Source organism: Micromonospora sp. NPDC049204, assembly GCF_040647935.1.
GTDB lineage: Bacteria > Actinomycetota > Actinomycetes > Mycobacteriales > Micromonosporaceae > Micromonospora.
This window is the reverse complement of the sequence record NZ_JBEZDC010000021.1, coordinates 1-110,340: the sequence shown is the minus strand read 5'-3', so window position 1 is coordinate 110,340 and position 110,340 is coordinate 1. Positions and strand designations below refer to the sequence as shown.

118 protein-coding genes and 3 tRNA genes (1 of these 121 only partly in view) are annotated in these 110,340 nt (G+C 71.4%); 79 read left to right on the top strand and 42 right to left on the bottom strand.

Annotated elements, in window-relative coordinates; all coding sequences use genetic code 11:
• A protein-coding gene (locus AB0A90_RS30905) for a DUF6232 family protein (RefSeq protein ID WP_357254731.1) crosses the window boundary here: on the top strand, positions 1-426 show its 3' portion. 75 nt of this gene lie to the left of the window's left edge; the window shows 426 of its 501 coding nt (coding positions 76-501); the start codon falls outside the window, past its left edge; the stop codon is at positions 424-426.
• 39 nt (positions 427-465) lie between these two features.
• On the opposite strand, the gene AB0A90_RS30900 is transcribed toward AB0A90_RS30905, so the two are convergent.
• The gene (locus AB0A90_RS30900) at positions 466-795 is read right to left on the bottom strand and encodes a DUF3817 domain-containing protein (protein ID WP_357254729.1); all 330 of its coding nucleotides are present in this window, start codon (positions 793-795) and stop codon (positions 466-468) included.
• 25 nt (positions 796-820) lie between these two features.
• Positions 821-1,243: a hypothetical protein gene (locus AB0A90_RS30895; protein ID WP_357254728.1), complete on the bottom strand. Its 423-nt coding sequence runs from the start codon at positions 1,241-1,243 to the stop codon at positions 821-823.
• 131 nt (positions 1,244-1,374) lie between these two features.
• Here AB0A90_RS30895 and AB0A90_RS30890 point away from each other — a divergent pair, with 131 nt between their 5' ends.
• From AB0A90_RS30890 to AB0A90_RS30880, 3 genes are read left to right on the top strand one after another with little or no spacing between them, the layout of a single operon-like run.
• The gene (locus tag AB0A90_RS30890; protein WP_357254726.1) at positions 1,375-1,710 is read left to right on the top strand and encodes a DUF6158 family protein; all 336 of its coding nucleotides are present in this window, start codon (positions 1,375-1,377) and stop codon (positions 1,708-1,710) included.
• Positions 1,710-2,042, top strand: a complete 333-nt coding sequence (locus AB0A90_RS30885) for a hypothetical protein (protein WP_357254724.1) — start codon at positions 1,710-1,712, stop codon at positions 2,040-2,042. Before AB0A90_RS30890 ends, AB0A90_RS30885 begins: the two co-directional genes overlap by 1 nt.
• Positions 2,043-2,096: 54 nt before the next feature.
• Positions 2,097-2,639: a DUF1360 domain-containing protein gene (locus AB0A90_RS30880; RefSeq protein ID WP_357254722.1), complete on the top strand. Its 543-nt coding sequence runs from the start codon at positions 2,097-2,099 to the stop codon at positions 2,637-2,639.
• Positions 2,640-2,699: 60 nt separating this feature from the next.
• Here the strand turns inward: AB0A90_RS30880 and AB0A90_RS30875 are convergent, their stop codons facing one another.
• From AB0A90_RS30875 to AB0A90_RS30865, 3 genes are all read right to left on the bottom strand, one after another.
• Positions 2,700-2,894 (bottom strand): hypothetical protein, encoded by a 195-nt coding sequence (locus AB0A90_RS30875; protein ID WP_357254720.1) that lies wholly within the window; start codon positions 2,892-2,894, stop codon positions 2,700-2,702.
• A 74-nt stretch (positions 2,895-2,968) separates the two neighbouring features.
• Complete coding sequence (locus tag AB0A90_RS30870) at positions 2,969-3,193, bottom strand: hypothetical protein (RefSeq protein ID WP_357254719.1); 225 nt, start codon at positions 3,191-3,193, stop codon at positions 2,969-2,971.
• 292 nt (positions 3,194-3,485) lie between these two features.
• Positions 3,486-4,580, bottom strand: coding sequence for a 3-deoxy-7-phosphoheptulonate synthase (locus AB0A90_RS30865; RefSeq protein ID WP_357254717.1), 1,095 nt, complete (start codon positions 4,578-4,580; stop codon positions 3,486-3,488).
• 274 nt (positions 4,581-4,854) lie between these two features.
• Here AB0A90_RS30865 and AB0A90_RS30860 point away from each other — a divergent pair, with 274 nt between their 5' ends.
• Positions 4,855-5,073 carry a hypothetical protein gene (locus AB0A90_RS30860; RefSeq protein ID WP_357254715.1) on the top strand — a complete coding sequence of 73 codons (219 nt, stop codon included), beginning with the start codon at positions 4,855-4,857 and terminating at the stop codon, positions 5,071-5,073.
• Here AB0A90_RS30860 and AB0A90_RS30855 read toward each other — a convergent pair.
• On the bottom strand, positions 5,040-5,777 hold the full coding sequence (locus AB0A90_RS30855; RefSeq protein ID WP_357254713.1) for a phosphodiesterase: 738 nt from the start codon (positions 5,775-5,777) through the stop codon (positions 5,040-5,042). The two genes, AB0A90_RS30860 and AB0A90_RS30855, sit on opposite strands and share 34 nt — an antisense overlap.
• 100 nt (positions 5,778-5,877) lie before the next feature.
• Between AB0A90_RS30855 and AB0A90_RS30850 the strand changes: the two genes are divergently transcribed.
• The 4 genes from AB0A90_RS30850 (at position 5,878) to AB0A90_RS30835 (ending at position 10,287) form a co-directional block, all read left to right on the top strand.
• The gene (locus AB0A90_RS30850; RefSeq protein ID WP_357254711.1) at positions 5,878-7,167 is read left to right on the top strand and encodes a pitrilysin family protein; all 1,290 of its coding nucleotides are present in this window, start codon (positions 5,878-5,880) and stop codon (positions 7,165-7,167) included.
• Complete coding sequence (locus AB0A90_RS30845) at positions 7,164-8,501, top strand: pitrilysin family protein (RefSeq protein WP_357254709.1); 1,338 nt, start codon at positions 7,164-7,166, stop codon at positions 8,499-8,501. Before AB0A90_RS30850 ends, AB0A90_RS30845 begins: the two co-directional genes overlap by 4 nt.
• Positions 8,502-8,703: 202 nt before the next feature.
• Positions 8,704-9,729: an aspartate-semialdehyde dehydrogenase gene (locus AB0A90_RS30840; RefSeq protein ID WP_357254707.1), complete on the top strand. Its 1,026-nt coding sequence runs from the start codon at positions 8,704-8,706 to the stop codon at positions 9,727-9,729.
• Between the two features lie 87 nt (positions 9,730-9,816).
• Entirely contained in the window at positions 9,817-10,287 is a 471-nt protein-coding gene (locus AB0A90_RS30835; RefSeq protein ID WP_357254705.1) for a PPOX class F420-dependent oxidoreductase, read from the top strand.
• A 42-nt stretch (positions 10,288-10,329) separates the two neighbouring features.
• On the opposite strand, the gene AB0A90_RS30830 is transcribed toward AB0A90_RS30835, so the two are convergent.
• Entirely contained in the window at positions 10,330-10,911 is a 582-nt protein-coding gene (locus AB0A90_RS30830; protein WP_357254703.1) for a nucleotidyltransferase family protein, read from the bottom strand.
• Between the two features lie 125 nt (positions 10,912-11,036).
• Between AB0A90_RS30830 and AB0A90_RS30825 the strand changes: the two genes are divergently transcribed.
• The 5 genes from AB0A90_RS30825 to AB0A90_RS30805 all read left to right on the top strand — a co-directional run bounded on the left by AB0A90_RS30825 (position 11,037) and on the right by AB0A90_RS30805 (position 15,708).
• The gene (locus AB0A90_RS30825) at positions 11,037-11,750 is read left to right on the top strand and encodes a TMEM175 family protein (RefSeq protein WP_357254701.1); all 714 of its coding nucleotides are present in this window, start codon (positions 11,037-11,039) and stop codon (positions 11,748-11,750) included.
• A gap of 73 nt (positions 11,751-11,823) precedes the next feature.
• Positions 11,824-12,240: a CBS domain-containing protein gene (locus tag AB0A90_RS30820; RefSeq protein ID WP_357254699.1), complete on the top strand. Its 417-nt coding sequence runs from the start codon at positions 11,824-11,826 to the stop codon at positions 12,238-12,240.
• A gap of 196 nt (positions 12,241-12,436) precedes the next feature.
• The gene (locus tag AB0A90_RS30815) at positions 12,437-12,808 is read left to right on the top strand and encodes an SCP2 sterol-binding domain-containing protein (protein WP_357254697.1); all 372 of its coding nucleotides are present in this window, start codon (positions 12,437-12,439) and stop codon (positions 12,806-12,808) included.
• On the top strand, positions 12,808-14,868 hold the full coding sequence (locus AB0A90_RS30810) for a glycogen debranching N-terminal domain-containing protein (protein WP_357254695.1): 2,061 nt from the start codon (positions 12,808-12,810) through the stop codon (positions 14,866-14,868). The genes AB0A90_RS30815 and AB0A90_RS30810 overlap by 1 nt, the downstream gene beginning before the upstream one ends.
• A gap of 84 nt (positions 14,869-14,952) precedes the next feature.
• Positions 14,953-15,708, top strand: coding sequence for a lysophospholipid acyltransferase family protein (locus AB0A90_RS30805; RefSeq protein ID WP_357254693.1), 756 nt, complete (start codon positions 14,953-14,955; stop codon positions 15,706-15,708).
• A gap of 100 nt (positions 15,709-15,808) precedes the next feature.
• Here AB0A90_RS30805 and AB0A90_RS30800 read toward each other — a convergent pair whose 3' ends face one another.
• The 6 genes from AB0A90_RS30800 to AB0A90_RS30775 form a co-directional block, all read right to left on the bottom strand.
• Positions 15,809-16,531: a hypothetical protein gene (locus tag AB0A90_RS30800; protein ID WP_357254691.1), complete on the bottom strand. Its 723-nt coding sequence runs from the start codon at positions 16,529-16,531 to the stop codon at positions 15,809-15,811.
• Positions 16,532-16,603: 72 nt separating this feature from the next.
• The gene (locus AB0A90_RS30795) at positions 16,604-17,317 is read right to left on the bottom strand and encodes a response regulator transcription factor (protein ID WP_357254689.1); all 714 of its coding nucleotides are present in this window, start codon (positions 17,315-17,317) and stop codon (positions 16,604-16,606) included.
• Complete coding sequence (locus tag AB0A90_RS30790) at positions 17,290-18,438, bottom strand: hypothetical protein (RefSeq protein WP_357254786.1); 1,149 nt, start codon at positions 18,436-18,438, stop codon at positions 17,290-17,292. Before AB0A90_RS30790 ends, AB0A90_RS30795 begins: the two co-directional genes overlap by 28 nt.
• Positions 18,439-18,487: 49 nt before the next feature.
• Positions 18,488-19,663: an ATP-binding protein gene (locus AB0A90_RS30785; protein WP_357254687.1), complete on the bottom strand. Its 1,176-nt coding sequence runs from the start codon at positions 19,661-19,663 to the stop codon at positions 18,488-18,490.
• 117 nt (positions 19,664-19,780) lie between these two features.
• The gene (locus AB0A90_RS30780) at positions 19,781-20,176 is read right to left on the bottom strand and encodes a VOC family protein (RefSeq protein WP_357254685.1); all 396 of its coding nucleotides are present in this window, start codon (positions 20,174-20,176) and stop codon (positions 19,781-19,783) included.
• A gap of 78 nt (positions 20,177-20,254) precedes the next feature.
• Positions 20,255-20,743, bottom strand: a complete 489-nt coding sequence (locus AB0A90_RS30775; RefSeq protein WP_357254683.1) for a hypothetical protein — start codon at positions 20,741-20,743, stop codon at positions 20,255-20,257.
• A gap of 99 nt (positions 20,744-20,842) precedes the next feature.
• Here AB0A90_RS30775 and AB0A90_RS30770 point away from each other — a divergent pair, with 99 nt between their 5' ends.
• The gene (locus AB0A90_RS30770) at positions 20,843-21,844 is read left to right on the top strand and encodes a hypothetical protein (protein ID WP_357254681.1); all 1,002 of its coding nucleotides are present in this window, start codon (positions 20,843-20,845) and stop codon (positions 21,842-21,844) included.
• A gap of 236 nt (positions 21,845-22,080) precedes the next feature.
• Positions 22,081-22,794 carry a GAF and ANTAR domain-containing protein gene (locus AB0A90_RS30765; protein ID WP_357254679.1) on the top strand — a complete coding sequence of 238 codons (714 nt, stop codon included), beginning with the start codon at positions 22,081-22,083 and terminating at the stop codon, positions 22,792-22,794.
• Positions 22,795-22,860: 66 nt separating this feature from the next.
• Here AB0A90_RS30765 and AB0A90_RS30760 read toward each other — a convergent pair whose 3' ends face one another.
• Positions 22,861-23,184 carry a plasmid stabilization protein gene (locus tag AB0A90_RS30760; protein ID WP_357254677.1) on the bottom strand — a complete coding sequence of 108 codons (324 nt, stop codon included), beginning with the start codon at positions 23,182-23,184 and terminating at the stop codon, positions 22,861-22,863.
• Positions 23,185-23,614: 430 nt separating this feature from the next.
• Between AB0A90_RS30760 and AB0A90_RS30755 the strand changes: the two genes are divergently transcribed.
• The 4 genes from AB0A90_RS30755 (at position 23,615) to AB0A90_RS30740 (ending at position 27,793) form a co-directional block, all read left to right on the top strand.
• The gene (locus AB0A90_RS30755; protein WP_357254675.1) at positions 23,615-24,373 is read left to right on the top strand and encodes a GAF and ANTAR domain-containing protein; all 759 of its coding nucleotides are present in this window, start codon (positions 23,615-23,617) and stop codon (positions 24,371-24,373) included.
• Positions 24,374-24,690: 317 nt separating this feature from the next.
• Positions 24,691-25,014 carry an STAS domain-containing protein gene (locus AB0A90_RS30750; protein WP_357254673.1) on the top strand — a complete coding sequence of 108 codons (324 nt, stop codon included), beginning with the start codon at positions 24,691-24,693 and terminating at the stop codon, positions 25,012-25,014.
• Positions 25,015-25,292: 278 nt separating this feature from the next.
• Entirely contained in the window at positions 25,293-26,891 is a 1,599-nt protein-coding gene (locus AB0A90_RS30745) for an alkaline phosphatase D family protein (protein ID WP_357254671.1), read from the top strand.
• Between the two features lie 11 nt (positions 26,892-26,902).
• Positions 26,903-27,793: a discoidin domain-containing protein gene (locus AB0A90_RS30740; RefSeq protein WP_357254669.1), complete on the top strand. Its 891-nt coding sequence runs from the start codon at positions 26,903-26,905 to the stop codon at positions 27,791-27,793.
• Between the two features lie 99 nt (positions 27,794-27,892).
• Here the strand turns inward: AB0A90_RS30740 and AB0A90_RS30735 are convergent, their stop codons facing one another.
• Entirely contained in the window at positions 27,893-28,939 is a 1,047-nt protein-coding gene (locus AB0A90_RS30735) for a hypothetical protein (protein WP_357254666.1), read from the bottom strand.
• The gene (locus AB0A90_RS30730) at positions 28,939-29,436 is read right to left on the bottom strand and encodes a SigE family RNA polymerase sigma factor (protein WP_357254664.1); all 498 of its coding nucleotides are present in this window, start codon (positions 29,434-29,436) and stop codon (positions 28,939-28,941) included. Before AB0A90_RS30730 ends, AB0A90_RS30735 begins: the two co-directional genes overlap by 1 nt.
• A gap of 707 nt (positions 29,437-30,143) precedes the next feature.
• Here AB0A90_RS30730 and AB0A90_RS30725 point away from each other — a divergent pair.
• The gene (locus AB0A90_RS30725; protein ID WP_357254784.1) at positions 30,144-30,428 is read left to right on the top strand and encodes a MerR family transcriptional regulator; all 285 of its coding nucleotides are present in this window, start codon (positions 30,144-30,146) and stop codon (positions 30,426-30,428) included.
• A 351-nt stretch (positions 30,429-30,779) separates the two neighbouring features.
• On the opposite strand, the gene AB0A90_RS30720 is transcribed toward AB0A90_RS30725, so the two are convergent.
• Entirely contained in the window at positions 30,780-31,091 is a 312-nt protein-coding gene (locus tag AB0A90_RS30720) for a VOC family protein (RefSeq protein ID WP_357254782.1), read from the bottom strand.
• 132 nt (positions 31,092-31,223) lie between these two features.
• Between AB0A90_RS30720 and AB0A90_RS30715 the strand changes: the two genes are divergently transcribed.
• Entirely contained in the window at positions 31,224-31,733 is a 510-nt protein-coding gene (locus AB0A90_RS30715; RefSeq protein WP_357254662.1) for a hypothetical protein, read from the top strand.
• A gap of 389 nt (positions 31,734-32,122) precedes the next feature.
• Entirely contained in the window at positions 32,123-32,431 is a 309-nt protein-coding gene (locus AB0A90_RS30710) for a hypothetical protein (RefSeq protein WP_357254660.1), read from the top strand.
• Between the two features lie 3 nt (positions 32,432-32,434).
• On the opposite strand, the gene AB0A90_RS30705 is transcribed toward AB0A90_RS30710, so the two are convergent.
• The gene (locus AB0A90_RS30705) at positions 32,435-33,511 is read right to left on the bottom strand and encodes a bifunctional NAD(P)H-dependent oxidoreductase/GNAT family N-acetyltransferase (RefSeq protein ID WP_357254658.1); all 1,077 of its coding nucleotides are present in this window, start codon (positions 33,509-33,511) and stop codon (positions 32,435-32,437) included.
• Between the two features lie 31 nt (positions 33,512-33,542).
• On the opposite strand from AB0A90_RS30705, the gene AB0A90_RS30700 reads away from it, so the two are divergent.
• Complete coding sequence (locus tag AB0A90_RS30700; protein WP_357254656.1) at positions 33,543-34,040, top strand: MarR family winged helix-turn-helix transcriptional regulator; 498 nt, start codon at positions 33,543-33,545, stop codon at positions 34,038-34,040.
• 809 nt (positions 34,041-34,849) lie between these two features.
• Here AB0A90_RS30700 and AB0A90_RS30695 read toward each other — a convergent pair.
• The gene (locus AB0A90_RS30695) at positions 34,850-35,083 is read right to left on the bottom strand and encodes a hypothetical protein (RefSeq protein ID WP_357254654.1); all 234 of its coding nucleotides are present in this window, start codon (positions 35,081-35,083) and stop codon (positions 34,850-34,852) included.
• A gap of 241 nt (positions 35,084-35,324) precedes the next feature.
• Here AB0A90_RS30695 and AB0A90_RS30690 point away from each other — a divergent pair, with 241 nt between their 5' ends.
• Positions 35,325-36,017: a site-specific integrase gene (locus AB0A90_RS30690; protein WP_357254652.1), complete on the top strand. Its 693-nt coding sequence runs from the start codon at positions 35,325-35,327 to the stop codon at positions 36,015-36,017.
• Positions 36,018-36,064: 47 nt separating this feature from the next.
• On the opposite strand, the gene AB0A90_RS30685 is transcribed toward AB0A90_RS30690, so the two are convergent.
• A tRNA-Arg gene (locus AB0A90_RS30685) sits at positions 36,065-36,137 on the bottom strand.
• A 160-nt stretch (positions 36,138-36,297) separates the two neighbouring features.
• Between AB0A90_RS30685 and AB0A90_RS30680 the strand changes: the two genes are divergently transcribed.
• Complete coding sequence (locus AB0A90_RS30680; RefSeq protein ID WP_357254651.1) at positions 36,298-36,993, top strand: hypothetical protein; 696 nt, start codon at positions 36,298-36,300, stop codon at positions 36,991-36,993.
• A 29-nt stretch (positions 36,994-37,022) separates the two neighbouring features.
• On the opposite strand, the gene AB0A90_RS30675 is transcribed toward AB0A90_RS30680, so the two are convergent.
• Positions 37,023-38,012: an alpha/beta hydrolase gene (locus tag AB0A90_RS30675; protein ID WP_357254649.1), complete on the bottom strand. Its 990-nt coding sequence runs from the start codon at positions 38,010-38,012 to the stop codon at positions 37,023-37,025.
• A 122-nt stretch (positions 38,013-38,134) separates the two neighbouring features.
• Positions 38,135-38,557 carry an HPF/RaiA family ribosome-associated protein gene (locus AB0A90_RS30670; RefSeq protein ID WP_357254647.1) on the bottom strand — a complete coding sequence of 141 codons (423 nt, stop codon included), beginning with the start codon at positions 38,555-38,557 and terminating at the stop codon, positions 38,135-38,137.
• 304 nt (positions 38,558-38,861) lie between these two features.
• Here AB0A90_RS30670 and AB0A90_RS30665 point away from each other — a divergent pair, with 304 nt between their 5' ends.
• The 3 genes from AB0A90_RS30665 (at position 38,862) to AB0A90_RS30655 (ending at position 42,458) form a co-directional block, all read left to right on the top strand.
• On the top strand, positions 38,862-39,656 hold the full coding sequence (locus AB0A90_RS30665; RefSeq protein ID WP_357254645.1) for a single-stranded DNA-binding protein: 795 nt from the start codon (positions 38,862-38,864) through the stop codon (positions 39,654-39,656).
• 205 nt (positions 39,657-39,861) lie between these two features.
• Positions 39,862-40,920: a cobalamin biosynthesis protein gene (locus AB0A90_RS30660; RefSeq protein ID WP_357254643.1), complete on the top strand. Its 1,059-nt coding sequence runs from the start codon at positions 39,862-39,864 to the stop codon at positions 40,918-40,920.
• Positions 40,917-42,458 (top strand): cobyric acid synthase, encoded by a 1,542-nt coding sequence (locus AB0A90_RS30655; protein ID WP_357254642.1) that lies wholly within the window; start codon positions 40,917-40,919, stop codon positions 42,456-42,458. The genes AB0A90_RS30660 and AB0A90_RS30655 overlap by 4 nt, the downstream gene beginning before the upstream one ends.
• 244 nt (positions 42,459-42,702) lie before the next feature.
• On the opposite strand, the gene AB0A90_RS30650 is transcribed toward AB0A90_RS30655, so the two are convergent.
• On the bottom strand, positions 42,703-43,104 hold the full coding sequence (locus AB0A90_RS30650) for a rhodanese-like domain-containing protein (RefSeq protein WP_088949799.1): 402 nt from the start codon (positions 43,102-43,104) through the stop codon (positions 42,703-42,705).
• Between the two features lie 488 nt (positions 43,105-43,592).
• Here AB0A90_RS30650 and AB0A90_RS30645 point away from each other — a divergent pair, with 488 nt between their 5' ends.
• The 5 genes from AB0A90_RS30645 (at position 43,593) to AB0A90_RS30625 (ending at position 48,890) form a co-directional block, all read left to right on the top strand.
• The gene (locus tag AB0A90_RS30645; RefSeq protein WP_357254780.1) at positions 43,593-44,210 is read left to right on the top strand and encodes a hypothetical protein; all 618 of its coding nucleotides are present in this window, start codon (positions 43,593-43,595) and stop codon (positions 44,208-44,210) included.
• Between the two features lie 161 nt (positions 44,211-44,371).
• Positions 44,372-45,505 carry a M48 family metallopeptidase gene (locus AB0A90_RS30640; protein ID WP_357254640.1) on the top strand — a complete coding sequence of 378 codons (1,134 nt, stop codon included), beginning with the start codon at positions 44,372-44,374 and terminating at the stop codon, positions 45,503-45,505.
• A gap of 36 nt (positions 45,506-45,541) precedes the next feature.
• Positions 45,542-46,885, top strand: a complete 1,344-nt coding sequence (locus AB0A90_RS30635; protein ID WP_357254778.1) for a dipeptidase — start codon at positions 45,542-45,544, stop codon at positions 46,883-46,885.
• A gap of 77 nt (positions 46,886-46,962) precedes the next feature.
• Positions 46,963-47,169: a hypothetical protein gene (locus tag AB0A90_RS30630; RefSeq protein ID WP_030333429.1), complete on the top strand. Its 207-nt coding sequence runs from the start codon at positions 46,963-46,965 to the stop codon at positions 47,167-47,169.
• Positions 47,170-47,297: 128 nt separating this feature from the next.
• On the top strand, positions 47,298-48,890 hold the full coding sequence (locus AB0A90_RS30625) for an ATP-dependent DNA ligase (RefSeq protein WP_357254776.1): 1,593 nt from the start codon (positions 47,298-47,300) through the stop codon (positions 48,888-48,890).
• Positions 48,891-48,900: 10 nt separating this feature from the next.
• Here AB0A90_RS30625 and AB0A90_RS30620 read toward each other — a convergent pair whose 3' ends face one another.
• Both AB0A90_RS30620 and AB0A90_RS30615 read right to left on the bottom strand, forming a co-directional pair.
• A complete protein-coding gene (locus tag AB0A90_RS30620; RefSeq protein WP_357254638.1) occupies positions 48,901-49,581 on the bottom strand; it encodes a hypothetical protein in 681 nt (226 codons plus the stop codon).
• 123 nt (positions 49,582-49,704) lie between these two features.
• Complete coding sequence (locus tag AB0A90_RS30615; protein WP_357254636.1) at positions 49,705-50,526, bottom strand: SURF1 family protein; 822 nt, start codon at positions 50,524-50,526, stop codon at positions 49,705-49,707.
• A gap of 171 nt (positions 50,527-50,697) precedes the next feature.
• Here AB0A90_RS30615 and AB0A90_RS30610 point away from each other — a divergent pair, with 171 nt between their 5' ends.
• On the top strand, positions 50,698-52,101 hold the full coding sequence (locus AB0A90_RS30610; RefSeq protein ID WP_357254634.1) for a cobyrinate a,c-diamide synthase: 1,404 nt from the start codon (positions 50,698-50,700) through the stop codon (positions 52,099-52,101).
• 33 nt (positions 52,102-52,134) lie between these two features.
• On the opposite strand, the gene AB0A90_RS30605 is transcribed toward AB0A90_RS30610, so the two are convergent.
• Positions 52,135-54,264, bottom strand: coding sequence for a transglycosylase domain-containing protein (locus AB0A90_RS30605; protein WP_357254633.1), 2,130 nt, complete (start codon positions 54,262-54,264; stop codon positions 52,135-52,137).
• 109 nt (positions 54,265-54,373) lie between these two features.
• Between AB0A90_RS30605 and cobC the strand changes: the two genes are divergently transcribed.
• From cobC to AB0A90_RS30585, 4 genes are all read left to right on the top strand, one after another.
• Positions 54,374-55,459, top strand: a complete 1,086-nt coding sequence (gene cobC, locus AB0A90_RS30600) for an Rv2231c family pyridoxal phosphate-dependent protein CobC (protein WP_357254631.1) — start codon at positions 54,374-54,376, stop codon at positions 55,457-55,459.
• The gene (cobT, locus tag AB0A90_RS30595; protein WP_357254774.1) at positions 55,459-56,544 is read left to right on the top strand and encodes a nicotinate-nucleotide--dimethylbenzimidazole phosphoribosyltransferase; all 1,086 of its coding nucleotides are present in this window, start codon (positions 55,459-55,461) and stop codon (positions 56,542-56,544) included. Before cobC ends, cobT begins: the two co-directional genes overlap by 1 nt.
• A gap of 40 nt (positions 56,545-56,584) precedes the next feature.
• A complete protein-coding gene (gene cobA, locus AB0A90_RS30590) occupies positions 56,585-57,895 on the top strand; it encodes a uroporphyrinogen-III C-methyltransferase (RefSeq protein WP_357254629.1) in 1,311 nt (436 codons plus the stop codon).
• A gap of 247 nt (positions 57,896-58,142) precedes the next feature.
• Complete coding sequence (locus AB0A90_RS30585) at positions 58,143-59,429, top strand: hypothetical protein (RefSeq protein WP_357254628.1); 1,287 nt, start codon at positions 58,143-58,145, stop codon at positions 59,427-59,429.
• A gap of 52 nt (positions 59,430-59,481) precedes the next feature.
• On the opposite strand, the gene otsB is transcribed toward AB0A90_RS30585, so the two are convergent.
• Both otsB and AB0A90_RS30575 read right to left on the bottom strand, forming a co-directional pair.
• Positions 59,482-62,046: a trehalose-phosphatase gene (gene otsB, locus AB0A90_RS30580; RefSeq protein ID WP_357254772.1), complete on the bottom strand. Its 2,565-nt coding sequence runs from the start codon at positions 62,044-62,046 to the stop codon at positions 59,482-59,484.
• A gap of 41 nt (positions 62,047-62,087) precedes the next feature.
• The gene (locus tag AB0A90_RS30575; RefSeq protein ID WP_030488230.1) at positions 62,088-63,488 is read right to left on the bottom strand and encodes a trehalose-6-phosphate synthase; all 1,401 of its coding nucleotides are present in this window, start codon (positions 63,486-63,488) and stop codon (positions 62,088-62,090) included.
• Positions 63,489-63,915: 427 nt separating this feature from the next.
• Here AB0A90_RS30575 and ettA point away from each other — a divergent pair, with 427 nt between their 5' ends.
• The 4 genes from ettA to AB0A90_RS30555 all read left to right on the top strand — a co-directional run bounded on the left by ettA (position 63,916) and on the right by AB0A90_RS30555 (position 67,495).
• On the top strand, positions 63,916-65,592 hold the full coding sequence (ettA, locus tag AB0A90_RS30570; protein ID WP_357254771.1) for an energy-dependent translational throttle protein EttA: 1,677 nt from the start codon (positions 63,916-63,918) through the stop codon (positions 65,590-65,592).
• 12 nt (positions 65,593-65,604) lie between these two features.
• Positions 65,605-66,051: a thioesterase family protein gene (locus AB0A90_RS30565; protein WP_357254626.1), complete on the top strand. Its 447-nt coding sequence runs from the start codon at positions 65,605-65,607 to the stop codon at positions 66,049-66,051.
• A complete protein-coding gene (locus tag AB0A90_RS30560) occupies positions 66,048-66,779 on the top strand; it encodes a hypothetical protein (protein ID WP_357254624.1) in 732 nt (243 codons plus the stop codon). The genes AB0A90_RS30565 and AB0A90_RS30560 overlap by 4 nt, the downstream gene beginning before the upstream one ends.
• A 131-nt stretch (positions 66,780-66,910) precedes the next feature.
• The gene (locus AB0A90_RS30555; protein ID WP_357254622.1) at positions 66,911-67,495 is read left to right on the top strand and encodes a YbjN domain-containing protein; all 585 of its coding nucleotides are present in this window, start codon (positions 66,911-66,913) and stop codon (positions 67,493-67,495) included.
• 19 nt (positions 67,496-67,514) lie between these two features.
• Here the strand turns inward: AB0A90_RS30555 and AB0A90_RS30550 are convergent, their stop codons facing one another.
• The 3 genes from AB0A90_RS30550 to AB0A90_RS30540 all read right to left on the bottom strand — a co-directional run bounded on the left by AB0A90_RS30550 (position 67,515) and on the right by AB0A90_RS30540 (position 70,700).
• Positions 67,515-67,943, bottom strand: a complete 429-nt coding sequence (locus AB0A90_RS30550) for a globin (protein ID WP_357254620.1) — start codon at positions 67,941-67,943, stop codon at positions 67,515-67,517.
• A 115-nt stretch (positions 67,944-68,058) separates the two neighbouring features.
• Entirely contained in the window at positions 68,059-69,444 is a 1,386-nt protein-coding gene (locus tag AB0A90_RS30545) for an MFS transporter (RefSeq protein ID WP_357254618.1), read from the bottom strand.
• A 233-nt stretch (positions 69,445-69,677) separates the two neighbouring features.
• Complete coding sequence (locus AB0A90_RS30540) at positions 69,678-70,700, bottom strand: mechanosensitive ion channel family protein (RefSeq protein WP_357254769.1); 1,023 nt, start codon at positions 70,698-70,700, stop codon at positions 69,678-69,680.
• Positions 70,701-71,002: 302 nt separating this feature from the next.
• Between AB0A90_RS30540 and AB0A90_RS30535 the strand changes: the two genes are divergently transcribed.
• Positions 71,003-71,539, top strand: a complete 537-nt coding sequence (locus AB0A90_RS30535) for an HNH endonuclease (RefSeq protein WP_030333470.1) — start codon at positions 71,003-71,005, stop codon at positions 71,537-71,539.
• A gap of 15 nt (positions 71,540-71,554) precedes the next feature.
• Here AB0A90_RS30535 and AB0A90_RS30530 read toward each other — a convergent pair whose 3' ends face one another.
• Positions 71,555-73,147 carry a DUF6194 family protein gene (locus tag AB0A90_RS30530; RefSeq protein WP_357254616.1) on the bottom strand — a complete coding sequence of 531 codons (1,593 nt, stop codon included), beginning with the start codon at positions 73,145-73,147 and terminating at the stop codon, positions 71,555-71,557.
• Positions 73,148-73,241: 94 nt separating this feature from the next.
• Here AB0A90_RS30530 and AB0A90_RS30525 point away from each other — a divergent pair, with 94 nt between their 5' ends.
• Positions 73,242-73,955, top strand: a complete 714-nt coding sequence (locus AB0A90_RS30525; protein WP_357254614.1) for a TioE family transcriptional regulator — start codon at positions 73,242-73,244, stop codon at positions 73,953-73,955.
• On the opposite strand, the gene AB0A90_RS30520 is transcribed toward AB0A90_RS30525, so the two are convergent.
• Together AB0A90_RS30520 and AB0A90_RS30515 are read right to left on the bottom strand one after the other, a co-directional pair.
• Positions 73,921-74,178 (bottom strand): Txe/YoeB family addiction module toxin, encoded by a 258-nt coding sequence (locus AB0A90_RS30520; protein WP_357254612.1) that lies wholly within the window; start codon positions 74,176-74,178, stop codon positions 73,921-73,923. The genes AB0A90_RS30525 and AB0A90_RS30520 overlap by 35 nt on opposite strands.
• Positions 74,175-74,450 carry a type II toxin-antitoxin system prevent-host-death family antitoxin gene (locus AB0A90_RS30515; RefSeq protein ID WP_357254610.1) on the bottom strand — a complete coding sequence of 92 codons (276 nt, stop codon included), beginning with the start codon at positions 74,448-74,450 and terminating at the stop codon, positions 74,175-74,177. The genes AB0A90_RS30520 and AB0A90_RS30515 overlap by 4 nt, the downstream gene beginning before the upstream one ends.
• A gap of 135 nt (positions 74,451-74,585) precedes the next feature.
• Here AB0A90_RS30515 and AB0A90_RS30510 point away from each other — a divergent pair, with 135 nt between their 5' ends.
• The gene (locus AB0A90_RS30510; protein WP_357254608.1) at positions 74,586-74,864 is read left to right on the top strand and encodes a type II toxin-antitoxin system prevent-host-death family antitoxin; all 279 of its coding nucleotides are present in this window, start codon (positions 74,586-74,588) and stop codon (positions 74,862-74,864) included.
• Positions 74,861-75,271: a type II toxin-antitoxin system VapC family toxin gene (locus AB0A90_RS30505; RefSeq protein ID WP_357254606.1), complete on the top strand. Its 411-nt coding sequence runs from the start codon at positions 74,861-74,863 to the stop codon at positions 75,269-75,271. The genes AB0A90_RS30510 and AB0A90_RS30505 overlap by 4 nt, the downstream gene beginning before the upstream one ends.
• Positions 75,272-75,295: 24 nt before the next feature.
• On the opposite strand, the gene AB0A90_RS30500 is transcribed toward AB0A90_RS30505, so the two are convergent.
• From AB0A90_RS30500 to AB0A90_RS30490, 3 genes are all read right to left on the bottom strand, one after another.
• A complete protein-coding gene (locus AB0A90_RS30500) occupies positions 75,296-76,063 on the bottom strand; it encodes a class F sortase (protein WP_357254767.1) in 768 nt (255 codons plus the stop codon).
• 75 nt (positions 76,064-76,138) lie between these two features.
• Positions 76,139-76,663: a hypothetical protein gene (locus AB0A90_RS30495; RefSeq protein ID WP_357254604.1), complete on the bottom strand. Its 525-nt coding sequence runs from the start codon at positions 76,661-76,663 to the stop codon at positions 76,139-76,141.
• 139 nt (positions 76,664-76,802) lie between these two features.
• Positions 76,803-77,255, bottom strand: a complete 453-nt coding sequence (locus tag AB0A90_RS30490) for an Lrp/AsnC family transcriptional regulator (RefSeq protein WP_357254602.1) — start codon at positions 77,253-77,255, stop codon at positions 76,803-76,805.
• Between the two features lie 147 nt (positions 77,256-77,402).
• Here AB0A90_RS30490 and AB0A90_RS30485 point away from each other — a divergent pair, with 147 nt between their 5' ends.
• From AB0A90_RS30485 to AB0A90_RS30420, 14 genes are all read left to right on the top strand, one after another.
• On the top strand, positions 77,403-78,305 hold the full coding sequence (locus AB0A90_RS30485; protein ID WP_357254600.1) for a tryptophan 2,3-dioxygenase family protein: 903 nt from the start codon (positions 77,403-77,405) through the stop codon (positions 78,303-78,305).
• A gap of 14 nt (positions 78,306-78,319) precedes the next feature.
• Positions 78,320-79,600 carry a kynureninase gene (kynU, locus tag AB0A90_RS30480; RefSeq protein WP_357254598.1) on the top strand — a complete coding sequence of 427 codons (1,281 nt, stop codon included), beginning with the start codon at positions 78,320-78,322 and terminating at the stop codon, positions 79,598-79,600.
• Positions 79,597-80,925 (top strand): NAD(P)/FAD-dependent oxidoreductase, encoded by a 1,329-nt coding sequence (locus tag AB0A90_RS30475; RefSeq protein WP_357254596.1) that lies wholly within the window; start codon positions 79,597-79,599, stop codon positions 80,923-80,925. The genes kynU and AB0A90_RS30475 overlap by 4 nt, the downstream gene beginning before the upstream one ends.
• Positions 80,926-80,948: 23 nt before the next feature.
• Positions 80,949-82,430 carry a 2-hydroxymuconic semialdehyde dehydrogenase gene (locus AB0A90_RS30470; RefSeq protein WP_357254765.1) on the top strand — a complete coding sequence of 494 codons (1,482 nt, stop codon included), beginning with the start codon at positions 80,949-80,951 and terminating at the stop codon, positions 82,428-82,430.
• A gap of 20 nt (positions 82,431-82,450) precedes the next feature.
• On the top strand, positions 82,451-83,248 hold the full coding sequence (locus AB0A90_RS30465) for a fumarylacetoacetate hydrolase family protein (protein ID WP_357254594.1): 798 nt from the start codon (positions 82,451-82,453) through the stop codon (positions 83,246-83,248).
• Complete coding sequence (locus AB0A90_RS30460) at positions 83,245-84,180, top strand: acetaldehyde dehydrogenase (acetylating) (RefSeq protein WP_357254592.1); 936 nt, start codon at positions 83,245-83,247, stop codon at positions 84,178-84,180. The genes AB0A90_RS30465 and AB0A90_RS30460 overlap by 4 nt, the downstream gene beginning before the upstream one ends.
• Positions 84,177-85,244 carry a 4-hydroxy-2-oxovalerate aldolase gene (gene dmpG, locus AB0A90_RS30455; RefSeq protein WP_357254590.1) on the top strand — a complete coding sequence of 356 codons (1,068 nt, stop codon included), beginning with the start codon at positions 84,177-84,179 and terminating at the stop codon, positions 85,242-85,244. The genes AB0A90_RS30460 and dmpG overlap by 4 nt, the downstream gene beginning before the upstream one ends.
• The gene (locus AB0A90_RS30450; RefSeq protein WP_357254588.1) at positions 85,241-86,014 is read left to right on the top strand and encodes a fumarylacetoacetate hydrolase family protein; all 774 of its coding nucleotides are present in this window, start codon (positions 85,241-85,243) and stop codon (positions 86,012-86,014) included. The genes dmpG and AB0A90_RS30450 overlap by 4 nt, the downstream gene beginning before the upstream one ends.
• A gap of 130 nt (positions 86,015-86,144) precedes the next feature.
• On the top strand, positions 86,145-86,573 hold the full coding sequence (locus AB0A90_RS30445; RefSeq protein WP_357254587.1) for a RidA family protein: 429 nt from the start codon (positions 86,145-86,147) through the stop codon (positions 86,571-86,573).
• Positions 86,570-87,094 carry a 3-hydroxyanthranilate 3,4-dioxygenase gene (locus tag AB0A90_RS30440; protein WP_357254586.1) on the top strand — a complete coding sequence of 175 codons (525 nt, stop codon included), beginning with the start codon at positions 86,570-86,572 and terminating at the stop codon, positions 87,092-87,094. The genes AB0A90_RS30445 and AB0A90_RS30440 overlap by 4 nt, the downstream gene beginning before the upstream one ends.
• A complete protein-coding gene (locus AB0A90_RS30435; RefSeq protein ID WP_357254584.1) occupies positions 87,094-88,095 on the top strand; it encodes an amidohydrolase family protein in 1,002 nt (333 codons plus the stop codon). Before AB0A90_RS30440 ends, AB0A90_RS30435 begins: the two co-directional genes overlap by 1 nt.
• Positions 88,096-88,183: 88 nt before the next feature.
• Positions 88,184-89,647 carry an amidase gene (locus AB0A90_RS30430; RefSeq protein ID WP_357254582.1) on the top strand — a complete coding sequence of 488 codons (1,464 nt, stop codon included), beginning with the start codon at positions 88,184-88,186 and terminating at the stop codon, positions 89,645-89,647.
• Positions 89,648-89,722: 75 nt separating this feature from the next.
• Positions 89,723-90,019, top strand: coding sequence for a hypothetical protein (locus AB0A90_RS30425; protein ID WP_355032334.1), 297 nt, complete (start codon positions 89,723-89,725; stop codon positions 90,017-90,019).
• Entirely contained in the window at positions 90,006-90,413 is a 408-nt protein-coding gene (locus tag AB0A90_RS30420) for a DUF5130 family protein (protein ID WP_357254581.1), read from the top strand. Before AB0A90_RS30425 ends, AB0A90_RS30420 begins: the two co-directional genes overlap by 14 nt.
• A gap of 180 nt (positions 90,414-90,593) precedes the next feature.
• Here AB0A90_RS30420 and pepN read toward each other — a convergent pair whose 3' ends face one another.
• Entirely contained in the window at positions 90,594-93,143 is a 2,550-nt protein-coding gene (pepN, locus tag AB0A90_RS30415) for an aminopeptidase N (RefSeq protein ID WP_357254579.1), read from the bottom strand.
• Positions 93,144-93,364: 221 nt separating this feature from the next.
• Between pepN and AB0A90_RS30410 the strand changes: the two genes are divergently transcribed.
• The 4 genes from AB0A90_RS30410 (at position 93,365) to AB0A90_RS30395 (ending at position 96,601) form a co-directional block, all read left to right on the top strand.
• Complete coding sequence (locus AB0A90_RS30410) at positions 93,365-93,991, top strand: disulfide bond formation protein DsbA (protein ID WP_357254578.1); 627 nt, start codon at positions 93,365-93,367, stop codon at positions 93,989-93,991.
• Between the two features lie 198 nt (positions 93,992-94,189).
• Positions 94,190-94,765 (top strand): hypothetical protein, encoded by a 576-nt coding sequence (locus AB0A90_RS30405; protein ID WP_357254576.1) that lies wholly within the window; start codon positions 94,190-94,192, stop codon positions 94,763-94,765.
• A gap of 80 nt (positions 94,766-94,845) precedes the next feature.
• Positions 94,846-96,045, top strand: a complete 1,200-nt coding sequence (locus tag AB0A90_RS30400) for a DUF1015 family protein (RefSeq protein ID WP_357254574.1) — start codon at positions 94,846-94,848, stop codon at positions 96,043-96,045.
• An 88-nt stretch (positions 96,046-96,133) separates the two neighbouring features.
• Positions 96,134-96,601, top strand: a complete 468-nt coding sequence (locus AB0A90_RS30395; protein WP_357254572.1) for a ribose-5-phosphate isomerase — start codon at positions 96,134-96,136, stop codon at positions 96,599-96,601.
• Positions 96,602-96,651: 50 nt separating this feature from the next.
• Here the strand turns inward: AB0A90_RS30395 and AB0A90_RS30390 are convergent, their stop codons facing one another.
• Positions 96,652-96,993, bottom strand: a complete 342-nt coding sequence (locus tag AB0A90_RS30390) for a hypothetical protein (RefSeq protein WP_357254570.1) — start codon at positions 96,991-96,993, stop codon at positions 96,652-96,654.
• A gap of 140 nt (positions 96,994-97,133) precedes the next feature.
• Between AB0A90_RS30390 and AB0A90_RS30385 the strand changes: the two genes are divergently transcribed.
• The 7 genes from AB0A90_RS30385 to AB0A90_RS30355 all read left to right on the top strand — a co-directional run bounded on the left by AB0A90_RS30385 (position 97,134) and on the right by AB0A90_RS30355 (position 101,963).
• On the top strand, positions 97,134-97,679 hold the full coding sequence (locus AB0A90_RS30385; protein ID WP_357254568.1) for a hypothetical protein: 546 nt from the start codon (positions 97,134-97,136) through the stop codon (positions 97,677-97,679).
• Between the two features lie 209 nt (positions 97,680-97,888).
• Positions 97,889-98,434 (top strand): hypothetical protein, encoded by a 546-nt coding sequence (locus tag AB0A90_RS30380; protein WP_357254566.1) that lies wholly within the window; start codon positions 97,889-97,891, stop codon positions 98,432-98,434.
• 171 nt (positions 98,435-98,605) lie between these two features.
• Positions 98,606-99,115 (top strand): SigE family RNA polymerase sigma factor, encoded by a 510-nt coding sequence (locus AB0A90_RS30375; RefSeq protein ID WP_357254564.1) that lies wholly within the window; start codon positions 98,606-98,608, stop codon positions 99,113-99,115.
• Complete coding sequence (locus AB0A90_RS30370) at positions 99,112-99,954, top strand: hypothetical protein (protein WP_357254561.1); 843 nt, start codon at positions 99,112-99,114, stop codon at positions 99,952-99,954. The genes AB0A90_RS30375 and AB0A90_RS30370 overlap by 4 nt, the downstream gene beginning before the upstream one ends.
• 117 nt (positions 99,955-100,071) lie before the next feature.
• A complete protein-coding gene (locus AB0A90_RS30365) occupies positions 100,072-100,668 on the top strand; it encodes a hypothetical protein (protein ID WP_357254557.1) in 597 nt (198 codons plus the stop codon).
• A gap of 99 nt (positions 100,669-100,767) precedes the next feature.
• Positions 100,768-101,397: a hypothetical protein gene (locus AB0A90_RS30360; RefSeq protein WP_357254554.1), complete on the top strand. Its 630-nt coding sequence runs from the start codon at positions 100,768-100,770 to the stop codon at positions 101,395-101,397.
• Positions 101,398-101,465: 68 nt separating this feature from the next.
• Positions 101,466-101,963, top strand: coding sequence for a GNAT family N-acetyltransferase (locus tag AB0A90_RS30355; protein WP_357254552.1), 498 nt, complete (start codon positions 101,466-101,468; stop codon positions 101,961-101,963).
• Positions 101,964-102,164: 201 nt separating this feature from the next.
• Here AB0A90_RS30355 and AB0A90_RS30350 read toward each other — a convergent pair.
• Positions 102,165-102,235, bottom strand: a tRNA-Gly gene (locus AB0A90_RS30350).
• Between the two features lie 338 nt (positions 102,236-102,573).
• On the opposite strand from AB0A90_RS30350, the gene AB0A90_RS30345 reads away from it, so the two are divergent.
• The 5 genes from AB0A90_RS30345 (at position 102,574) to clpX (ending at position 107,199) form a co-directional block, all read left to right on the top strand.
• A tRNA-Pro gene (locus AB0A90_RS30345) sits at positions 102,574-102,647 on the top strand.
• A gap of 137 nt (positions 102,648-102,784) precedes the next feature.
• Positions 102,785-104,131, top strand: coding sequence for a trigger factor (gene tig, locus AB0A90_RS30340; RefSeq protein WP_357254549.1), 1,347 nt, complete (start codon positions 102,785-102,787; stop codon positions 104,129-104,131).
• Positions 104,132-104,377: 246 nt separating this feature from the next.
• Positions 104,378-105,019, top strand: a complete 642-nt coding sequence (locus AB0A90_RS30335) for an ATP-dependent Clp protease proteolytic subunit (protein WP_007464111.1) — start codon at positions 104,378-104,380, stop codon at positions 105,017-105,019.
• Positions 105,020-105,029: 10 nt separating this feature from the next.
• Positions 105,030-105,692 carry an ATP-dependent Clp protease proteolytic subunit gene (locus AB0A90_RS30330; RefSeq protein ID WP_007464109.1) on the top strand — a complete coding sequence of 221 codons (663 nt, stop codon included), beginning with the start codon at positions 105,030-105,032 and terminating at the stop codon, positions 105,690-105,692.
• 211 nt (positions 105,693-105,903) lie between these two features.
• Positions 105,904-107,199, top strand: a complete 1,296-nt coding sequence (gene clpX / locus AB0A90_RS30325) for an ATP-dependent Clp protease ATP-binding subunit ClpX (protein WP_145779357.1) — start codon at positions 105,904-105,906, stop codon at positions 107,197-107,199.
• A gap of 26 nt (positions 107,200-107,225) precedes the next feature.
• Here clpX and AB0A90_RS30320 read toward each other — a convergent pair whose 3' ends face one another.
• Positions 107,226-107,852: an XRE family transcriptional regulator gene (locus tag AB0A90_RS30320; protein ID WP_357254546.1), complete on the bottom strand. Its 627-nt coding sequence runs from the start codon at positions 107,850-107,852 to the stop codon at positions 107,226-107,228.
• A 41-nt stretch (positions 107,853-107,893) separates the two neighbouring features.
• On the opposite strand from AB0A90_RS30320, the gene AB0A90_RS30315 reads away from it, so the two are divergent.
• Both AB0A90_RS30315 and AB0A90_RS30310 read left to right on the top strand, forming a co-directional pair.
• On the top strand, positions 107,894-108,727 hold the full coding sequence (locus AB0A90_RS30315; RefSeq protein WP_357254545.1) for an EamA family transporter: 834 nt from the start codon (positions 107,894-107,896) through the stop codon (positions 108,725-108,727).
• Between the two features lie 38 nt (positions 108,728-108,765).
• Entirely contained in the window at positions 108,766-109,563 is a 798-nt protein-coding gene (locus AB0A90_RS30310) for a carbon-nitrogen hydrolase family protein (RefSeq protein WP_357254542.1), read from the top strand.
• A gap of 3 nt (positions 109,564-109,566) precedes the next feature.
• Here the strand turns inward: AB0A90_RS30310 and AB0A90_RS30305 are convergent, their stop codons facing one another.
• Positions 109,567-109,791, bottom strand: a complete 225-nt coding sequence (locus tag AB0A90_RS30305) for a hypothetical protein (RefSeq protein WP_357254541.1) — start codon at positions 109,789-109,791, stop codon at positions 109,567-109,569.
• Positions 109,792-110,340 lie beyond the last annotated feature (549 nt).

Genomic DNA, 110,340 nt, shown 5'->3' with positions numbered 1-110,340 from the left:
GACCGGTTCACGGTCGGCCGGACCAGTTACCGGGTCGCCGACCTGACCCATCTGCGTACCACCCGGGGTCCGCACGACCGGATCGCCGTCCGGGCCGTCGTCATCACCGCCAGCATGCTCGGCGGCGTCGGGCTACTGCTCGGCTTCACCGGCGGGCTGCACCGCCTGACCGCCGGTGCGTACCTCATCCTCGGTGCGGTGTTCCTGCTGCCGGCCGCGCTGGCCGTGGTCGGCGACCGCTGGCGCCCACCACCGCACGAGCTGTGGGGGTGGTACGGGGGAGCGGAGATGCTGCTCTTCAGCGCCGACGACGAGCGGCAGTTCGGCCAGGTCACCCGGGCGCTGCTGCGCGCACGGGAAATGAACCGACTCGGCGGCTGGGTCGACCCGCTCGCCTCGGCCGAGCCGTGGCGGCCCAGCCGTTGAGCCGACGGACGCCGAGCGCGCGTCGGCCCCACCGGCCGCTCAGCGGGCGACCGGCTCCGGGGTACGGGTCTCCTGCGGTGCGGCCACCCAGGCGCTGACCCGGCGCTCGGCGTAGAAGGAGACGAACGGCACGGTGCCGGCCAACATCACCAGCAGCATCCGCTTCAGCGGCCAGTCGGCCCGACGGCTCAGGTCGAACGCCGCCACCAGGTAGATCATGTAGAGGAACCCGTGCGCGGGCCCCACCGTCTCCACCACGACCGCGTTGTCGAACACGTACTTCAGCGGCATGCCGATCACGACCAGCAGGATCAGCACGACACCCACGATCCAGGCGATCGCGCGGTAACGGGTAAGGGCAGCGCCCACCTTCGTCCGTCCTTCCGAGCCCGGCTCAGCCGGGATAGTCACCGGGTCGGGCGCCCGGATTGGCGCTCAACCATGACAGGTAGTGGTTGTAGGCGGCCAGGTCCGTGTCCTCGACGGCGTCGTCGCCGGACGGCCCCCGGGACACCCGCACCGGTCGGCGTACCACCGGTCGGGACCCGGTGGCGACCGTCGGCGCGGGCTCGGTGGCCGGCTCCGCCGAAGGCGCGTCGCTGTCGGTCGCCCGGCGACGGGCCAACTTCACCTCACGCCACCAGACGTAGACCACGAAGCCGGCGAAGATCGGCCATTCGACCGCGTACCCCCAGCTCAGGCTGTTGCCGGCGGCGGCCCGGCTGATCTGCCACCAGCCCAGCCCGAGGAAGCCCACGACCAGCACGACCATGGCCACGTGACGTGCGATCCACGCCGGGGTCCAGAGCCGCCTCATGGCATCGAGAGTACCGGGGGCGCCGCCGGTCTCCGACACGGTGTCGTAGTTGTCGCGTGGCCGGGATGGTTTGGCGACACCGCGCCTGGGCAATCGTCTAGACGCCAGCCCAAACGAGATCAAGGGGGGCGATGATGACCGGATCGGTACGTGAGGACGGCTTTGCGTCCAGCGGCAGCACGGACATGAGCCCGGAGCAGCGGGTGCCCGAGTGGAGTGGCGATGACCTCGCCGACCCGGCGGGCGCTCTCGACGGCGACCTGCCCGGCGTCGACCCGACGGAGCTGAGCGACGAGGATCTGATCCGCGAGATGCACAGCCTGCACCGCACCCGCCTGGACACCCTGCGGCACGCGGCGGACTCCGCGCTCGCCAACCATCTGCGTCGCACCGCGGAGCTGGAGACCGAATACCTGGCGCGTCACCCGGGCCGGGAGGTCGACCCCAACCGTCTGCGGGACTCCTGATGGCGGCGCGCGCCGTGCGCGGGATGTCCGCGCCACCCGAGGTGGTCTTCAACACCGCCACCGACCCCAACCGCGCCTCCGCGTGGCTGCCGGAACCGCTGCGCGGCGGCGGTAACCCCACCGCGGAGATCAGCGGCGCGGAGTTGCGCGCCCGGTGGGGTGGCGACGCCGACTGGTCCGCCGAGATCCGGGTGGAGTCGGCCGACTCCGGTGGCGCCCGGATCCAGCTCGATCTGGCCGACGGTACGGACGGCTCAGGTCCAGACCAGTTGGCCGACGAGGCGCTCACCAACCTGGCACGCGAGGTCGCCGACAACCTCCAGGCCGGCTGAGGCGGCCCCGCGGGACGCCGCTCCCGCACCACCACGAGATAGTGAGGAGACCGGGTGAGCGACACTGGCCTGCGACAGAAGGCGGCGCGGTTGCGCCGGGCGTACGCGCCGCACGAACACCGGCCGCTCGGCGGTTACCTGGTGGCCATGGGTGCCTACGCCGGGGTGACCGGGGCGCTCGCCGGCCTGGTCAAGGCGACCGGCCGGCCGGTACCGGAGCGCCCCGCCGCGTCCGACGTGGTGTTGCTCTCCATCGCCACGCACAAGCTGAGCCGGCTGCTGTCCAAGGACGCGGTGACCAGCCCTCTGCGGGCGCCGTTCACCCAATATGACCGTCCGATCGGCAGCGGCGAGGTGATGGAGCAGGTCCGCGACTCGGGCAGCCCGACCCGGCATGCCATCGGCGAGCTGCTGAGCTGCCCGTTCTGTCTGGCGGTCTGGGTGGCCACCGGGCTGACCGGGGGTCTGGTGCTCGCACCCCGGCTGACCCGGCTGGTGGCCACCGCGCTGACGGCGGTCGCCGCGTCGGACTTCCTCCAGATGGCGTACGCGACGGCGCAGCAGGCCGCCGAGGGTGGGCACCACGACGACGACTGACCGAATGGACGCGCAAAAACGGGGGCCGGCGGACGCCGGCCCCCGTTGTTCGTACCTGTCTCAGCGCTCCATGCCGGACCAGCCGTGCGGCGACTCCGGCTCGCGTTCGTCCTCGTCCGCCCCGGTGACGATGTCCCGGTCCACGGCGGTGCGGTCGTGTTCGTTGGCGAAGTCCGGCTCGGGCGTGGTGTCCCTGCCCTTCGGCGGTTGACCCAGCGCCGGCACCTTCTCGTCGTGGTCCTCGTGGTGCGTCATGTCGGTGTCCCTTCTGCGGTGGCCCCAGCGGTGGAACCGCCCAGGTCGCTCAGCCGATGAAATCGCCAGGTCGCTCAGCCGATGGAACCGCCCAGCAGGTCGCTGGCCTCGTCCACCGAGTACTCGCCCTCGGGCAGCGCGTCGATGCGCGCGAGCAGATCCGGCGGAAGCTCGGCGGCCACCGCCTGGCGGTAGATCTCCGCCTGGGTGACCCGCTCCTGCGCCCGGTAGACGTCGTTCAGCAGGTCGTCGAGGGCCCGGGTGTCCGGCTCGTCGGGCACGAATGCGTCGTCGGTCACGTCGATCAGCTACCCGGGGCGGAATCGGTCAAACGTCACGCCGGTGGCCCGACCCCACGTCCCCTGGCGGGCCCCGCCCCAGGCACACATACAGCGCCGCCCCCGGCCGTTTGGCCGGGGGCGGCGCTGGTGTCGGTGTGCAGGTCGCCTCTCGGCGAGTGGCACTACGCGGCTCCAGCCGGACGGTATTCCGCGAAGTCTATTTAGGTGAGGCCCGGGGACACATGACACACCGACACCCCAGTCAACGAGCCGGCCCCCACCAGTGTTCCGCGCGCCGCAGTGTCGGCGGTCACACCGTCGCCGGCAGGGTGGCCCGGCGGGCCTGCACCGCGGAGGCCAGGTGGTCGAGCACCTCGACGGTGTCGTCCCAGCCGAGGCAGGCGTCGGTGACCGACCGGCCGTACTCAAGCGTCCGGGTCGGGTCGAGGTCCTGCCGGCCGGGCAGCAGGAACGACTCCAGCATCACGCCGGTGATCCCGCGCTGGCCGGCGGCCAGCTGGGCGGCCACGTCGAAGGCGACCCGCGGCTGGTTGCGGTGGTCCTTGCCGCTGTTGGCGTGACTGGCGTCGATCACCAGCCGCTCCGGCAGTTCCGCGGCGCGGAGCAGGTCGAGCGCCCCGGCGACCGAGTCCGCGTCGTAGTTGGGTCGCCCGCCCCCACCGCGCAGCACCAGATGACCGTCGGAGTTGCCCCGGGTGTGCATGATCGCCGGAGTGCCGGAGAAGTCGATACCGGGGAAGACGTGCGGCACGCCGGCGGCGCGGATCGCGTCCACAGCGGTGCCGATGCTGCCGTCCGGGCGGTTCTTCATGCCGATCGGCATGGACAGACCCGAGGCGAGTTGGCGGTGCACCTGACTCTCCACGGTGCGGGCGCCGATCGCGCCCCAGCCCACCGTGTCCGCGATGTACTGCGGCGTGATCGGGTCGAGGAACTCGCAGCCCACCGGCAGACCGACCCGCAGTACGTCGAGCAGCAGCGCTCGGGCCAGCCGTAGGCCGGTGTTGACGTCGCCGCTGCCGTCCAGGCCCGGGTCGTTGATCAGGCCCTTCCAACCGACGGTCGAGCGCGGCTTCTCGAAGTAGACCCGCATGACGATCAGCAGGTCGTCGGCGAGCCGGTCGGCTACCGCACGCAGACGCCCCGCGTACTCGAGGGCGGCGGCCGGGTCATGCACCGAGCAGGGGCCGACCACCACCAGCAGGCGGTCGTCCTCGCGATCCAGCACGCGACCCACCGCGCGGCGACCGGTCAGCACGGCCGACGCGAGCGAGGCGTCCAGGGGCAACTCGTGGTGCAGCAGGGCGGGCGTGGTCAGCGGCACGACACGGTCGATCCGCTGATCGCTGACCCGATCGGTCTCCGGGGTCGTCACGGTGGGCATCCTTCCGCCGACCGTGCCCGGGGCCGGTGCCCGAGCCGAGCCGGCTGCTCGTACGCAAAAGGGCAGGAACGACAGCTCCTGCCCAGCCGGCTCGGTCCGTGGTGACGTCAGTTCATGGTGAAGTCACCGGCGTGCCAGCCGGCTGCCTAAACCATCGATAGGAACGCGTCACGGGGGCAAGCGTACCCGACCGCACGGGAACCTCCGGCCCGTCGTCCCAAGATGCGGGGCGGAGACCGCGTGCCAGGAGCGGGGTCGGGGTAACAGGGGAGCCATGACTGACGAGCAGAGTGATCAGGAGCGGGTGGAGTCCCGTGCCCACCACCTCCTGCCCGAGGAGATCGCCGCGGGCAGCGACGATCCGGAGGCGCAGGCCGAGGCCATCCTCGCCGAGTCGGACCTCCGGGAGGCGGACCAGAACGCGGCGCCCGACACGGTGCTGGAACGTCGTACCTCGGATCAGACAGTGGTCGCGGTCGAGCCGCCCGACTGAGCGGTGGCCCCACGCGCCCGGCGGGATCCCCGGTAGGTGTGCTCCCGCAGCCAGGCCAGCGGACCTGCCGCCCGCAGTTCGGGTGGCAGGTTCCGCACCGGGTCGAACGCGAGCGCGGCGTCCTCCTCGGCGCTGAGCGGGGCACCGATCCCGACCTGCCCCACCGGCCGCCACGACCCGACGGCGGACGCGACCGCGAGCACCAGGCGCGGTGTGTCCGTCCGGGTCGCGGCGGCCACCGTGCGCAGGCTGCTCCCGAGGTCCACGGAGTCGGGGTCGGCCAGCGTGGCCAGCCAGATCCGGCGCGGTCCCACGCGGTAACCCACGATCGTGCTGTACGTCCCGGTGAAGCGCCGTCGGGGCAGCGGCAGGTTCCGCAGTAGCGGGGCCGCGCCGCTGGAGCTGACCAGCAGGTCGAACGGTCGACCGCGGTCGTGGTGCAGGCGCAGCGCGACGCCCAGCACGTCCGGCCAGCCGCCGGGCGTGGGGGTTCCCTTGGAGAGCCGGACGGTGGCCCGATACCGGTTGGGCTCGTCCAGCAGGGCGACCCCGGTGGGTGGTCCGGGCGTACCCCAGATCACCACCTCGCCGGCGAACGAGCGACCGGCCGGATGCAGCAGCCGGCCGTGGCGCAGCCGGCCGAGCGCGGCGCTGGCACGTTCGACGACGGCGGCGGACCGGGACGGGGGCGGGGTGACGGTCATGGCCCTCCGGTACCCCGGAGGGCCGTCTCGATGCCCGGGGCCGGCTCGCCGACCCACCGCACGTCACCTTTCCGCCCGCGAGATCGGATAGCGTCGGGGTATGCCCGACAGCGGTTACCCCTGGCCCATCGAGACGTCCCGACTGGACAACGGCCTACGCGTGGTGGTGAGCGAGGACCGCACCGCGCCCGCCGTGGCCGTCAACCTCTGGTACGACGTCGGTTCCCGACACGAGCCGAGCGGGCAGACCGGCTTCGCCCACCTCTTCGAACACCTGATGTTCGAGGGCTCGGTGAACGTGGCGAAGACCGAGCACATGAAGCTGATCCAGGGCTCCGGTGGCTCGCTCAACGCCACCACCAACCCGGACCGGACCAACTACTTCGAGACCGTCCCGGCCGAGCACCTGGAGTTGGCGCTCTGGCTGGAGGCCGACCGGATGGGCGGCCTGGTCCCCGCGCTCACCCAGGAGACGCTGGACAACCAGCGGGACGTGGTCAAGAACGAGCGCCGGCAGCGGTACGAGAACGTGCCGTACGGCGACGCCTGGCTGCGGTTGCTGCCGCTGCTCTACCCGGCGGGGCACCCGTACCACCACGCGACGATCGGCTCGATGGCCGACCTGAACGCCGCCGACCTGGCCACCTTCCAGGCGTTCCACCAGACCTACTACGCCCCCAACAACGCGGTGCTCACCGTGGTCGGCGACGCCACCGCGTCCGACGTGTTCGCGCTCGCCGACAAGTACTTCGGGGCGCTGCCGGCACGCGACGACATCCCGGCCGCCCCGGACGGCCGCAACGTCCCGGCGACCGGACAGGCGGCAATCGAGTCGGTCCGCGCCGACGTACCGGCGCCGCGGGTCTACCTCGCCCACCGCACCTACCCGTTCGGCAGCCCGGAGTACCACGTGGTCACCGTGCTCGCCACCGTCCTCGGCAGCGGGCGGGGCAGCCGGCTCTACCAGCGACTCGCCGACGGTGAGCGGATCGCTCAGCCGGACCTGGTCGGGGCGTACGGGGTGGATCTCGCGCACGCCCCGGCACCCCTGATCGCCACCGCCACCGCCCGCCCCGGGGTGAGCGCCGAGCGACTGGCCGAGGGGTTGGCTGAGGTCGTCGACGAGTTGGCCACCGTGCCGGTCACCGCCTCCGAGCTGGATCGGGCCAAGGCGATGCTCAGCACCGGGTGGTGGCGTCAACTGTCCACGGTGGACGGCCGCGCGGACCTGCTCGGCCGGTACGCCACGCAGTTCGGTGACCCGGCCCGCGTCGCCGACCAGCTGCCGGGTCTGCTCGCGGTCACCGCCGAGCAGATCGCCGAGGCCGCCGCCGAGGTGCTCGCCACCGACCGGGTGCTGCTGACCTACCTGCCCGAGGAGACCTCATGACGCTGATCGCCGACCGTCCCGGCCCGGGTGCCGCCCGTCCGTACCGGTTTCCGCAGGTGGTTCGCCGTACCGTGGCCGGTGGTCAGGTCGTCGCCGCGCACCTGCCGGGGCAGAACCTCGCCGTGGCCCTGCTGTTGCTCGACGTGGGCGCGGGCCAGGAGCCGGTTGGCAAGGAGGGCCTGTCCGGTGTGCTGGCCAAGGCGTTGGAGGAGGGGACGGCGCAGCGGGACGCCGCCGCGTACGCGCTCGCCGTCGAAGGGCTGGGCACCTCGTTGTCGACCGGGCTGGACTGGGACTCGTTCCAGGCCAGCGTGGTGATCCCGGTGGACCGGCTCAGCGCCGCCGTGGAGTTGCTCGCCGAAGCGGTCCGGACGCCGAGGCTGGACCCCGCCGACGTGCGCCGGGTCCGGGACGACGAGGCGACCGCGCTGCGGATGGACTGGGCCAACCCCGGCCCCCGCGCCGACGCCGCGCTGCGCGGTGACCTGTTCGGCGCCCAGAACCGGTGGGGCCGGCCGATGTACGGCGACCCGGAGTCGGTCGCCGGCCTGGACGTGGAGGACGTCACCGTCTTCCACTCCGAGTGGTTCCTGCGTCCCGGCACCCTGATCGTCGCCGGCGACCTGGACCGGATCGACCTGGACGCGCTGGCCGCCGCGGCGTTCGCCGGCACCGGTGGCGGCCCGGCCGAGCGGGGTGGCCCGATCGAGGTGCCGCTGCACGCCGGGCGGCGGATCATCCTGGTGGACCGGCCCGGCTCGGTGCAGTCCACGCTGCGGCTGGGCCACCCGTCGCCGCAGCGGGCGCACCCCGACCACGTGCCGATGACCCTCGCCGGCACGGTCCTCGGTGGGGCGTTCACCTCCCGCCTCAACCACCTGCTGCGCGAGGTGCACGGCTACACCTACGGCGTTCGGGGTGACTTCGCCTCGTCCCGCCGCTTCGGTCGGTTCGGGGTCAGCTCCGGTGTGCAGACCGCGGTCACCGTGCCGGCCCTGATCGAGGCGGTGGGTGAGATCAGCCGTACCCAGGCCGGTGGGGTGACCGAGGACGAGCTGGAGGTGGCCCGGTCCTGGCGGGCCGGGCAGCTCTCGGTCGAGTTGCAGAGCCCGCGGGCGATCGCGTCGGCGCTGACCACGCTCGTGGTGCACGACCTGCCGGACGATTACCACGCCCGGCTGCGTGAGGCGCTGCTCGCCGCGGACGTGGACCAGGTCTCCGCGGCGGCGGCCACCCACCTGCACCCGGACGCGCTGACCCTGGTCATCGAGGGCGACGCGGCGGTCATCCGCGACGACCTGACCGCAGCATCCCTGGGCGACCTGCTCCCCTAACCAACCCACCCCCGGTCCTTGCGGTTGATCAAGAGGTTTGCGTCAACCCGAGAGCGATTTCTGACGCAAATCTCTTGATCACGCGGGGTGGGGTGGGGCGGGGTGGGTGGGTGGTGGGTGGTGGGTGGGTTCGTGTGATGCGGGACCCGGGGGGTGGGAAAGGGCTCCCGGTTGCGGGGGTGGCCTGGGTAGCCTCGCGGGCATGAGGATCGGCATTGTGGGGTCCACCGGCCAGGTCGGTGGCGTGATGCGGCAGGTGCTGGCGGAACGGAAGTTCCCGGCGGAGCAGGTGCGGTTGTTCGCCTCGGCGCGGTCGGCCGGGCGGACGCTCCCGTGGCGGGACGGCGAGGTGACCGTCGAGGACGCCGCGACCGCGGACTACTCCGGACTGGACATCGTGCTCTTCTCGGCCGGTAAGGGCACGGCACGGGAGCTGGCACCCCGGGTCGCCGAGGCCGGCGCCGTGGTGATCGACAACTCGTCGGCGTTCCGGATGGACCCGCAGGTGCCGCTGGTGGTCGCCGAGGTCAACCCGCACGCGGCCCTCGACCGCCCGAAGGGCATCATCGCCAACCCCAACTGCACCACGATGGCCGCGATGCCGGTCCTGCGGCCGTTGCACGCCGAGGCTGGTCTGATCGGGCTGGTCGTCTCCACGTACCAGGCGGTCTCCGGCGCCGGACTGGCCGGCGTCGCCGAGCTGGACGAGCAGGTCCGCAAGGTGGCCGAGCACGCCGCCGGGTTGGCCTTCGACGGGTCGGCCGTGGAGTTCCCCGCGCCGCGCTCGTTCAGCCAGCCGATCGCCTTCAACGTCCTCCCGCTGGCCGGTTCGATCGTCGACGACGGCTCGTTCGAGACCGACGAGGAGCAGAAGCTCCGCAACGAGAGCCGCAAGATCCTGGAGATCCCCGACCTGTTGGTCTCCGGCACCTGCGTCCGGGTGCCGGTCTTCACCGGGCACTCGCTCCAGATCAACGCCCGGTTCGCCCGGCCGCTCACCCCGCAGCGCGCCCACGAGCTGCTGGCCGACGCGCCCGGGGTGGCGCTGACCGACGTCCCGACGCCGTTGCAGGCCGCCGGCCAGGATCCGACGTACGTGGGCCGGATCCGCGCCGACGAGACCGTCGACTACGGGCTGGCCCTGTTCTGCTCCAACGACAACCTGCGCAAGGGCGCGGCGCTCAACGCGGTGCAACTTGCCGAGCTGGTCGCCGCCGAGAATCGCTGACCGCCGCGCTCACCCCGAGCCCTCGCCGACGACCGGCGGGGGCTCGGTCGCGTCCGGGCGACGCGGCACCGGGTCAGGCGTGCTTGGATGGGACGAAGCCGATCCCTGGAGGAAACCGTGCCGGATGACCGCAGCCAGCAGGCCCTGACCGACCTGATCTCCAGCCGTTCGATGGGCGTGCTGGCGACCATCAAGCGGGACGGGCGGCCGCAGATGTCCACAGTGGTCTACTCCTTCGACCGGGACGCCGGCCTGATCCGGGTCTCGGTCACCGACGGCCGGGCCAAGACCGCGAACCTGCGTCGGGATCCGCGCGCCAGCTTCCACGTCGGCAGCGAGGACGGCTGGGCGTACGCGGTGGTCGAGGGTCGCGCCGAGCTGACCGCGCCGGCCGCGGCGCCCGGAGACGAGACGGTCGAGGAGTTGGTGGCGCTCTACCGGGCGCTGAGCGGCGAACACCCGGACTGGGACGAGTACCGCCAGGCCATGGTCGACGACGGGCGGCTGGTGTTGCGGCTGCACGTGGAGCGCGTCTACGGGATGCCGCCCCGGGGCTGACGCACGCCCGTCGTTCTGGGCTGTTGCGCCCGTAGCTGCTGGTCAGCCTGGTTCGATCACGGTCACCCCGGGCCAGCGCTGCGCCGGGCGGTGCCGGGCCAACCGCTGCCGAGACGCGGCCACGTCCACCCGCGCCGGGTTGTGCCGCCAGATCCCGCCCAGCAGATCCGCCAGACCGTACGGAGCGCAGACCTCCAGCCGATCGGTCGAGTCCAGGCGGACGGCCACCGCGGTCGCGTACTCCGGCCAGGTGGCGATCGCCTCGGCCACGCTGCCGTACGGGGTGATCGGGTCACCGCCGAACTTCGCCGCGTACCAGGTGTGCACCGCCGCCTGGTTCCGTGCCTCCCATGGCGGCTGCGGCCACGCCCGCGTGAGAAGGGCGGTGGCCCCGTGGTCGTCGTCGCGGGTCAGCCTCGTCGGGTCGAAGAAGACCACGTCCACGTCCCGGACCGTCGTCGGGTCGAACCCGTCGCCGTAGCGGTCGCCCCAGACCAGGTCGCGCAGAGCGCCCGCCCCGATCCAGGCGTTTGGCAGCCCGGAGTCACGCACCACGCACAGCGCCCGGGTCAGCCAACGGCTGCCGACGACCAGGTCCCGCAGCTCCCCCTCGCCCGGCATCATCTGCCCACGATAGGCAGCGGACCCGAGGACTGCTGTCGCCCACGGGTGGGTGTGCCGCCCGCCGGCGGGTATAACGCGCTGCCGTGCCGACAACGCGGAACGGCAGGCAACGCGGGGGGAGTGGGATGGGCGCCGACACGACAGGCGACGAGGCTCGCCCCGGCGGCCCGTCCCTGCGCCGGGAAACCTCCCGTCTGCTGTCGTTCAGCGACGGTGTCTTCGCCATCATCATCACGCTGCTGGTGCTCGACCTCCAGCCACCCCGGGTCGGACGCGGTCAGCTGCTGGACGCGCTCTTCGAGCAGTGGCCGGCGTACCTCGCGTACGTCACGTCGTACGTGATCGTCGCGGTCAGTTGGATAAACCACCGGGCCACCTTCAACCGGGTGACCAGCAGCGGCAAGGGCCTCCAGTGGTACAACCTCGGGGTGCTGTTCAGCACCGCGCTGCTGCCGTTCGCCACCTCGGTGCTCTCGCAGGCCCTGCGGGAGGGGGACCGGGCGGACCAGCGGGCCGCCGTGGTCCTCTACGGCCTGGCCGGCGCGTTTCTCTCGCTGACCTGGCTGGGGCTGTACCACTACCTGGCCCGACATCGTGATCTGTTGGACGAGGCCGTGGCGGATTTCTTCTTCCCGAGCGAACGGGCGCGGGCCGCGGCCGGCGTGCTGGGGTACTCGCTGGCGATTCTCGTCGGATACCTGGTCAACCCGCTGTTCGCACTGGGGATCTTCCTGCTGCTACCGATCTTCTTCTCGCTGACCAGCAGCGGCCTGTACGAGTTGCGGCGCCTCCGGCGACTGCGGCACTCGCACCCGCGGCACCCGCACTCGCGCAGATAGCCACCGGCGGTGGGCGTTACCCCCTGCCGGGCGGCGGGTAGACGGGCCGTGCCGACACCGAGAGGGGAGCACCATGACAACGGTCGGAGAGTTCATGACGACCCGGTTGGTGACGATGGACGGCAACGAGACGCTCATCGCTGCCGCGCAGGAGATGCGTGACAGTGCGATTGGTGACGTGGTGGTGACCGACGGCGGCAACGTGGTCGGCATCGTCACGGACCGGGACATCACGGTACGTGGTGTCGCGGAGAACATGGATCCGGGCTCGACCCAACTGAGCCAGATCACCACCCGCGATGTGATCACCGTGAGTCAGTACGACGACGTGGTGGCCGCCGCGGACCTGATGCGCACGTACGCCGTACGCCGGCTTCCGGTGATCGAGGACGGGCGCCTGGTCGGCCTGATCTCGATGGGTGACCTCGCGGTGGAGCGCGAACCGCAGTCGGTGCTCGCGGACATCAGCGCCGACGACCCGAACAACTGACCGTCCGCCGCGGACGTGCGCCGGCTCTCCCCCGTGGGAGGGCCGGCGCTGCGCTGTCGGGACGCCGCCGCTCACCCGATTCGGGCGAGATTGACCGGAGGGTCTTCGGGGACCCGTGCCGGGACGTGCGACGCCGGCCGGCCCGCGCGACGCGAGCGCGGCGCGGGAGCCCGGGCAACTGGGAGGAGTGGACTCGATGGTGGACGCGACCACGAGGTTCTTCGAGGACCTGGACCGGCGGGGGTACGAACCCCTGCTGGCGAAGACCTCCGGGACACTGCGTATCGACCTGCACGAGGGGGCGCAGACCCGGCACTGGCTGCTGAGAATCGACCACGGCCGGGTCAACGTGAGCCAGGAGGACCGGGAAGCTGACACCGTCATCGGTGCGAGCCCCATCCTCTTCGACGACATCGCCGCGGGCCGCGAGCACGGCCTCGCCGCGCTGTTGCGCGGGGACATGACGGTGACCGGTGACGCCCGGCTGGTGGTGCAGGTGGAGCGGATCTTCCCGAGTTCGCCGGACGCCCGGGGACCCCGTCGACGCTTCGCGGGGGAGGGGTACTGATGGGGCAGTCCAACACGGTCCGGATCCTGGACGGCAACACGTTCGTCGTCTGCCAGGACACCGGCGACATCGAGGCGACTCCGAGCGAGCCGACCGGGCTCTTCTCCATCGACACCCGGTTTCTGTCCACCTGGGTGCTGACCGTCAACGGTGAGCGGCTCAACTCGCTCTCCTACGACGATCTCCAGTACTTCGAGTCCCGGTTCTTTCTCGTCCCGGGGATGGCCACGCACTACATCGACGCGAAGCTGTCGATCATCCGTGAGCGCACGGTGGGCGGCAGTTTCTGCGAGCAACTCACCATCCTCAACCACGACGAGAAGCCTGTCGATCTCGAAGTCCGGATGGACGCGGCGTCGGACTTCGCCGACCTGTTCCAGGTCAAGGACGAGATCCTCAACAAGAAGGGCGAGATCTACACCGAGGTCGAGTCCGACCGGCTCCGGCTGGGCTATCGCCGGGGCAACTTCCGGCGGGAGACGGTGGTCTCCTCGTCCATGTCGGCCCGGTACGACAGCGAGGGTTTCGTGTACACGGTTCACCTGGAACCCAACGAGCAGTGGGAAACCTCGATCGACGTCCAGACGCACGCGGTCGGTCCTGGTGGTCGAGACCTGCGGTTCGGGCTGCGCGTGCACGGCAACGAGCGGCTCGCCCTCCAGCACGACCTGGAGCAGTGGATCGCCGACGCTCCGAAGGTCAACAGTCAGCACGGTCGGGTGGCCAGCACCTACCGGCGCAGTCTGATCGACCTGGCCGCGCTGCGCTTCTCGCCCCTGTCGTTGGGCGGTGCCACCCTGCCGGCCGCCGGCCTGCCCTGGTTCATGACCATGTTCGGTCGGGACAGCATCTTCACCTGCCTGCAGACGCTGCCGTTCACCCCGCAGTTGTCGAAGACGACGCTGCGCATCCTCGCCTCGTTGCAGGGCAGCCGGTTCGACGACTTCCGCGACGAGGACCCGGGGCGCATCCTGCACGAGATGCGGTACGGCGAGACAGCGGCCTTCGAGGAGCAGCCGCACTCGCCGTACTACGGCTCGGTGGACGCGACGCCGCTGTTCGTCGTGCTGCTCGACGAGTACGAGCGGTGGACCGGGGACGTCGCGCTGGTCAAGGAGTTGGAGCAGGAGGCCCGGGCGGCGCTGCGGTGGATCGACAACTACGCCGACCTGGTCGGCAACGGTTACATCTGGTACGAACGGCGCAACACCGACACCGGCCTGGAGAACCAGTGCTGGAAGGACTCCTGGGACTCCATCTCCTACTCCGACGGCACGCTGCCGCCGTTCCCGCGGGCCACCTGCGAGGTGCAGGGGTACGCGTACGACGCGAAGATCCGCGCGGCCCGGATGGCTCGCCAGTTCTGGGATGACCCGGAGTTCGCCGACCAGTTGGAGCGGGAGGCGGCAGCGCTGAAGGAGCGGTTCAACCGGGACTGGTGGGTGGCCGACGGCGAGTTCTACGCCCTGGCCCTGGACCCGGACGGCCGCCAGTGCGACGTCCTCAGCTCCAACATCGGCCACCTGCTGTGGAGCGGGATCGTCGAACCCGAGCGGGCGGAGAAGATCGCCCACCATTTGGTGGGGCCGCGGCTCTTCTCCGGTTGGGGTGTCCGGACGCTCGCCGAGGGGGAGGCCCGGTACAACCCCATCGGCTACCACAACGGCACGATCTGGCCGTTCGACAACTCGTTCATCGCCTGGGGCCTGCGCCGGTACGGCTTCGCCGAGGAGGCCGCCACCATCGCCAACGGGATCCTGGACGCGGCCACGTACTTCGACGGCCGGTTGCCGGAGGCGTTCGGCGGCTACCCCCGGGACCTCACCAAGTTCCCGGTGGAGTACCCGACAGCGTGCAGCCCGCAGGCCTGGTCGACCGGCACCCCGTTGCTGCTGCTGCGGACCATGCTCGGCCTGGAGCCGCACGACGGTCACCTGTCCGTCGAGCCACGACTGCCCGTGGGCATGGGCCGGATCGAGGTGCTGGACATCCCGGGTCGCTGGGGTCGGGTGGACGCGTTCGCCCGGGGCCGACTGGACCTGGACAAGCTCGCCGACTGATCGACCAACCCGTCGAGCCGGCGGCGGCGCGCGACCCGCGCCGCCGCCGGTCCGTCACGCAGGCTGGCAGGGTAGATTCTGCGGATGCCGGAGCTCGTGTACCCGCCCGTTATCGCCGCTGCCAAGACGATGTTCCGTCTTCTCGATCTGAAGATCACCATCGAGGGCGCCCACCACGTGCCCCGTACCGGCGGGGCGGTGCTGGCCGGCAACCACATCAGCTACCTCGACTTCATCTTCGCCGGTCTGGGCGCGAACGCGTCGGGCCGTCTGGTGCGGTTCATGGCCAAGAAGTCGGTCTTCTCGCACCGGATCTCCGGCCCGTTGATGCGCGGGATGCGGCACATCTCGGTGGACCGGGAGGCCGGCGCGGCCTCGTTCCGCACCGCCGTCGCCGCCCTCAAGCGCGGCGAGATCGTCGGCGTCTTCCCGGAGGCGACGATCAGCCAGTCGTTCACCGTCAAGGAGTTGAAGAGCGGCACGGTCCGGATGGCCCGCTCGGCGAAGGTCCCGGTGTTACCGGTCGCCCTGTGGGGGACCCAGCGGCTCTGGACCAAGGGCCGCCCGCGCACCCTCACCCGTCGGCACACGCCGATCACCATCCTGATCGGCGAGCCGATCAACCCGGCGGACTTCCCGGACCCGAACCTGCTGGCCACCGAGCTGAACACCAGGCTCAGCGCGCTCGTCGAGCGGGCCCAGCGCGAATACCCGGACGCGCCGGCCGGCCCGGACGACACCTGGTGGCTGCCCGCGCACCTGGGCGGCAGCGCCCCCACGCCGGAGGAGGCCGCCGCCCTGGACGCGGCCGAGGAGCAGCAACGGGCGTCGAGCGTCTGACGTCACGGTGGCCGGGGCGTTCCGCACCCGGGCGTGCCGAGGTCTGCCGGTGCGGACGCCGTCCGGTCATCGTGGGCAGCCGCCGCGTGGGCCGTCGGCGTCACCGATGCCCGGATGCCGCCCCGCCCGCGAGCCCGCCCCACGGCGCCGGCTCCGGCCCCGAGCGGTAGTAGTCGTCTCGGGAGTGGAACTCCACCGGCAGCGAACCGGGAAGCGTGATCCGGGTGTCCCCGGCGAGCAGGCTGGGGCCGGCGCGCAGCAGCAGAACGTCGCGTTCCTGGGCCGAGAGGTCGACCAGTTGGGGGCGGGTGAGCCGGAACTCGGCCACCGCCCGGCGGACCTGCTGGGCCAGCGCCGCCACCGCGGCGGACGGCCCGCCCAGGGCCAGGGCCGGTTGCTGAATGGTGCGCAGCGCGTCGCAGACGACCAGCAACTGCGTCGGCGCGTCCCGATCGGCGGCCAGCACCTCCAACCGGGACGGCCACTGCCAGCGGATCTGCCCGCTCATCAGGCCGTTGAGCCGGGCGGGTGGCCGTGCCCGGGGCGTGTCGTCGACGACAAGCGCCAGCTGCGCGCCGCTGCCCACCCAGCAGATCCGCTGGTCGGTGACGGTCACCGAGACCGGCGCGGGTAGTTGCCAGCGACGCCGTGCCTCGCTCGGCCCGAGCAGGTAGCCCGCAACCAGCAGTTGGTGCCGCCCGAGCACCCGTTCACCGGGCGCGGGACGCAGGTTGTAGCGGCGATCCAGGGCCGGCCCCACGTCGTCGTCCAGAGCGTCGAACCGGTGGGGACCGATGAAGAAGGGGGACGTGTCGGCGTGCATCGTCACGACCTTCCGGTCAGCTGGCTTGTGAATGAAGCCTGTCGGATCGGAGGGCCGCTGTCATGACGCCTGTTAGGGGGTCGTCCGGTCGTGCGTCGCGTGTGACCGGTAGATGCCGATCTCCTCCGGGCGAACGAGGCCGTCCTCGATCGCGCGGGCGAGTAATGCCGCCTTTGTGGCGGCTGGCCGCCCCGCCCGGGTGTACTTGATGCGCGCTCGGTCGACGTACTGCTTCACGGTGTGCTCGCTGATCTGCATCCGGCGGGCCACCGACGCCTTCGACATCGACTGGAACCAGAGCAGCAGCGCCTCACGCTCCTTGTCGGACAGCATCGGCCGGTCCGGTCGTGGGTCGCCGACCATCGCCCCGGCCAGCGCGGGCGGCACGTACGGGCGGTCACTCGCGGCGGCCAGCACGGTCGCCACACAGTGTTCCCGGCCCTCGTGCTTGGCCAGGAACGCCACCGCCCCGGCGTCCAGCGCGGCGAGCATGGTCGACGGGTCGGTGTGCTCCGAGTAGACCACCACCCGCCTCCCGGCGGCGCTCAGCTCGGCCAGCTTGTCCAGCGCCATCCGCCCGTGCAGCCGCAGGTCGAGCAGGACGACGTCGGCGTCCGGTGCCGTCCGCAGCACCTCGTCCGGGTCGTCCCCGGTGGCCAGTACGGTCAGCCGCGGCTCGGTGGCGAGCCAGGCACGGACCCCCTCGACCACGACCGGGTGGTCGTCGACGATCGCCACCCCGATCGGCCGGTCACCGGTCACCGTCGCCACTGGGTCTGCGCCCATCTGATGCTTCCGTCCCGTTCGTAGAGGTGCTCCACCTGCCCATCGTCGTGCTCCCCCGGGGGTGGGCCGGTGGCGTCGGGACCCTCCCGGTCCGGTGTGACCAGGCTGACCACCACCTCGTCCGGGCCGGAGACCACTGTCAGCCGGGCCCAGCCCCGGGCGTCGGCGAGGACGCCGGTGAGCGGGTCCGCCAGCCGACGGCGGATCTCCACCGGCAGCGGCGGTGGGGTGCCGATGGTGACCAGGTCGATCGGCAGGCCGTTGCGTTCGGCGAGGTCGGCGGCCGCTCGCAACTCGTGCAGCAGCGGGTCGGGCACGTCGTCGGACTCGGCGATCAGTCGGCGCAGCCGGGCGGCGGCCAGTACGCAGCGCCGCTGCACCTCCGGGTCGTCCGGGTCGGCCTGGCCGGCGGCCAACTCCCCGAGCACGCGCCCGGCTGCCGAGCTGACCAGGGCGAGCCGGTCCCGGCGTTCCCGAAGGCCCCGCTCGGCGGCATCGCGTTCCGCCGCCATCGCGTGGGCGGCAGCGGAGACGGCCGCCCGCTCGCGAGCCAGGCTCACGATTGTCGCGCTGCCCACGAACACCGCCACCGGGAGGGAGAACGTGCCGTAGACGTACATCACGTAGCGGGCCACGTCGGTCGGGTCGGGGCCGTGCCCGAGCACCGCGAGCAGCGCGATGATCGCGTGTGTGCTCAGCAGCGCGACCAGCCCCACCACCCGCCGACCCCACACCGCCAGCACGAAGAACCAGCCGAGGGTGCCCCACACCCAGTTGGCGGCGGTGAACAACTGCTCCTCGCCGACCGCGGCGAAGACGGCCACGTCGACGGCCAGCAGCAGTCCGGCCAGCAGCCCCGGCGGCAGCGGCGAGCCGCGCAGCAGTTGGACCCCGGCCACCGCGCCGGCCACCGCGACCAGCGCCCAGCCGCCGAGCACCACCGTCGGCGCGGTGAACTCCGTGCGGGCGGCCAACACCGCCGGCAGCCCGATCGCGACGTGCCAGGCCAGTGCGATGGCCACGGCGACGATCCGGGCGCCCCGGTCGGACGCGTGCGCCACCGCGGCCGGCGCGGCGAGCCCCGCCGTGGTCGCCGGCTCCGGGGGGACGGGCACGCCGATCCGATCCGGTGTCTCCGTCGCGGCGGTGTGGGGCGCCGCGGCGCCGAGATCAGCCGACACCGGGCCACTCCAGTCGGATTCGGGTGCCGGCCCCGGGTGCCGATCGCACGTCGGCCCGCCCTCCGACCGTTGCCATCCGACCGTGGATCGACTCGCGCAGCCCGTACCGGTGGGGTGGGACGGTGGCCGGGTCGAAGCCGGGGCCGTCGTCGGCGACCTCGACCACGACGCCGACCGCGTGCCGGCTCAGCCGCAGCGTGACCCGCGCGCCCGGCGCGTGACGGACCACGTTGGACAGCGCCGCGTAGGCGCTCTCGCCGATCGCGTCGGCCACCCCGGCGGGCACCGCGCACGGCGTCAGGTCCAGCTGCGTCGACAGCTCGGGCAGTCGGCCCGCCACCGCCCGCATCCGACCGTCGAGCGGCACCGGGCCGTCGCCGGCCACCGGGCCGACGTCGGTGAGCGCGACGAGGGTACGCAGGTCGGCGTCGCACCGGTCGCGGAACGTGGCCGAGGACCCGGTCACCGCACCGAGTCCCACCATGGTGAGGGTGCCGAGCACCGTGTCGTGCAGGTCGCGGTTCTGCTGGCGTTCGGCGTCGCGGGCGGCCCGCGCGACAAGTGCCTGCCGGGTCAGCCGTTGATGCTCGACGAACGCGCGGTCGGCGCGACCGATGCGTCGGCGCATCACCGCCGCCATCATCGCCGTGCAGGCGGTCTGCACCAGCAGGGTGGTCGCGTGTGCCCGTGCCTCGGTGGCATTGCCGGCGGCCTGCGCGCCCGTCGCGTAGGTGACGGTGACGAGCAGCCCGGCCGGAATCGACCAGCGCGCCGGGGCGGTGGCCTGTGCGTTGATCACCGTGGTGCTGGCCAGCACGGCGATCCAACTGCCCTCGCCGGGCAACACCCCGGGTGCGACCAGCACGGGGATGAGGAGACAGACCAACGCGGTGATCGTGACGTCAGCGGCGACCAGGCTCGGGGTGATTCCCTGGCGCATCGCGCGGTACGCGTACCAGATCGACCAGCCGGTGAACGCTGCCACGCCGGGCAGCAGCACGGCGGGCTCAACCGACGGGGCCGGCACCGACAGGGCCACCGCCCCACCGATCACACCGCAGGTCAGACGCAGTATCGCCGGGATCGTGGTGAAGATGAGGACGAGCGCACCACCGGCGGGATTGTCCAGCGTGGGGGGCACGGTGGGAGCGGCAACGGCCGGCATCGGGAGGTGTCCTTCCGACAACGACCCGGTAGGGGTCCGCGCGGCAGAGATCGACATCGGAGAATAGCATGGGCGGTGCCGAGCGTAACCTAATGTGCGCGCGGTGTCGCTAATGTGTCACGGCGTGCTGCGCGGCTGCAGCAGGTCCCACCGATTGCCGTAGAGATCGACGAAGACCGCCACCGAACCGTACGCCTCGTGCCGTGGCTCCTCCAGGAAACGCACCCCGGCTGCCACCATCCGGGCGTGGTCACGCGCGAAGTCCTCGGTGTAGAGAAACAGCCCGACCCGGCCGCCGGTCTGGTCACCGACCCGCGCCCGCTGCTCGGCGGTGCTCGGCCGGGCCAGCAGCAACGCCGTCTCGCGGGCGCCCGCCGGGCGGACCACCACCCAGCGGGAACCGTCCGGTCGGGCGGTGTCCTCCACCAGCTCGAAACCGAGGTCGCCGACGTAGAAGTCGATCGCCTCGTCGTAGTCCCTGACCAGCAGCGCGACAAGTCCCAGATGTGCCATTCGGTCATCATGCCGGCGGGCGCACCGGGGTCAGCCGGCGGCGTCCCCGCCGGTCACCCGCGTCACGCCGTCGCTCGATCAGGCGAACGCGATCGGGGTGGACCGGATGAACCAGTTGACCCGCCGACCAGCATCGTCCACGGCGTTCTCGTAGTCGATGGCCGCGTACTGGCGTCCGGCCTCGGGCATCGTGAAGGTCTCCTGGATCTCGACCCCCGTGCCCGAGACGACGCGCAGCACATGGCGGCCCGGTGGGACCTGCACCGGAAACAGGACAAAGTTGTGTTGATTCTCGACGGCGAAGTGCCGATCGACGATCTCGATGCCGTCGATGCTGACCGTGAGAGCGACCGGGTCGTCCCGGAACGACTGGTTGGTCACCCAGAGGTGCAGGTCGGCACGGTCCTCCTCGACGACACGCACGGTGGGCGCCGCTGGACTCAGCGGCGCGGTCCGGCTCGGTGGCGCGGTCCGGCTTGCGATCGGGGAGCTCGGCGCCGGGCCGGAGCACCCCACCAGGGCGAGCAACGTGGTCGTGCTGAGGATCGCGGCACGCAGTCTGTCCATCCCACTGTGACGCCCGACGGATGATGCCGGTTCCAGTCCTGCCGGAACCGAGTGTGGTCGTCGTCCGTCCCATCCTCGGGTGGAGAGGTGGTGAGCCGGATGCGCTCTGGTCGAACGGCACTGGCGGTGGCACTGCTCGGCGTGGCCCTGGGTGGCTGCGGTGGCACGACCATCGGTCCGGGCGGGGCCGACGAGCCCGGCCCGGCGCAGATCCTCGAAGCGTGGACCTCCTGCGCCGAAACGGCACCACAGGCTGGCGCGATCATGGGCGTGCCGGACACGGGGGCGCCCACACCGGCCGGGGTCGAACCGAGGATCGGGCGGATCGACCCCGCGTTCACCCCGGTCGCGGCCGTGCTCTGCGGCCGGGAGTTGCGTCCGGGACGGGACGGGGGGCGGGACCAGGTCGCCACCGAGCGGCGCGCCACGCAGATCACGCCGCTGCTCACCGCACTGCGTCTGCCCGACCAGGAATCCGACCGGGACACCAACTGCACCCTGGAAATGATCGTCCCACCGTGGTTGGCCCTGCTCGACGACCGGGGCCGCTGGCTGCGGCCGCACCTACCGACGGACACCTGTGGCAAGCCACGCGCGGAGGTGCGGACGGCACTCGCCGAACTGTCGACGACCACCGTGGACAGCCGTGTCGTCCAGCAGGTCGAAGGCCGGGCGGCCGAGGCCGCCGGATGCGAGCAGCGGTGGACGGACCTGGTGTGGGTGGAGACCAGCAACGGTCGGCCCGGGCCACCCGCGGTGGCCACCTCGCCGGCCGCCGGGCCGCTGCGCCTCTGCGTCTACCAGGTCCCCCCGGCAGAGCGGGGCAGCGGCAAACCGGCAGGCGATTTCGTGTACGGCGGACCGCTGCCGGCCGAGCGCCAGGCGGCTGTGCTGCGGGCGCTGGCCAACCGCCGGGCGGTGGCCGACTGCGCCACCCCGGCGTCCCGCTTCGCGGTGCTGCGTCCACTGAACGGCACCGCCGGCCCCGACCGGTACGTGGAACTCGACGGCTGTCGGCGTTTCCTGGTCGTGGGGTCGACCGGTGGCGGGCAGCTCGGCCAGGGCGACGAGGCGCTGGCCGCCCTGCTGCGGCCCGTCTGAGTAGGCCCGCCGGCCGCCCTCGGTCGTTGTCGCGGGCCACCTCGCGGCCGGGGGAGTAGGGTGAAAATTCTGTAGCCCTTGCTCCCGGATGGGGCGAGGCGAGCCGGCGTCAAGAAATTGGCGTTGGTCCCAGGTCTGTCCGAGGATCTGTGCAGCAGCCCGCTCGACGTGCTGCCATCCGCACGCCCCTCGGCTCCGCTGCCCAGAGGCGCGCCGGCCCCGAGGATCTGGTGCACATGCCCCGCCTGCCGTCCGACCCTGCCAGCGCGTTCGCCGAACTCGGGAGCATCAAGCTCGCCGAGGTGGATCTCGACGAGGTCCTCCAGCGGGTCGCCGAGCTCGCGAAACGCGTCCTGCCCATGCCGGTGGAGGCGTCGGTCACCCTGATCCGCGGCGGGGTCGGTCACACGGCGGCGTTCACCAACGAGGTGGCCCGCGAGATGGACGAGCGGCAGTACGCCCAAGGGCGGGGTCCCTGCCTGGACGCGGCGGCCAGCGGCGACGTCCTGTCCGTCCCCGATCTCGCCCACGAGGAGCGGTGGCCCGAGTGGGCCGACCGTGCGCGACAGCGGGGCCTGGGCAGCTCCCTGTCGATCGGCCTGCCGATCCAGGAAGCTGTCGTCGGAGCGCTCAACGTCTACGCGCACACACCCGAGGCCTTCGACGAGGAGACCGTGGAGGTGCTGGAGACGTTCGCCGCGTACGCCGCGGTTGCCCTGTCCAACGCCCAGCTCTACGACAGCACCGCGAACCTCGCCCGCCAGATGCGCGAGGCGATGGCCAACCGGGCGGTCATCGAGCAGGCCAAGGGCATCATCATGGGCGAGCGGCGCTGTGGCCCGGCCGAGGCGTTCGCGATCCTGTCGAAGGTCTCCCAGGACTCCAACCGCAAGGTCCGCGACGTCGCCCAGGCCCTGGTCGACCGGGCGGCCGGCACGTCCGGGGTCTGACGTACCTCGACCGCGGTGGGGTGCCGGCACCCGAGGTACGCCGGCAGCGCCCACCCGGAAGGTTCACTACTTCGACAGGGCGCGCTCCAGCTCCGCCTTCGACATCGAGGAGCGCCCCTTGACGCCACGCTGCTTCGCCTCGTTGTACAGCTGCTCCTTGGTGCGACCCTGCGCGCCGCTGTGGGAGCGCTTACCGCCACGATGCCCGGACGACACGTCGTTGCGGGACGACCGGCTCGACGTACGCGCCTCACCGGAGCGGGCCCGTTCCTTGTTCACCGTGCGGGCGGCGATCTCCTTGGCCCGACCGGCCGACGAGCCCCGCTCCTGCGCGCTGTCCTTGATGTGCTCGTACTGCCGCTCCCTCTTGGGGCTTGATCCTGCTGGCATCGGTGCCTCCCGCAGCCGCTGTCGGGTGAGGACGAGACCCGGCTCGCACGCCCTGGTGCGATCGAGACATCCCAGACCGGGGCGTCGCGCTCACGCTTCTCGTGCCACCATGCCCAGTCGCCACAGAGGTCAAACGACTGCCGTTCGCCTGTCGGCCGATCGGCACGCCGCACGCCGTCCACGCGACTCGGCGTCCCGGCACCCGCGCTGGGCACGACCGGGCCGCACCTTGGGAGCCGCTCCGGTCGGCGTCGTATAGTTGTTGCCGCAGCCGACGCTCCAGCGTCGGCCAGCCAGCGTCCAGCAGCGGGCGCCGGGCTCGGTTGGCGAGCCCGTGCGGCGCTCCGTGCTCGCGGTGCGCCATCACCACGCGCGCTGCCGTCGCCTTCCTGCAACCGGTACGCGCCCCGGGCACGAGGACTTTGAAGTCATGGCACAGCAGCGCATTGATCCCAATGCGGCGATCATCGAACTCGGCCAGATCAAATTCGGCGAGACCGACCTGTCCGGAGTGTTGACCCAGGTCTCCGAACTCGCACGGCGAACGATCCCCGGCGCGGAGGAGGTGTCGGTGACGTTGTTGAAGCAGGAGGGGGCGCACACCGCCGCGTTCAGCGGCGAGATGGCGCTCCGGCTCGACGAGCTGCAGTACGAGTTCGACCATGGCCCGTGTCTGGAGGCGGCCCGAAAGGCCACCGTCGTGTCCGTTCCGGAGATGGCCCAGGAGGTTCGCTGGCCGGAGTGGGCGGCCCGAGCCGTGCAGGACGGAGCGCTCAGCTCACTGTCGATCGGGTTCCCCATCCAGGAGACAGTGCTCGGCGCGCTGAACATCTACGGCATCGCACCGGGCGCCTTCGACGACGACGCGGTCACCCTCGCGCAGACGTTCGCCGGGTACGCCGCCGTCGCCCTCGCCAACGCCCTCGCCAACGCCCACCTGTACGACACCACCGTCACCCTGGCGGCGCAGATGCAGTCGGCCATGCAGAGCCGCGCGGTCATCGAGCAGGCGAAGGGCATCATCATGGGCGAACGCCGCTGCACCCCGGACGAGGCGTTCGCCGTACTCGCGAAGGTGTCCCAGGACTCCAACCGCAAACTGCGCGACGTGGCCGCCGCGCTCGTCGAGAGGGCCGCCCGACCGGCGAGCCCCAAGCGTGATCGCGGTGACGCGGGCTCCCTGCCGTGAGCGGCTGCTGGTGTCGCTTGAGGTGGCGGTGGCGGCCCGGCAGTCGTCGCTCCGGCTGAGTTTGGCACCGGCGTACGAGTCGACTGGCGGTCGGCGGTCCTTCCGATTACCGTTGAGTTCGGGTCAAGCCACGCGCCCGTCCTGTTACGGATCATGACAGGAGGCGCGAGCCTATGATTGAACGTCACTCACTTTTGCAGACCCATTTCGCTCGTCCCCCTGCGGCAATCAGCCCCGGGCAGGCCACACCAGCGACACTCGGCATCCGTCCGGCAGTTGGCTCCGCGGAAGCGGATTCCAGTGAGCTGTCGTTCCAGGTGACCCGCTTCGTCGAGCCCCTCGACCTGTCCGCGGCCATCTCCGCCGACCGGATGGTCGTCGCCCCGGTCGGGTATGTCGACATGGACACCGCGCCGCGCCTGGCGACGGCATTGTTCAACGCGGTCGACAGCCATCCGGAAGTCTGTTGCGACCTGACCGGCGTCAGTTTCTTCAGCGCCGCGGGTGTGCACGTACTCCTGCTGGCGCATGAGCGGGCGGATCGGGTCGGTTCCCGTTTCTCGATCCGACATGCCAGCGGAGTCACTCTGCGGGTGCTCCGGATCACCGGGGTGGCACCCCTGCTCCTCGGCCCCGAATGAGGGTGCGGTGTAGGTAGTTCTCGGAAAGCCCCGGACCCTGTGCAGAGGGCCGGGGCTTCTCGTTGTCACCGCCCGGGTCTCGGCGCCGTGCCGCTGTCCGGCGGCGACCACAATCACCCGGCGGCGTTCTGACCTGCCAGCGCCTCGTCCCTGACGAGCGGATGTCGGACCCGGTCCACGCCATGATCACCAGTTCGCCACCCGGCGGCCAACTGGCTCCCACTTAATGATCAACGACTGCGGGACAAGTCGTGCCCCCTTCGAGAGGAGTCCTGCGAGTGATCCCAGTGGAAGACCCCAGACCGGCCGCCCGTCTGGCGCGCCGGCGGTTCCTGACCGTCACCGGCGCCGCGACGGCGCTCGCCTTCGCGACGAACCTGCCGGGCCAGTCGAGTGCCGCCGCCACCAGCACCCTGGGCGACGACCCGTTCACCCTCGGCGTCGCCTCCGGTGACCCGCTACCCGAAGCGGTGGTGATCTGGACCCGGTTGGCACCGCGACCGTACGAGCCGCTGGGCGGTATGCCGTACCACGCGGTCGAGGTGGAGTGGCAGGTGGCGACCGACGAGCGGTTCCGGCGAATCGTCCGGTCCGGACGCGCGACCGCGCGACCCGAGTACAGCTACAGCGTGCATGTGGACGTGCGCGGCCTACAGCCGAGCCGTCGCTACTGGTACCGCTTCAAGGTCGGCCGGCACCTCAGCCCGGTCGGTCGTACCCGGACCACCCCGGCACCCGGGCAGCGGGTCGACCACCTCACCTTCGCGGTCGCCTCGTGTCAGTCCTTCCCGGACGGCTACTACACGGCTCACCGGCACATCGCCGCCGAGGACGTCGACGCCGTGGTGTTCCTCGGCGACTACATCTACGAGTACGGCGTCTCCGCCTCCGGGGGACTGCGTAACCTCGCCGAGCCGGTGCCGAGCCAGTTCCGCACCGAGGCCGACACGCTCGACCGCTACCGCCTCCAGTACGCGCTCTACAAATCCGACCCCGACCTGCGCGCCGCGCACCAGGCCGCGCCCTGGATCCCCACCTGGGACGACCACGAGGTGCAGGACAACTACGCGGGCCTCACCTCCAAGACCAACGCCCCGGTCGAGGACTTCCTGGTCCGGCGGGCCAGCGCCTACCGGGCGTACTGGGAGCACATGCCGCTGCGCTCACCGGCCCCGCAGGGACCGAACTACATGCTCTACCGCCGGTTCACCTTCGGGCGACTGGCCGAGCTGAACGTGCTCGACACCCGCCAGTACCGCGCCGACCAGGCATCGGGGGACGGCTGGAAGGTCGACTCGGAGCAGCGCCGCGATCCGGCGCGCGCCCTGGCCGGCGCACAGCAGCAGCGCTGGCTGTTAGACGGTGTGCGCACCTCGCACGCGACCTGGAACCTGCTCGCCAACCAGGTGATCATGAGCCGGATGGACCAGGACCCGACGGCCGGCGACCTGTACAACATGGATGCCTGGGACGGCTATGCCGCCGAGCAGAAGCTCACCCTCGACGGCCTCGCCATGCTGCGGGGACGCAACCCGGTCGTCCTCACCGGCGACGTACACGCCGCCTACGCGTTCGACATGAAGCGTGACTTCACCAACCCCGACTCGCAGACGTACGGGGTGGAGCTGGTGGGAACGTCGATCAGCAGCGGCGGCAACGGCAGCGAGATCTCCGCCGCCGGGCAGAAGTTCCTGGACAGCAACCCGCACCTGAAGCTCGTCAACGAGCGGCGTGGCTATCTCCGGGTCCGGCTCACCGAGCGGGAGCTGCGGGCCGACTACCGGGCGGTGCCGTACGTCGACCGGAACGACGCGCCCGTCGAGACCATCAGTTCCTTCGCCGTCGAGGCCGGCAACCCCGGCCTGCACCCGGCATGAGAGGTAAAGCCATGACACGTACCCTCTGGCGCCGGCTCGCCGGCCTGTCCCGTGGCCGGAAGGCAGCCGTCGCCGGTGCCGTCATCGCCCTGGTGGCGATCGGCGGCACGGCCCCCGCGGTCGCCGGCCGACCCGACCCGACCCGGCTGAGCCTCGCCTCCGACGTCAGCCTGGTGCAGGTCAACCCGATACCCTGCGCGAACCAGGGTTTCCAGCTCCAGTTCGGCAACACCGGCCGCGCGGCCGTGTACGCCGACGCGTTCCTTGAGGTGACCGCGCCGCTTCAGCTGTCCAGGACCCTCGTCTCCAGCTACCTGCCCGCCGGCTACACGCTCAAGGTGCCGATCACGGTCACCGCACCCCGGGACACCGTGCCCGGCAGCCGGTACACGATCAACGTCCGGTCCGGTGAGCGTCGGCTCTCGGTGCCGGTGGAGGTGACCCCGGGGCCGGTCGACACCACCGGCAACCTCGCCAGGTACGTGCCGGTGACCGCCTCCTCGGAGAACCTGCCCAACTACCCGGCCTGCGGCGCGGTGGACGGCGACCGCGACTCGAACCACTGGGCAACCACCACCGGCTGGAACGACGCGAACAAGGGCGCCTTTCCCGACTGGCTCCAGGTGACGTTCGACCGTCCGCAGACCGTCGGCCGGGTCGACCTCTACACGCTCGACTCCACCAAGTACCCGGCCGCGAAGTACGGGCTGCGCGACTGGGACGTCCAGGTGCGGGTCGGCGAGACCTGGCAGACCGTCGCCCAGGTGCGCGGCAACGTCGCCGGTCAGGTCAGCTCGACCTTCACACCGCTGATCGCGAGCGCGTTCCGGGTCGTCACGCTGACCAGCAACGAGACCGCCGGCTACTCGCGGGTGGTGGAACTCGAGGCGTACGCCTCCTGACGCACGTCGCGCCCGGGCCGACGTCACGAGGCCCGGGCGCGCCCTGTTGGATCCGGTCCGCACGACCGGTAGCCCACGATTTTCGTGACCGCAGGCGCGTCACCAGGTCTCTGGGCGGTCGAGGTCGCGGGCCGGCCGGTATCCGCCGAGGATCGCCAAGCCTTCCGATTCGGTGTAGCCATTGCCCCAACCCTTGCGGAACGCCTCGACGGCACAGGGCTGCACGGTCATCTCCAGGACGTCGCTGCCCTGCCGACGCGCCCGGTACGGTCCCGCGACGAGATCCCCGGAACGGGCCTTGTCGCCAGCGGGGGCGAGTTGCGCCCGGACGGTCAGCCAGCGACCGGCTTCGTCGCCGACCACGAGTGAGCCGTCGACGAAGTCGCCGTGCTCCGATTGGCCGAGCGTGACCGAGCATTCGAGCAGCCGTCCGCCGGGGGGCAGCGACTCCAGGCGGAACGGCACGACGCAGCGGTGGGCCGCGTCGAACCGGACCCGGCTCGCCGTGGCCGTCGCCTCGTCGCGGCCGGTGGCGTACGAGTCCAGTTGGGCCCAGAGCCCGTCGGCGGGTTGCCAGCGTACGAACCAGAGCTTCTGATCACCGGACGGATCGAACCAGGCCACGCCCGGGCGGTCGCCGACCCGCACGTCGGTGCGGGCCTGCGGCCGTCCAGCGGAGGACAACGTCTGCGGTAGCTCGTCCAACGACGTCACGGTGCGCGCCAGCGCGAACCGGGCCTGACCTGTCGGCCCCCGAAACTCGACGCTCTCGATGCCGCGCCCGGCGCGCCAGGTCGCGTACTCGGCGCCGTCGACCAGGGAGTCGACCGAGAAGTGCACCACGTCCGGATCCGCGCCGACGTCCTCCGGGCGTGCGGTGGCGCCGGCCTGCCCCGGCATTTCCGGCGGCAGGAGCGTTGCGGCCGGCATGATCGGGTCATCGGTGCCCCCGCCGATCGGCAGCGCCACCACCGCGGTGAGAGCGAGACACGCCGCTGCCACACCCCCGGCGACGAACCCGCGGTGACGGCGTCGGAGCCGTCGACCCCGCTGACGGGCCTGTTCCACGATCGGTGTCGGGTCGATGTCGCCACCCGCACGCTGCTTGAGCGTCGCGGCGAGCTGCTGATCGAGGTCGCTGAACATCAGAACCCTCCTGTCCGGGCGGGGATCGTGGATTCCTGCCGCTTCCGCAGCGTGGCCAGGGCACGCTTCGCGTGGGTGCGGACGGTGCCTGCCGAACAGGCCATGATCTCGGCGATCATCGCGTCGTCCAGATCCTCGTAGTAGCGCAGAACGATCACGGTGCGCTGACGGGTCGGCAGTTCGCGGACGAGCCGCCACAACGCGTCGCGTTCGGCGAGCGCGGCGGCCTCGTCGGCGGTGCCCGCCCGGTCCGTCACGGCGGCGACCGCTACCTCCCGGCTGCTGCGCCGACGCCACCACGAGTGGTGGGCGTTGACGAGCATCCGACGGACGTAGGCGTCCGGTCGGTCCGTCCGGGAGATGCGCCCCCACCGGGCGTACGCCATGGCGAGGACCTCCTGAACGAGGTCCTCGGCTCGGTGCTCGTCATCGGTCAGCAGCCGGGCGAGCCGGATCAGCGCCGAAGTGCGAGCGAACGCGTACTCCTCGAACGTCACGCCCTATTAACGTCGTGGGCCGGCCGGCCCGTAGACACCCGCCGGGTGTTTCTGGTCGCCCGCGCGGCGTCGGCCCGGCCCGCCGGCGTCGCCCTCCGCCGCACGGCCGACGGGGTTGCGCACGTCGGCAGAGAAAATCTCTGTGCGAAGCGCTAGATATTCTTGCTGCCATGCGCTAACGTTCCTGAAGTCGAAGACGGAGCAAGTAAAGACGCTGACGTGCCGCCCCACCCGAGGGCGAAGGAGCTGGGCCAGGAACTTGAGGTCCGCTCGGTTCTGTCGCAGTTGGTATGACGCACGAGAAGTTGCGGGTGAGGCTGACGCTCGTTCAGGGCTTCACCCGAGGTGAGCAAGGTTCGTCGTACGTGTCAGGGCCAAGAAGTCGCGTGGGGCTCGGACACCGACGGACAGCACGAGGAATGGCAGAGGAAATCAGAGGCAAGGGAGGGCACTACACCGTTGGATCGCCCGCAGCCAGCCGCAGTCGTGGGCTGGGCGCGGACACCGCAGTTTCCATCGAACGAGAGGTGGTCTCCGGTCACGCATATGCGATCCTCGCACCCGATGCCGTCGTTGACGGCCGGTGCGGACAAGACAAGCCGACGCTCTGTCGGCAGATGGTGTTCCTGACCCACAACCCTTGGGCCCCGGTGCTTTCGAGCACCGGGGCCCTCGTGATGGAGGTTTCATTGACCCAATCGGACGACATGCTCGACGACGAGGACTACCCCGCTTACACCATGGGCCGAGCCGCCGAGATCATCGGCTGCTCGCAGGACTTCCTCCGTCGGCTCGGTGACGCCAAACTGATCGCCCCGCAGCGCTCCGGCGGCGGGCACCGCCGCTACTCCCGCTATCAGCTGCGCCTTGCCGCGCGAGCCCGGGAGATGTGCGACCAGGGCACCGACATCGCCTCGGCCTGCCGGATCATCATTCTCGAGGACCAACTCGAAGAGGCCCTTCGACGCAACGAGCGCTACCAGCAGGGCTGAACACACCCCACGCTGCGGTCCCCCCGCACCTGTGACGCCGAGCGCCACACGGTCCCTCCCGCCAGGGCAGGGGCCGTTCGTCGTCCACGGGACTGGACCTCGTTGGCATCAAGGGGACCCGCCCGCGCCGCTCAGCACTGCGGGGAAGGACACCACTCGTGGTGTACCGCTCGCCGTCGTCGCCCTGAAGGTGTGCCTGAAAGTCCTCGGCGAGGCTCCCGAATTCCCGGTAGGCGTTCGGCGTAGGAGAGCCATTCGTCCAGAGCGATCGGGTGCGTACGAGGCGGTCAGAGCCGTTGGACGATCTGGATCGGGTTGCCGTCCGGGTCGGCCGTCCAGGCGATCAGCAGGTTATCGAGCCAGCGGCGCGGCCAGCGCGGGGGCGCCGTTCGCCGTCAGTTCGGCGTACGCCCCGGCGGTGTCGTCGGTCCACAGGATCACCGCCGCACGCTGACCGTGGGACACGGGGTCGAGCCCGTGATCGTCCCGGGTGGAGGCCACCGAGGCGATGCCGATCCGGTAGCCGTCGAGCACGAGATCGATGTGGATCGGCTCACCTTCGGTCGGCACCCGGAAGGTCTCGGTGAAGCCAAGTCCGGCGTAGAACCCGGCGGCGCGAGCAACGTCCGCACTGAAGAGAACCACCTGAGGGGTGCGGAACATCGACACGCGACGACGCTAGCAGCGTGCTGGGCCGCCCGGTGGAAGCCGATCCTCGATGCCGTCAAGCCGTCCTCTCGTCGTGACCACCTGGTGACCGTCGGTGCTCACGCTGAAGGGATGCGACGGACGGGGATGCTGGGACTGATCTGCGCGTTGGTGCTGGCAGGGCTGAGCGGCTGCAGCCCGGTCATCGAGGGCGCGGTCGGGGTACGGCTGGACGCCGACGGACGGCTGGTTGGGGTGTTCGACTGGTGCCGAGGCAAGGGGACTGACCGGATCACCCTCTATCTCGGCAAAGAAGACGGCGGGGTCACCGACAAGGTGATTCAGCTCGATCGGGATCCCGGCCGCGGCGCCCGTACCGCAGAGGAAGTTGCGCTGCTCGACCCGACGGCCGGCTGGCAAACGAAGCTGGCACCACCCACGTTGGACGACGACCAGATCTACGACCTGCGCTCGTGGAACGAGGGCGGTGGGCCAGTGGAAGACTTCCCGTTCCGGATCAGCGAGATGCGCGGCCGGACCGGCTCCGCCGTGATCCTCACCAAGCGGTGGGAGGGCGAGGAGCACGGCGGCTACGTCGCCACGTTCCATACGCTCGAAGGCTTTGCCCGCTACGCCAAGACGGTGTGCGACGGCTGAGGAGGCCGCACCTGCCCCGGTCGGCATCGTCGGGCGCGTGTAGGCCGTCCGCTTCCCGGCATCCTGCCGGGCTCCACGCGCGACGCTGAACCTGCTGATCCCTCATGCCCGTACGAACGGCCCCCTGCGGTAACAAGGGGCCGTTCCTGTCCGAGGCTGTGACCAACGCGTCCTGCGGCTCCTCCAGGCCCGTCCAACGACGTGGAAGTTGCAGAGGCAACAGGTCCATCTACAGGTCAACCAAGTCTTACCTTTGCTGAACGGTGATCAAAGCCTCCGGAACGCTCCCGAGATGTGCTCATTCTCTACGTAGACGTCGGCCCTGACTGAGTCCTCACTTCGCGGTAACCGTGGGGGCTGCGGGCAGTCTTGGCTGTAACGCTGGGGGCATGCTGCACATCGCCGGCAACATGAGCTACAAGATCGCGGGCGGAACAGTGGTCGGCTTCGCGTTCTACGCTGCGGAGCGCGGCCCCCTGGCCCACTTCAGCTCGCTGCGGTCCTACGAGGAGTTCCTCAACGAGTTCGGGACACCCGACCGCGTCGAAAACCATGAGGCTTACGGCGATCTGTTGGGATACCACAACTACTACTGGGGCTCGAAGAAGCAGGCGTACTGGGACAGCTGGGACGAACGGTTGTCGTCGGTGAATCTGGGTGACTACGACGGGAACCACGGACCAAGGCCAGCGCCTTGAGTGTCAGCGTGACCTGAGGAATATGTCCTTGGTAAGGCAGGTGGTTCCGTCCGGGCTGGCGAGTGGCACCGACTGGTATCCCTCGCTGTGGTAGAGGTCGATGTTCCGCAGGCTCTTGGTGCCGGTGACCAGCAGGATGCGACGGCAGGCGGGTTCGGCGGCGGCCTCGGCGGTGTGCAGCAGCCATCGGCCCAGCCCCTGGCCTCGCAGGTCGGGCACGACAGCGAGGCGACCCACGTGCCAGTCGGTGTCGATGCGACGGGTCCGCACCATGCCCAGTAGTCGGCCGTCCAGCCAGATGCCCGTGGTGTGCCAGGTCGCCAGCCACTCGCGCACCTCCTCCAGCGACTCGTGCAGGGCCGGTATGGCCATGGTGTCGTTGACGACGGCCTCGTCCACCCAGCAGCACCGCTGCAGCACGGTGACCTGGGGCGCGTCGTCAGGGGTCAGCCGTCTCGCATAGGACCCTGGCAGCGGGCCGGGCAGCGCCCCGGCCTGTGCGCGTTCGCGCAGTGGACGTAGGGCGTGGGCGACCCGGACCAGTTCGTCCAGCAGGCCGATACCCGCCGTGTCGCGGGCTGCGTCGGGCCGCAGTCGCCCATTCTCCGTCGCGTCAGCGATTCGGATCGCGACCGTGGCGCCCAGCGGAACAAGGCGCAGCGTGGTCACCACCTGCTTGGCGTGCTGAACCGCCCGGGTGCCCGCCGACGTGTTGCCGTAGCTGACGAAACCGATCGGCTTCCAGGCCCATTCACGACTGAGGTAGTCCAGCGCGTTCTTCAGGGTCGCTGGCATTCCGTAGTTGTACTCCGGCGTGACCACGATGAACCCGTCCGCCGCGTCGACGATCGCGCTCCACCGACGTGTGTGCTCATGCTGGTAGACACCCGACGACGGATGTTCCTCTTCGTCGAGGAACGGCAGGTTCAGATCGCCGAGGGTCACCGGCACAAGCTCGACGCCGAGTTCCGCGGCACGAGAGGTGATCGTTTCGATCAGCCACCGTCCTACCAGGGGGCCGAGGGCGCCTGGGCGGGTGCTGCACACCAGCGCAAGGACACGTACCGATTTCGTTGACATGGAAACGAAGTGTAGATGCTAGGTTGATTACATGTCAACGAAGCCGCCGACCAAGACCGTGCGTTGGTTGAATCCTGACGAGGAGCGGGCGTGGCGCGCGTTCCTGCGCGTAGTGGTCGCCGTCCAGACCGGCACGGCGCGCGATCTGGCCGCGATCGGGCTCTCCGAACCCGACTACGAGGTACTGAGCACCCTGTCGGAGCGGCCCGGCCACACCAGCACCCTGGGGGAACAGGCCGACAAGATGGGCTGGTCACGCAGCCGGCTGTCCCGGCACGCCACCCGGATGGAGGCGCGCGGTCTCCTGAGGCGCACACCCGACCCGACCGACGGCAGAGGCTGCTTCCTCGTCCTCACCGCGCAAGGTCTGGACGCACTCGAAAACGCCGCACCGGCCCACGTCGAGTCGGTACGACGCCACTTCATCGACCGGCTCGTCCCAGCAGACCTCATCGCCATCGAACAGATCGCCCGGAGGCTGGATGAACCCGAAGCCGGCGACGATCGACAGAGACCGAAAAGCCCATGACCTTCGGCGGAAAAGGGTGCGCCCGGCAGGATTCGAACCTGCGGCCTTGGGACTAGAAGAAGATCAGGGATGGCTGGTCGGGTGGCCGTGTCCCTGGTCAGACCGTCCGTGGTTGTCGGGTGGCGTCCGCTTTAGCGGGCGCGCTTGGCTGTATGGATGGCTGTACAGCCAGCGCCGCTGCTGCTCCAGTCACCTTGGAGCTGGGGGATCCGGCGGGGCGAATATCGACGTAAAGATCCCGACGAGCATGGATACCGACGCGATGATTCCCCCGAGTGCAGGGTTCAGGGCCAAGCCCAGTGCGATCCCTGCCAACCCCACGCACAGTGCGACGACGCAGATCCCTCGCTGCGTCCGAGTCATACGGAACCACGCCGATCTACTCGCTCTCGCCATGCCGGTAGGGTGCCACGAATCGATCAGTTTGGCTTCCTGGCTAAGAGCGGATCTCTGAGGAGGGCCGAGGTGCGGGGCGGAGCCCCGGGAACTGCTGTTCTTGCCGCGTTCCTTGCCGCTCGCTACTCGCGTCGGGCCGTGATCCGCCTCAACCCGGACCAGTAGAACAGGGGTGTCCAGATCACGAGCCAGAGCAGCAGGGTCAGCCACGGGTGCTCTGGCTTCGACCATGATATTGAGACCCACGCGCATGCCAGGCCCGATACGACGGCAAGCAGGACGTTGGCAATCCACGGCGGCTGGTAGTCAGTTCCGCGTCGTAAGTCTCGAACGTCGCGGACCTGTCCTCCGTCGACTGATGCGCGACGGTCGTCCGCCAACTGATCTGCGACATCCGAGCGGATCGCGGCAGATTAACGGTCCTGCTCGGTTCTCAGCACGCGCATCATTCGCAGGATGCCCTGATGAATCAACACGCCGACGCCGGTGTTGGCTATGGCGAGCCCAGACGCGCCGAGCAACCCCGGCCCGACACTCATCGCGTCGTCGGCGGCGAGCAGGACTGGCCACCCCAGAGCGGCGGCGATGAGCGACAACCGCCACCAGCGTCCGAATACAAGGCCGAACAAGATCAGTGTCGGGATCACGGCGATCCGCCCTTCGCTGCTCCCAACATACGCTCATCGGCCGGGCGTCCGCCCCACCCCCCGACGTCACGGAACGGGGCGCCCGCTCGGCGGCAGAAGCGGACGTTCACTCACTAGGTGAGTCACCGCTACCGCCGCTCCGCGCCCTGGCGACGCCGACTACGGTCGGCACTAGCCCGATGAGGCCAAGACCCCCGTAGCCCAACCAGACCAGCCCTGAAGTCCTACTGCGGTGCTCGACGTGGGCTGGGGTGAGGGCAAGCAGTCGCGGAAGTGGGTCTACGGCAAGACGGAACGGGAAGTGCTCGGCAAGCTGGCCGACCTGCGCCGCCGCCAGGAGCAGGGGCAGAACCTCGCCGCCGCTCCTCGGACGGCCGGGGAGTGGCTGGACGAGTGGTTGCGGATGAAGGAGCGTGACGGGAAACGGCCGTCGACGTTGCAGGGCTACCGGAAGCTCATTGAGAACCACGTCTGCCCGGCGCTTGGCCGGCTGGCACTCGACAAGCTGACGCCGACCGTCATCCGCCGGCTGCTGGCCGAGAAGACAGACGCAGGTCTGTCGGCGACGACGGTTCGGCACATCCACGGGCTGATCCGGAACTCACTCGGTGACGCGGAGCGGGAGGAGTTGGTGCACCGCAACGCCGCCAAGTCGGTCCGTCCGCCGGCCATGAGGCAGATCGAGCGTCGCGCCCTGGGCGTGGATGAGGCCAAGCGGCTGCACGACCTGCGGCACGCGTGCGCCACATTCCTGCTCGTCTCCGGTGCCTCGCCCCGGACCGTGATGAAGGTGCTCGGTTACAGCCAGATCGGGCTGACCATGAACACCTACGCGCACGTCCTGCCGGAGATCGAACGGACCGCCGTGGACGAGGCCGCGAAGCACCTCTCGGCTGACTTGGCTGTACGAATGGCTGTACGGGGGGCGAGGTGATCGACGGGATCGGGCACGGCGGCCCGTTGACCTGCGGCGGAAAAGGGTGCGCCCGGCAGGATTCGAACCTGCGGCCTTGGGATTAGAAGTCCCCTGCTCTATCCGCTGAGCTACGGGCGCGTGTGGCGTGGATGTCGCGCCCAGAGGGTACCGCCGCCCTCCTGCCCAGTGGCGAAAAGGGTGCCCGCGTCCACGTTGCCGAGCAGGGTCTCACGTCGATCGCGTGTCGGGCATCCGGGTTCCCGCGGACCGACGTGGCCCCGGACCGTACCTTTGGCTGGTGCTGCTGGAACCCGACGTTGAGAGCGACGTCGCCTACGAGCTGTGCCAGATCGTCGGCCGGGCCATCCTGCCGTACCGGTCGGGCGAGGATGTCGGCACCGCGTTCTTCTTCCAGGATGGCGACGACCCGGTGGGGGAGTCGCTGCTGACGGCGGCCGACCTGGTCGGCGGGCCGGGTGGGGAGCTGGGGCTGCGGGCGAGCGTCACCGAGCCGGCCGGGGTCGCCCCGGCCGCCGTTGCCGCGGTTGAGATCGTGCCCGGCTGGTCCCGCTTCCCGGGCGACGGCGTCGCGGTGCTGCCGACCGCGGGTCTGCACCGGTACGCCGGGGACGGCGGCTGGCGCTGGCGCGTCCAGCCGGTGCCCGCGGGGATCGCCGCCGGGCCCGAGGTGGTCGCCCGCCTCACCGCCGACGCCGGTTCCGCTTTCGTGCTGGCCCACGGTGTACGCGAGGACGGGTCGCGTCCGCTGGAGGTCGCGATCGAGCGGGTGGTCCGCGACGGGGACGCCGTGCGGATCACCACCGAACTACCGGAGGGGTACGTGGGCGCCCCGGTCTTCGTCGTCCAGCCCGACGCGTCGGGGGAGCTGTCGCCGTACTGCCTGGGTCTGGTGTTGCCTGGCGTCGGCGAGCATCCGGTGGCGACCTTCGACCGGATCCGTGCGGTCCTCCCGGCGACGCCCGGCGACGTCTGAGCTGCCAGCCGCGCCGTCCTCCGGACCGGTCAGCCGGCTGTCGCCGCGCCTGCCGCTTCGGGGGCGGTGGGGCCGGCGGCGAGGAACGCGTCGGCCCAGCGGCCGACCTCGTCGAAGACCTTCTTGCGGACGGCCGGGCCGGAGAGCGTCAGGTCGTGCAGCCCGCCGTCGAAGCGGGCCACTGTGACGTGGCGGCCGAGGCGTGGCGCATACCGGACCATGTGCTCGACGTCCAGAACGGCGTCGGCGAGGGTCGCGTTGTCGTGCCACCGGGTGCCCCGGAAGGAGCGGGTTGAGCAGGCCAGCAGCACCGGAACCGGGATGTCCAGACCGGCGCGCAGCCGGCGCTGGCCCGTGCGGATCGCGTTCACCCAGCCGGCCCGGACCGGAAAGCCGGCCAGCGGCTTCCAGGCCAGGTCATAGGTCCACTCGCCGCGGTGGTCGGAGTGCAGGCTCTCGCCGTACACGGTGCCCAGCCCGAGCGGCAGGATGCGATGCGGCGCCCTGCGGCCCAGTCGGGAGACGGCGGCCGCGAGGGGTCGGCGCACCGCCCAGGGGGCGTTCAGGTCGAAGAAGGGGCTGTTCAGGACCAGGCCGTCGACGGTGCCGGTGTCGCGGCGGGCGTCTGCCCAGAGCGGAAGGATCAGACCACCGGTGGAGTGGCCCATCGCCAGCAGGGTGTCGTGCCCGTCGTCGGAGCGGATGATCTCGGCGGCGGCGTCCAGCTCGGGGAAGTAGTCGCTGATGTCGCGGCAGAAGTTCGGGGTCTGGCCCGGGAGCAGGCTGCGCCCGTATTTGCGCAGGTCGAGCGCGTAGAAGTCCCAGCCGCGCTCGGCGAAGAAGTCGGCGAGGTGGGTCTGGAAGAAGTAGTCGACGAATCCGTGCACGTAGAGGACGGCCCGCCCGCTGGGGCGCTCGGCCCGGCGCCGGACCAGGGTCGCGACGACAGGTCCTTCGTCGTCGGTGCCCAGGTCGATCGTCTGCCGTTCGTACGGCGGCCCCAACACGTCCGGTTCCACGAACGCGACGCTACGCCGCCAACCTACCGAACGGTAGCCCTCGCCCGGCGGCCCGGTGCTCCCGCGATCTTGCACTGACTGGGGATACGACAGTGCAAGATCGCGGAGCGGAGCGGGTGAGGTCAGGCAGTCTCCGTGTCGGCGCGCTCGGGGTCCTGCTCGTCGGTGGGGTCCAGCTCGCCCTGGGGCTGCGGGATGTCGCGCAGGTGCTTGTTGTGCCGGGGCTCCTGGCGGGTCTTGGCGTCGTTGAGCCGGCGGCGCAGGTCGTCGCGGACGTCGTTGAGCGCGGCGTGCAGGTCCTCTTCGGCGGAGGTGGTGACGATCTTCTGTCGGCCAGCGATCCAGCACTCCAGGGTGACCTTCTGACCACGTGCCTCCCGGTCCTTCACCGACACCTCCAGCTCGGTGGCGTCGGCGTGGAAGCTGGCCAGCCGAGCGTCGAGCGTGGCGAACTGCTCGGCGATCCAGTTGCGGTCGCCCTGCGAGAACCCGGTGCCCACCCGCAGGCACTCGGCGACGGTGGCCGGGTTCGCCGCGGCGCTCATCGCCGTGCCTCGGAAGCGATCGCGGAGCCGATTCTGGTGATCATCATGAAGCTGACCTCTCGTCGACGTGGAGCTGTCGGTGGTGCGTTGATCAAGTGCTTACCCAAAGTGGTTGGTCTCGGAAACCGCCGACGCCCGGGTGGCCGGGTCGGCCGTACCACATCAGGGCGTGATCAGGGCTTTGTCCACAGGTGGGTTCGTCGTCCACAGGTTCGGGCTGGGCGCTGGTGAGGCTCGCCCGCAGCGCCCAGGCTCGGTGTCGAGTCGACTCGCGTTCGCAGGCCCCGATCCCCCTGGAGGGACGATGTTCGACACCTACGTAACAATTGTCGGCAATGTGCTGACTGCTCCCGAATGGCGACGCACCAGCCAGAGCAACACGCTGGTGGCCAACTTCAAGGTCGCCTCCACCGCCCGCCGACTCGACCGGGACAGCGGCAGGTGGGTCGACGGCAATTCGCTGCGCGTACGCGTCAACTGCTGGCGCAAGCTCGCCGAAGGCGTGGCGGCGTCCGTGATGGTCGGCGATCCGGTGGTGGTCTGCGGGCGGCTCTACACCCGCGACTGGACCGACGACGCCGGCAACCACCGCGCCGTCTACGAGTTGGAGGCGGTTGCCGTCGGCCACGACCTGTCCCGCGGTCGAGCCCGGTTCCTGCGCAACCGACCGAGCATGACCACCAGCACCGTGGAGGACTCCGAGGCCGAGAGCCGGGTGCACGGCGAGCCCACCGAGCCGGTGCCGGCCGGGCACGAGCCCGTGCTCCCCGACGACCGCCCGCTGGATGACGACTTCGAGCTGCCCGACTACGCCGCGCTGCGAACCAGTCCGTACCTCGACGACCCGATGGACGCCGATGGTCCTCCGACCGACGATTTCTCCTCGCCCGGCGGTGTTACCCCGACCAGCGGGCAGATCGGGCCGGGCAACGTCCCGGCGGGTCTCGACGGCGAGTTGGGGCTCCCATCCGAGGCGGACAACGGCGGCGGCCATGACCCGGACGACGAGTTGGGGCCGGTGCCGGACGAGGGGCAGCCGGAGCCGCCGCCGGCCGGCCGCGGGCGGCGTGGTCGGGGAAGGATCCCGCAGCCGGCCTGACCGACCGGTTCGAGGACTGACCTGGCACGACGGGGGCGGGGTGGCGGCGCGACCAGCGTCGTCACCCCGCGTGACGGCATCGGCGGGGTCAGCGGAGGATCGTCGGCTGCGATCCGCCAGCAGGCGCTGGCCGCCTGGGAGCGCCGTGGGTCGGGCCGGTTTCCGGGACGCTCGTCTAGGCTGGCCGGCCTGGGAGGTGGTGCACGTGCGACGGACCGCGCCGGTGGCGAACGCGGTGGGGTTGCTGGCCGGGTACGCGCTGGACAGGCTGCTCGGTGATCCGCGCCGGTGGCACCCGGTGGCCGGTTTCGGGCAGGCCGCGGGTGCGTTGGAGCGCCGCCTCTACCGCCCGGATCGGACGGCGGGCGCCGCGTTCACCGCGCTGGCCGTGGGCGGGCCGGTGCTGCTCGGGGCGGTCGCCGCTGCGGCTACCTGCCACCGGCCGGTGACCCGGGCGGCGCTGGTGGCCGCCGGCACCTGGACCGTGCTGGGTGGTCGCACGCTTCGCCACGAAGCCACCACCATGGGTCGGACGCTGCGTGACGGTGATCTGCCCGCCGCCCGGCGACGCCTCGGCCACCTCTGTGGGCGGGACCCGTCGACGTTGGGCGAGTCGGAGTTGGCCCGCGCCACCGTCGAGTCGGTCGCCGAGAACACCTCCGACGCGGTTGTCGCCCCTCTGGTCTGGGGTGCGGTCGCCGGGCTGCCCGGCCTGCTGGGCTACCGGGCGGCAAACACCCTCGACGCGATGGTCGGGCACCGGTCGGCGCGCTACGCCCGATTCGGCACACCGGCCGCGCGGTTGGACGATGTCCTCAACCTGGTGCCGTCGAGGCTGACCGGGCTGCTCACCATCGCTGTCGCGCCGGTCGCCCACGGGGATCGGCAACGGGCCTGGCGGGTATGGCGGCGTGACCGCAACGACCACCCGAGCCCCAACGCCGGCCAGTGCGAGGCGGCGATGGCCGGCGCGCTCGGCGTCCGCCTCGGTGGCCGCAACGTCTACTTCGGGCGCTCCGAGGTGCGGCCGTTCCTCGGCGACGGCCCCCGCCCGGAGGCGCGCCACCTCAAGCGGGCCGCCCGGATCTCCGGCTCGGTCGGGCTGGCCGCGGTCGGGCTGGCCGCCGTGTACCCGGTTACCTTCGGCCGTCTGGTCGGCTTCGTGAGTCGGCACGGGTTGTCCGCCGTGACCGGAGGGCGCGGGTTTTCTGCGGTGACCGGAGGGCGCGGGCTGCGAGCTGTCGGAGCGGGGAGGGGGCGGTGAGCGGCGGGCTGCTGGTCGCCGGCACGACCTCCGACGCCGGCAAGAGCGTGCTCACCGCCGGTATCTGTCGTTGGCTGCACCGGCAGGGCGTGAAGGTGGCGCCGTACAAGGCACAGAACATGTCGAACAACTCGGCGGTGGTCGTCGGGCCGGACGGGCACGGCGGCGAGATCGGACGGGCCCAGGCCATGCAGGCCGCTGCCTGTGGGCTCGCCCCCGACCTGCGGTTCAACCCGGTCCTGCTCAAGCCGGGCAGCGACCTGGCCAGTCAGGTGGTCCTGCTCGGCGAGGCGGTCGACACGATCACCGCCGGCACGTTCCGGCACCTGCGTCCCCGGCTCGCCGAGACCGCGTACGCCGCACTCGCTGAGCTGCGCGACGCGTACGACGTGGTGATCTGCGAGGGCGCCGGCAGCCCCGCCGAGATCAACCTGCGGGCCGGTGACTACGTCAACATGGGGCTGGCCCGGCACGCCAACCTGCCCACCATCGTGGTGGGCGACATCGACCGTGGCGGCGTCTTCGCCTCGATGTTCGGCACCGTCGCCCTCCTGGACCCGGCGGACCAGGCACTGATCGCCGGCTTCGTGATCAACAAGTTCCGGGGTGACCGGGGGCTGCTCCAGCCGGGGCTGGACATGCTGCGTCACGTCACGGGTCGGCCCACGTACGGAGTGCTGCCCTGGGCACTGGACCTGTGGCTCGACGCGGAAGACTCCCTCGCCTACGGCCGGGTGCTCGGCCGCCCCGCGGCCCCGCACGGCACCGAGTGGTTGGACGTGGCGGTCGTTCGCCTACCCCGGATCAGCAACGCGACCGACGTGGAGGCCCTGGCCACCGAACCGGGCGTTCGCGTACGTCTCACCATCGAGCCGGCCGAGTTGGCCGCCGCCGACCTGGTCGTCCTGCCCGGCTCCAAGTCCACCGTCGCCGACCTGGCCTGGCTGCGCGAGACGGGTCTCGCCGACGCGGTGGTCACCCACGTGGCGGCCGGTAAGCCACTGCTCGGCCTCTGCGGCGGCTTTCAGATGCTCGGCCGCGCCATCCACGACACGGTGGAGAGCCGGCGGGGCAGCGTACCGGGGCTCGGCCTGCTGCCCATCGAGATCACCTTCGATCCCCGCAAGACCGTCCGACAGTCGGTGGGCACCGCCCACGGCGACCTCGCGGTGCGCGGTTACGAGATCCACCACGGGTACGTCTCGCACACCGACCCCACCCTGGCCCCGTTGCTGACCGGCGACGACGGTGTCGGCGAGGGAGCCGTGCTCGGCGCGGTGCACGGCACGCACTGGCACGGGGCGTTCGAGTCCGACGGGTTCCGCAGGTGGTTCCTCACCGAGGCGGCTCGCCTGGCCGGGCGTAGTGGATTCCGGGTCGCGCCGACGACCAGCTTCGCCGCCGCCCGGGAGCGTTCACTCGACCTGCTCGGTGACCTGGTCGAGGAGCACCTGGACACCGCTGCCCTCTGGCGTCTCATCGAAGCCGGCCCACCCGCCGGCCTACCCTTCATTCCACCCGGCCCGCCACCGTCCTGACCCTGTCCAATGCGGAGTGTCGGGGGACCGGGCCGCGCCCGGGGTGTTCGCGGCGCCCTCGCGAGTGGGGTGCCCTCGCGAGTGGGGTGCCCTCGCGAGTGGGTGCCCTCGCGGGTCACCGCCTCCGCATGATCGTGCACGATCCTGGTTGTAGTGGCCTCGCGAGCGACGGGAGGGGCCTGGTTCCGGGATCGAGCGCGATCTTGATCTGGGTGTCGGCAGCGCGCCGGCGAGGCGGTGGGATTCAGGGGCGGATGTCGGCTGGCCGGTCGGTGGTGGGGAGACCGGCGGCGAGCCAGGCGTCCACACCGCCGATCATGTCGGTCGCCCGGCGTAGACCGAGGGTCTGCAGGCTGGCGGCGGCGAGGCTGGAACTGTAGCCCTGCCGGCACACCAGCACGATCTCCCGGTCGTAGCCGGTGGCTTCGGGGATCCGCCAGGCGCTGGCCGGATCGAGCCGCCATTCCAGCACGGTCCGGTCGATGACGACCGCACCCGGCAGGTCGCCCTGTTCTCGGCGTTGCAGGTCGGTGCGGGTGTCGACCAGCAGCGCGCCGCCGCGGACCGCCTCGACGGTCTGCTGCGGGGTCAGTCGGTGCAGCCCGGCGCGGGCCTGTTCGAGCAGGGCGTCGATGCCGGGGCTCATCACGTCTCGGAGCACCACCCGATCATGCCGATTTGGTAGCGCCCCGGACGGCGAACGGGTCGCCCGTCACCCGTCGCCGCCCCAATTCCCCCGGACGTGACGGCACTCGGCCAGGGTGGTCAGCCGGACGAGTCGGAATGGCCAACCTCGACCGCTGTTGCAGCATGATCCACTCGACCTCAGGGATATCGCGGTGTCCCGCTGTCGGGGATACCGCGACATCCGTGATCTGGAGTCGATCATCCGTGGTTGCGGCGGCATACTTCGGTCATGCAGCAGGCGAGGCTGTGCTGAGCCCCGACACCGGCCGGCCGGTGTCGGGCCGCGAAGCCCTGAACACGGCAGGACCCGCGACCGGCAGGGCTGGGGACGCCGACGAGCCGGGGGACGCCGGCAAGGCCGGGCCTGCCGACGAGTGGGTGGCCGCCGGCGGGGCCGGGGACGCCGACGAGCTGGGGGACGCCGGCAAGGCCGGGGACCGGCGGGGCGTGGTGGTTGTCGAGGCGTACGCCGAACTGGCTCGTCGGGCGCTCGCGGGCCCGGCGCGGTTGGGGCGGACCCGGCTCGTCGCGGTCGACGGGCCGAGCGGCGCGGGTAAGAGCCGGTTCGCCGCGCACCTCGCGGATGCCCTGGCGGTGCGGCTGGGCGGTGCTCGCCCGCCCGTCGTGCACACCGACGACCTGCTCGACGGTTGGGACGACCAGGTCACCTTCTGGCCACGGCTCGACGAGGAGGTGCTCGCCCCGCTGCGCGAAGGGAAACCGGGTGCCTACCGGCGCTACAGCTGGGTGCGGCAGCGCTTCCTGGCCCGGCCGGTGCCGGTGCCGGTGGCGCCGGTGCTGGTGGTGGAGGGGGTCACCGCTGCCCGCGCGGTGGTCCGGCCGGAGGCGACCCTGTCGGTGTTCGTCACCGCGCCCGCGTCGGTGCGGCTGGCCCGCGCGGTCGCTCGGGACGGGTCGGAGATCCTGCCCGAGCTGCGTCGCTGGCACGCCGGGGAGCGGGCGCACTTCGCCGCCGACGGCACGGCCGCCCGCGCCGACCTGCTCGTCGACGGCGCGCCGACGCTGCCGTCCGACGCGGACCGCTACTACGCGCGCATCCGTTGAGCGGGCAGTGGACGAGCGGCACCGGCTCCGGCACGATGCGAGAAGGACGACGCGAGCGGCACGATGCAACAAGGACGACGCGAGCAGCACGACGCGAGCACGACGACGCCAGAAGCACCACGCGAGAGCGCTCAGGGCGCGCGGCGAACGGGGGACTCATCATGTCGGCAACGGAGCCGCCCGCGCGGCGCCGGATCACGCTCACCGGGATCAGCTCGCGGGCCTGGGAGCATCCGGCCGACCGGGGCGCCCTTGTCGCGTTGCGGGAGCTGCGCGGTTTCGACGACGTGGTGCGGTCGTTCTTCGGCATGTGGAACGAGCGCGGGTTCCGGCTGTCCGTGCTGGCCTCCGGCATCCGGGTCGATCACCGGCAGTACCCGGCGGTGTGGCAGCGCTACACCGAGGCCGCGGCGGCGCTCGACGTGGCCGAGCTGCCCGAGCTGTACGTGACCCAGTCGCCCTGGTTGGGCGCCGAGGCGGTCGGGCTGGAGCGGCCGTTCATCGTGCTGAACTCCGCGTGCGTGCAGCAACTCGACGAGGACGAGCTGCGCTGCCTGCTCGGCCACGAGTTGGGGCACGTGGGCAGCGGGCACGCGGTCTACAAGACCATGCTCATGATCCTCACCCGGTGGGCGGCCAACCTGAGCTGGTTGCCGGTGGGCGCGATCGCGCTGCGGGCGATCATCGCCGCGATGCTGGAGTGGTGGCGCAAGGCGGAACTGTCCGCCGACCGAGCCGGTCTGCTCGCCGGGCAGGACCCGGCCGCCGCGCTGCGGCTGCTGATGAAGCTCGCCGGCGGCGGTGACCTGTCCCAGATCGACACGACCGCGTTCCTGGAGCAGGCCGCCGAGTACGCCGGGGGCGGGGACCTGCGCGACAGCCTGCACAAGATCCGGATGACGGCGTGGAGCACCCATCCCGCGCCGGTGGCACGGGCGGCGCAACTGCGCCAGTGGATCGACTCCGGGGCGTACGGGCGGGTGCTGGGTGGGGACTATCCGCGCCGCGACGAGGACAGCTCGACGAGCGTCTCCGAGGAGATCAAGGCGGCTGCCGACTCGTACCGGGAGGAGTTCAGCCGCTCCACCGACCCGCTGGTCGGGCTGCTGCGCCGGTTCGGCGACGGCGCGAGCGACGTCGGCGAGTGGGTCGGCGGCACCGCCGGTCGGGCCCGCTCCTGGGTGGATGCCGCCACCGAGGCGGCGGGCCGCGCGCAGCGCGCCGGTCGGGCCGCCCCGGGCGCCGGCCCGGCGGACGGCGGCGACGGTACGGGCTCCGCCGGCACGACCCGGTAAGGCCGGCATACGATTCCGGTCATGACCTCACCGATCATGTCCGAGTCCGAGGTGCGGGCCGCCGTCGAGCGGGAGATGCCCGGCGTCCGTGCCGACCTGGAACGCCTCGTCCGCATCCCCGGCATCGCCTTCGAGGGTTTCGACCATTCCCACGTGGAACGCTCCGCCGAGGCGGTCGCCGAGTTGCTGCGCGGCTGCGGCCTGGACGTCGACATCGTGCGTTCCGGTGGCCAGCCGGCGGTGATCGGTCGTCGAGCCGCCCCGCCCGGCGCGCCGACCGTTCTGCTCTACGCCCACCACGACGTGCAGCCGGTCGGCGACCGGTCGCTGTGGGAGTCCGACCCGTTCGAGCCGGTGGAACGGGACGGCCGGCTCTACGCCCGGGGCGCGGCCGACGACAAGGCCGGTGTCATGGCGCACGTGGCGGCACTGCGGGCGTACGGGGACGCGCTGCCGGTCGGCGTGGTGCTCTTCATCGAGGGTGAGGAGGAGTACGGCTCCGACTCGCTGGAGCGGCTGCTCGCCGAGCACCGCGACCAGATCACCTCGGATGTCATCGTGATCGCCGACTCCAGCAACTGGGACGTGGGCGTACCGGCGTTGACCACCTCGCTGCGCGGCGTCGTCAACTGTTTCGTCGAGGTGCGCACGCTGGACCACGCGGTGCACAGCGGCATGTTCGGCGGCGCCGTCCCGGACGCGCTCACCGCGCTGGTCCGGCTGCTGGCGAGCCTGCACGACGACGCCGGTGACGTGGTGGTGGACGGGCTGGTCGGCCGGGAGGGGGCCACCGTCGACTACCCGGAGGACCGGTTCCGCGCCGAGGCCGGCCTGGCCGAGGGCGTGCAGTTCGTCGGCACCGGACAGCTCACCGACCGGCTCTGGACCAAACCCGCCGTGGCGGTGCTCGGCATCGACGCGCCGGCCACCGGCGAGGCGCCGAACGCCCTGGTGCCGGCCGCCAAGGCGAAGCTCAACGTCCGCCTCGCGCCGGGGGACGACCCGAAGCGGGCGTACGCGGCGGTGCGCGCCCACCTGGAGAAGCACGCCCCGTGGGGCGCCCAGGTGACCGTCAGCCTGGAGCACGACGGCAACCCGTGTGTGATCGACGCGTCCGGGCCGATGTTCGACGCCGCCCGCGCGGCGTTCCGGGCCGCCTGGGACGGCACCGAGCCGGTGGACATCGGCATCGGCGGTTCGATCCCGTTCATCGCCACGTTCCAGGAGATGTTCCCGAACGCGGCGATCCTGGTGACCGGTGTGGAGGATCCGCACGCCCGCGCGCACGGCCCGAACGAGAGTCTGCACCTGGGGGAGTTCGCCCGGGTCTGCCTCGCCGAGGCGCTGCTGCTGGGCAAGGTGGCCGCAGCGGGGAGGTAGGTGTCGGAACGGCAACTTCCGGTCTGATCTGGGATTTTACGGCGTGTCGGATGGCTGGCTGTTATAGCCTTTCGTACATGAGTACGAACGAGGTGATGGCCCGGTTGGGGGCCGCCGTCAGCGCACTGGGAGATGTCGACGTCTCCGCGTGGTCCGAGGACACGCTCAACGAACAGCTCGGTGAGCTCTCCGCCGCTCTGGTCGCCCTCGACTCGGTGCTCTCCCGGGTCGCTGGCGAGGTCCGTGCGCGGGGGTTGCGCATCGAGGAGCCCGTCTCCGCCTAGCCGCCTGTTTCCTGAGGCCTGGACGGCCTGCCGCAGGCCCCGAACCGTCGTCCGCGCAGGTGGGCGGCACCCCGCCGACACCGCCCGGGCACGGCAATGCCCGGGCGGTGTCGGAGGTGACTGGCAGGATGGGCGGCGTGCGGTTCCTCGATCTGGCAGCGACGTCCGCGGCCGTCGGCGCCACCAGCGGCCGACGGGCCAAGGTGGAGCTGCTCGCTGACGCGTTGCGCCGGCTCGACCCGGCCGAGGTCGAGCCCGGTGCCGGCTACCTCGCGGGTGAGCTGCGCCAACGGCAGACCGGGGTGGGCTATGCGAGCCTTCGTGACCTGCCGCCACCGGCCGCCGAGCCGACGCTGACCGTGGCCGCCGTCGACGCGGCCATCGCGCAGATCGCCGCGGTGCACGGCACCGGTTCACAGACTCGGCGTCGGGCGCTGCTCGGTGCCCTCTACGCGGCGGCGACGGCCGACGAGCAGCGTCTGCTCACCGGTCTGTTCAGTGGCGAGCTGCGGCAGGGCGCCCAGGCCGGTCTTCTCGCCGACGCGGTGGCGCGGGCCGCCGACGTGCCGGTGGCCGCGGTCCGTCGGGCGCTGCTGCTCGCCGGTGACCTGCGCGCCGTGGCGGTGGCCGCGCTGGCCGGAGGAGCTGCCGAGCTGGCCGGCTTCGGCCTGCGGGTCGGCCGACCGTTGGCGCCGATGCTCGCGCAGAGCGCCCCCTCGGTCGACGAGGCGCTCGCCGCGACGGGCACGCCGGCGGTGGTCGACGTGAAGCTCGACGGCATCCGCATCCAGGTGCACCGCTCCGGCGCGGACATCGCCGTCTTCACCCGCAGCCTCGACGAGATCACCGCCCGGGTGCCCGAGGTGGTCGCCGCGGTCCGGTCCCTGCCGGGGCGGGAGTTGGTGCTCGACGGGGAGGCGATCGGTCTCGACGAGACCGGGCGACCACTGCCGTTCCAGCAGACATCGAGCCGGGCCGCCCGCCGCACCACCCCGAGCACCACCGGGCGCACACCTGTCGCCCCGGCGGTGCTCGCGGCCGCCGCCAGCACGGGCGCGACGGTGCTCACTCCGTACTTCTTCGACCTGCTGCACCTCGACGGTCAAGATCTGATCGACCTGCCCGGCCGCGAACGGTGGGCCGCCCTCGCCGGTGCGGTGGATTCGTCGCTGCTGGTCGGGCGGATGGAGGTCGACGGCCCGGAGCAGGCCGCCGCCGCGTTCGCCGCCGCGCTCGACGCCGGGCAGGAGGGCGTGGTGGTCAAGGCGCCGGATGCCCCCTACGACGCCGGCCGGCGCGGTGCCGCCTGGGTCAAGGTCAAGCCCCGGCACACCCTCGACCTGGTGGTGCTCGCCGTCGAGTGGGGCAGCGGGCGGCGCAAGGGCTGGCTGTCCAACCTGCATCTGGGTGCGCGCGACCCGCAGACGGGTGGCTTCGTCATGCTCGGCAAGACGTTCAAGGGGCTCACCGACGAGTTGCTGCGCTGGCAGACCGAGCGTTTCCTCGACCTCGCCGTGGAGCGCGGCGACTGGGTGGTGCGGGTCCGCCCCGAGCAGGTGGTGGAGATCGCCTTCGACGGGGTGCAGACCAGCTCGCGCTATCCCGGGGGGATGGCGCTGCGGTTCGCCCGGGTCGTGCGGTACCGCGACGACAAGTCCGCCGCCGAGGCGGACACCATCGACGCGGTCCGCGCCATCCACACCGGCCGTCCCGTCGGCTGACCGGCCCGGGTCACCTTCCGGACAACGACCTCGCGTAGTTCACCTGGTTGTTGATGTGCGCCACCTGAGCCTGATCGGCGACCGGAATCCGGGCCACGTACTGCTGCGGGCCGTTGGTGACCGTCACCTGCACTGTGCCGTGGTGCCGGGTCTCCTTGACCAGCAGGAACAGCAGACTCAAGACGAACAGGCAGAAGAACCCGACGATGGCGCAGACCAGCGCCCAGGTCGCCACCTTCTCCTCGCGCTGCCAGTAGTCGGCCACGTGCCAGGTGGCACCGGCCAACGGCAGCACTCCGGTGGGCGTGCGGATGACCGGCGGGCAGACCGCGATCTCGGCGATCTGCACCGCGACCACCTCCGGCCCGCCGAACGCGAGCGCCGCCGGGTGCGCCGACACCGGCGACGGAGGGTACGGCCCGGCCGCCGGCCACGCCCCGCCGGGCGGCGTCGCGTGCTGCGCGGGCGGGCCGGAGAACGGCGTCGCGGGCGGCGACGAGAACGATGACGGCTGCGCCGGATACGGCGGCGCCGAAAACGGCGGTGTGGCCTGCGGCGGCACGCTCGGGAAGGGTGTCGTCGGCGGGGTGGTCGGCAGCGGCTCGGTCGACGACGCGGCGGTCCACGGATCGATCGGCGGTTGCGGTTGGGTCACCGGCTCCGGCTGCGCGGCCGTGGGATCCGAACTCACCGAGACCTCCAACACGGGATCGTCACGTGGCGCAGGCTACCGGCTGCCCTGTCGTCCCGCATGCCCCCGAGTGTCTGTTTGGGACGCCGACGCCGACGCCGACGCGCCGACCTCGGGCCTCGGTCAGGCGGTCGCGCTCGGCGTCGGCTCGGCGGCGCGGTCCACCGGGGCCGCGGTGACACCGATCCCGGCGGCGCGGCGGGCCTCCCGGCGCGCCACCCAGCCGTAGCCGAACAGGGACATCACCGCGAAGAGCCACCACTGCACGACGTAGCCGAAGTTCTGCCAGTTGTTGGCGTGCCCGACGGGCACCGCCTTGAACACCGGATCGGCCGCCGGGGTCTGCTCGTCGAGCAGCAGGTACGCGCCGTAGACGGGGTAGGGCAGCTCGCCAGCGAGTCGTGACACACCGATCCGGCGGATCTCCAGTCGCCCGTCGCGCCGCGCCACCGCGCCGGCGCCGCTCTCGGTCTCGTGCACCCGACCGACCACCGTCACATCGCCGGTCGGCACGGCGGGTACCGACGGCTGGGCGGTCGCCCCACCCGGCGCCGGCGGGATCCAACCCCGATCCACGAGCAGCGCCGTGCCGTCCGCGAGCACCAGTGGGGTGAGCACCTCGAAGCCGACCCGGCTGTCCACCGTCCGGCCACGGACCAGCACGGTGTTCGTCGGGTCGTAACGGCCGGTGACGGTGACCCGGCTCCAGACCCTGTCCTCGGCCGGCGCGGGGCCGACCGTCCCCGCGCCGCCGGTGGGGGCACGCAGGGCGACGGACAGCGGCGTCGGGGTCATCCGCTGACCCGCGTCGATCCGCTCGTTGACCTCGGTACGCCCCCGGTAGCGGTCCAGCTGCCAGTTGCCGAGGAACACCATCACGGCGGCGGCGACCAGGGTCAGCGCGAGAGCGCCCAGCCAGCGTGGGCTCAGCAGGAACCGGTACACAGCACGAGGCTACCCGTATGACCGGCACCACTGACCTGGACCGGGCCGCGACCGCGCCGCCGGCCCCGGTTGGCGGTGCTCGCCTCGACAACGGGGCGGGTATCGTCACGCCGACGGATCGGCCGCGGTCGTCCCCGTCGCGTACCCGCCGCCGCTCGCGAGGAGTCGATGATGACCGTCGTGCCGCGCCTGGTGCTCAGCGCGCCGTCCTCCGGGCACGGTAAGAACGCGCTGGCGATCGGGCTGCTCGCCGCCCTGGCTGAGCGTGGGGTCGACGTCGCCGGGTTCAAGCTCGGGCCGGACCACGTCGACGCCGCGTACCTCGGTCTGGCCGCCGGTCGGCCAGGTCGGGTGATCGATCCCCGGCTGGTCGGCACCGACCGGCTCGCACCGCTGGTGGCGCACGGCGCGGCCGGTGCCGGGCTCGCCGTGGTGCAGGGCAGCATGGGGCTGTACGACTCGGTCGGTGGCCGCCCCGAACAGGAGTCCACCGCCGCCGCGGCAGCCGCGCTGCGCAGCCCGGTGGTGCTCGTTGTCGATGTGGCCGCGATGGGTCAGTCGGTGGCGGCCCTGGTGCACGGTTTCCGTTCGTACGACGAGCAGTTGTGGCTCGGTGGGGTGATCCTCAACCGGGTGGCGTCGTCGCGGCACGAGGGAATGCTGCGCGAGGCGCTGGACGACGTGGGGGTGCCGGTCTACGGCGCGCTGCGTCGCCAGGACCTGCCGGCGGTGCTGCCGTCGCGGCGGCACGGGGTGGCGCCGGTGGTCGACGGGTCGGCCGACGCCGTCCGTGCGGTCAGCCGGCTGGGCGAGGCCGTCGCCGCCACGGTGGATCTGGAACGGCTTCTCGGGCTGGCCCGCTCGGCCCCGCCGCTGCCGGCACCGGCCTGGTCTCCCGAGGAGGCCCTCGGGGCGTTCCCGCCCCCGGCGAACCGGCCGCTGGTGGCGGTTGCCGGTGGGCCGGGCGGCAGCTTCAGCCACCCGGAGACCACCGAACTGCTGCGGGCTGCCGGCGCGGAGGTCGTCGTCGTCGACCCGCTGCGCGACGAGGCGCTGCCGGTCGGCACCCGCGCGCTTGTCGTCGGCGGCGCGTTGCCCGAGGCGTACGCCGAGCAGTTGTCGGCCAACCGGCGGCTCTGCATCGCGGTGGCCGAGTTGGCGCGGACCGGCCGTCCGGTGATCGCCGAGGGCGCCGGACTGCTCTGGCTGGCCCGCGAGCTGGACGGGCTGCCGATGTGTGGGGTCCTCGACGCGGTCGGTGTCAGTCGGGACGGCCTGGTGGCCGGCTACCGGGAGGCGACCGCCCAGACCGACAGCGTGGTCGCCGCCCACGGCACGGTGCTTGTCGGCCACAAGGCGCACCGGGCGGTGCTCACCCCCCGTGCTGGTCAGCGCCCGGCGTGGAGCTGGGAGGGCGGCACGCCGGAGGGCTTCGTCTGGCGCAACGTGCACGCCTCGCAGCTCACCCTGCACTGGGCCGGTCATCCGGCCACGGCCGCCCGGTTGGTCGCCGCCGCGGCGGCCGACCCGACGGCCGAGGTGGTGCCCGTGGAGTCCGGCGGGGTGCCGGCCTGACTCCTCGGGTGGCGGTGCGCCGCCGCCGTCGGGTCAGCCGACGATCGCGTCCGACGGTGGGGTGAACTGGCGGGTCGGTGTGCCCTTCAGGCCGTCGCGGAGGGTTTCCGAGACCGCCTTGATCGGGATCTGGGACTGCCCGTCACCCACGGCGTTGAACGGATTGTCCGGGTCGGAGATGAAGCTCGCCGCGGCCAGCTCCGGGGTGTAGCCGACGAACCAGGCGGACCGGGTGCTGTCGGTCGTACCGGTCTTGCCGGCCACCGGGCGTCCGACCGTGCCTCGCACGCTGTCGGCGGTGGACCAGCCGCCGCAGCTACCGCGCGCCGGGGTGTCTCCGGTCGGGCAGCGGGCGGCGTCGGTGGCCGCCCGGGCGGCGTCCGCACTCACCACCTGCCGGCAGCGTGGCTTGGCCACCTCCCGGTGGAGGCCACCCGGCGTGGCGTACGTGGCGGGTGTGCCGTCCCGGTTCATGATCGCCTGAACCGGGATCGCCTCGCAGTAGCGGCCGTCGGCGGCGATGGCGGCGTAGGCGTTCGCCATCTCCAGCGGGGTGGCGTCGGAGACGCCCAGGGTGAACGCGCCCCACTTCTTCGCCTTCTCCGGGGACGCGTGGTCCCGGTCGACGTCGGTGCGCCACCGCAGCCCGAGCTGCTCGGCCAACCGGACCGCCCGGTCCGCGCCGACCTTCTCCTCCAGCCACACGAAGTACGTGTTCACCGATTTGCCGAAGCCGGACCACATGGTCTGCTGGCCGGTCATGGCGCCGCTGGCGTTGGAGGGCGCCCAGCCGTCGTAGACGGGCGACCGGTAGCGGTGCGGGGCGTTGAACGAGGTGGAGAGCGTCATCCCCGAGTCCAGCGCGGCCAGCATCGGGAACATCTTGAACGTCGACCCGGCCTGGTAGCCCGCCAGGTCACCGCCACCGAGCAGCGGCGCCACCGTGTTCGGGTAGTTGGCCTTCACCTTCGGCCCGGCCTCGGGGTTGGAACTCTGCGGGTTCTCGCTGAGATCCAGCGAGTACGTCCGGTTCACCGCCATCGCCTTCACCCGGCCGGTGCCTGGCTCGGAGACCACGATCCCGTTGGCGAACGGGCTGCCGGTGGCCTCCTTGCTGCCGACGTTCTTCTCCGCCGCCGCCTGGACCTTCGGGTCGAGGCTGAGCACGATCCGGTAGCCGCCCCGGCGCAACTTGTCCATCCGTTCCAGCGGGTTGGCGCCGAAGGCGGGCTGCGCGCTCCACCAGTTCTTCAGGTAGTCGCAGGCGAAGCCCCAGCTGTTGTACTTCTCCGCCACCGCCGCGCAGTCGTGCGGCGGGGTGGTCAGCTTCAGCCGGATCGGCTCGGCCTTCGCGGCGGCGGCCGAGTCGGGGGAGAGGTAACCGAGTTGGCTCATCCGGTCCAGCACGTAGTCCCGCCGCCCGGTGGCCTCCTTCTGGTCGGAGTCGGCCGGGTCGTACTCGGACGGGGACTTGACCAGCCCGGCGAGGGTGGCGGCCTCCACCGGGGTGAGGTCCTTCGGGGTCTTGGAGAAGAAGATCTCGCTGGCCGCGTAGATGCCGTACGCCCGGTGCCCGAAGTACGCCGAGTTGAGGTAGCGCTCCATGATCTGTTCCTTGCTCAGCTCCTTCTCCAGGTCCATCGCCATCCGCATTTCCTTGACCTTGCGCAGGCTGGTCTGCTGGGTGGCTTCCTGGACCTCCTTGGGCGTGGTCGCGCTGTCCCGCAGTGCCATCCGGACGTACTGCATGGTCAGGGTCGACGCACCCTGGGAGCCGCCGGAGCGGGCATTGGACACGAAGGCGCGGGCCACGCCCTTCGGGTCGACACCGTGGTGCTGGTAGAAGCGCGAGTCCTCGGCGGCGATGATCGCCTGCTGGATGTTCGGCGACATGTCCGACAGCTTGGTGTACTGCCGGTACTCCTCGTAGAACATGGTCAGCACGGTCTTGCCGTCCGGGGCGTAGACGTAGGAGGTCTCGGCGGGCAGGGCGGTGGTCAGCACTCTGGTCTTCTGCTCCACGGCGTGCGCGGTGGCCTTCGCGCCGAGCCCGGTGAGGGCGACGAGTGGGTACGCGGCGGCGGCGATCACGATTCCGGCGATCAGTCCGGCGCGGAGAAGAGGAACGAGTCGACCAGCGGCAGCAAGGGGTCGGTTACTCACATGGCCAAGTTATGACATTTCCGATTCGTACCTGAGAAGAACTCTTAAACCGGCGAGTGGTGACGCGGCTTACTGTCCCACCGGCCACCTTCCCGGCAGGATCGCGGGCATGTCTGATCAGCCGAGCGGGGTGGCCGCCACCGCCGGGGTCGAGCCGGACCTCGCGCACCACGGCGACGCGGAGGTCGGCGACGGGCTGATCGACCTCGCCGTCAACGTCCGGCAGGCACCGGCTCCCGCCTGGTTGGCCGGGCCGATCGCCGCGACCCTGACCGAGTTGGCCCACTATCCGGATCCGCTGCCGGCCCGGGCGGCGGTCGCGGCCCGACACCGCCGTCACCCGAACGAGGTGCTGCTCACCGCCGGCGCCGCCGAGGGCTTCGTGCTGATCGCCCAGGCGTTGCGCGGGGTGCGCCGGCCGGTGGTGGTGCACCCCCAGTTCACCGAGCCGGAGGCGGCGCTGCGGGCCGCCGGACACCCGGTCGAGCGGGTGCTGCTGGACGCCGCCGACGACTTCCGGCTCGACCCGTCCCGGGTGCCCGCCGACGCCGACCTGGTGATGATCGGCAACCCCACGAACCCGACGTCGGTGCTGCACCCCGCGCGGACGGTGGCCGCGCTGGCCCGCCCCGGCCGGGTGCTGGTGGTCGACGAGGCGTTCGCCGACACCACCACCGCCCCCGGGCACCCCGGCGAACCGGAGTCGCTGGCCGAGCGGCGGGACCTGCCCGGCCTACTCGTCCTGCGTAGCCTCACCAAGACGTGGGGCCTGGCCGGCCTCCGGATCGGCTACCTGCTCGGGGCACCGGACCTGCTGGCCCGGCTGGCCGCCGTCCAGCCGCTCTGGGCCGTCTCCACCCCCGCGCTGGCCGCCGCCGCGGCCTGCGCCACCGACGTCGCGGTTCAGGCCGAGCGCGCGATCGCCGCCGATCTCGCCGCCGACCGCGACCACCTGGTCGCCCGCCTCGCCGACCTGCCCGGTGTACGCGTCGTCGGCCGCCCGGCCAGCGCGTTCGTCCTGCTGCACCTGCCGGGCGCGACAGCGATCCGGGCCGCCCTTCGTGAGCGCGGCTGGGCGGTGCGCCGGGGCGACACCTTCCCCGGCCTCGGCCCAGACTGGCTGCGGGTGGCGGTACGGGACCGGAACACCAGCGACGCGTTCGTCGACGTGCTGCGCGAGACCATGGAGGCATGATGCTGGAAACCACGATCGCGGCGATCCGCCCGGCGGACGACGCGGCCATGGCCGCCGCCCGCGAGCTGCACGGCCGGCTGACCAAGCCGGCGGGCTCGCTGGGCGCCCTGGAAGAGCTGTCGGTACGCCTCGCCGGCCTGGCCGGGGCCTGCCCGCCACCGCTGCCCGAGCGGGCCGCGGTAGCGATCTTCGCGGGCGACCACGGAGTGCACGCCCAGGGGGTGAGCCCCTGGCCGCAGGAGGTCACCGGCCAGATGATCGGCAGCTTCCTGGCCGGCGGGGCGGTGGTCAACGCGTTCGCCCGGCAGGCCGGCGCGTCGGTCACCGTGGTCGACGTCGGGGTGGCCACCCCGCTGCCCGCCGGACCGCCCGCCGACGCTTCCGTGCTCGACCCGGCGGTGCCTCGGCTGGTTGTCGCGTCGGTCCGCCGGGGCACCCGCGATTTCACGGTGACCGCCGCACTCACCCGGGACGAGGCGCTGGCGGCGGTGCGGACCGGCATCCGGATCGCCGACGAGCTGATCGACGCCGGAGCCGACATCCTGCTCACCGGCGACATGGGCATCGGCAACACCACCCCGGCCGCCACGCTGATCGCCGCGTTCACCGGCGCCGACCCGCTCGACGCCACCGGGCGGGGCACCGGCATCGACGACCCGACCTACGCGCACAAGGTTGCCGTGGTGCGCGCCGCGCTGGCCCGGCACGCGCCCGACCCGGCCGACCCGCTGGGTGTGCTGGCCGCCGTCGGTGGCCTGGAGCACGCCGCGCTGGCCGGGCTGATCCTGGGTGCCGCCGCCCGCCGTACGCCGGTGCTGCTGGACGGCGTGATCGCGGTCTCGGCCGCACTGGCTGCCGCCGCGTTCGCCCCGGACGCGGTCTGCGCCATGGTCGCCGGGCACCGCTCGGCCGAGCCGGGTGCGACCGCGGCGCTGCGGCACCTCGGCCTCGACCCGCTGATCGACCTGGGGTTGCGCCTCGGTGAGGGCACCGGCGCGTTGCTGGCGCTGCCGGTGGTCACCGGCGCGGTTCGGGTGCTGCACGAGGTGGCCACCTTCGACTCCGCCGGGGTGGCGGAGAAGTGACAACGCGCAGCGAGCGAGCCGTCCGCCTCGGAGGTGCGGCGTGACCTCCAATCCGTACCCCCTTGGTTTGCGGCTCGACGGGCGGCGGGTGGTCGTGGTGGGTGGCGGCGCGGTCGCCACCCGGCGGGTGCCCGCGCTGCTGGACGCCGGCGCGGACGTCCTGCTGGTGGCCCCGGAGCTGACCCCGGCGCTGCGCGCCCGCGTCGACGCGGGGCGGCTGCACTGGGTGCCGCGCCGGTTCCTGCCCGAGGACCTGGACGGCGCCTGGCTGGTCCAGGTGGCGATCGACGACCCGATGGCGGCGGCCTCGGTGAGCGCCGTCGCCGCCGAGCGGCGGATCTTCTGCGTCCGGGCTGACGACCGGACGGCCGCCACCGCCTGGACCCCGGCGGTGACCCGGCACGGCCCGGTCACCGTGGCGGTGCTCGGCGGTGGTGACCCCCGCCGGGCGATGACCGTCCGCGACGCCATCCGTGACCTCCTCGCCGTCCGCCTGGCACCGGACGGAATCGCTCCGACGCGGAGCCGGCCCGACGGTGCGAGCGCGACCGGTGCGACCCGTGCGGCCGGTGCTACCCGTGCGGCCGGTGCAGCCGGTGCCGCCGGAGCGGCCGACGGGCGGCCAGTCGGGCGGGTGGCGCTGGTCGGGGCGGGGCCGGGGGACCCGGAGCTGATCACCGTGAAGGGTTGGCGACTGCTCACCGAGGCCGACGTGGTGGTCGCCGACCGGTTGGTGCCCGGGCTGCTCCTCGACGAGTTGCGCCCGGACGTCGAGCTGGTGGACGCCTCGAAGATCCCCTACGGACCGTCCCGGGCCCAGGAGGAGATCAACCAGATCCTGGTCGACCGCGCGCTGGCTGGTGCGATCGTGGTGCGGCTCAAGGGCGGTGACCCGTACGTCTTCGGCCGGGGCGGCGAGGAGCTGCTGGCGTGCGCGAAGGCCGGGGTGCCGGTGACCGTGGTGCCCGGGGTGACCAGCTCGATCGCCGCTCCCTCCGCGGCCGGGATTCCGGTGACCCATCGGGGGGTGGCGCACGAGTTCACAGTGGTCTCCGGGCACGTGGCACCCGACTCACCGGCCTCGCTGGTGCGCTGGGACGCCCTGGCCGGGCTGCGCGGCACCCTGGTGATCCTGATGGGGCTGAAGAACCTGGCGGCCATCAGCGAGACCCTGATCGCCCACGGTCGACCGCCGCAGACGCCGGCCGCCGTGGTGCAGGAAGGCACGACAGGTGCCCAGCGGGTGCTGCGATCCACGCTCGGCGAGGTGGCCGCCGACGCGCTCGCCGCCGATGTGCGGCCGCCGGCCGTCGTCGTGCTGGGTGATGTGGTGGGGGCCCTCGACGCCTGAGGAGGCGCACACGGTGGGTTGGGCCTGGGTGAGGTGCCACGGCAGAGGACCATGTGGTCCCTCTGCGCCCTTTGCTCTGCTTCAACCCGCGCAACACTTCGAAGCCAGCTCTGGTGCGTGGACTGAAGCAGAGCAAAGGTGTTCTGCGGTGGTCGATCTGGCGGTCGGCGCGGCCCTGACCGTTGTCGCTGTTGGTTGATCCGACGCGGGGGCGGGGCTGTCGGTGGCGGTGGACACAATGTCGCTCATGCTCACCGTGAAGGACCCGCACGAGACGTGGCGTACGGACCTGCTCAACTCCGTCGCGCTGCGGTGCGCAGGTCCGGGCCTGACCACCACCTTCGAGGACCTCCCCTCACGATGGCGCGCTGCTCCGGTCCGGACGCTGCGGTGCGCGGCCGCCGACGGCTCCTGGGCCGTCCTGGTCACGGTGGTCCGTGGCTACCGCCAACAGCCGGGCGACTCGCTCGTCGGCAACGAGTTCGGCCGGGACCCGCACACCGGCTACGACCTGGACTCGCCCGGAGACCTGGTGTACGAGCTGCAGGTGACCGAGGACGACGGGTCCGACGAGCACGAGCTGCTGGCCTTCCGGCTCTTCGGCGACCCGCAGGCGGCCGGGGCGGAGGTGCTGCGGTGGGCCGGGAGGAAGGCGGCGTACTCGGTCAGCCCGTCGGTCGAGCCGGCCGAGACGCGGCAGCGCCGGGACCGTCGACAGTTCGACAACCGGCAAGCCGGTGCGGCATCGCCGCAGGTCCGGATCGGTGTGGTGTCGGACGAGGCCGCCGCCGACCTCGACGCCCTCGACAGGTCCGCGTTGTGCTGGCACTTCCCGCGCGGGAACACAGGTGCCTACCTGCGGTCCGCGGTGGTCGCACTGGCCGGTTACGGCGAGCAGCGGCCGCACCTGCGGGGTCGGTGGCTCACCGCACGGGTCGAGGGCGAGGAGTTGGTCGTCGGCGTCGACGAGCTGATCCCGGCCAACCAGCGGCACCGCTGGGACAGCGCCCGCTGGCTGTGGGACCGCCGACAGGCGACCACCCCGGTGGGGCTTCGCTGGCAGGTCGATCGGGTCGAGCAGGCCGCCCCCGCGGTCGCGGCCGTCCGTCGTGGCGCGTTGCCCGAGGCGCTGACCACGGCCGGGGTGGAGACCGATCCGGAGCTCGACTCGTTGCTGGCCGGGGTGCCGTACCGGCTCTCCGACGCCGAACTCACCCCGACCTGGGTGGCGAACCTCTACCGCGGTCTCGCCGACCTCGCGCCGTGGCGGCTGGACGCGGCGTACCGAGGGTGGCGTGACGGCCGGCAGGCACTGGGGCTGCCGGTGCGGGATCCGGTTGTCCTGTTCGGCCTCGGTGGCGTCGGCGCGGCTCGTAAACCGAAGCTCGCGCTCGACCACACCGGCGACGCCCCACTGCTGTGCCTGACCCACACGGGCAGCAGCGCGGTGCTGCCGTACGCGCACTGGACGGTGCCCACCGACCTCGGCGTCCGCCTGTACGGGTGGCAACCGGCCCTGCCGTACCCGCAGTGACCGACGGGGCCGGAGCATGCGCTCCGGCCCCGTCGTCGTGCGTGCGGTCGAACTACTGCTTGAGCATGTTGTCCAGCAGCAGGGCACAGCGGATCAGTCCGAGGTGGCTGTACGCCTGCGGGTGGTTGCCCAGCCCACGTTCGGCGAGCGGGTCGTACTGCTCGGGGAGCAGCCCGGTCGGGCCGGCGGTGAGCACCATCTGTGCGAACAGCTCCTCGGCGTCGGTGCGGCGGCCGGTGCGCAGGTACGCCTCGATCAGCCACGCCGTGCAGATGTGGAAGCCGCCCTCCCGGCCGGGCAGGCCGTCGTCCCAGTGGTAGCGGTAGACGACCGGGCCGCTGCGCAGGTCCGCCTCGATGCGCAGGACGGTGGACAGGAAGCGCGGGTCGTCACCCGGGAGCAGGCCGGAGAGCCCGATCCAGAGTGACGAGGCGTCCATGTCCTCGTCCCCGTACGCGACGCTGTACGCCTCGACGTCGGAGTGCCAACCCTGCTCCAGGACGTTGGCGCCGATCCGGTCGCGCAGGTCCTTCCACTCCGGCCGGTCCTCGCCGCCGTGTTCGCGCATCACGTGCAGCGCCCGGTCGACGGTCATCCAGCACATCACCTTGGAGAACACGTGGTGCCGTGGTGGCAGCCGCGCCTCCCAGATGCCGTGGTCGGGCTCGTGCCAACGGCGACGGACCGCCTCGACCATGTTCTCCAGGACCCGCCACTCGTCCTCGCGGACCGAGCCGCGAGCGTCGGCGACGGCCGCGATCAGGTCGGCGATCGGGCCGAAGACGTCGAGTTGGAGCTGGTGGTTGGCGAGGTTGCCGACCCGGACCGGCCGGGAGCCGGCGTACCCGGGCAGCGTGTCGATGACCGCTTCGGCACCCAGCTCGTACCCGTCGATGGTGTAGAGCGGGTGCAGTCGCTCCGGGTGGCCGCCGGTGCGCTCGATGCAGCCGTCCACCCAGCGCAGCAGCGCCTCGGCCTCCTCGACGGAGCCCAGGTCGACGAGTGCGCGGGCGGTCAGCGCGGCGTCGCGCAGCCAGCAGTAGCGGTAGTCCCAGTTGCGGACGCCGCCCAGCTCCTCGGGGAGCGAGGTGGTCGCCGCGGCCAGGATCGAGCCGGTGGCCTCGTGGCAGAGCCCGCGCAGGGTGAGGGCGCTGCGCGCGACCAGGTCACGGGCGGTGGACGGCAGCCGAAGTGAGGCCACCCAGTCCTTCCACGGCTGCTCGGCCGCGGCCTGCCGCTCGTGGATCGGCACCCGGTGGTGTTCCAGGCTGTGCGTGCCGAAGCGCAACTCCAGCACGACCTGCCCACCGGCGGCGGAGAGGTCGACGATCGCCTTGGCGGTCTCGTACCCGCCGTCGTTGCCGACCTCCCACTCCACGCCGGGGGCGTAGAGCGCGACAGGTTCGTTGGAGCCGAGCACCAGCAGGCCGTCGCCGAGCGGCTGCAACTGCACGGCGACCTGACCGAACTCCGGCCTCGGCGCGAACTCCACCCGGGCCTTGCCACTGCCGGTGAGCACCCGGATCAGGGTCGAGTCGCCGGTGATGACCGCGGGGCTGTCGTCCGGAGTGGTCTCCCGGGCCGGCTTGTCCAGCCAGTCGGTGACGGTGAGCCCGGACCAGCGGGTCTCCACGGTCATCGTGCCGGAGCGGTAGCGCTGACCCAGCGGGATGCCGCCGCGTTCCGGGGCGACGCTGAAGTGACCGGCCGGGCTGCCACCGACCAGGTCGGCGAAGATCGCCGCCGAGTCCGGCTTGGGGTGGCAGAGCCAGCTGACCTTGGCTTCGGGGGTGAGCAGAGCGACGGTACGACCGTTGGCCAGCATGGAGTGCCGCTCGATCGGCACGGCCCGCTCGCCGAACAGCCAGTGTCGACGGGTCTCCAGCAGCAGCGCCAGCGCGCGGGCGGCCTCCAGCGGGTCGGCGACCCGGTAGCTGGCCTTGGTGTCCCCGGAGCCGATCTTGATGCCGAGGTCGGGACCGTGCAGGTGGCCGAACGCGTTCTCGTCGGTGATGTCGTCGCCGATGAACAGCACCGCGCTGGAGGCGAGCTGGGTCCGCAGTTGGTCGAGTGCGGTGCCCTTGTGGGTGGCCACGACGGAGAGCTCGATGACCTCCTTGCCCTGGGTCACGGTGACGCCGTCGAAGGTCGCCGGGCCGTTGCGGACCGCCTCGATGGCGGCGGCGGCGACCTCCGGGTCGACCCCCCGGGTGTGCACGGCGACGCTTGCCGGCTTGCGCTCCAGCCGGATGCCCGGGTGCGCGGAGGCGATGTCGCGCAGCGCGTTGCGTACCTGCTGGCGCACCGCGACCAGCTCGGGGGAGAGCCGCTCGACGAAGCCGATGTCGAACTCGGAGCCGTGGCTGCCGACGAGGTGCACCTCGCTGGGCAGCCGGGACAGCGCGGCCAGGTCGCGCAGCGCCCGGCCGGAGACGACCGCCACGGTCGTCTGCGGCAGCGCGGCGAGCGCGCGGACCGCGGCCACCGACTCGGGCAGTGGTACGGCGGTGCTGGGGTCCTCCACGATCGGCGCCAGTGTGCCGTCGTAGTCGCAGGCGACCAGGAGTTGGGGGACCCGGGCGATCCGGCCGATGGCGGAGCGCAGCTCGGGGTCCATCACCCCGGTGGCCGTGGCCGCTCCATCGTTGACGGTCGTGTTCACTCGGCCTCCGCCTCGGGAACTCCGAGCTCGGAGAGGAAGGACTTGGCCCAGTGGCCCACGTCGTGGGTACGCAGGTGACGTTGCATTGTCCGCATCCGGCGGCGTGCCTCGGTTTTCTCCACGTGCACTGCCCGGAGCAGGGCGTCCTTGACCGCGTCCGGGTCGTGCGGGTTACACAGGAATGCCTGACGCAGCTCCGTTGCGGCGCCGGCGAACTCACTGAGCACGAGCGCGCCACCCTGGTCGGCGCGCGACGCCACGTACTCCTTGGCCACCAGGTTCATGCCGTCGCGTAGCGGTGTCACCATCATCACGTCGGCGGCAACGTACATCGCGGCGAGTTCACTGCGACTGTACGACTGATGCAGGTAATGCACGGCCGGCACGCCGACTCGGCCGAATTCACCATTAATCCGGCCAACCTCGCGCTCGACCTTGACCCGAAGTGCCTGGTAGTGCTCGACGCGCTCGCGGCTGGGCGTGGCCACCTGCACCATAACCGCGTCGGGAACTGTCAACTTTCCGTCAGCAAGTAGCTCGCGGAAGGCCTTGAGTCGCAACTCGATGCCCTTGGTGTAATCCAGCCGGTCCACGCCCAGGATTATCGTCTTCGGATCGCCCAACTCGGCGCGGATCTGCTTGGCCCGAGCCTGGATCGCCGGGTCGGCGGCCATCCGCTCCATCTCCTGGGTGTCGATCGAGATGGGGAAGGCACCCGCCTTCACCTGCCGACCGTCGACCTGGATCATCTGCCCCTCGTAGCGCAGCCCGAGCAGGTGCCGGGCCAGCCGGACGAAGTTCTGCGCGGCCAACCGCTGCTGGAAGCCGACCAGGTCGGCGCCGAGCAGGCCGCGCAGGATCTCGGTGCGGAACGGCATCTGCATGAACAGCTCGATCGGCGGGAACGGGATGTGCAGGAAGAACCCGATCCGCAGGTCCGGGCGCAGCTCACGGAGCATCGCCGGGACCAACTGAAGCTGGTAGTCCTGCACCCAGACCGTCGCGCCCTCGGCCGCCACGTCCGCGGCGGCCTCCGCGAAGCGGGCGTTGACCAGGCGGTACGCCTCCCGCCAGCGGCGCTTGTAGGCCGGTGTCTCGACCGCGTCGTGGTAGAGCGGCCAGATCGTCGCGTTGGACTGGCCCTCGTAGTAGCGCTCCAGCTCCTCGGCGCTGAGCGGGACCGGGTGCAGCCGGATCCCCTCCAGGTCGAACGGCTCGGGGGCGGCACCGGTGCCACCGGCCCAGCCGACCCAGGTGCCCTGGTGTTCGGCGAGCACAGGGTGCAGCGCGGTGACCAGCCCGCCAGGGCTGCGTCGCCACTGTCGGCCCTCGGGAGTGCTCACCTCGTCGACCGGCAGACGGTTCGCCACTACGACAAAGGAGCTACGGACGGTCACGATCGGCCACCTCCGGGTACTGACGGGTCCACCGCGATGAGCGTACTGAGCGTAGCTGCGGCTACTTGTGCCCCGTGCCGGAGTCTCCTACCCGCCCCGTACGCGCCGAAATCCCCAGGGTGATCTTGTCGACAGCCCCGTCGATCAGAGGTCGATGATCGGCGGGGGGTGATCGACTCCGGTTTCGTGAATTCGGGGTATCCAGGCGCGGGGGACGGCCCGATTTTCATAAAGTCGAGTGAATCATGGGCTGGCGGGGCTCTCGGCGTACTCCTGGGGCGGGGTGATGTGGGCGAAGCGCGGCGTACCTGTCAGGATTGACGATGGCGTGCGCGTGGCCGGCTCCCGGCCGGCGGCGGCGGGCGGATCTCTCGGCCCGCGCCGCGCCGCCGATCAGCGACAGCAACCGACGGAGGTAGCCCGCACCGTGGCCCAGTACATCTACGTCCTGGAAAAGGCCCGCAAGGCGCACGGCGACAAGGTCGTGCTCGACAACGTGACGTTGAGCTTCCTGCCGGGAGCCAAGATCGGTGTCCTCGGTCCGAACGGCGCCGGTAAGTCCAGCCTCCTCAAGATCATGGCAGGACTGGACAAGCCGAGCAACGGCGAGGCCCGGCTCATGCCCGGCTACACCGTCGGCATGCTCGCCCAGGAGCCTCCACTCAACGACGCCAAGACCGTGCTCGGCAACGTCGAGGAGGCGGTTGCCGAGACCAAGGCCAAGCTGGAGCGATTCAACAAGATCGCCGAGCAGATGGCGACCGACTACTCCGACGAGCTGATGGAGGAGATGGGCAAGCTCCAGGAGGAGCTGGACCACCTCGACGCCTGGGACATCGACTCCAAGCTCGAACTGGCCATGGACGCCCTGCGCTGCCCGCCGCCGGACGCCGACGTGACCCAGCTCTCCGGTGGTGAGCGCCGCCGGGTCGCGCTCTGCAAGCTGCTGCTGGAGGCGCCCGACCTGCTGCTGCTCGACGAGCCCACCAACCACCTGGACGCGGAGAGCGTCTCCTGGCTGGAGCAGCACCTGGCCAAGTACGCCGGCACCGTCATGGCGATCACCCACGACCGGTACTTCCTCGACAACGTGGCCGGCTGGATCCTGGAGCTGGACCGTGGCCGGGCCATCGGCTACGAGGGCAACTACTCCACCTACCTGGAGAAGAAGGCCGCCCGGCTGGCCGTCGAGGGTCGCCGCGACGCCAAGATGAAGAAGCGCCTCACCGAGGAGCTGGAGTGGGTCCGCTCCAACGCCAAGGCCCGGCAGACCAAGTCCAAGGCCCGCCTGGACCGGTACGACGAGATGGCCAACGAGGCGGAGAAGACCCGCAAGCTGGACTTCGAGGAGATCCAGATCCCGCCGGGCCCGCGTCTGGGCAGCACGGTGATCGAGGCGGTCGACCTCAGCAAGGGCTTCGGCGACCGGCTGTTGATCGACAACCTGTCGTTCTCGCTGCCGCGCAACGGCATCGTCGGCATCATCGGCCCCAACGGCGTCGGCAAGACCACGCTGTTCAAGACCATCGTCGGGCTGGAGGAGCCGACCGGCGGCCAGGTCCGGGTCGGCCCCACCGTCTCGCTGTCGTACGTCGACCAGAACCGCGAGGGCCTCAACGGTGACAAGACCGTCTGGGAGGTCGTCTCCGACGGGCTGGACTACCTGATGGTGGGCAAGGTCGAGATGCCGTCGCGGGCGTACATCGCCGCGTTCGGCTTCAAGGGACCGGACCAGCAGAAGCCGACGAAGGTGCTCTCCGGCGGCGAGCGCAACCGGCTCAACCTGGCGCTGACCCTGAAGATCGGCGGCAACGTCATCCTGCTCGACGAGCCGACGAACGACCTGGACGTGGAGACGCTGTCCAGCCTGGAGAACGCGCTGTTGGAGTTCCCCGGCTGCGCCGTGGTCATCTCGCACGACCGGATGTTCCTGGACCGGGTGGCCACGCACATCCTGGCCTGGGAGGGCGACGACCAGGACCCGTCGCGGTGGTTCTGGTTCGAGGGCAACTTCGAGGCGTACGAGAAGAACAAGATCGACCGCCTCGGCGCGGAGGCTGCCCGGCCACACCGGGTGACCTACCGCAAGCTGACCCGCGACTGACCGGCCGAGAAGGTGTCTGACCGGTTCGTCTACCACTGCACGCTGCGCTGGTCCGACCTGGACGCGTACGGCCACATCAACAACTCGCGCTTCCTCACCCTGTACGAGGAGGCGCGGGTGGCGTTGATGTTCGCCGGCGGCCGGGCCTGGGGGGTTGGCTCGTTCGCCGACGGGGTGGTGATCCGTCGGCACGAGGTCGACTACCTGCGCCCGGTCGACTACTCGCTGGGTCGGGCCACCGCGGAGGCCGCGCCCACCGTCCGCATCGAGCTGTGGGTGGAGGAGATCCGGGCCTCCCGGTTCACCGTCGCCTACGAGCTGTACGACGGTGAGGTGCTGGCCAGCCGGGCGCGCTCGGTGCTGGTGCCGTTCGACCTGACCCGCCAGGTGCCCCGCCGGATCACCACCGAGGAGCGGGACTTCCTGCTCACCTACGCACCGCAGGGCGGCCTGGTGTGAACGGGTCGGGCACGGGCCGGGCGGCGGCCACCCCGACACACGGTGTGGCCGGGGTGGCCGACGCGGGTGCCTTCCTGGCCCGGCTGGTGCGGCTGGATCGGGCCGCGCCGGTCCGGTTGCGGCCGGCCGGTGTGCCCGGTCGGGTCGCCCTCTGGGCCCGTCTGCCGTGGCAGGTTCTGGTGGTCCGGACGGTGGCTGCTGAGCCGGCCGACGGCAGCGTCGAGGACGTCACGGTGGCTGGCGCGGAGCTGCTCGCCGAGCTGGAACGCGGTGGTACGTCCCGGCCGGTCCGCCGGGACGCGCAGTGGCGGTGGCCGCTGCCCCCGGCGCGCAGCCGGACGGTGGAGGCGCTGCCCGTCGCCGAGCTGCGGCGGATCGCGGACGCCGCGGCGGGCACGCTGCGCACGGCGAGCGAGCAGGGCGTGGCCGGCCGCGCGGTGGGCCAGCGGGCGCTGCGGGACGCGCTGCTCGACCACGTGGCGGTGCTGGTCACGCCGGACGGGCCGCCCGCCGCGCCGGTCGAGGTGTCGCAGCGCCTGGTGCAGGGGGTGGTCCGGATGGGCTTCCTCGGTGCCGCCGACGGTCCGGCCACGGGCCACGACGAGGCGGCCGTTCAGGTCCGGGTGGCGGGACGGTGGGTTGGTCTGGCGGGACCATACGGAGCGGCATGGTTGCAGACGGCCACGGATCTTGCGGTGAAACCCCTCGGTGCTCCTCCGAACGGATGACCCCTGCTCATTCTTCTGGGCCGGGGCGGTCGTTGGGGGGGTGCTTCAACTCGGCTGTCCGGGTACCGTCCATCCTCGGATCCAACGCACCGTAGGCGACTGGATCCGCTGGGGAGTGAGGTGCGCGAGCGATGCCGTGGTGGTCATGGCGCCCCGGTCCCGCCGACGGCGGCGATCCGGAAACCCGAAGCGGGATCACAGTGGAGAGCGCGGTCCGGGTCGGACCGCCCAATCCTCGCCAACCGGGAGACGACTGCCCGGCCAGCGAGCGGCCAGTGCTGACGGAGATGCTGGCCACCGTCGAGCCGGTGAGTCTGCGCCGCGTCTGCGACGCACTCGACCTGCTCGACGTGCGCTACCTGGCCGACGGCGACGGCAACCTGCTGGCCATGTGGGAGCGGCACGCCGTGCTGGTGACCCTCGAAGGGCCAGAGGACGAGATCCTGGTCATGCGGGCACGCCCGCACGCCACGGTCCCGCCGGACTGGGCCGACCGGGCCTATCGGGTGGTCAACGAGTGGAACCACACCCGTCGGTTCTGCAAGGCGTACATCGGCGACCCGACGGAGCGCGGGCAGCTGCCGATCTACGCCGAGCTTCAGGTGCCGCTCGGCGCTGGGACCCACGACGCGCTGCTGGTCGAGATGCTCGACTGCGGCGCGGCGGTCGCCACCAGCTTCGTGGACTGGCTCCACGACGAGGGCGCGCTGCTCTGACGCTGCCTCGGCCCGGCGGTCAGCCGCCGACGGCCGGGTCCTCCTCGGCGTTGACCATGAAGTACGCGGCCCGCTCCAGGTAGTCCCAGAGCGTGGTGGCGATCTCCGGTTCGAGGTCGAGCCGGTCCACGGCCCGGCGCATGTTCCGTAGCCAGGCGTCCCGTTCGGCCGCGCCGATCCGGAACGGCGCGTGCCGCATCCGCAGCCGCGGGTGACCACGCTGGGCGGAGTACGTGTTCGGTCCACCCCAGTACTGCATCAGGAAGAGGGTCATCCGATCCGCGGCCGGCCCCAGGTCCCCCTCCGGGTACATGGGCCGCAGCAGCGGATCGTTGGCGATGCCGGCATAGAACTCGTCGACCAGCTTGCGGAAGGTGGGCTCGCCGCCGACCGCTTCGAAGAGGGTCGTCGAAGCACCGGGACGCTCGGATTCACCTGCGGGGTTCACCGTTCCATCCTGCCAGGTGCACCGAGTGCCGGACGGACCCGCGCACCGTGCGTCGGATCACGCCGGGCCGATGCCCCGCGTCCGGCCCGCTCCGGGTCCGGGCGGGCGGGACGGGTCAGGTGACCGCGTGCCGGCGGTGGCCGTCGCCGGTACGCGGCTCGGCAGGGCCGGCCGCCGTGTCGCCGGTGGCGGGGTCGTCCGGGTCGGGCGGCTCGGCGTTGGCCGCCGTGGCTGCCGTGATCGCGTCGCTGAACGCCTGCCGATCCGGCCAGCGCAGCGCGGCCACCGCCATCAGCACCACGCCGGCCGTGCTCCACAGCCCCACCACAAGGGGGATGTTGTCGAAGCGGTCCGCGATCAAACCGGTGACCAGCACGGCGAAGCCCTGGATGACCTGGACGCCGGTCGCCATCACTCCGAAGGCGCGGGCCCGGAAGCCGTTGGGCAGTGCCTGGACGAAGAGCCCGTTGGCCATCGGCAGCATGCCGGCGACCGCGAAACCGCAGAGAGCGGCGAGCAGAGCCACCGTCAGCGCGGGCGGATCGAACAACGTCGGCACCAACGCCAGTGGGGCGAGCACCGCGAGCGGCCGCATCAGCTTCAGCCGGCGTGCCGGCCCGAAGAGGCGGCTCACCAGCAACCCGCCGAGGATGAAACCGACCGGGCTGGCCACCATGATCACCGCTTGGGCCGTGCTCGCGTTCAGGTCGCCGCCGCCCTCCTCGTTGGCCCAGCCGACGGCCAGCCCCTCGGGGAGGATCGAGAAGAGCATCGCGCTGAACACCAGCAGCGCGATCGCCCGCAGCACCGGTGTGCCGAACACGATGGTGAAGCCCTGGCGGGTCTCCTGTAGCAGGTGGCTGCGCTGCGCCGGGTTCGGCACCGCCGATCGGTCTCGCACGCCGAGGCGGACCAGCAGCGCCGAGGCGCCGAACGTGGCCGCGTTGAACAGCAACGCGACCTGCGGGTTGACCGAGGCGGCGGCGGCGGAGCCGATCACGTACCCGACGATCTGCGCCGCCTGGCCCACGCTGGCGTTCAGCGACAACCCCAGCACCAGCCGGTCCCCGGCGAGCATCTGCGGCATCAGCGCGGACTTCGCCGCCTGGCTCGGTGGGTTGGCCAGCGTCGCGGCGAAGATGAGCACCAGCACCGCCTGGTACGGCAGTTGCGGGATGGCGATGAGCAGCATCAACGCCATCCGGATGAGGTCACACGCCACCATCACCCGCCGGTACGGGTACCGCTCCGCCAGTGCGGCGAGCACCGGACCACCGAGCAGCCAGGGCAGGAAACTGACCGCGAAGGCAGCCGCGGAGAGCCCTACCGAGTCGGTCTTCTGATAGACGAGCAGGGTGACGGCGGCCTTCGCTACGTAATCGCCGACCCAGGAGAGAGCGCTTGCCATGAACACGGCGCGGAACTCGTGCTGGGCGAACACTTCGCGAAAAGTGGCTGGGCCTTCCGCGGAAGGTCGCTCGTCGGGCACCGTCGCCTCCATCGGCCTCCGGGTCGGCCGCTCGTGGCAGCCCGGCCGGAGGCGCTCGTCAGATCACGGATCAGCGAGGTTGTGATCACGCTTTGGCGGGAACGCGTGCTCCGGATTCTGCCCGATCGTCTGACAACTATCTAGGTCGAACGGATCGTTCGTCGCTTCCCCGACTGAACGAACGGACGATACCTGAGGGGCCGGGCGGCTCGCGACCCCTGAATTCGAGGACAATGGCGGGTGGGTCAGGTGGCACCACCCTGGCCTGTTTCACCGTCGGGTAGTGGGCGGGGGGGCAACCCGGGAAAGATGCGGGCCGCCGCGATCTGCGCGGTGATCCCCGAGTTCTCCAGCGCCTCCGCCAGCCGCCGACGCAGCTCCCGGCCCACCGCGAACTGCCCGTCCGCTGTCGTCTTCACCACCGTCCGGATGACCGCACCGTCCACCGTCACCTGCTCGACACCCAACACCTCCGGCGCCTCGACGATCTCCGGTGACAGCTCCGGGTCCACCGCCACCGAGGCGGCCGCGGTCCGCAGGACGGCGGTGGCCTCCTCGGTGCTGTTGAACCCGATCGGCAGGTCCACCACCACGAGCGCCCAGCCCTGGCTCTTGTTGCCCACCCGGATGATCTCGCCGTTGCGGATGTACCAGAGCACGCCGCGACCGTCGCGCACAGTGGTCACCCGGAGCCCGACCGCCTCGACCACGCCCATCGCCTCGCCCAGGTCGACGTTGTCGCCCACGCCGTACTGATCCTCGATCAGCATGAACAGGCCGGCGATCAGGTCTTTGACCAGGCTCTGCGCGCCGAAGCCCAGCGCCACGCCGGCGATCCCCGCGCTGGCCAGCAGCGGCGCCAGGTCGAAGCTGAACTCACGCAGGATCATCAGCAGCGCGATGCCGAAGACGAACGCGGTGGTCAGGCTGCGCAACACCGAGCCGATCGCCTCGGCCCGCTGCCGTCGCCGCTCGGGTACGAACTCGGTCGGGTCGACCGCCGCGCTGGGCACCCGCTCGCGCAGCGGCCGCAGCATCGTCGGCACCGCGCCGTCGGTCGTCGTACGGACCAACCGGTTGATCGTGCGGTGCACCGCCCAGCGGGCCACCATCGCCAGCGCCAGGATCAGCAGCACCCGCAGCGGCTTGAGCAGGATCCAGTAACTGCCCTCGGCGAACCAGGCCGACCTGGTCAGCTCGTACAGGAATTGGCAGGAGGAACTGCCCTGGCAGTTCACCGACCCGGCGGTGGACAGGGCAAGGGGCATCACGCTTGCGGCACTCACCCTGTCTTCGTACCGCAAGGAGCCCGCGCGGCCACCGCCGACCCACCGGCCGGGTGACCTGCCGCCGAGGGCAGGGCCGGATCGGGGCGAACCGGCCATCGTGACAGGTGCGGGAGAGAGCTTCGTACCCGGCCCCGGATTAGTACGTGCAATCCGGGGTCCGATCAGGGACTATTGGCGCAACGGACGTCGGTGATCGGCCGGCGTCGACCGTGTGGGTGGTCATGCCCGGACCTCGGTCGACGGCGGTACGCAGCAGCCGCTGAACCGGGAGGGTGATCGCGATGCCTGACATACGACCCACGGTGGGCTCCGGCGCGTTGGTCCTCAACGCCACCTACGAGCCGCTGTGTGTCGTGTCGGTGCGCCGTGCCGCGATCCTCGTTCTCTCCGCCAAGGCCGTCTGCGTCGCCGACGGCGATGGCATCCTGCACAGCGCCCGCGACGCGCTCCCGGTGCCGTCCGTGGTCCGGCTGACCCGCTTCGTCCGCGTGCCGTACCGGACGCACGTCGGGTTGTCCCGGCGGGCGATCTTCGCCCGGGACGGGTGGCGGTGCGCCTACTGTCGGGGTCCGGCCGAGACCATCGACCATGTCTTTCCCCGCAGCCGGGGTGGCCGGCACGCCTGGGAGAACGTGGTCGCCGCGTGTGCCCGGTGCAACCACACCAAGGGCGACAAGACGCCGGCGGAGATGGGGTGGCGGTTGCATGCGCTGCCCGCGGCACCGAAGGGCACCGCCTGGCGGGTGCTCGGGCATCGCGCCCCCGACCCCCGCTGGGCCGACTGGCTGGACCTGCGGGAGCCGGAAGCCGCCGCCTGACTCCGAACGGTGCCGTCAGGCTCCGGGTTGCTGGTCCGCTGCCCGGCGCGCGGCTCGCTCGTTGCGGTCGACTGCTCGACCGTGCGCGACCGTCAACAGCCGGTCGATCTCGGGTAGCAGGTGCGGGCCGGGCATGACGATGCTGGCGAACCCGTGCAGCGCGTAGCCCGGGTGCGGTGTGAGGGTGTCCAGTCGGGCGAAGTCGAACTCGTCCCGGTGGTCCTCGAACGCCTTGGGCGGGAAGCCGAAGCGTCGCTCGAATTCGCTCCGGCCCAGGTCCAGGTTGAGGCGGAAGACACCGGGGCGGTCGAGCTGTCCGGCCTCGTCGAAGCCGGGCACGTCGTGCTCGACGACTGTGGCGAACGGCTGCCGGCGGTCCGGGCCGACGAAGAAGAACCGGTCACCCCAGGCCGCCTCGGGTGATCCGTTGTCCTCGCTCGCCACGACCTGCTCGACGCCGGGCAGCGCGACGATCCGATCGGCCAGCACGGCCGCGTTGACACCGGTCGGGATGTGCAGGACCGCGTCGGCGTGTTCGATGGTGGCCCGGTCCAGCGGGACGTACCGGTAGTCGTGCGTCCGCTGCTCGGCCGGCCCGATGTCGGCCGCCGGCACGTACCGGGGAATGTCGGTCTCCTGCTGGAGCCTGCCCTCGTAGGTCGACGCGGCCGGTGCCTCGATGCCGAGCGCCGGGCTCGCCCCCAGACTGCCGACGATCACCGCGTAGCGGTCGCCCAGCAGCGACGCGACGATCGCGCCGGCACCGGCCCACGACACCTCCGCGCCGGCAAGCGTCATCGTGCCCGCCTGACGCTGGAGGTGCGTGTTGTGCGCGAAGACGAGCGTGGGCCCGCGGTGGGCCTCGGCGGATCGGATCGCGAGCAGGTTCTCGGCCATCAGCGCGTCCCGCACCGCGGCCAGGCGGGCGAAGCGTTCCTCCTGCGCCAGTGGGGCGGCGGCCGCGGCGTGGTAGCGCAGCACCGCGACCGCGGACGTCGCCTGCACGAACGCCGCCGGCCAGCCCGCGGCCTTCCCGGGTGCCCGCAGGTACAACTCGGTCAGGAGGTCGTCGGCGAGCACCCGCAGTCTTTCGGCGTCGGTCGAGCGCCCCACCGACCGGCCCGGCTCCCAGATCGCGGCCGGGTCACTCCACCGCGCCTCGTCGCCGACCAGGTCGTCGATCTCGGCGGATCGGTCGAGGCCCAGGAAGTCACAGACCCGGATGAGGTGGCGTCGCGGGCTCGGTGCGTTCGCGAGTTCCAAGGGGGCGTCGAAGCCGTAGAACGTCAGGCGTTCGGCGACCGGGCGTCCCGCGTTCCACTCGCGCATCCGCAGCAGGAGGTCGCGGTTGGCCGGGGCGGTGCCGAACCCGTGGCTGAACCCTTCGGAGAGCGCCCGTTCGAGCGGCACGGCAGCGCCCTGCACGAACTCGTCGGCGATCAGCCCGGCCGCCCGGTCGCTCTCCACCGCGATCGACAGGTAGCCGTGCTCCGCCAGCGACAGGAAGGCGTCATTGCGGAGTTGGAGGAAGGCGGACTCGCCGTGCGTCGGCTCACCGAGCGCGAGCAGGTCCGGGGACACCGCGAGCAGGTCGAGAAGAGATGGCATTCCATAAACCGTATCGTTGAACCTGCGGTTGAGACTCAGGAGCGATGGAGCACGGGTGACACCCACAAAACCCTCAAACCCCGGAGTACGCCCGGTGGACCTCGCGCGCGCCCACGGTCTCTCCGCGCAGGCCGTGCGCAACTACGAACGAGACGGCGTCCTGCCGCCGGCCCAGCGCACGCCGAACGGCTACCGCCGGTTCACCGAGACGCACGCGAGGGCGTTGAGTGCCTACCTCGCGCTGATCGTGGGCCACGGCTACGCGGCCAGCGGCGAGATCATGCGGGCCGTCAACCGGGGTGAGGTCGACGAGGCGTTGCGCACCGTCGACGAGGGGCATGCCCTGCTCCAACGCGACCGGGAGACCCTGGACGCGGTCGAGTCGGCGGTGGCGGCTCTCACCGGAACGAGACCGCAACCGCGGAGCCAGACAGCCGTGCCGATCAGCGTGCTGGCCCATCGGCTCGGTCTACAGCCGGCCACGCTGCGCAAGTGGGAGCGGGCCGGAGTCCTGCGGCCGGTGCGCGATCCGGTGACCCACTACCGGGTCTACCTCCCGGACGACGTCCGCGACGCCGAGTTGGCGCACCTGTTGCGCCGTGGTGGATACCGGCTCGACCACATCGCCGCAGTGCTGGATCAGGTGCGCGGCGCGGGCGGCACCGAACCGCTCGCCGCGTCGCTGGGCCGGTGGCGCGAACGGCTCACCGAGCGCGGCCGGGCCATGCTCACCGGGGCCGCCCGGCTGGCCGACTACCTCGACGCTGGTCCAGCTACCTGTCGCCGTAGTGGTACCGACAGGCGATGATCTCGACGTCGCCCTTGCTGACCCGGTACACCAACCGATGTTCGCGGTCGATCCGGCGGGACCAGAAGCCGGACAGCTCGCCCCGGAGGGGCTCTGGCTTGCCGATACCCTCGTATTCGTTGCGCATCACGTCGGCGATGAGGTCATTGATGCGCTTGACCAACTTGCGGTCGGTGTGGCTGAGGTACTGGTTCCATGCCGTCGCGGTGAAGACCAGCCTCACGCGACGTCCCGGACGGTGCTCGGGTCGACCAGGTCGCGCTCGGCTGTGTCACCGGCCTCCAGTTCGGCGACCGAGCGGCGCAGGGCTGCGGCATTACTCGGGTTGCGCAGGAGATACTCGGTCTCCTTCATCGCCTCGTACTCTGCGAGCGGCACGATGACCACCGGGTCGTGGCCTGATCGGGTCACCACCACCTCCTCCGCATCGTTGATGACGCGGTCGAGTTCGGCGGCCAGGTTCTGTCGAAGCTGGGTGAAGTTCACGGTCCGCATGGTCACCTCCACGTAAGTACAGAAAACTGTACCTGAGACCGGTGAGGTGGCCACCGCCGAAACACTGGCCGCCACTTTCCATACGTGACGGGCAGGTTCGCGCAGCTGTAGAACATTTGGTTCTACACTGGGTCCATGGAGCGTATCGGGGTCCGGGAGCTGAACCAGAACACGAGTCAGGTGCTCGCTCGGGTGAGTGGCGGCGAGACGGTGGAGATCACCGATCGCGGGCATCCGATCGCCCGACTGATCCCGGTCGGTGACGACAGATCTGTGCTGGCCAAGCTGGTAGTGGCCGGACGGGCCGTCGCGCCAACCGGGAGCGGCCCTGTCCCGCTTCCGCCAAAGCTCGGCGCCGAGGACGTGGACGTGGCTGCCGCTCTCGCCGAGATGCGCGACGAGGAGCGCTGGTGATCTATCTCGACTCCGCCGCCGTCGTGAAGTTGGTTCGCCAGGAGGCGTGCAGCGCTGACCTCGTCTCCTGGCTCAACGCGCAGGGCGACGTCCCGCTGGTCTCCTCCGCTCTCGTCGAGGTTGAGGTGCCCAGGGCGTTGCGCCGGTCAGCACCGCAAGCGTTGATCGGAGTGCCGGTAGCTGTCGGACGGCTCTTTCGGCTGGAAATCGATGGCACTATCCGCGCCACCGCCGCCGCCTTTGCGGAGCCGACGCTACGCAGTCTCGACGCCATACACCTTGCCACGGCTCAGGTCCTGACGAACGAGTCCGGAACCGCGCTCATCGCATTCGTCAGCTACGACCGGCGGCTGCTCGACTGCGCCAAGGCCGCCGGGTTACCTGTGGCAAGCCCAGGCCAGAACTGACCGGTAATTTCGATCCGCCCGTCCTCAACGCGCCTTGACCAACGAGGCGAAGACCACCACGTTGTCCGAGTAGCCGGTCTCGCCGCCGACCCACTGGCCACCGCAGGTGATCAATCTGAGGCTCGGGTGGCTGAAATCGCCGTACACCTCGTCCACCGGCAGTTGGCCCTTGTCGAACTTCTCCACCGAGTTCACCTCGAAGACCGCCACCCTGCGGTCGGTGCGGGTGACCTCGATCTGGTCGCCGTCGCGCAGTTCACGGAGTTGGTGGAAGACCGCCGGCCCGCTCGTGGTGTCGACGTGCCCGACGATCACCGCCGGACCGTACTGGCCGGGGGTCGGCCCCTGGTCGTACCAGCCGGCCTCCTGGGCGCGGGCCGCGTCCGGCACCGCGATGGTGCCGTCCGAAGCGATGCCCACGTCGTGCACGGGCGCCCGCAGGTCGATCTTCTCGATGGCGAGGCTGGTCGGACGGCTGGCCGCCAGCACCGGGAACTTCTTCGGCGGCGGCCGGAATCCAGCGCTGAGCCGGTCCGGTAGCAGGCTCATCCCGGTCACCTGTTCGACGCCGAGCATCGCGACGATCAGCACCATCACCGCGGCGATGGCCAGCACCGGCAGCCCCGGTCCCTTACCGAAACGGGGCCGGAACGACCGCGATCCGGCCGGGCCGCGCGGCGGCAGCGGAGCGGCGGTCGGATCCGGGGTGGCGAGACTGGCCGACCCGGCCTGCCCGGCGACCCGACCCAACCGGCCGGAGGCGCGGGCCACCAGCCGGCCGGAGGCGCGCAGCAGCGGCCCGGCCTGGAAGCGGGCGCGGCGGTCCGGCCGCGCGCGCGCGGATCTGCGGGTCATGGGTCACCCGGCTCAGGAGCCGGCTCCGGTCCGACGTCGGCCGCCCGCCATCCCGAGCGCGACCGCGGTGGCGACAAGCGCCACGCCGCCGAGCACCAGCAACGAGCCGGTGCCGCGGCCGCCGGCTGTCCCGCCGCCACCGGTCGCCGGTCCCTTGCTGGGGGAGGCCATGTTCAGCACGGTGAGCGTGGTCGAGGCCGTCTGGCCGTTCTCGCAGCGCAGGTCGACCGGGTAGTCACCGGCCGGCTTGTCGCGGATGATGGTGGCCTGCGCGGTCAGGAAGCCCTTGTCCGGTTTGAGGGTCACGTGCCCGAACGCGTCGGAGTGCACGCTGGACTGGCGGTTGTTGTTGGCGTTGTCGCAGCCCGCCTTGATGTTGACCCGGCTACCGGCCTGGGCGCTGTTCGGCATGACCTCGACGAAGACGTTCTCGCCAGCACGCGCCGGTACGGCCGACATCAGGACGAACGCACCGACCAGCGCTACCAGTGTCAGTGCGGACGAGAGCGCGCGGTTGATCGTGCGGATTCCCTGCATGATTTCCCCCCAACCGGCGACGACCGCCGGAACCTCCGCCCCTCATTCCGCCTCCGCGCCGAAGGCGGCACTCCGGACGGAGGAAGGGCGTCCCCTGGGCACGGCGCTGCTTTCCCGCTGGCTCGGGGCCAAACCCGGGTCAGCCGCGGCGGGGGGAGGGGAGGGCGGTGATCGGTCGCCAGTCGAGCGGGGAGGAAAGCACCATCGTGCTCGACGGCTGGCCGTACGGGGCGAGCCGGTCGATGACCGCCTCGAAGTCGCCGATCGAGCCGGCGGCCACCTTGAGCATGCTGCACGCGTCACCGGTGATCCGGTGGATCTCCAGGATCTCCGGCCAGCCGGCCACCGCCGGGTCGTGCAGGATGCAGCGCGCGCCGTAGCAGGACATCCGGATCAGCGCGACCACGCTACGGCCGGCCCGGGTCAGGTCGACATGGGCGTGGTAGCCGGTGACGACCCCGGCCTCCTCCAGCCGGCGAACCCGCTCCGCGACGGCCGGTGGAGACAGGTGCACCCGCCGGGACAGCTCGCTGAAGGAGAGCCGCGCGTCGGCCTGCAACTCGCGCAGCAGCGCCCAGTCCATGTCGTCCACGCTCAGACCTTACTTTCGTGAACCGAATTCGCCTACTTGCCTTCGGTTCGTCAAGACAACGCGGCGAGAGCCGTTGATCCGGCATTCCGCAGGCCGATCCGACCGCGAGATCATGACGTCGACAGGTCCGGGGGAGGGAGACGACTGGTGGATCAGACGGAGCGGCGGGCGCCGAACCGCCCCGCCTCGGTGCGGCCGGTGACCCCGCGACAGCGGGCCGCCCGTGCCGCACGCAACGGCGGGGAGCCGACCCTGGAGTTCGCCGACCTGGTGCCCTACGACGCGTACGTGCGGGCCAGCGCCCTGCACCAGTTGCAGCAGCCCCTCAGCGACGACCCCGGCGAGATGTCCTTCCTGATGGTCAGCCAGATCATGGAGCTGTACTTCGGGCTGACCTGCCACGAGCTACGGGAGACCCAGCGCCTGCTGCGCGCCGACCGGGTCTGGGATGCGCTGGCCCCGCTGCGCCGCGCCACCCTGCACCTGGAGGGGCTCAACGCCGCCTGGCAGGGCCTGCGCTGGATGACGCCTGCCGACTTCAACAGGTTCCGCAACCTGCTCGGCGAGGGCTCCGGCTTCCAGTCGGCGATGTACCGCCACCTGGAATTTTTGCTCGGCCTGCGCGACCCGGCGCTGATCAGGCCCTTCCGTCGGCAGACCGAGGTGCACGGCGCCCTGAGCGCCGCGCTGACCACCCCGAGCCTCTGGGACGACGTGGTCGCGCTGCTCGCCCGGCGTGGCTTCGACCTCCCCGCCGACCTGCTCGACCGCGATGTGGCGGTGGAGCACGATCCGCAGTCGTCGGTCGAGGCGGCCTGGGTACGGATCTACGGCGACACCGGCCCGGACAACCATCTGCGCCTGCTCGGCGAGGCGCTCAGCGGCGTCGCCGAGGAGTTCGGCGACTGGCGCTGGAACCACGTCAAGGCGGTGCAGCGGACGATGGGCGCCAAGGTCGGCAGCGGCGGCTCCGCCGGTCTGGCGTGGTTGCAGCGCAGCATGTCCCGGGTGGTCTTCCCGGAGCTGTGGTCGGCCCGTACCGCGATGTGACCGGAGAGCGAGACATGCACACCCCTGAACAAGAAGCGCACCGCCTCGACGAGGCCGACCCGGGCCACCGGCACCTGTTCCACGTGCCGCCGGCCGACGGCGGCGACCACCCCGAGTCGGCGTACCTGGCCGGCAACTCGCTCGGCCTGCAACCCCGGGCCACCCGCGACGAACTGCTGGCCGATCTGGACGCCTGGGGCCGGCTCGGCGTGGAGGGGCACCTGGAGGCGGAGCGCGCCTGGCTGCCGTACCACGAGCTGTTGACCGCACCGGCCGCCCGACTGGTCGGCGGCCGGCCCGCGGAGACCGTGGTGATGAACTCGCTCACGGTCAACCTGCACCTGCTGATGGTGAGTTTCTACCGCCCGGCCGGCGCCCGCACCCGCATCGTCATCGAGGACGCCGCGTTCCCCTCGGACAGCTACGCGGTGCGCAGCCAGGCCCGCTTCCACGGCCTCGACCCGGACGACGCAGTGGTCCGGTTACGCCCGCGCCCCGGCGAGGACGCGCTGCGCACCGAGGACGTGACCGCCTACCTGGCCGCCGAGGGCGACCGGGTGGCGCTGGTGCTGCTCGGCGGCGTCAACTACCTGACCGGCGAGTTGTTGGACATCCCGGCGATCACGGCCGCCGGCCGGGCCGCCGGCGCGGTGGTCGGCTGGGACCTGGCCCACGCGGTCGGCAACGTGCCGCTGGCCCTGCACGACTGGGACGTCGACTTCGCGGCCTGGTGCTCCTACAAGTACCTGAACTCCGGCCCGGGTGCCCTGGCCGGCGTCTTCGTGCACGAGCGGCACCTCGGCGACGAGAGCCTGCCCCGCTTCGAGGGCTGGTGGAGCACCGCGGCGGCCACCCGGTTCGAGATGACCCCGGTGTCCCGGCCGCCGGCCACTGTGGAGGCCTGGCAGATCTCCAACCCGCCGATCTTCGCGATGGGTCCGGTGCGTACCTCGCTGGAGCTGTTCGACGCGGTCGGGATGACCGCGCTGCGCGCCCGCAGCCTTCGCCTCACCGGCTGGCTGGAGACCCTGCTGGACGAGGTCGTCGCCGACCGGCCGCTGCGCGTGATCACCCCGCGCGACCCGGCCCGGCGAGGTAGCCAACTCTCGGTCCGCATCGGCGCCGGCAGCGCCGCCGAGCTGACCAAACGCCTGCGGTACGAGCACGGCGTGATCGCCGACGCCCGGGAGCCGGACGTCGTCCGGTTCGCCCCGGTGCCGCTCTACTCGACGTACCACGACTGCTGGCGGGCCGCCGCCGCGCTGGCGGCGACGGTGGGGGAGGTCAACCCATGACCGCACGACGGGACGAGATCGCGGTCATCGGTGCCGGGCTGGCCGGCTGCCTGGCCGCCTGCTTCCTGGCCCGGCGCGGCTACCCGGTGGCTCTCTACGAGCGCCGCTCCGACCCGCGGGCCGGTACGGCCGAGCGCGGTCGCTCGATCAACCTGGCGCTCTCCGAGCGTGGGCTGGACGCGTTGCGCCGGATCGGGCTGGCCGAGCAGGTGCTGACCGACGCGCTGCCGATGCGCGGCCGGATGATCCACCCGGTCGAGGGTGAGCAGCAGTTCCAGTCGTACAGCGCGGCCGGGGACCGGGCGATCAACTCGATCAGCCGGGGTGCGCTGAACAACGCCCTGCTGGACGAGGCCGCCGCGCTGCCCGGGGTGCGGGTCGTCTTCGACCACCGGCTGGTCGCGCTCGACCCGATCGACGGAACCCTGAGCTTCGACACCCCGCAGGGCACGGTCGCCGCGAAGGCGTCGGTCGTGCTGGGCGCCGACGGCGCCGGCTCCGCGGTACGCGGGCAACTGCTCAGCCACGGGCTGCTGGACGAGAGCGTGGACTTCCTCGACTACGGCTACAAGGAGCTGACGATCCCGCCGCTGGGCGGGGACTTCGCGCTCGATCCGGACGCGCTGCACATCTGGCCGCGCGGCACCTCGATGATGATCGCGCTGCCCAACCCGGACCGCTCCTTCACCTGCACGCTGTTCTGGCCCAACGAGGGCGACGGGAGCTTCGCGGCGCTGGACAGTCCGGCGTCGATCGAGGAGCACTTCGCCACGCACTACCCGGATGTCATCCCGTTGGCGCCGAACCTCATCGACGACTACCAGCACAACCCGGTGGGCGTGCTCGGCACGGTCCGCTGCGCCCCGTGGCAGGTCTTCGGCAAGGTGGGACTGCTGGGTGACGCGGCGCACGCGATCGTGCCGTTCTACGGTCAGGGCGCCAACTGCGCGTTCGAGGACGTGGTCGAGTTGGACCGCTGCCTGGACGAGTGCGCCGACGACTGGTTGGCGGCGCTGCCGCTGTTCCAGCGACGCCGCCAGGAGAACGCCGAGGCCATCGCCACGATGGCGCTCACCAACTTCGTGGAGATGCGGGACCGGGTTGCCTCCCCGGTCTTCCAGCTCCGCCGCAGGATCGAGCACGCCCTGGAACGGGCCCTGCCCGGCCGGTACGTTTCCCAGTACGAGCTGGTGTCCTTCTCCACCACCCCGTACGCGGAGGTGCGCCGCCGGGTGCGCCGGCAGCATCGGGTGCTCGGCGCGGTCGTCGGCGGGGCCGCGTTGCTGCTGCTCGGCGCGACACTCGGTCGAGGGAGGCGCGGATGACCGCCAACTGGGATGCACGACTGATGGCCGGCCACCCGCCGGCCGGGCCGCAGCGGTTGCGTAACTTCGTCGGCGGCGAGTTCGTCGACGGCGGGTCGACGTTCGCCAAGGCCAGCCCGGTGACCGGGGAGCCGGTCTTCGAGGTGGACGAGGCGTCGCGGTCCACGGTGGACGACGCGGTGGCCGCCGCCCGCGCGGCGCTGCGCGGGCCGTGGGGTCGGATGGGCGAACGGGAACGCGCCGAGGTGCTGCGCCGGGTCGCCGACGAGTTGGAGCGCCGCTTCGACGATCTGGTCACCGCCGAGGTCGCCGACACCGGCAAGTCCATCGCCCAGGCCCGCACGCTGGACATTCCGCGCGGCGCGGCGAACTTCCGGGCGTTCGCGGAGATCGTGGCGACCGCGCCCACCGAGTCGTTCACCACGGTCACCCCGACCGGTGGCCGGGCGCTCAACTACGCGCTGCGCAAGCCGGTCGGCGTGGTCGCGGTCATCGTGCCGTGGAACCTGCCGCTGCTGCTGCTCACCTGGAAGGTCGCCCCGGCGCTGGCCTGTGGCAACGCCGTGGTGGTCAAGCCCAGCGAGGAGACGCCCGCCTCGGCGACGGTGCTCGCCGAGGTGATGGCCGCCGCGGGCGTACCGGCGGGGGTGTTCAACCTGGTGCACGGCTTCGGACCGGACTCGGCCGGCGAGTTCCTCACCCGGCATCCGGGCGTCGACGCCATCACCTTCACCGGCGAGTCGGCCACCGGCGGCGCGATCATGCGGGCCGCCGCCGACGGCGTGAAGGCGGTCAGCTTCGAGCTGGGCGGCAAGAACGCCGGCCTGGTCTTCGCGGACGCCGACCTGGACGCCGCAGTGGCCGGCTCGGTGCGGTCCAGCTTCACCAACGGCGGGCAGGTGTGCCTCTGCACCGAACGCATCTACGTGCAGCGCCCGGTCTTCGAGGAGTTCACCGCGCGGCTGGCGAAGCGGGCCGGCGAGCTGGCGTACGGGTGGCCGACCGACGAGGCCACCGCCACCATGCCGCTGATCTCCCACCAGCACCGGGCGAAGGTGCTCGGCGCGTACGAGCTGGCCCGCTCCGAGGGCGCCGAGGTGCTCACCGGTGGCGGTACGCCCACCTTCGGTGACGCCCGTGACGGCGGGTCGTACGTGCAACCGACGGTGCTCGCCGGCCTCGGCCCGGACGCCCGCACCAACCGGGAGGAGATCTTCGGGCCGGTGGTGCACGTCGCGCCGTTCGACACCGAGGACGAGGCGTATGCGCTCGCCAACGGCACCGAGTACGGCCTGGCGGCGACCGTGTGGACCCGGGACGTGGGCGTCGCGCACCGGGCCGGCGCCCGGCTGGACGCCGGCATCGTCTGGGTCAACACCTGGTTCCTGCGTGATCTGCGAACCCCGTTCGGCGGGGTGAAGGCCTCCGGCATCGGCCGGGAGGGTGGCGTGCACTCGTTGAACTTCTACTCCGAACTGACGAACGTCTGCGTGGACCTGTCGTGAGCCAAGGCGAGGGAGCGGGCATGGAAGCTGACATCGAGGCCGCCAACCGGGAGCTGGCCGAGGCGCGCAGCACCGGCAAGCCCTGCCCACCGCTGCGCGGGCGGCTGCTGCCGGAGGGCGACGTCGAGTCCGCGTACCGGGTGCAGCAGCTCCACACGCGGGCCTGGCAGGGCCGTGGCGAACGCCGGGTCGGCGCCAAGATCGGGCTGACCTCCCGGGCGGTGCAGGAGACCTTCGGGGTGTTCCAGCCGGACTTCGGCCTGCTGACCGACGCGATGGCGGTCGGCGACGGCGTCGAGGTGCCGATCGACCGGCTGCTCCAGCCCCGGGTCGAGGCGGAGATCGCGTTTGTGCTCGACAAGGATCTCGCCGACCCGCAGATCACCACCGTCGACCTGATCCGCGCGGTGGACCACGTGCTGCCGGCCATCGAGATCGTCGACTCGCGGATCGCCGGCTGGGACATCTCCATCGTGGACACCGTCGCGGACAACGCTTCCAGCGGGCTGTTCGTGCTCGGCACCACGCCCCGCCGACTCGCCGACGTCGACCTGCGGCTGTGCGGAATGGTGCTGGAACACGCCGGCGAGCCGGTCTCGGTCGGCGCCGGCGCGGCCTGCCTGGGCAACCCACTGCACGCCCTGCACTGGTTGGCCAGCACGCTCGCTCGCGCCGGTGACCCGCTGCGCGCCGGGGACGTGGTGCTCTCCGGGGCGCTCGGCCCCATGGTGCCGGTCACCCCGGGAGCCGCGTACGAGGCGCGGATCTCCGGGCTCGGCTCGGTGCGGACCTGTTTCAGCCGAGGGGAGTCAGCGTGAGCGTCGGTGTGGCGGTGCTCGGTTCCGGCAACATCGGCACCGACCTGATGATCAAGGTTCTCCGGCTGAGTGACAGCCTGCGGATGGTGGCGATGGCCGGCATCGACCCGGCCTCCGACGGGCTGGCGCGCGCCCGCCGGCTCGGCGTGGCCACCACCGCCGACGGTGTGGACGGGCTCGTGGCGATGCCCGAGTTCGCCGACGTCGAGCTGGTGTTCGACGCCACCTCGGCCGGCGCGCACCGACGCCACGACGAGGTGCTGCGCGCACACGGCCGCACCGTGGTGGACCTGACCCCGGCCGCGCTCGGCCCGTACGTGGTGCCGCCGGTCAACCTCGACGAGCACCTGCACGAGTCGAACGTCAACATGGTGACCTGCGGCGGGCAGGCGACAGTGCCGATCGTCGCCGCGGTGCGCCGGGTCACCCCGGTGGCGTACGGGGAGATCGTCGCCTCGATCGCGTCGAAGTCGGCCGGTCCGGGCACCCGGGCCAACATCGACGAGTTCACCGAGACCACGGCCCGGGCCATCGAGGTGGTGGGCGGGGCCGAGCGGGGCAAGGCGATCATCGTGCTGAACCCGGCGGACCCGCCGCTGCTGATGCGCGACACCGTCTACTGCCTCTGCCCGGACGCCGATGCCGACACCGCCGCCATCGCCGCCTCGGTCGCGGACATGGTGACGGCGGTGCAGGAGTACGTTCCCGGCTACCGGCTCAAGCAGGACGTGCAGTTCGACCGGGTGCGGGCGTACGTGCCGACGCTCGGGCGGCAGCTGACCGCGTTGCAGGTGTCGGTCTTCCTGGAGGTCTCCGGAGCCGGGCACTACCTACCGGCGTACGCCGGCAACCTGGACATCATGACCTCCGCCGCGCTGCGTACCGCGGAACGGCTGGTCGCCCTGCGATCGTCGGAGGTGGCCGCGCGATGACCGACCTGTACATCCAGGACGTGACGCTGCGCGACGGCATGCACGCCATCGCCCACCAGTACACCGTCGATCAGGTACGCACCATCGCCGCCGCGCTGGACGCCGCCGGGGTGGACGCCATCGAGGTGGCACACGGTGACGGGCTCGCCGGCTCCAGCGTCAACTACGGCCACGGCGCGGCCAGCGACGCCGAGTGGATCTCCGCGGCCGCCGAGGTGCTGACCACGGCGAAGCTGACCACCCTGCTGCTGCCGGGCATCGGCACGATCGCCGACCTGAAGGCCGCGAAGGCGCTCGGGGTGACAAGCGTCCGGATCGCCACCCACTGCACCGAGGCGGACATCTCCGCCCAGCACATCTCCTGGGCCCGGGAGAACGGCATGGACGTCGCCGGGTTCCTGATGATGTCGCACATGTTCGATGCGGCCGGGCTCGCCGGGCAGGCCAAGCTCATGGAGTCGTACGGGGCGCACTGCGTCTACGTCACCGACTCCGGCGGTCGGCTGCTGATGTCCGACGTGGCGCAACGGGTCGACGCGTACCGGCAGGTCCTGGCACCGGAGACGCAGATCGGCATCCACGCGCACCACAACCTCTCGCTCGGAGTGGCCAACAGCGTGCTCGCCGTCGAGCACGGCCGGGTCACCGGCTCCGGGCCGGCCGGCCCGGACGCGCCGCACGGCCGGACCGTCCGCGTCGACGCCTCCCTGGCCGGCATGGGCGCGGGTGCCGGCAACGCGCCGCTGGAGGTGTTCGTGGCGGTCGCCGAACTGCACGGCTGGAAGCACGGCTGCGACGTGTTCGCGCTGATGGACGCCGCCGACGACATCGTGCGCCCGCTCCAGGACCGGCCGGTCCAGGTGGACCGCGAGACGCTCTCCCTGGGGTACGCGGGGGTGTATTCCAGCTTCCTGCGGCACGCCGAACGGGCCTCCGCCAAGTACGGCGTGGACGTCCGCTCGATCCTGGTCGAGCTGGGCCGGCGTCGGATGGTCGGCGGCCAGGAGGACATGATCGTCGACGTCGCACTCGACCTGGCCGGCACGGAAGGTGGCGCAGCATGATCGGCGTAGACATCACGGGGATCGCCGAGAGGCTGGGCGTGGCAGCGGCCACGGCCACCGCGATCCCGCAGCTCGCCGCCGAGACCGGCCTCGACGTGGACACCGCGTACGGCGTGCAGGCCGCGCTGCTCCAACGCCGGCTGGACGCCGGTGAGCGGCTGGTCGGGCTGAAGATGGGGCTGACCAGCAGGGCGAAGATGGCCCAGGTCGGCGTGGACGAGGTGATCTGGGGACGGCTCACCAACGCGATGCGGGTGCCCGACGGCGGTGCCGTGGACCCGTCCGCGTACATCCATCCCCGGGTCGAGCCGGAGGTGGCGTTCCTGCTGGACCGGCTGCCCGAGCCGGGCGAGCCGGTCGGCGACTTCGCCACTGCCGTCCGCGCGGTCGCGCCGGCCATCGAGCTGATCGACTCCCGGTACGCGGACTTCCGCTTCGCACTCCCGGACGTGATCGCCGACAACACCTCGGCCGCCGCGTTCGTGATCGGGTCGTGGTCGCCGGTGCCGGCGGGTCTGGACAACCTGGGCGTGCTGCTGGAGATCGACGGGCGGGTGGCGCAGGTCGGTTCGACGGCGGCGATCCTCGGCGATCCGCGCCGGGCGCTCGACGAGGGCATCCGGCTTGCCGGCCGGCACGGTGTGCGGCTGGAGTCCGGGTGGGTGTTCCTGGCCGGTGCCGCGACCGCTGCCGTGCCGCTGCGTCCCGGCGCGCACGTCCGCGCCGTCGTGGAGAAGCTCGGCACGGCGTCTTTGCGGGTGTCCTCGTGAGTGCGGCCGTGGGGGTTCCGGGCAGCCCGACCGGCTCCGGGCGGTCAGGCTTGATCCCTGCGCCGGTCGGGCTGCCCGGAACCCCTGACCTGGTTGGGGTCCGCGCGGCGGCGCCTGGGGGTGGGTGGTCATGAGCGGCGTCGCGCGGGTGGTGGCCGGAAAGGCTGTGCCGCGGGGGGCTTTTCCGCACGTCAAGGTCGCCGGTGGGTTCGTCTTCGTCTCCGGTACGTCGTCGCGACGGCCGGACAACAGCTTCGCCGGTGTGTCGGTGGACGAGTTCGGCACGACCAACCTCGACATCCGGGTGCAGACCCGGGCCGTCATCGAGAACGTGCGGGACCTGCTGCGCTCGGTCGGCGCGGACCTCACCGACCTCGTCCAGGTGACGTCGTACCTGGTCAACATGAACGACTTCGGTGGCTACAACGAGGTGTGGGCGGAGTTCTTCGACGCGTCCGGGCCGACCCGCACCACCGTGGCGGTGCACCAGTTGCCGCACCCGCACCTGCTGATCGAAATCCAGGCCGTGGCCCTTCTTCCCTCGGGAGGTCAGTCGTGAGTGAGATCGCCGAACCGTTCAGCTTTCCCGGGTGGATCGCTGACAACCAGCACCTGCTGAAGCCCCCGGTGGGCAACAAGGAGATGTTCCCCGGCGGGGACGACTTCATCGTGATGGTGGTGGGCGGGCCCAACCAGCGCACCGACTTCCACGTGGACCCGTACGAGGAGTTCTTCTACCAGGTCAAGGGCAACATGCACATCAACCTGATGACCCCGCAGGGGCCGCGTACGGTGCACGTGCGCGAGGGTCAGATGTGGATGCTGCCGCGCAACACCCCGCACTCGCCGCAGCGCCCGGAGGCCGGCTCGATCGGCATGGTCGTCGAGCGGGTCCGCGAGGAGGGCACCCTGGAGACCTTCCAGTGGTACTGCCCGGAGTGCGGAAACAAGGTGCACGAGGTGGAGTTGCAGGTCCGCGACATCGCCGCCGATCTGCCGCCGGTGTTCCAGGCGTTCTACGCCGACGAGCAGGCCCGCACCTGCGCCAACTGCGGCACCCTGCACCCGGGCAAGGGCTGATGCCCGCAGGCGTCGTCGACGTGCACACGCACGTCGTACCGAAGGGTTGGCCGGACCTCGGCGCGGCGTGCGGCGGGTCCGATTGGCCCTGGTTGCGGGTCGACTCCGAACGCGCTGCCATGGTCATGGTGGGCGAGACGGAGTTTCGCCCGGTCGGCGCCGAGTGCTGGGACGCGGCACGCCGACTGGCCGACATGGACGCCGACGGCGTGGCCGTGCAGGTGGTCTCGCCGACGCCGGTCTTCTTCAGCTACGACCGTCCGGCCGACCAGGCGGTGAAGGTCGCCCGGATCTTCAACGACCTGACCCTGGAGGTCACCGCGGCCGGAGGCGACCGACTGGTGCCGTTCTGCCAGGTGCCGCTCCAGGACCCGGACGCCGCCTGCGCCGAGTTGGACCGCAGCCTCGCCGCCGGGCACGTGGGCGTGGAGATCGGCAACCACGTCGGCGACCGGGACCTGGACGACGCGGGGGTGGTCACCTTCCTGCAACACTGCGCCGAGGTGGGCGCGCCCGTCTTCGTCCACCCGTGGGACATGCCGGGCGGTCCCCGCCTGGACCGCTGGATGGCCCGCTGGCTCACCGGGATGCCCGCCGAGACGCACCTGTCCGTGCTGGCGATGATCCTGGGCGGTGTCTTCGACCGGGTACCGGAGACGTTGCGGATCTGCTTCGCGCACGGTGGTGGCAGCTTCCCGTTCTGGCTCGGCCGCGCCGACAACGCCTGGCACCGCCGGGGCGACCTCGTCCGTGGCGCGTCCGCCGCGCCGCCCAGCAGCTACGTCGACCGGTTCAGCGTCGACTCGGTGGTCTTCGCGCCGCCCGCCCTGCGGCTGCTTGTCGACACGATGGGGGAGGACCGGGTGCTGGTCGGCAGCGACTACCCGTACCCGTTGGGCGAACGCCCGGCCGGCGCGGTGGTCCACGCGGCCGACTTCCTCACCGACGACCAACGCGACAAACTCCTCGGCGGCAACGCGCTGCGCTTCCTGCACGGCTGAACGTCTCTGGCACCGACGGCCCGAGCGGGAGGGACGCCGACGCCGTGTCGGAGCGTCATCGCTGGTCCGAGCAGGGCAGGATGACGGGATGGCCGAGCCGCACGACCTGACCGCGTTGGAGCAGGCCGCCGCGATCACCCGCGGCGAGCTGTCCAGCGTCGACCTGGTCGAGCATGCCCTGAGCCGGGTGGCGGCGCTCGGCGACACCGTGGGCGCGTTCGTCACCGTCACACCGGAGCTCGCCCGGCAGGCCGCACGCGCCGCCGACGCCGTGCCGACCGAGGCGCGTGGCCCGCTGCACGGTGTGCCGACCGCGATCAAGGACCTGACCCTCACCGCCGGGATCCGTACCACCTTCGGTTCGGCCGCGTTCGTCGACTTCGTGCCGCCGGTCGACGCCGACGTGGTCCGGTTCATCAAGGCCGCCGGCCTGGTCAGCCTCGGCAAGACCACCACCTCCGAGTTGGGCTGCTCGCTCTACTCGGAGGGCCGGGTCGCGCCACCGGCCCGCAATCCGTGGCAACTGGCGTACACCGCCGGTGGGTCCAGCGGTGGCGCGGCGGCGGCGGTCGCGGCCGGGCTGGTCCCGGTCGCCCAGGGGTCCGACGGCGGCGGCTCGCTGCGCATCCCGGCGGCGCTCTGCGGCCTCGTCGGCTACAAGCCGAGCCGTGGCCTCGTCTCCGGCGGGCCAATCGGCTCCGGCGCGTTCGGCCTGCCCACCAGCGGCCCGCTCGGGCGGACCGTCACCGACGTCGCCGCGCTGCTCGACGTCATGGCGGTGCCGGTCCCCGGCGAGCCCTACCTGCCGCCAACCGCGCCGCCGGGCGGCTACCTGGCCGCCGCGCGCCGTGCCGATCCCGGTCCGCTGCGAATCGGCCGGTTCACCACGCCGATGCTCGCCGACGAGCCGGTGCACCCCGACTGCGTGGCCGCCGTGGACCAGGCCACCGCGCTGCTCACCGCGGCCGGCCACGAGGTGGTCGAGGTGGCACCGCCGCTCGGGCCGGCGGCGTGGCCGCTGTTCGAGATCCTCTGGTACGTGCTGGCGCTCACTCCGGTGCCGCCCCAGCGGGAGGCGGAGCTGCTGCCGCTGACCCGGTTGCTGCGGGCCCGTGGCGCCGAGATCTCCGCCGGCACCCTGGCCGCAACCCTCGGGGAGTTGCAGGCACAGGTCCGGCTGGGTGCCCGTCGCACCGCCGGCTGCGACCTGCTGCTCTGCCCCACCCTCGCGGCCCCGCAGGCACCCGTCGGCTGGTTCACCGCCGACGGTGACCCGGCGGCCGATTTCGACAGGCAACGCCGCTTCTCGCCGTACTGTGCCATCTTCAACGTCACCGGCGATCCCTCCGTGTCCCTGCCGGTGGGCACCACGACCGACGGCCTGCCCGTCGGGGTGCTGTTGACCGGCCGGTACGGCGACGACGCGCGGCTCATCGCGACGGCTGCGCAACTGGAGAACTCCAGTGACGGATGGGATCGGCACCCCGCAATCTGGCGGGCCGTCGACTCCGCTAACGTGAATGGTGACGGAGTCGGGTGGTCGGCATCATGATCGTCCATCCGACCCGGTTGTTCGAGGTCGTCCTTCTTCCGCCTGGGGGCGTTGGGATTGTCTGTTACCGAGACGTTGCTGGTCTTCGTCGGCATCCCGTTGGCCGCGGTGCTGGTCATCGCCGGCCTGTCGTACGCCGGTAGCCGTGGGGGTGCCACCGGCGGTGGCGGTGGCGCCAAGCGCTACCGGCCGGGCCGGCCCTTCGACTTCACTCCGGTCTGGTTCCTGGGCCGTCCGGAGCAGCTGGCCGACTCGGCCGGCACCGCGCTGACGGCGGGGGCGCAGGCGCCCGCGCTGACCAGCCACAAGCTTGAGCAGGCCAGCGTCGACGCGCCGGCCGGTGGAACCGGAGGCGCAAGTGACCGTTGGTGAGAAGCAGACCGGGACGGAAAATCCGCCCGAGGTGCTGGACGGGCCCTTCTCGACCCGCCAGCTGCTGCGCATCGACGAGGCGCTGCGCCTGGCCGACAAGGGCACCGGCCTGGTCTTCTCGGTCTTCGTCGGCGGTCTCGACGAGCCGATCCGGGAGCACGCCCAGCGGCTGCACCGCCAGCTCGCCGACCCCGACAAGTCGGTGCTGATCGCGGTGTCGCCCAACCAGCGCCAGCTGGAGATCATCACCGGGCGCTACGCGCGCAAGCGCATCCCCGACACGTACGCCAAACTGGCCGCGCTCTCCATGGCGGGTGCGTTCAGCGGCGGCGACCTGGCCGGCGGCATCATCAACGGCCTCGACCAGCTCGCCAGCCACGCCGGCAAGGGCTGAGCCCTCCCACGTAGGTACGACGCGCACGCCCGCTAGCTAGATCGTGCTCGATCCAGGAAACAGGGGCCTCGGCTGCGGCTGAGGCCCCTGTTTCCGTGTTCGAGCACGATCTTCCGAGGTGATGGCCCGATGCTGGCGAGGACTTGCGTCCACGCCGGCACCGGGCCGCGTACTCCCTGGTCAGCTCTGTGGCGCGTCCTTCGCGCGGGCCTTGAGTGCCCGCACCACGCCGTCGCGGCCCTCGGCGACCAGCCGGCGCAGCGGGCCGGGATGCCCGTCGCCGGCCAGCCACGCGTCGGTGGCCGCCACCGTCTCGTCCTCCACCAGGTAGACCGGGTACGCCAGCTGCACGAACTCCTGCGCCGGCTCGCTGTCCCGGGTGGCCCACACCTGGCCGATCGCCGCGAAGTACTTCTCCCGGTACGGGGTGATCAGCTCCACCTGCGCCGGGTGGGCGAGGCCCTGCAACAGCGCCCGGTGCCGCCAGTTGGGCAGCGCGTCGGGGCCGGTCAGCAGCGCCCACACGGCTGCCTTGTTCTCCTCCGTCGGCACCAGCGCGTGCGCGTACGCCGCCTCCCGTTCGCCACTGGCGGTACGGTCACCGGCCAGTTCCGCCTCGATCTCGGCGGCGCCGGCGGCGCCGTTGGCCACCAGCGCGGCGAGGACCGACCAGCGCAGCTCGGTGTCCACGGTCAACCCGGCCGGCGCACCCGTGCCGTCCAGCCAGCCGCGCAGCGTGGCCAGGTCCTCGTCGGAGCGGGCCGCCGAGGTGAACGCACGGGCCCAGGCCAGCTGGAACCCGCTGCCGGGTTCGGCGGCGGCGAGCGCGTCCCGGGCGGTACGGGCCAGATCGGCCCAGCCGGTCGGCGCCCAGGCCGGGTCGGCGTAGAGGGTGAGCGCGGTGGTCGCCTGCCGCAGGGTCGCGGTGACCAGGTTGATGTCGGTCTCGGCGGGCAGCCCACTCAGCGCGAGCGCCACGTAGTCGCGGGCGGACAGCTCCGCGTCGCGGATCATGTCCCAGGCCGCGGTCCAGCAGAGCGCCCGCGCCAGCGACGACTCGAAGCCACCGATGTGCTGCACCACGGTCGCCATCGAGCGATCGTCGAGGCGCAGCTTGGTGTAGCTCAGGTCGTCGTCGTTGAGCAGCAGCACGTCGGCGGCCCGGACGCCGCGCAGCTCGGCGAGGTCCGTCCGCTCGCCGGTCACGTCCACCTCGTACCGCTCGCGGCGCACCAGCCGCCCGTCGGCCAGGTCGTACAGGCCCACGCCGATCCGGTGCGTGCGCAGCGTCGGGTACGCGGTCGGTGCCTCCTGCAGGACCGCCACCTGCTCGTAGGTGCCGTCCGCGCCGATGGTCACCTCCGGTCGCAGCGTGTTGACCTGCGCGGTCTCCAACCACTGCGCGGCGAACTTGCGCAGCTCCCGGCCGGACGCGGCCTCCAACTCGGTGAGCAGGTCGTCGAAGGTGGCGTTGCCCCAGGCGTGCTTGCCGAAGTAGGCCCGCAGGCCGGCGACGAACGGCTCCTCACCCACGTACGCGACGAGCTGCTTGAGCACGCTCGCGCCCTTGGCGTAGGTGATGCCGTCGAAGTTGACCTCGACGGCCTCCATGTCCGGCATCTCGGTGTAGACCGGGTGCGTGGAGGAGAGCTGGTCCTGCCGGTAGCCCCAGTTCTTCCGGATGGACAGGAACGTCGTCCACGCCTCGGTGAACCGGGTGGCGTTGGTGTTGCACCAGTGGCTGGCCCACTCGGCGAAGGACTCGTTGAGCCACAGGTCGTTCCACCAGCGCATGGTGACCAGGTCGCCGAACCACATGTGGGCCAGCTCGTGCAGGATCGTGTTGGCCCGCTGCTCGTACTCGAAGTCGGTGACCTGCGAGCGGAACAGGTAGTGCGACTCGGCGTGCGTCACGCAGCCGAAGTTCTCCATCGCGCCGGCGTTGAAGTCGGGCACCCAGAGCTGGTCGTACTTCGGCAGCGGGTAGCGCACGCCGAACTTCTCGTGGAAGAAGTCGAAGCCCTGCTTGGTGATCAGGAACAGGTCGTCGGTGTCCAGGTACTGCGCCATCGACGCCCGGCAGAACGCCCCCAGGTCGATGCCGTCGTGACTGTCGCGCACCTCGTGGTACGGCCCGGCGCACAGGGCCGTGATGTAGGCGCTCATCCGGGGCGACTCGGCGAAGTGCAGCGTCTTGAGCCCTTCACCCGCGGGCTCCTCGCGCTGCACCGGCATGTTGGACACCGCCCGCCAGTGCGCCGGCACGGTGGCGTGCCAGGTGTAGACGCTCTTCAGGTCGGGCTGGTCGAAGCAGGCGAACACCCGCTGCGCGTCGGCCGTCTCGAACTGGCTGTACAGGTACGTCTCGCCGTCCACCGGGTCGACCGTCCGGTGCAGTCCCTGCCCGCTGTTGGAGTAACTGAAGTCGGCCTCGACGACCAGGGTGTTGTCGCTGGCCAGCGCGGACAGGACCAGACCCTTCTCGGCCGACCAGTCGGAGAGGTCGACGGGCGTGCCGTTCAGCGTCGCGGACCGCACCGACTCGGCCGCCAGCTCGATGAACGTGCTCGCGCCGGGCTCGCTGCAACGGAACCGGACCTCGGTCGTCGACCGGAACGTGCGGCCGTCGGCCGCCAGCACGGCGCTCGACAGGTCCAGACTGATGTCGTACCCCGTCACGTTGAGCAGGCGGGCCCGCTCGGTCGCCTCGACCTGCGTCAGGTTGCGCACTCCCGGCACTGTTTCTCTCCATCCCACATCTCGCCGTACGCCCGGCGGCGCCCGTTCGCCTACCGCTCGTGACGGCCGGCTCGATTCGAGTCTTCCATGAAGGCCCCGTCCCGGTGGCCGAGGTCACGCTCTCATTCGAGTGCCGGTCGATGCGCTTCGGGGTGAAGATTCTCCTGAGACGCCGACCGCCGCCGGCGCCCCCGTTGCGAAGGGATCTCACCGTGACCGAACGTGTCACCGCCGACATGTGGTTCGACCCGGCCTGCCCGTGGGCCTGGATCACGTCCCGCTGGCTGCTCGAGGTCGAGCAGATCCGTGCCGTGGACATCCGCTTCCACGTGATGAGCCTGTCCGTGCTCAACGACGGCCGGGACGAGCTGTCCGAGGACTACAAGGAGTTCCTGAAGACCGCCTGGGGGCCGGTGCGGGTCTGCATCGCCGCCGAGCAGCGGTACGGCAACGACGCCCTGCGTCCGCTCTACACCGCGCTCGGCACCCGGATCCACCTCGGCAAGGAGGAGCGGCGCCACGAGCTCTACGTCGCCGCGCTGACCGAGGCCGGCCTGGACCCGGCGCTGGCGGCGGCCGCCGAGAGCACCGACTACGACGAGGCGCTGCGGGCCAGCCACGAGGCCGGCATGCGCCCGGTCGGGCAGGACGTCGGCACTCCGGTCGTCCACGCGCCCGGCCCGGACGGCACGCCGGTCGCGTTCTTCGGCCCGGTGATCACCCCGGCCCCGAAGGGGGAGGCCGCCGGGCGACTCTGGGACGGCGTCCTGCTGGTCGCCGGCACCCCGGGCTTCTACGAGCTCAAGCGCACCCGCGAGCAGAGCCCGATCTTCGACTGAGCTGCGGAGGGCTGCCCTGTCAACGCCCGGCGTTGGCAGGGCGGTCGTCCCGACGGCACGGCGCCACGCACGTTCGCTCGGCGTGTCGTGGGTCGGCGGTGCCCGCCCCGTCACCGGGAGACTGCCCGCGTCGTTGGCCTGCATGTCCGCCGCAGCGACCCGCAGGGCCGCACCCCGCAGTTCGTGGAGGCATTCCCGATGGCCAAGCACCGTGCGTCCGGTGACGATCAACTGACCCGACCGGGGGTGATCGAGACTCCCGGCGCGGCCTACTGGTCGGTCGACGACTCCCGCTGGCCGGCGGTCCGCCCCGACCTTCCCGCCCACATGGTGGATCTGCTCGCGCCGCCCATCGTGGTCGGCGTGGCCCGGGTTCCGGTGACCTCACGGCTGACCCCGGTCGAGCCCGCGGCACCGCTTGCCGGTTCCGCGCCACCGGTGGCACCGGCGCTCGAGCCGCTACCGCCGGTTGCGCCGCTACCGCCGGTCGCGGCGGTGGCTGCCGCCGTGGCGTCGGCTCCGGTCCTGCCGTCGGCTGCCGCACCGGCCGAACCCGCGCCGCCCCCGCCGGCACCCACCGCTCCGCGTCCGGTGCCGACGCCGCCGTTGAGCCCGCGTCCCGTGCCGTCCCCGCCTCCCGACCGTCCGGTACCGGGGCCGCCCGCGTCGCCCCGCCGCGCCGTGAACACCGGGCCGGCCGCGATCGGTCGACGGGGCAACGCCGGACCGGCGGCAGGCAGGCACCGCCGGGGCGCCTCCGACCGCGCCAGCTGACCGGCTCGGCGCTTTCATCTGGTGGACCCCCGCGCGGGTCCCCGTCGGTGGCGACACCGCCGCCGGTAGCGTCAGTGGGCATGACCGTCGTGCATCCGATCTCCCGGGCGTGGGTCACCACTGGTGGCACCGGCGCGCAAAACTACGACGAGTTCGCCGACGACGCGGAGATCACCGCGATCATCGAGGCGAACCCGCACAGTGCTCTCGGCATCGAGATGCCGCATCGCGCCCCACAGAGTCTGGGCACGTCGTTCCTCGACGCGCTGCCGGACGCGGTGGCCCGCCTCGCCGAGGCGAAGGCCGACGGCAGCTACACACCCGCCGAGCAGGTGGTCGTGCTCTACCGGATCAGCGCGCCCGGCGAGGAGTCGGCGTACGGGCTGTTCGCGATGGTGGACACCGACCAGATCTCCACCCGGGCCGACGAGCCCGGTCTGGTCATCCGCAACGAGGACGTCTTCATCGCCAAGGTGCGCGAGCGGGTGGCGTTGGCCGAGGCGCTTGGTCACCTGCTCTCACCCGTACTCCTGTTGCAGACCGGGCGCGGCGACGAGCTGCACGCCGCGCTCGCGGCGGCGACCGAGACGGCCGGCGCGCCCGCCGCGACGGACACCGACCAGGCGGGCCGCACCCATGCCATCTGGCTGCTCGGCCCCGGCCCGGAGCAGGCCACGCTCACCGCTCTCGCCGGTGGTGGGGAGCTGGTCGTCGCCGACGGTAACCACCGCAGCCTGGCCGCACAGACCGGCGGGCTGCCGCGCTTCCTGGCCGTGGTCACCACGCCCGCGTCGGTCGCCATCCAGCCCTACAACCGGCTGGTCAGCGAGCTGACCACCACACCGGCCGAGCTGCTCGACCGGCTGCGGGCGGCGGGCGCCGAGGTCGCGCCGATCGACGGCCCGGTCGAGGTCCCGGCGGCCGGCGGCACCGTGCACCTCCGCCTCGGCGACCAGGGGTACGCGGTGCGCCTGCCCGCCACGGCGGCCGGCGACCTGGAGAACCTGGACCACGCCCTGGTCGAGCGGCTGCTGCTGCGCGACGCGCTCGGTCTGGACCCGGGCGACAAGCGGATCACCTACGTCGGCGGCGACTACCCGGCGAGCTGGCTCACCGGTGAGGTCGATGCCGGACGGGCCGAGTTGGCGGTCCTGATCGCGCCGGTGACCGTGGCGGACTTCGTCGCGGTAAACCTCGCCCGGGAGAAGATGCCCCGCAAGAGCACCTGGTTCACCCCGAAGGCGCGCGGCGGTCTGGTCGTCGCCGAGCTGCCGCGCTGAGCGGTCCCGCACCCGACCGTGTGACGAACCCGGCTCTCCGACGCCGCCCGCGCGTCGTCGGAGAGCACGGCCTGAGAGACTGCGCGGTATGCGCGTCTACCTGGGATCCGATCACGCCGGTTTCGAGTTGAAGGTGCACCTGGCCAACCACCTGGCCAAACAGGGGTACGACGTGGTCGACGTCGGCCCGCACAGCTACGACCCGGACGACGACTACCCGACGTTCTGCCTGCACACCGGCGACCAGGTGGTGGCCGACGAGACGGGCCTCGGTGTGGTCATCGGTGGGTCCGGCAACGGTGAGCAGATCGCCGCGAACAAGGTCGCCGGGGTCCGCGCCGCGCTGGCGTGGAGCGTGGAGACCGCCCAACTGGCCCGTCAGCACAACGACGCGAACGTGGTCGCGATCGGCGCCCGCCAGCACACGCTGGACGACGCCACGGGCATCGTCGAGGCGTTCCTCAACACGCCGTTCTCCGGCAACGAGCGGCATGCCCGCCGGATCACCCAGGTGGCCGACTACGAGAAGACCCGGCAGCTGCCCGACCTGCCCTGACCGGCCGGCGCTTCCGGCTCCGGCACCGGCGTCCCCGCCCGGGGCGGCAGTCAGCGCGGCGAGCGGGGCAACTCCTCGCGGGGCACCCAGTTGCGTCGGACGACCACCACCCGGGCCTCCGCCTCGGCCAGGTCGTCGTCGCTGGGTCGGGCGGCGTCCCGGGCCCGGAGCGCGGCGCTGAGCCCCACCTGGGACGAACCGGAACCGACCAACCCGCGCAGGCCCCGCTCGCCGTCGCGCTCGTCGCCGCCGTAGTTGCGGCGGCGCGGGGGCGGGTTGTCGCCGTCGTGCCCACCTGCGGTGCTGGCCGTCGGGGTGTCGGTGCTCCGACCGGCCGGCTCCGGGTCGGGGTGGTGGCGTAGCCGTCGCCGTCGTCGGTCGGGGTCACCCATCCGCCGACCGTACCCTGCCCGGCGTGCGATTCGGCACTGTCGTGCCGCTGCGCGTCCCGGGCGGGGTCGGCGACCTGTTTGCCGGCTGGTTACCCTCGGATTCAGGCGGCGGTGATGCCGTCGGTCAGGGGGAGGACGAGATGGCAGACCAGACGCAGCCGTGGGCGGAGCGGACCGTGGAGGTGCCACCGCAGGCCGGCGTCGGGGTGCCGCCGCAGCGTGACGCGTTCCGCCGGGGCGTGGCCCCGGTAGGTCAGGCGCGCACCCCGCGGACCGAGCCGTTCCCGGTGGTCGAGCAGGAGCCGACCGGCACCGGCTGGCCCGGTGAGCCGGCCCCGCGTCGGCCCCTGAGCTGGCGGATGGCGCAACTGCGCCGCGGCGGTGAGTGGAGCGCGGCGGCCGGGTTGTTCGCGTTCGTCTGCTGGGGGATCTGGGCGCTCTCCGGCCAGGGCGACCTGACTGGTCCGGTGCTGGTGCTGGTGCTCAGCCTGCTGGTGGCGGTCGGCCTGTTCGCCCTGTCCCGGCTGGTCGGCCGGGTGGTGTGGGAGCGGCAGCTCGGACGGGTGCGGCGCAGCGCCCGCGGTGCCCACCTGGCGACGGCGGTGTTCCTCGTCGGCCTGGGTGTGGCGTGGCTCCAGCAGACCGAGTGGGTCGTCTCGGCCTGGAACTGGATCTCCTCGAACTGAGGATCGGGGAAACGCCCAGGCGGCCGGCGAGCGCCGCCCGCCCGGGCGTCGGCCTCGCGGCACGCCGCGAGGCCGGTCGTCTCCTCCACCAGACAGGGCCGCCGCATACCCCGCTGGCCACGGTTCATCCGTGCGGGGACCGGTCCGTCTCGCGTCCAGGACCCCAGTTCCCGCGATAAATCGCTTCGGGCCGATGGGACCATGCTCGGGTGAAGAAGATTCCCACCCTCTTTCTCCGCGACCCCGACGACCGCAGGCACGTCCTGCCCGAGGTCAACCCCACCTGCCAGTGGGTCCTCGACGGGGAGGGGACGTCGACGCGAAAGTACGACGGCACCTGTGTGCTGCTCGACGAGGACGGCGTGTGGTGGGCGCGGCGCGAGGTGCGGCCGGGCCGGCCGCAGCCGTCGGGCTACCGCCCGGTGATGACCGACGACGTGACGGGCAAGACCATGGGCTGGGAGCCGGTCGAGCAGTCGCCGTACGCCAGGTACCACGCCGAGGCCCTGGCCGCCGCCGGGCCGGAACGGCGGCCTCCCGGCACCTACGAACTGATCGGCCCGAAGATCAACGGCAACCCCGAGGGGGTACGGGGCCACGAGCTCGTGCCGCACGCCGACGCCGAACAGTTCGACGTGCCGCGTGACCTGGACGGTCTGCGTGACTGGCTGCTGGCGCACCCCCGGTACGAGGGGATCGTCTGGCACCACCCGGACGGCCGGCGGGCCAAGTTGAAGCGCCGCGACTTCGCCTGAGCCGACAGCGCCGCCCGCGCGATCGGGTGCTGGTGAGTGACGCCCGTCGTCGGGGTTTGTCGCCTCGGCGGCCCGTTCGGCGTTGATCCCTCCGAGACACGCACGAGTTGCGAGGCAACCCCCCGGGTGAGACCCCGCGTGTCTATCTCGAAACGGGAATCGGAGGCCTGAATGAGCGATCGCGACGAGGCGTTCGCCGAGTACTTCGCGGCACGCTCCGCTGCCATGCGCGCCACGGCGTACCTGCTGTGCGGCGACTGGCACCGGGCGGAAGACCTGGTGCAGACCACGTTCGTCAAGCTCTACCGGGTCTGGCACCGGATCTCGCGGCACGAGGTGCTCGACAGCTACGTCCGGCAGATCCTGGTCCGGACGTTCCTCGACGAGCGGCGTCGCGGCTGGTGGCGGCGCGAACGGGTGGGGGGCGAAGACGCCGAACAGGTGATCGCTCCCGACTCGCCGGAGAGTCGGCTGGTGCTGCTTGAGGCCCTGGCCCGCGTCGCACCGCGCCAACGGGCGGTGTTGGTTCTCCGCTACTGGGAGGACCAGTCGATCGAGGACGTCGCAGGGCTGTTGGACTGCTCTCCAGGGACGGTGAAGAGCCAGGCGGCACGCGGGCTCGACACGCTGCGCGGCCTCCTGGCACCCACTTACAGCGGGATCGAGATGGGGGAGCGATGAACGGACAAGAGTTGCGCGACGCGTTGCGCGGCGAGATGGCGAACACCACCCCGCCACCACCATTGAGTACGGGTGCCGCGCTCGCCGCCGCACGTCGGGCACAGTTCCGCCGCCGCGCGTTGTGGACGTCGCTCGGATCGGCGGCCGTCGTGCTGGCGGTCACCGGCTTCGCGGTCGTCACCACTCCGGACGACCTCGTCTACCAACCGGCGGGCCGGGGGCCACTGGTGTCTCTGGACGCGACGGGGGACACCAAGGAGCCGTGGCCGACCGGACCGGACGGCAAACCGCAGGAGGACCGGACGGCGCGGGCCGGATCCCAGCACGACCGGGGCGTCCACCTGCTCAACGAGGTCGTCGCCGTGGTGCCCACCGGCTACACCGCGCCGGAGGATCCGGCGAGCCAGCCCGCCGACCAGCGGACGTTGCGGACCCACCAGGCGCAGTTCGAGGAGAAGGTGGACGGCGTCGACAGGTGGAGTTACCTGTCCTCGGTCGCCGTGGCCAAGGGCAACCGCACCGGGCGCGTGATCGTCGAGGTGCACGACGCCGGCACCCAGTTGCCGACCGACCCGTGCGCCCTGGCCCGCGACTTCTGGGGCATGCAGGGCGAATGCCAGCTCGAAACGGTCGGGGCGGCGCAGGTCGGCGTGGTGGTCCGACCGGGCAACGACGACCGGCTCGACCAGTGGTCTGCCTACCGGCACCCGGACGGCGTGGTGGTCTACGTGGCGCAGGGCGCGAAGCTCGACGAGAGTCGGCCGGGGTTGACCACCTTGCCGTTCTCCGTGCCGCAACTGGCGGCCCTCGCGGTCGACGAACGATTCCACCTGCGCTGACCCGTGCGGCACCGGCTCGGGGATGCCCGGCCGGCGCCGCGCCCTAGCTCGCGCGGGGGAGGTGACTGGTCCTCACCGGGGATCAGCTGTCGTCGACGCCGGTGAAGGATTTGGCATATGGCGATCACCCTGTTGCACGCGGCCCCGGCCAGCAGCGACACCGAACAGCCCGTGCCACGCTGGGCGCTCCGTGCCGCCTACGCGCTTCCCTGGTTGCTGCTTCCCTCCTGCCTGTGGAGGTTGCCGTTTGCCTTCAACTTCGACATGGGTCAGCTCGACGACGCACCCGTGTCACCGTTGTGGATCGCCATTCCGTACGTCTTCGGACTCAGTGTGCTCACCGAGTTGCTGGCGCTGCTCAGCATCGGTCTGGTGCGCGGCTGGGGCGAGGTGGTCCCGAGCTGGATCCCGGTCATCGGTGGCCGACGTGTGCCGTCCATGGCGACGGTTGTCCCGGCCGTGGTCGGGGGACTGCTTCTGACCACGGTCTCGGGCTGGATGGCGCTCACCTGGGTCGGTGTGTCCGACGGCGTGGCGTACGAGAACGGCTGGTGGCAGGCGCTGGCCATGGTGTGCATCAGCCCGATAGCGCTCTGGGGACCGATAGTGCTCGCCCTGGCCTGCGCCTACCACGTGCGCCGTCGCCCGGCCCGCGGTTCGGGGATGCCTGGGCTTGACCCGGCCCGATGGACCGGGTCGATGAGTCGTCCGTGATCGTGGTCCGGTCGGGTCGTGGCGACCCCTGATCGCGATGAGAATGGTTCACTTCAACAGCATCAGCGCCGTTTGGGCCGTCGGGACCGGGAGCGTTTCGTGGACGACGATCGGGAGTCGCTCGCCAAGCAGGTCGAGGCCCAGGTTGGCGTCCGGCCGCCGGAGGCGCTGCTCGACGTGTGGACGGGTGAGCGGCCGGTGGACGCCGCAGCCGACGTGTCCGTCTACGGTCCGGACGAGATCGCCGAACGCAACCGCACGTACGAGATCCCGGACTACGCACCTGACCTGTTGCTGATCGGGGACGACGGCGGCGGCGTCGGCCTCTTCGTCGCGCGGAACGACAGCGATCCCGAGGTCGTCCTCATCGGCCTCGGAGCGGTGGGCACCGTCGACGGCACACCTGCCGGTCAGTTGTCGCTCCTGGCGGCGGACGGCTTCCGGTCGATCGACTCGGCCGAAGATCTCGGGGATACGGCAGCGTCGACCGGGCCGATCGACGTCCTGGTCACCCACCGTCCCGGGGTGAGGGCACTGGTGGAGATCCGCAAACTGTTCCACCTCTCCCTGCCGATCAGCGCACTCACTGCTGCGGACGCCCATTACCCGATGGTGGTCCTGACCGACGTCCACCACGGCAGGTACGCGGAGGCCATCGCCCAGCTCAACCTGCGCCACCGGTGCCTGGCCGTCCGCCCCCACGTCACCAGGATCTCCAGCTCCTGCTGATCTTCTGTGGTCCGCCGCGGCGCGTAAACCCCTGGACCACCCCGCACCCACCGGCGATAGTTCGGCCCATGAGCTGGTTGCCCGATGACTTCGTCCACCCCGTGCGCGTGCCCGTGCCCGACAGCTCGCTGCACCTGCGGCCGATCAGGGAGGCGGACACCGCGCTCGACTACCCCGCCGTGATGGGCTCCCGAGAGCGCCTGTGGGAGATCTTCGGCCCGGCCTGGGCCTGGCCCCCGGAGACGATGACCTATGACGAGGACCGCGCCGACCTGCTGCGGCACGAGAAGGAGATCGCCGCGCACCAGTCGTTCAACTACGCGCTGTTCGACGAGGCGGAGACGGCGCTCCTCGGATGTGTCTACATCGACCCGCCTGAGCGCGTCGGCGCCGACGGCGAGATTTCCTGGTGGGTGGTGGACGACCTGGTCGGCAGCGCGGCGGAGCGGGCGCTCGACGCGCTGGTGCCGCAGTGGATCGCCACCGAGTGGCCCTTCCGGCAGCCCCGTTACCTGGGCCGGGACATCAGCTGGCAGGACTGGCTCGCGTTGCCGCGCGTGTCGTGACACGTCCGAGGTGATCCGGGACGGCGTCTCCGCGTCCCGGGTGCCGAGCGCGGCTGTCACCCATCGCCAGCGGGCTGGTCGTGCCGTCGAGGCCGGCTGTCGCGCCGGTCCCGGGACGGATTCGCCAAGCAGGACGGATTCACGATGGGCATGAATGTGGCCCAGGTCGGAAACCATCCCTGACCTGGGCCACCATTGCCGAGCGGGCGACGAGAATCGAACTCGCGTAGTCAGTTTGGAAGACTGAAGCTCTACCATTGAGCTACGCCCGCGTGCACCCCGCCGAAACGGTGTGCGCAGACAGCTTACCCAATGTCTCTGCCGGCCGCGAAGCCACGTCACCGCCCGGCGGCACCGGGCTGTGCGTGCGCCCCCCGCCGCAGCCCGAAGATCCACTCCACGGCACGGATGTCGTGGTCTCTCCGGCCTCCGGATACCGCGAGATTCATGACGTCGTGTGGATCTCCACCCGCCGAGGCCGCCGAGGCCCCCGAGGCCGCCCCGGCGCCGTGCTACATGGGTGATACGGACGGTTTGGGAAGATGTGTCCGGGTGGTGGGTGCCCCGGCACCGCCTGAGTCGTGCCGACGGCATAGACTGCACGTCGCCACGGGGTGTGGCGCAGCTTGGTAGCGCACTCGCTTTGGGAGCGAGGGGCCGTGGGTTCAAATCCCGCCACCCCGACTGTCGTCCGCGGCCGGGCCGCCCCGGGTGCCGCCACCGCGGTTCCCGGGCGATGCCGGAGCGTCAGGCCGGCTCGCCTACACTCGATGGGCTGAATCACGCCCAGACTCAACTGAGATCCGTCAAGGAGTACGCCTGTGAAGAGCACCGTCGAGACTCTGAGCCCGACGCGCGTGCGGCTCGCCATCGAGGTGCCGTTCGTCGAGCTCGAGCCGAGCCTCAAGAAGGCGTACCGGGAGATCGGTTCGCAGGTCCAGGTTCCGGGCTTCCGCCGGGGCAAGGTGCCGACCGCGGTGATCGACCAGCGGGTCGGCCGCGGCACCGTCCTCAACGAGGCGGTGCAGGAGGCCATCCCGGAGAACATCCTCGCCGCGGTGCGCGAGCACGACCTCAAGACGCTGGGGCGCCCCGAGGTCGAGATCACCGAGTTCAACGACGGTGACTCGCTCAACTTCACCGCCGAGGTCGACGTCCGTCCGGAGATCACCATCCCGGACGCGTCCTCCATCGAGGTGACCGTCGACGAGCTGCAGATCGACGAGAGCGAGATCGACGAGCAGGTGAAGAACCTGCGGGAGCGTTTCGCGACCCTCAAGACCGTCGAGCGGGCCGCCGCCGAGGGCGACTACGTCCAGATCGACCTGAACGCCACGGTCGACGGCGAGGACGTGCCGGGCGGCCAGGCGAGCAACATCTCCCACGAGGTGGGCAGCAAGCAGCTCCTGCCCGGTCTGGACGAGGCCGTCGTCGGGCTTGCCGCCGGCGACGACACCACCTTCACCACCCAGCTCGTCGGCGGCGACTTCGCCGGCCGGGACGCCGAGGTGGCGGTGACCGTGCGCACGGTCAAGGAGAAGGAGCTGCCCGAGCTGAACGACGAGTTCGCCCAGATGGCGAGCGAGTTCGACACGATCGAGGAGCTGCGCGGCGACCTGCGTGCCCGGGTCAACCAGGGCAAGCAGGTCGAGCAGATCTACGCGGCTCGCGACAAGGCGCTCGCGCAGCTGGTCGAGGCCGCCGAGATTCCGGCCCCGGAGGGTGTCGTCCGCGAGGAGGTCGAGAGCCGCAAGCAGGCGATGGTCGACCAGCTGGAGCGGATCGGCGCCTCGATGGAGGAATACCTCGCGGCCGAGGACAAGACCGAGGAGCAGATCGACGCCGAGCTGACCGAGGCGGCGACCGAGGGCGTCAAGGTCCAGCTCCTGCTGGACACGCTTGCCGACGCGGAGGACGTGCAGGTCTCCGACGACGAGTTCGGGCACGAGATCGTGCACCGGGCGCAGCGCGCCGGCATGGCTCCGCAGCAGTACTACGACCAGCTGGTGCGCTCCGGCGCGGCCGCCGCGGTCTTCGGCGACGTGCGGCGAGGCAAGGCGCTCGCCGCCGTCATGGAGCGGATCACGATCAAGGACTCGGCCGGCAACGAGGTCACCCTCGACGCCCTCCGTGCCGCCAACGAGGCGGAGCACAACCACGACCACTGATCGTCGGGTGCGGCCGCCGTCCGCCGCTGTGCGGTGGACGGCGGCCGAATCCATTTCTGGGTACGCCCGGAAGTCAGCGTTGCCGGGTACGCCCGGAAGTCAGCGTTGCCGGGTACGCCCGGAAGCCCGCGCCGCGGGTGCCCTCGACACAGCTGCGCTGAGAGCGAACAGTGCCCCGACCGGGACTCTGCCGCCCCGCACAGCGGTTAGTGTCGGGAAAGACGGTACGGAGAGCGAAGGGCTGCCATGACCGACATGCACATCCCCAAGAAGTCGCTCCGGGCGATTGACGCGCGCGGTGGCGACTCCATTGGCAACCTCGACGACTCGGTCTACAACCGGTTGCTCAAGGAACGCATCATCTTCCTGGGCAGTGAGGTGACCGACCAGGTCGCCAACCGCATCTGCGCGCAGCTGCTGCTGCTCGCCGCGGAGGACCCGGACCGCGACATCAACCTGTGGATCAACTCGCCGGGTGGCTCGGTCTACTCCGGCATGGCGATCTACGACACCATGCAGTTCATCGACAACGATGTGTCGACCGTGGCGATGGGCATGGCGGCCTCGATGGGCCAGCTGCTGCTCTGCGCGGGCACCAAGGGCAAGCGGTACGCCCTGCCCCACGCCCGGATCATGATGCACCAGCCGTCCGGTGGTCTGGGCGGCACGGCGTCCGACATCGCCATCCAGGCGGAGCAGATGCTCTACACGAAGCGGATGTTCCAGGAGCGGGTCGCGCACCACACCGGCCAGAGTCAGTCGCAGATCGAGGCGGACTCGGACCGGGACCGTTGGTTCACCGCCCAGGAGGCCATGGACTACGGCTTCATCGACAAGGTGATCATCGGGGCCGCACAGGTTCCGGATGGCGCCGGGACCCTGAGCTGAGGAGCTGACGATGACCGATCTGAGCTTGCCGCCCCAGTTCGCGGCCGTGCACAACCGCTACGTGTTGCCGTCGTTCGTCGAGCGCACGTCGTACGGGGTCAAGGAGTCGAACCCGTACAACAAGCTCTTCGAGGACCGGATCATCTTCCTCGGCGTCCAGGTGGACGACGCGTCGGCCAACGACGTGATGGCCCAGCTGCTGACGCTCGAGGGCACCGATCCGGACCGCGACATCATCATGTACATCAACTCGCCGGGTGGCTCGTTCACCGCGATGACGGCGATCTACGACACCATGCAGTACGTCCGTCCGGACATCCAGACGGTCTGCCTCGGGCAGGCCGCCAGCGCGGCAGCGGTGCTGCTGTCGGCGGGCACCGCGGGTAAGCGGATGGCTCTTCCGAACTCGCGGATCATCATCCACCAGCCGGCCACCGAGGGCGGCTACGGGCAGGGCTCGGACATCGAGATCCAGGCCCGGGAGATCCTGCGGATGCGGACGCAGTTGGAGGACATGCTGTCCCGCCACTGCAACCGCCCGATCGAGCAGGTTCGCAAGGACATCGACCGTGACAAGATCATGACGGCCGAGGAGTCCAAGGAGTACGGGCTGGTCGACACGATCCTGACCAGCCGCAAGAAGGGTCTGCTGGCGACCCACTCCGCCAGCTGAGCAGTACCGGGTCAGAGGTTGGCCGGGGCGTGCAGTTCCCGGCCGACCTCTGACACACCCCTTTTGGGGGTCGGAGAATGCCCCGCCAGCGGGTAACGTCGGGTCCGTACCGCTTCGCCGGTTGGGCCGGTGGGGTGAACCAAACCGGGCGGCGCGCAGCGTCCGCAGGTCAGGGCCGGGTCTCCGGCCGACGAGTGCAGGGAGAACGTAGGTGGCACGGATCGGTGACGGCGGCGACCTACTGAAATGCTCCTTCTGCGGTAAGTCGCAGAAGCAGGTCAAGAAGCTCATCGCGGGCCCAGGGGTCTACATCTGCGACGAGTGCATCGATCTCTGTAACGAGATCATCGAAGAGGAGTTGGCCGAGTCCGGCGAGGTGAAGTGGGAAGAGCTTCCCAAGCCGATGGAGATCTGCCAGTTCCTCGACAACTACGTCGTGGGGCAGGATCAGGCCAAGAAGGCGCTCGCGGTCGCGGTCTACAACCACTACAAGCGGATCCAGGCTGAGGCGGCCAACGCGCCGGGCTCCGGCAGCGATGCCGTCGAGCTGGCGAAGTCCAACATCCTGCTGCTCGGCCCCACCGGGTGCGGCAAGACCCACCTGGCGCAGACCCTCGCCCGCATGCTGAACGTCCCGTTCGCCATCGCCGACGCCACCGCGCTGACCGAGGCGGGCTACGTCGGCGAGGACGTGGAGAACATCCTCCTCAAGCTGATCCAGGCCGCGGACTACGACATCAAGCGTGCCGAGACCGGCATCATCTACATCGACGAGGTCGACAAGATCGCCCGCAAGTCGGAGAATCCGTCGATCACGCGGGACGTCTCCGGCGAGGGTGTGCAGCAGGCTCTGCTCAAGATGCTCGAGGGCACGGTGGCGAACGTGCCGCCGCAGGGTGGGCGTAAGCACCCGCATCAGGAGTTCATCCAGATCGACACCACGAATGTGCTGTTCATCTGTGGTGGCGCCTTCGCTGGTCTGGATCAGATCATCGAGTCCCGCACCGGGCAGGGCGGCACCGGTTTCGGTGCCCGGCTCCGTTCGGTCTCCGAGCGCTCGACCGACGACATCTTCAGCCAGGTCATGCCGGAAGACATGCTCAAGTTCGGGTTGATCCCCGAGTTCGTGGGCCGGTTGCCGGTGATCACCAACGTGCGCAGCCTGGACCGCAGCGCCCTGGTGCGGATCCTCACCGAGCCGCGTAACGCCCTGGTCCGGCAGTACCAGCGCTTGTTCGAGCTGGACGGTGTCGAGTTGGAGTTCGACGAGCCGGCGCTGGAGGCGATTGCCGACCAGGCGATGCTGCGGGGCACCGGTGCCCGTGGCCTGCGGGCGATCATCGAGGAGGTGCTGCTCTCCGCGATGTACGAGGTGCCGAGCAACCCCGATGCCGCCCGAGTGTTGATCACCCGTGAGGTGGTCCTGGAGAACGTCAACCCGACAATCGTTCCGCGCGAGTTCACCGGGCGTCGGGCCCGGCGGGACCGCGAGGAGAAGTCGGCCTGATCCCACCGGACATCACGCCGGCCGCTCTACTCCTGACGCGGCCGGCGTGATCGCGTCCGGCGGTCCCATTCGCCCGACGGGGTGACGGTCACCATCATCAGCCGGGCCGGGGCATCGCCGTCGTTGCGGTAGCCGTGCTCCCGATCGGCGTGAATCTCGATGGTCTCACCGGCGCGGACGGGATGGTCCTGCCCGTCGACCCGGACGACCACCGTGCCGTCCAGGATGTGCAGCACCTCGCGGGTGCCACGTGGGTGGTCGAGGGAACGCTGGGACTCCCCGGGGAGTAGCCGCCAGTCCCACAGCTCGACGAGATCCGGCTCGCCCAACCCGCTCAGCAGGCGGGCCGTGCCGCCGTGCTCGCCCTGCCAGAGCACGGGCGCCTCCCCGGCTGAACTGATCTTCACGGCCCGTTCCTCGGCTGGTTCGAGTAGTTGGGCGATGTTGACGCCGAACGCGTCGGCGACCCGGCACAGCGTGCCGACGCTCGGGTTGGTACGCGCGCCCTCGATCTGCACGAGCATGCCCTTGCTCACCCCGGACCGACCGGCCAACTCGTCGAAGGACCACCCTCGGGCGGCCCGTAGGTCGCGTACCTGTCGGGCTACCGCAGCCGTAACCGCGCCCACCCGATCCGGACTCGGCTCGGTCATTAAACTATCCCTCACGGTCACTATTGTGGTACGACACATGCATGATACCCATTGTCCTGGCCGCGTTGTCCGCCCTCGCGTTCGGCACGGCCGACTTCTCCGGCGGTAAGGCGTCCCGGCACGCCGCACCGATCGCCGTAACCGTGATCTCCCAACTGCTGAGCGTCCCGCTGCTGGTCGTGTTGGCGCTTGCCGTACCCGGAACCCCGCACATCGGTGACCTCGGCTGGGGGCTGCTCGCCGGGCTGGCCGGCGGGGGCGGCATCATGCTGCTCTACCGGGCTCTCGCGGGCGGGATGATGGCGGTGGTGGCACCGATCACCGCGATCACCGCGGCAGTGGTGCCGATCGTCGCCGGTCTCTTCACGGCGTCCTTCCCGGGTGCCCTGGCGCTCACCGGCGCCGGCCTCGCGGTGGTGGCCATCGCCCTGGTCAGCCTGGGGGAGAGCGGCGGCAGGCGAGCGATCCCGGCCCGGCTCGTCGGGCTCGCCCTCGCCGCCGGGGCGCTGTTCGGTGTCTTCTTCACCCTCCTGGGCCAGGCCGACGAGAGCGCGGGGATGTGGCCGGTGGCGGCGGTTCGGGCAAGCTCGATCGCGCTTGGCCTCGCGCTGGCCGTCGGCACCCGGACGCCGCTGCGCCTCGGGCGGCGGGAGTTGGGCTGGGCGGCGGTCGCCGGTCTGCTCGACAGTGGCGCCAACGCGCTGTTCCTGGCCGCCGCTGCCCGTGGTCACCTGAGCATCGTCGCGGCGCTTGCCGCGCTCTACCCGGCCAGCACCGTGCTGCTGGCGTTGGCCGTCGACCGGGAACGGCTGCGCGCCGTCCAGATCACCGGGCTCGGCTTCGCGGCCGGTGCGTTGGTGTTGGCCAGCCTGTGACGCTGTCCGCGCCGCCCTCCCCGCCGTACCCTGTGCTCATGCGCGTCGCGGTCTGCCAACTCAACGCCCGGGACGACCGTAAGGCCAACCTGGCCACCGCGGAGGCCCTGCTGAGCCGCGCGGCCGCCGGCGGCGCGGACCTCGCCGTCCTGCCGGAGTACGTCGACTACCTCGGCCCGGCCGCTGGGATGCCCGAGCCGGAGCCGGTGGACGGCGAGGTCGGCAGCTTCTTCGCCGAGGTCGCCCAGCGGCTCGGCATCTGGCTGGTGGCCGGCTCCTTCCACGAGGCCGGCCCGGACCCGGAACACACCTGGAACACGTCTCTGGTCTTCGACCGCTCCGGCAGTCTGGCCGCGAGCTACCGCAAGATCCATCTGTACGACGTGGAGATCCCTGGCCGGGTCTCCTACCGGGAGTCGGCGACTGTCGCACCCGGGGTTCAGCCGGTGGTGGTGGATGTCGAGGGTCTGCGGGTCGGCCTGTCGATCTGCTACGACCTGCGCTTCCCGGAGCTGTACCGGCTGCTCGCCACCGATGGTGGGGCACAGCTGCTGGTGGTCCCGGCGGCATTCATGATGCACACCGGCCGGGACCACTGGGAGGTTCTGTTGCGAGCCCGCGCCATCGAGAACCAGTGCTTCGTGGCTGCGGCCGGCCAGACCGGCGACCACGACCCGGGCCGCACCTGCTTCGGACGCAGCATGGTGGTCGATCCGTGGGGGACGGTCCTCAGCCAGGTGCCGGACGGCCCGGGTGTGTCAGTGGTCGACCTGGACCTCGGCCGGCTCGCCGCGATCCGGGCCGAGCTGCCCAGCCTGGCCAACCGGCGGCTCTGAGCCTCAGCCCTCCAGCAGGACGCCGATGACCGCGAACCCGGCGATGGCCGCGGCGGTTATCAGCAGCGCGGTGGTCATTCGGGACTTGCCCCGTCGGGCCAGTCGTCCCACGGAGAGCACCAGTACGACGAGCACGACCGCACCGATCACCACCTGCCAGAACGGCAGGAGGACGCCGAGCAGCGACTCCTCGGCGAGCACAGTGGTGCCGAGCCCGGACTCATCCATGTCAGACACTCTGGCACGGCAGGACGGCCCGCGTCTCCGCCTGTACCGGGACCGTTGCGAACCAGCCGATCCGAACCAGTGATGAACCCTGATTTGCCTTCTCCGGGCCGTCCGCGTAACTTTCTCTCTGCACGGGGGAGGCCGGACAAACCGGCCGAGAACGGGCGCCAGGCTCGTGGCGGAGAGGCCGAGCGAGACTGGGGATCGGGCGGTGCGGAACATCCCGGAAGCGGGGTTGCGAACGCGAAGCCGACCGGGTAAGGTTCTGAAGCCGGCAGGAGCCGGGCGGATGGCCGCGAAGCGGCGATCGGCCGGTCTGAGGCTTCCCACGACAGCAACGACCGCCGGGTTCGGCGTGCGTCATCGTGGGTCCGGACGAACCACATTGATCGCCTCGAACATGAGGTTGACAATGAAAGTTCGACCAAGTAGGTTTGAGCGGTTGCCCCGAAACGGGGTTCCACTGAGGTGGGGCTTCTGGTCGGTGTGTGGTTGTTCTTTGAGAACTCAACAGGGTGCTTGTAAAGCCAGTGCCAATTATGATTTATA

Coding starts and splice junctions, on each gene's coding strand:
- AB0A90_RS30650 (WP_088949799.1), bottom strand. CDS start 43,104: ATGAGCCCCGGCATCGACGCCCTGCTCGAACAGGCCCGCGCCGGGCTG.
- AB0A90_RS30710 (WP_357254660.1), top strand. CDS start 32,123: ATGCTGCACATCGCCGGCAACATGAGCTACAAGATCGCGGGCGGAACA.
- AB0A90_RS30625 (WP_357254776.1), top strand. CDS start 47,298: ATGGGCGGCGTGCGGTTCCTCGATCTGGCAGCGACGTCCGCGGCCGTC.
- AB0A90_RS30635 (WP_357254778.1), top strand. CDS start 45,542: ATGTCCGAGTCCGAGGTGCGGGCCGCCGTCGAGCGGGAGATGCCCGGC.
- AB0A90_RS30450 (WP_357254588.1), top strand. CDS start 85,241: ATGATCGGCGTAGACATCACGGGGATCGCCGAGAGGCTGGGCGTGGCA.
- AB0A90_RS30755 (WP_357254675.1), top strand. CDS start 23,615: ATGGCACAGCAGCGCATTGATCCCAATGCGGCGATCATCGAACTCGGC.
- AB0A90_RS30365 (WP_357254557.1), top strand. CDS start 100,072: ATGGCGATCACCCTGTTGCACGCGGCCCCGGCCAGCAGCGACACCGAA.
- AB0A90_RS30840 (WP_357254707.1), top strand. CDS start 8,704: ATGAGGATCGGCATTGTGGGGTCCACCGGCCAGGTCGGTGGCGTGATG.
- AB0A90_RS30555 (WP_357254622.1), top strand. CDS start 66,911: ATGCCGTGGTGGTCATGGCGCCCCGGTCCCGCCGACGGCGGCGATCCG.
- AB0A90_RS30385 (WP_357254568.1), top strand. CDS start 97,134: ATGGCAGACCAGACGCAGCCGTGGGCGGAGCGGACCGTGGAGGTGCCA.
- AB0A90_RS30700 (WP_357254656.1), top strand. CDS start 33,543: ATGTCAACGAAGCCGCCGACCAAGACCGTGCGTTGGTTGAATCCTGAC.
- AB0A90_RS30830 (WP_357254703.1), bottom strand. CDS start 10,911: ATGATGCCGGGCGAGGGGGAGCTGCGGGACCTGGTCGTCGGCAGCCGT.
- AB0A90_RS30865 (WP_357254717.1), bottom strand. CDS start 4,580: ATGCCCACCGTGACGACCCCGGAGACCGATCGGGTCAGCGATCAGCGG.
- AB0A90_RS30510 (WP_357254608.1), top strand. CDS start 74,586: ATGGAGCGTATCGGGGTCCGGGAGCTGAACCAGAACACGAGTCAGGTG.
- AB0A90_RS30315 (WP_357254545.1), top strand. CDS start 107,894: ATGATACCCATTGTCCTGGCCGCGTTGTCCGCCCTCGCGTTCGGCACG.
- dmpG (WP_357254590.1), top strand. CDS start 84,177: ATGACCGACCTGTACATCCAGGACGTGACGCTGCGCGACGGCATGCAC.
- AB0A90_RS30890 (WP_357254726.1), top strand. CDS start 1,375: ATGATGACCGGATCGGTACGTGAGGACGGCTTTGCGTCCAGCGGCAGC.
- AB0A90_RS30545 (WP_357254618.1), bottom strand. CDS start 69,444: ATGGAGGCGACGGTGCCCGACGAGCGACCTTCCGCGGAAGGCCCAGCC.
- AB0A90_RS30775 (WP_357254683.1), bottom strand. CDS start 20,743: ATGGACAGACTGCGTGCCGCGATCCTCAGCACGACCACGTTGCTCGCC.
- AB0A90_RS30305 (WP_357254541.1), bottom strand. CDS start 109,791: ATGGATGAGTCCGGGCTCGGCACCACTGTGCTCGCCGAGGAGTCGCTG.
- AB0A90_RS30705 (WP_357254658.1), bottom strand. CDS start 33,511: ATGTCAACGAAATCGGTACGTGTCCTTGCGCTGGTGTGCAGCACCCGC.
- AB0A90_RS30735 (WP_357254666.1), bottom strand. CDS start 28,939: ATGTTCAGCGACCTCGATCAGCAGCTCGCCGCGACGCTCAAGCAGCGT.
- AB0A90_RS30815 (WP_357254697.1), top strand. CDS start 12,437: ATGGTGGACGCGACCACGAGGTTCTTCGAGGACCTGGACCGGCGGGGG.
- AB0A90_RS30800 (WP_357254691.1), bottom strand. CDS start 16,531: ATGCACGCCGACACGTCCCCCTTCTTCATCGGTCCCCACCGGTTCGAC.
- cobT (WP_357254774.1), top strand. CDS start 55,459: ATGCTGGAAACCACGATCGCGGCGATCCGCCCGGCGGACGACGCGGCC.
- AB0A90_RS30825 (WP_357254701.1), top strand. CDS start 11,037: ATGGGCGCCGACACGACAGGCGACGAGGCTCGCCCCGGCGGCCCGTCC.
- AB0A90_RS30885 (WP_357254724.1), top strand. CDS start 1,710: ATGGCGGCGCGCGCCGTGCGCGGGATGTCCGCGCCACCCGAGGTGGTC.
- cobC (WP_357254631.1), top strand. CDS start 54,374: ATGTCTGATCAGCCGAGCGGGGTGGCCGCCACCGCCGGGGTCGAGCCG.
- AB0A90_RS30530 (WP_357254616.1), bottom strand. CDS start 73,147: ATGCCATCTCTTCTCGACCTGCTCGCGGTGTCCCCGGACCTGCTCGCG.
- AB0A90_RS30405 (WP_357254576.1), top strand. CDS start 94,190: ATGGCCAAGCACCGTGCGTCCGGTGACGATCAACTGACCCGACCGGGG.
- AB0A90_RS30330 (WP_007464109.1), top strand. CDS start 105,030: ATGACCGATCTGAGCTTGCCGCCCCAGTTCGCGGCCGTGCACAACCGC.
- AB0A90_RS30540 (WP_357254769.1), bottom strand. CDS start 70,700: ATGCCCCTTGCCCTGTCCACCGCCGGGTCGGTGAACTGCCAGGGCAGT.
- AB0A90_RS30610 (WP_357254634.1), top strand. CDS start 50,698: ATGACCGTCGTGCCGCGCCTGGTGCTCAGCGCGCCGTCCTCCGGGCAC.
- AB0A90_RS30760 (WP_357254677.1), bottom strand. CDS start 23,184: ATGCCAGCAGGATCAAGCCCCAAGAGGGAGCGGCAGTACGAGCACATC.
- AB0A90_RS30795 (WP_357254689.1), bottom strand. CDS start 17,317: ATGGGCGCAGACCCAGTGGCGACGGTGACCGGTGACCGGCCGATCGGG.
- AB0A90_RS30740 (WP_357254669.1), top strand. CDS start 26,903: ATGACACGTACCCTCTGGCGCCGGCTCGCCGGCCTGTCCCGTGGCCGG.
- AB0A90_RS30535 (WP_030333470.1), top strand. CDS start 71,003: ATGCCTGACATACGACCCACGGTGGGCTCCGGCGCGTTGGTCCTCAAC.
- AB0A90_RS30445 (WP_357254587.1), top strand. CDS start 86,145: ATGAGCGGCGTCGCGCGGGTGGTGGCCGGAAAGGCTGTGCCGCGGGGG.
- AB0A90_RS30470 (WP_357254765.1), top strand. CDS start 80,949: ATGGCCGGCCACCCGCCGGCCGGGCCGCAGCGGTTGCGTAACTTCGTC.
- AB0A90_RS30310 (WP_357254542.1), top strand. CDS start 108,766: ATGCGCGTCGCGGTCTGCCAACTCAACGCCCGGGACGACCGTAAGGCC.
- AB0A90_RS30855 (WP_357254713.1), bottom strand. CDS start 5,777: ATGACCGTCACCCCGCCCCCGTCCCGGTCCGCCGCCGTCGTCGAACGT.
- AB0A90_RS30515 (WP_357254610.1), bottom strand. CDS start 74,450: ATGCGGACCGTGAACTTCACCCAGCTTCGACAGAACCTGGCCGCCGAA.
- otsB (WP_357254772.1), bottom strand. CDS start 62,046: ATGGACCCCGAGCTGCGCTCCGCCATCGGCCGGATCGCCCGGGTCCCC.
- AB0A90_RS30770 (WP_357254681.1), top strand. CDS start 20,843: ATGCGCTCTGGTCGAACGGCACTGGCGGTGGCACTGCTCGGCGTGGCC.
- AB0A90_RS30845 (WP_357254709.1), top strand. CDS start 7,164: ATGACGCTGATCGCCGACCGTCCCGGCCCGGGTGCCGCCCGTCCGTAC.
- AB0A90_RS30320 (WP_357254546.1), bottom strand. CDS start 107,852: ATGACCGAGCCGAGTCCGGATCGGGTGGGCGCGGTTACGGCTGCGGTA.
- AB0A90_RS30725 (WP_357254784.1), top strand. CDS start 30,144: ATGCTCGACGACGAGGACTACCCCGCTTACACCATGGGCCGAGCCGCC.
- AB0A90_RS30805 (WP_357254693.1), top strand. CDS start 14,953: ATGCCGGAGCTCGTGTACCCGCCCGTTATCGCCGCTGCCAAGACGATG.
- AB0A90_RS30375 (WP_357254564.1), top strand. CDS start 98,606: ATGAGCGATCGCGACGAGGCGTTCGCCGAGTACTTCGCGGCACGCTCC.
- AB0A90_RS30390 (WP_357254570.1), bottom strand. CDS start 96,993: ATGGGTGACCCCGACCGACGACGGCGACGGCTACGCCACCACCCCGAC.
- AB0A90_RS30370 (WP_357254561.1), top strand. CDS start 99,112: ATGAACGGACAAGAGTTGCGCGACGCGTTGCGCGGCGAGATGGCGAAC.
- AB0A90_RS30860 (WP_357254715.1), top strand. CDS start 4,855: ATGACTGACGAGCAGAGTGATCAGGAGCGGGTGGAGTCCCGTGCCCAC.
- AB0A90_RS30495 (WP_357254604.1), bottom strand. CDS start 76,663: ATGCAGGGAATCCGCACGATCAACCGCGCGCTCTCGTCCGCACTGACA.
- AB0A90_RS30785 (WP_357254687.1), bottom strand. CDS start 19,663: ATGCCGGCCGTTGCCGCTCCCACCGTGCCCCCCACGCTGGACAATCCC.
- AB0A90_RS30335 (WP_007464111.1), top strand. CDS start 104,378: ATGACCGACATGCACATCCCCAAGAAGTCGCTCCGGGCGATTGACGCG.
- AB0A90_RS30835 (WP_357254705.1), top strand. CDS start 9,817: ATGGGACGAAGCCGATCCCTGGAGGAAACCGTGCCGGATGACCGCAGC.
- AB0A90_RS30630 (WP_030333429.1), top strand. CDS start 46,963: ATGAGTACGAACGAGGTGATGGCCCGGTTGGGGGCCGCCGTCAGCGCA.
- AB0A90_RS30640 (WP_357254640.1), top strand. CDS start 44,372: ATGTCGGCAACGGAGCCGCCCGCGCGGCGCCGGATCACGCTCACCGGG.
- kynU (WP_357254598.1), top strand. CDS start 78,320: ATGCACACCCCTGAACAAGAAGCGCACCGCCTCGACGAGGCCGACCCG.
- AB0A90_RS30810 (WP_357254695.1), top strand. CDS start 12,808: ATGGGGCAGTCCAACACGGTCCGGATCCTGGACGGCAACACGTTCGTC.
- AB0A90_RS30715 (WP_357254662.1), top strand. CDS start 31,224: ATGCTGGGACTGATCTGCGCGTTGGTGCTGGCAGGGCTGAGCGGCTGC.
- AB0A90_RS30465 (WP_357254594.1), top strand. CDS start 82,451: ATGGAAGCTGACATCGAGGCCGCCAACCGGGAGCTGGCCGAGGCGCGC.
- AB0A90_RS30665 (WP_357254645.1), top strand. CDS start 38,862: ATGTTCGACACCTACGTAACAATTGTCGGCAATGTGCTGACTGCTCCC.
- AB0A90_RS30475 (WP_357254596.1), top strand. CDS start 79,597: ATGACCGCACGACGGGACGAGATCGCGGTCATCGGTGCCGGGCTGGCC.
- AB0A90_RS30720 (WP_357254782.1), bottom strand. CDS start 31,091: ATGTTCCGCACCCCTCAGGTGGTTCTCTTCAGTGCGGACGTTGCTCGC.
- AB0A90_RS30670 (WP_357254647.1), bottom strand. CDS start 38,557: ATGAGCGCCGCGGCGAACCCGGCCACCGTCGCCGAGTGCCTGCGGGTG.
- AB0A90_RS30765 (WP_357254679.1), top strand. CDS start 22,081: ATGCCCCGCCTGCCGTCCGACCCTGCCAGCGCGTTCGCCGAACTCGGG.
- AB0A90_RS30820 (WP_357254699.1), top strand. CDS start 11,824: ATGACAACGGTCGGAGAGTTCATGACGACCCGGTTGGTGACGATGGAC.
- AB0A90_RS30850 (WP_357254711.1), top strand. CDS start 5,878: ATGCCCGACAGCGGTTACCCCTGGCCCATCGAGACGTCCCGACTGGAC.
- AB0A90_RS30395 (WP_357254572.1), top strand. CDS start 96,134: ATGCGCGTCTACCTGGGATCCGATCACGCCGGTTTCGAGTTGAAGGTG.
- AB0A90_RS30875 (WP_357254720.1), bottom strand. CDS start 2,894: ATGACGCACCACGAGGACCACGACGAGAAGGTGCCGGCGCTGGGTCAA.
- AB0A90_RS30355 (WP_357254552.1), top strand. CDS start 101,466: ATGAGCTGGTTGCCCGATGACTTCGTCCACCCCGTGCGCGTGCCCGTG.
- AB0A90_RS30430 (WP_357254582.1), top strand. CDS start 88,184: ATGGCCGAGCCGCACGACCTGACCGCGTTGGAGCAGGCCGCCGCGATC.
- AB0A90_RS30780 (WP_357254685.1), bottom strand. CDS start 20,176: ATGGCACATCTGGGACTTGTCGCGCTGCTGGTCAGGGACTACGACGAG.
- AB0A90_RS30585 (WP_357254628.1), top strand. CDS start 58,143: ATGCTCACCGTGAAGGACCCGCACGAGACGTGGCGTACGGACCTGCTC.
- AB0A90_RS30435 (WP_357254584.1), top strand. CDS start 87,094: ATGCCCGCAGGCGTCGTCGACGTGCACACGCACGTCGTACCGAAGGGT.
- AB0A90_RS30895 (WP_357254728.1), bottom strand. CDS start 1,243: ATGAGGCGGCTCTGGACCCCGGCGTGGATCGCACGTCACGTGGCCATG.
- AB0A90_RS30400 (WP_357254574.1), top strand. CDS start 94,846: ATGACCGTCGTGCATCCGATCTCCCGGGCGTGGGTCACCACTGGTGGC.